At 65.4% G+C, this 108,633-nt stretch carries 118 protein-coding genes, 2 tRNA genes, 1 other RNA gene and 1 riboswitch (2 of these 122 cut by a window edge); of the genes, 49 read left to right on the forward strand and 72 right to left on the reverse strand.

All coding sequences use genetic code 11. The annotated features are described in order from the left end of the window. Positions 1-103: the start of an NADPH:quinone oxidoreductase family protein gene (locus tag JDO7802_RS03510; RefSeq protein ID WP_055082613.1), read on the reverse strand. Its footprint begins 857 nt before the window's first position; the window shows 103 of its 960 coding nt (coding positions 1-103); its start codon is at positions 101-103; the stop codon falls past the left edge of the window. Between the two features lie 304 nt (positions 104-407). Between JDO7802_RS03510 and JDO7802_RS03515 the strand changes: the two genes are divergently transcribed. The 3 genes from JDO7802_RS03515 to JDO7802_RS03525 are packed head-to-tail and all read left to right on the forward strand — an operon-like array spanning position 408 to position 2,922. Continuing rightward, positions 408-767 carry a helix-turn-helix domain-containing protein gene (locus JDO7802_RS03515; protein WP_055082616.1) on the forward strand — a complete coding sequence of 120 codons (360 nt, stop codon included), beginning with the start codon at positions 408-410 and terminating at the stop codon, positions 765-767. A 48-nt stretch (positions 768-815) separates the two neighbouring features. Then, entirely contained in the window at positions 816-1,604 is a 789-nt protein-coding gene (gene hisN / locus JDO7802_RS03520) for a histidinol-phosphatase (protein ID WP_055082617.1), read from the forward strand. Then, positions 1,597-2,922, forward strand: coding sequence for an 8-oxoguanine deaminase (locus JDO7802_RS03525; RefSeq protein WP_055082620.1), 1,326 nt, complete (start codon positions 1,597-1,599; stop codon positions 2,920-2,922). The genes hisN and JDO7802_RS03525 overlap by 8 nt, the downstream gene beginning before the upstream one ends. Positions 2,923-2,928: 6 nt before the next feature. Here the strand turns inward: JDO7802_RS03525 and JDO7802_RS03530 are convergent, their stop codons facing one another. From JDO7802_RS03530 to carB, 3 genes are all read right to left on the reverse strand, one after another. After that, on the reverse strand, positions 2,929-3,531 hold the full coding sequence (locus JDO7802_RS03530; protein WP_055082622.1) for a thymidine kinase: 603 nt from the start codon (positions 3,529-3,531) through the stop codon (positions 2,929-2,931). Between the two features lie 6 nt (positions 3,532-3,537). Further along, positions 3,538-4,644 (reverse strand): beta-ketoacyl-ACP synthase III, encoded by a 1,107-nt coding sequence (locus JDO7802_RS03535; protein WP_055082624.1) that lies wholly within the window; start codon positions 4,642-4,644, stop codon positions 3,538-3,540. Between the two features lie 79 nt (positions 4,645-4,723). After that, positions 4,724-8,056 carry a carbamoyl-phosphate synthase large subunit gene (carB, locus tag JDO7802_RS03540; protein WP_055082626.1) on the reverse strand — a complete coding sequence of 1,111 codons (3,333 nt, stop codon included), beginning with the start codon at positions 8,054-8,056 and terminating at the stop codon, positions 4,724-4,726. A 153-nt stretch (positions 8,057-8,209) separates the two neighbouring features. Between carB and aspS the strand changes: the two genes are divergently transcribed. From aspS to JDO7802_RS03555, 3 genes are read left to right on the forward strand one after another with little or no spacing between them, the layout of a single operon-like run. Next, complete coding sequence (gene aspS / locus JDO7802_RS03545; RefSeq protein WP_055082629.1) at positions 8,210-10,150, forward strand: aspartate--tRNA ligase; 1,941 nt, start codon at positions 8,210-8,212, stop codon at positions 10,148-10,150. A gap of 53 nt (positions 10,151-10,203) precedes the next feature. Beyond that, a complete protein-coding gene (locus JDO7802_RS03550; RefSeq protein ID WP_055082631.1) occupies positions 10,204-11,550 on the forward strand; it encodes a DUF1800 domain-containing protein in 1,347 nt (448 codons plus the stop codon). A gap of 4 nt (positions 11,551-11,554) precedes the next feature. After that, positions 11,555-12,712: a DUF1501 domain-containing protein gene (locus JDO7802_RS03555; RefSeq protein WP_055082633.1), complete on the forward strand. Its 1,158-nt coding sequence runs from the start codon at positions 11,555-11,557 to the stop codon at positions 12,710-12,712. 9 nt (positions 12,713-12,721) lie between these two features. On the opposite strand, the gene JDO7802_RS03560 is transcribed toward JDO7802_RS03555, so the two are convergent. The 8 genes from JDO7802_RS03560 to gatC all read right to left on the reverse strand — a co-directional run bounded on the left by JDO7802_RS03560 (position 12,722) and on the right by gatC (position 18,127). After that, positions 12,722-13,228 (reverse strand): GNAT family N-acetyltransferase, encoded by a 507-nt coding sequence (locus tag JDO7802_RS03560; RefSeq protein ID WP_055082635.1) that lies wholly within the window; start codon positions 13,226-13,228, stop codon positions 12,722-12,724. Positions 13,229-13,628: 400 nt separating this feature from the next. Beyond that, positions 13,629-13,796 (reverse strand): 50S ribosomal protein L33, encoded by a 168-nt coding sequence (gene rpmG / locus JDO7802_RS03565; protein WP_055082637.1) that lies wholly within the window; start codon positions 13,794-13,796, stop codon positions 13,629-13,631. Between the two features lie 105 nt (positions 13,797-13,901). Next, a complete protein-coding gene (locus JDO7802_RS03570) occupies positions 13,902-14,198 on the reverse strand; it encodes a PAS domain-containing protein (protein WP_144430496.1) in 297 nt (98 codons plus the stop codon). Positions 14,199-14,413: 215 nt separating this feature from the next. Further along, positions 14,414-14,792, reverse strand: an RNA gene (gene rnpB, locus JDO7802_RS04330) — RNase P RNA component class A. A gap of 51 nt (positions 14,793-14,843) precedes the next feature. Next, a complete protein-coding gene (locus JDO7802_RS03575; RefSeq protein ID WP_245624097.1) occupies positions 14,844-15,458 on the reverse strand; it encodes an N-acetylmuramoyl-L-alanine amidase in 615 nt (204 codons plus the stop codon). A gap of 63 nt (positions 15,459-15,521) precedes the next feature. Next, positions 15,522-16,331, reverse strand: coding sequence for a hypothetical protein (locus JDO7802_RS03580; protein ID WP_055082640.1), 810 nt, complete (start codon positions 16,329-16,331; stop codon positions 15,522-15,524). A 30-nt stretch (positions 16,332-16,361) separates the two neighbouring features. After that, entirely contained in the window at positions 16,362-17,843 is a 1,482-nt protein-coding gene (gene gatA / locus JDO7802_RS03585; RefSeq protein ID WP_055082642.1) for an Asp-tRNA(Asn)/Glu-tRNA(Gln) amidotransferase subunit GatA, read from the reverse strand. Beyond that, positions 17,840-18,127: an Asp-tRNA(Asn)/Glu-tRNA(Gln) amidotransferase subunit GatC gene (gene gatC / locus JDO7802_RS03590; protein WP_055082644.1), complete on the reverse strand. Its 288-nt coding sequence runs from the start codon at positions 18,125-18,127 to the stop codon at positions 17,840-17,842. Before gatC ends, gatA begins: the two co-directional genes overlap by 4 nt. 135 nt (positions 18,128-18,262) lie before the next feature. Between gatC and JDO7802_RS03595 the strand changes: the two genes are divergently transcribed. Continuing rightward, positions 18,263-18,333 (forward strand) — tRNA-Gly (locus JDO7802_RS03595). Between the two features lie 26 nt (positions 18,334-18,359). Here the strand turns inward: JDO7802_RS03595 and JDO7802_RS18170 are convergent. Beyond that, a complete protein-coding gene (locus tag JDO7802_RS18170) occupies positions 18,360-18,533 on the reverse strand; it encodes a hypothetical protein (protein WP_187298087.1) in 174 nt (57 codons plus the stop codon). A gap of 129 nt (positions 18,534-18,662) precedes the next feature. Here JDO7802_RS18170 and JDO7802_RS03600 point away from each other — a divergent pair, with 129 nt between their 5' ends. The 3 genes from JDO7802_RS03600 to JDO7802_RS03610 all read left to right on the forward strand — a co-directional run bounded on the left by JDO7802_RS03600 (position 18,663) and on the right by JDO7802_RS03610 (position 22,676). Further along, a complete protein-coding gene (locus tag JDO7802_RS03600) occupies positions 18,663-20,444 on the forward strand; it encodes an ABC transporter transmembrane domain-containing protein (RefSeq protein ID WP_055082646.1) in 1,782 nt (593 codons plus the stop codon). Positions 20,445-20,467: 23 nt separating this feature from the next. Continuing rightward, a complete protein-coding gene (locus JDO7802_RS03605; RefSeq protein WP_055082647.1) occupies positions 20,468-20,680 on the forward strand; it encodes a hypothetical protein in 213 nt (70 codons plus the stop codon). Positions 20,681-20,786: 106 nt separating this feature from the next. Further along, on the forward strand, positions 20,787-22,676 hold the full coding sequence (locus JDO7802_RS03610; protein WP_055082649.1) for an acyl-CoA synthetase: 1,890 nt from the start codon (positions 20,787-20,789) through the stop codon (positions 22,674-22,676). A gap of 88 nt (positions 22,677-22,764) precedes the next feature. On the opposite strand, the gene JDO7802_RS03615 is transcribed toward JDO7802_RS03610, so the two are convergent. Then, a complete protein-coding gene (locus JDO7802_RS03615) occupies positions 22,765-22,974 on the reverse strand; it encodes a cold-shock protein (RefSeq protein ID WP_055082651.1) in 210 nt (69 codons plus the stop codon). Between the two features lie 171 nt (positions 22,975-23,145). On the opposite strand from JDO7802_RS03615, the gene JDO7802_RS03620 reads away from it, so the two are divergent. Beyond that, complete coding sequence (locus JDO7802_RS03620) at positions 23,146-23,481, forward strand: arsenate reductase family protein (protein WP_306455344.1); 336 nt, start codon at positions 23,146-23,148, stop codon at positions 23,479-23,481. A 3-nt stretch (positions 23,482-23,484) separates the two neighbouring features. Here JDO7802_RS03620 and JDO7802_RS03625 read toward each other — a convergent pair whose 3' ends face one another. The 3 genes from JDO7802_RS03625 to JDO7802_RS03635 form a co-directional block, all read right to left on the reverse strand. Further along, positions 23,485-26,436: a hypothetical protein gene (locus JDO7802_RS03625; protein ID WP_055082653.1), complete on the reverse strand. Its 2,952-nt coding sequence runs from the start codon at positions 26,434-26,436 to the stop codon at positions 23,485-23,487. A 176-nt stretch (positions 26,437-26,612) separates the two neighbouring features. Then, positions 26,613-27,902, reverse strand: a complete 1,290-nt coding sequence (locus JDO7802_RS03630) for an O-acetylhomoserine aminocarboxypropyltransferase/cysteine synthase family protein (RefSeq protein ID WP_055082655.1) — start codon at positions 27,900-27,902, stop codon at positions 26,613-26,615. A 67-nt stretch (positions 27,903-27,969) separates the two neighbouring features. Then, on the reverse strand, positions 27,970-28,485 hold the full coding sequence (locus tag JDO7802_RS03635; protein WP_055082657.1) for an EF-hand domain-containing protein: 516 nt from the start codon (positions 28,483-28,485) through the stop codon (positions 27,970-27,972). Between the two features lie 152 nt (positions 28,486-28,637). Here JDO7802_RS03635 and JDO7802_RS03640 point away from each other — a divergent pair, with 152 nt between their 5' ends. Both JDO7802_RS03640 and JDO7802_RS03645 read left to right on the forward strand, forming a co-directional pair. Then, the gene (locus JDO7802_RS03640; protein ID WP_055082658.1) at positions 28,638-29,021 is read left to right on the forward strand and encodes an NADH:ubiquinone oxidoreductase subunit NDUFA12; all 384 of its coding nucleotides are present in this window, start codon (positions 28,638-28,640) and stop codon (positions 29,019-29,021) included. After that, positions 29,006-29,407: a DUF2155 domain-containing protein gene (locus tag JDO7802_RS03645; protein WP_144430499.1), complete on the forward strand. Its 402-nt coding sequence runs from the start codon at positions 29,006-29,008 to the stop codon at positions 29,405-29,407. Before JDO7802_RS03640 ends, JDO7802_RS03645 begins: the two co-directional genes overlap by 16 nt. Here JDO7802_RS03645 and aat read toward each other — a convergent pair. From aat to JDO7802_RS03705, 12 genes are all read right to left on the reverse strand, one after another. Further along, positions 29,365-30,015: a leucyl/phenylalanyl-tRNA--protein transferase gene (gene aat, locus JDO7802_RS03650; protein ID WP_245624098.1), complete on the reverse strand. Its 651-nt coding sequence runs from the start codon at positions 30,013-30,015 to the stop codon at positions 29,365-29,367. The two genes, JDO7802_RS03645 and aat, sit on opposite strands and share 43 nt — an antisense overlap. 45 nt (positions 30,016-30,060) lie before the next feature. Beyond that, on the reverse strand, positions 30,061-30,549 hold the full coding sequence (locus tag JDO7802_RS03655; protein WP_055082660.1) for a hypothetical protein: 489 nt from the start codon (positions 30,547-30,549) through the stop codon (positions 30,061-30,063). After that, positions 30,522-31,871 carry an acetyl-CoA carboxylase biotin carboxylase subunit gene (gene accC, locus JDO7802_RS03660; RefSeq protein ID WP_055082662.1) on the reverse strand — a complete coding sequence of 450 codons (1,350 nt, stop codon included), beginning with the start codon at positions 31,869-31,871 and terminating at the stop codon, positions 30,522-30,524. Before accC ends, JDO7802_RS03655 begins: the two co-directional genes overlap by 28 nt. A 4-nt stretch (positions 31,872-31,875) precedes the next feature. Next, the gene (gene accB, locus JDO7802_RS03665) at positions 31,876-32,346 is read right to left on the reverse strand and encodes an acetyl-CoA carboxylase biotin carboxyl carrier protein (RefSeq protein WP_055082664.1); all 471 of its coding nucleotides are present in this window, start codon (positions 32,344-32,346) and stop codon (positions 31,876-31,878) included. A 205-nt stretch (positions 32,347-32,551) separates the two neighbouring features. Further along, complete coding sequence (locus JDO7802_RS03670) at positions 32,552-32,863, reverse strand: hypothetical protein (protein ID WP_187298088.1); 312 nt, start codon at positions 32,861-32,863, stop codon at positions 32,552-32,554. Between the two features lie 184 nt (positions 32,864-33,047). Further along, entirely contained in the window at positions 33,048-33,602 is a 555-nt protein-coding gene (locus JDO7802_RS03675; RefSeq protein WP_144430501.1) for a hypothetical protein, read from the reverse strand. 101 nt (positions 33,603-33,703) lie between these two features. Continuing rightward, positions 33,704-35,653: an acetate--CoA ligase gene (gene acs, locus JDO7802_RS03680; protein ID WP_055082669.1), complete on the reverse strand. Its 1,950-nt coding sequence runs from the start codon at positions 35,651-35,653 to the stop codon at positions 33,704-33,706. A 58-nt stretch (positions 35,654-35,711) separates the two neighbouring features. Further along, complete coding sequence (locus JDO7802_RS03685; protein WP_055082671.1) at positions 35,712-36,467, reverse strand: ABC transporter ATP-binding protein; 756 nt, start codon at positions 36,465-36,467, stop codon at positions 35,712-35,714. 12 nt (positions 36,468-36,479) lie between these two features. After that, positions 36,480-37,241, reverse strand: a complete 762-nt coding sequence (locus JDO7802_RS03690) for an ABC transporter ATP-binding protein (RefSeq protein ID WP_055082673.1) — start codon at positions 37,239-37,241, stop codon at positions 36,480-36,482. A gap of 3 nt (positions 37,242-37,244) precedes the next feature. Further along, positions 37,245-38,531 carry a branched-chain amino acid ABC transporter permease gene (locus JDO7802_RS03695; protein ID WP_083480992.1) on the reverse strand — a complete coding sequence of 429 codons (1,287 nt, stop codon included), beginning with the start codon at positions 38,529-38,531 and terminating at the stop codon, positions 37,245-37,247. A gap of 4 nt (positions 38,532-38,535) precedes the next feature. Continuing rightward, complete coding sequence (locus tag JDO7802_RS03700) at positions 38,536-39,567, reverse strand: branched-chain amino acid ABC transporter permease (protein WP_055082675.1); 1,032 nt, start codon at positions 39,565-39,567, stop codon at positions 38,536-38,538. Positions 39,568-39,636: 69 nt separating this feature from the next. Then, complete coding sequence (locus JDO7802_RS03705) at positions 39,637-41,016, reverse strand: substrate-binding protein (RefSeq protein ID WP_055082677.1); 1,380 nt, start codon at positions 41,014-41,016, stop codon at positions 39,637-39,639. Positions 41,017-41,262: 246 nt separating this feature from the next. On the opposite strand from JDO7802_RS03705, the gene JDO7802_RS03710 reads away from it, so the two are divergent. The 9 genes from JDO7802_RS03710 to JDO7802_RS03745 all read left to right on the forward strand — a co-directional run bounded on the left by JDO7802_RS03710 (position 41,263) and on the right by JDO7802_RS03745 (position 50,119). After that, positions 41,263-42,549 carry a short-chain fatty acyl-CoA regulator family protein gene (locus tag JDO7802_RS03710; protein WP_055082679.1) on the forward strand — a complete coding sequence of 429 codons (1,287 nt, stop codon included), beginning with the start codon at positions 41,263-41,265 and terminating at the stop codon, positions 42,547-42,549. Between the two features lie 30 nt (positions 42,550-42,579). After that, the gene (locus tag JDO7802_RS03715; RefSeq protein WP_055082681.1) at positions 42,580-42,987 is read left to right on the forward strand and encodes a response regulator transcription factor; all 408 of its coding nucleotides are present in this window, start codon (positions 42,580-42,582) and stop codon (positions 42,985-42,987) included. Then, positions 42,984-43,268: a hypothetical protein gene (locus tag JDO7802_RS03720; RefSeq protein WP_055082683.1), complete on the forward strand. Its 285-nt coding sequence runs from the start codon at positions 42,984-42,986 to the stop codon at positions 43,266-43,268. The genes JDO7802_RS03715 and JDO7802_RS03720 overlap by 4 nt, the downstream gene beginning before the upstream one ends. 9 nt (positions 43,269-43,277) lie before the next feature. Beyond that, the gene (locus tag JDO7802_RS03725; RefSeq protein WP_055083031.1) at positions 43,278-45,938 is read left to right on the forward strand and encodes an ATP-binding protein; all 2,661 of its coding nucleotides are present in this window, start codon (positions 43,278-43,280) and stop codon (positions 45,936-45,938) included. A 118-nt stretch (positions 45,939-46,056) separates the two neighbouring features. Beyond that, positions 46,057-47,196: a FliM/FliN family flagellar motor switch protein gene (locus JDO7802_RS03730; RefSeq protein WP_187298089.1), complete on the forward strand. Its 1,140-nt coding sequence runs from the start codon at positions 46,057-46,059 to the stop codon at positions 47,194-47,196. A 66-nt stretch (positions 47,197-47,262) separates the two neighbouring features. Beyond that, entirely contained in the window at positions 47,263-48,039 is a 777-nt protein-coding gene (locus tag JDO7802_RS03735; protein ID WP_055082687.1) for an HpcH/HpaI aldolase family protein, read from the forward strand. A 132-nt stretch (positions 48,040-48,171) separates the two neighbouring features. After that, the gene (locus JDO7802_RS18175) at positions 48,172-48,309 is read left to right on the forward strand and encodes an RSP_7527 family protein (RefSeq protein ID WP_187298090.1); all 138 of its coding nucleotides are present in this window, start codon (positions 48,172-48,174) and stop codon (positions 48,307-48,309) included. Positions 48,310-48,383: 74 nt separating this feature from the next. After that, positions 48,384-49,586 (forward strand): RSP_2647 family RNA methyltransferase, encoded by a 1,203-nt coding sequence (locus JDO7802_RS03740; RefSeq protein ID WP_055082689.1) that lies wholly within the window; start codon positions 48,384-48,386, stop codon positions 49,584-49,586. Continuing rightward, complete coding sequence (locus tag JDO7802_RS03745; protein ID WP_055082691.1) at positions 49,583-50,119, forward strand: RSP_2648 family PIN domain-containing protein; 537 nt, start codon at positions 49,583-49,585, stop codon at positions 50,117-50,119. The genes JDO7802_RS03740 and JDO7802_RS03745 overlap by 4 nt, the downstream gene beginning before the upstream one ends. 15 nt (positions 50,120-50,134) lie before the next feature. Here the strand turns inward: JDO7802_RS03745 and JDO7802_RS03750 are convergent, their stop codons facing one another. Further along, on the reverse strand, positions 50,135-52,594 hold the full coding sequence (locus tag JDO7802_RS03750) for a penicillin acylase family protein (RefSeq protein ID WP_055082693.1): 2,460 nt from the start codon (positions 52,592-52,594) through the stop codon (positions 50,135-50,137). 102 nt (positions 52,595-52,696) lie between these two features. Between JDO7802_RS03750 and JDO7802_RS03755 the strand changes: the two genes are divergently transcribed. Further along, positions 52,697-53,572 carry an NAD(P)-dependent oxidoreductase gene (locus JDO7802_RS03755; protein WP_055082695.1) on the forward strand — a complete coding sequence of 292 codons (876 nt, stop codon included), beginning with the start codon at positions 52,697-52,699 and terminating at the stop codon, positions 53,570-53,572. A gap of 7 nt (positions 53,573-53,579) precedes the next feature. Here the strand turns inward: JDO7802_RS03755 and JDO7802_RS03760 are convergent, their stop codons facing one another. Then, a complete protein-coding gene (locus JDO7802_RS03760) occupies positions 53,580-55,112 on the reverse strand; it encodes an alpha-amylase family glycosyl hydrolase (protein ID WP_055082697.1) in 1,533 nt (510 codons plus the stop codon). 77 nt (positions 55,113-55,189) lie between these two features. Continuing rightward, positions 55,190-56,041: an SDR family oxidoreductase gene (locus JDO7802_RS03765; protein ID WP_055082699.1), complete on the reverse strand. Its 852-nt coding sequence runs from the start codon at positions 56,039-56,041 to the stop codon at positions 55,190-55,192. A gap of 213 nt (positions 56,042-56,254) precedes the next feature. Between JDO7802_RS03765 and JDO7802_RS03770 the strand changes: the two genes are divergently transcribed. Further along, the gene (locus JDO7802_RS03770; protein WP_055082701.1) at positions 56,255-56,638 is read left to right on the forward strand and encodes a BrnA antitoxin family protein; all 384 of its coding nucleotides are present in this window, start codon (positions 56,255-56,257) and stop codon (positions 56,636-56,638) included. Between the two features lie 179 nt (positions 56,639-56,817). On the opposite strand, the gene JDO7802_RS17885 is transcribed toward JDO7802_RS03770, so the two are convergent. The 15 genes from JDO7802_RS17885 to JDO7802_RS03830 all read right to left on the reverse strand — a co-directional run bounded on the left by JDO7802_RS17885 (position 56,818) and on the right by JDO7802_RS03830 (position 67,837). Continuing rightward, complete coding sequence (locus JDO7802_RS17885; RefSeq protein WP_144430502.1) at positions 56,818-58,227, reverse strand: PIN-like domain-containing protein; 1,410 nt, start codon at positions 58,225-58,227, stop codon at positions 56,818-56,820. A gap of 239 nt (positions 58,228-58,466) precedes the next feature. Next, positions 58,467-59,456: an ABC transporter substrate-binding protein gene (locus JDO7802_RS03775; protein ID WP_055082703.1), complete on the reverse strand. Its 990-nt coding sequence runs from the start codon at positions 59,454-59,456 to the stop codon at positions 58,467-58,469. A gap of 29 nt (positions 59,457-59,485) precedes the next feature. After that, a complete protein-coding gene (locus JDO7802_RS03780; protein WP_083481022.1) occupies positions 59,486-60,418 on the reverse strand; it encodes an ABC transporter permease in 933 nt (310 codons plus the stop codon). Between the two features lie 5 nt (positions 60,419-60,423). Continuing rightward, positions 60,424-61,428 (reverse strand): ABC transporter permease, encoded by a 1,005-nt coding sequence (locus JDO7802_RS03785; RefSeq protein ID WP_083480995.1) that lies wholly within the window; start codon positions 61,426-61,428, stop codon positions 60,424-60,426. 232 nt (positions 61,429-61,660) lie between these two features. Continuing rightward, on the reverse strand, positions 61,661-62,104 hold the full coding sequence (locus tag JDO7802_RS03790; protein WP_055083037.1) for a GNAT family N-acetyltransferase: 444 nt from the start codon (positions 62,102-62,104) through the stop codon (positions 61,661-61,663). Then, positions 62,101-62,526, reverse strand: a complete 426-nt coding sequence (locus tag JDO7802_RS03795; RefSeq protein WP_055082705.1) for a GNAT family N-acetyltransferase — start codon at positions 62,524-62,526, stop codon at positions 62,101-62,103. The genes JDO7802_RS03790 and JDO7802_RS03795 overlap by 4 nt, the downstream gene beginning before the upstream one ends. Continuing rightward, positions 62,523-62,699: a hypothetical protein gene (locus JDO7802_RS18180; RefSeq protein ID WP_187298091.1), complete on the reverse strand. Its 177-nt coding sequence runs from the start codon at positions 62,697-62,699 to the stop codon at positions 62,523-62,525. The genes JDO7802_RS03795 and JDO7802_RS18180 overlap by 4 nt, the downstream gene beginning before the upstream one ends. Next, positions 62,696-63,469 (reverse strand): ABC transporter ATP-binding protein, encoded by a 774-nt coding sequence (locus JDO7802_RS03800; RefSeq protein ID WP_055082707.1) that lies wholly within the window; start codon positions 63,467-63,469, stop codon positions 62,696-62,698. The genes JDO7802_RS18180 and JDO7802_RS03800 overlap by 4 nt, the downstream gene beginning before the upstream one ends. Positions 63,470-63,565: 96 nt before the next feature. After that, entirely contained in the window at positions 63,566-64,021 is a 456-nt protein-coding gene (locus tag JDO7802_RS03805; RefSeq protein ID WP_055082709.1) for a hypothetical protein, read from the reverse strand. Positions 64,022-64,070: 49 nt separating this feature from the next. Next, positions 64,071-64,301: a hypothetical protein gene (locus JDO7802_RS17890; RefSeq protein WP_144430503.1), complete on the reverse strand. Its 231-nt coding sequence runs from the start codon at positions 64,299-64,301 to the stop codon at positions 64,071-64,073. Continuing rightward, positions 64,302-65,765: a dihydropyrimidinase gene (hydA, locus tag JDO7802_RS03810; protein ID WP_055082711.1), complete on the reverse strand. Its 1,464-nt coding sequence runs from the start codon at positions 65,763-65,765 to the stop codon at positions 64,302-64,304. It abuts the gene before it with no gap. A gap of 3 nt (positions 65,766-65,768) precedes the next feature. Continuing rightward, positions 65,769-65,960 carry a DUF6358 family protein gene (locus tag JDO7802_RS03815; protein WP_055082713.1) on the reverse strand — a complete coding sequence of 64 codons (192 nt, stop codon included), beginning with the start codon at positions 65,958-65,960 and terminating at the stop codon, positions 65,769-65,771. 15 nt (positions 65,961-65,975) lie between these two features. After that, positions 65,976-66,266 carry a hypothetical protein gene (locus JDO7802_RS03820; protein WP_055082715.1) on the reverse strand — a complete coding sequence of 97 codons (291 nt, stop codon included), beginning with the start codon at positions 66,264-66,266 and terminating at the stop codon, positions 65,976-65,978. Positions 66,267-66,269: 3 nt separating this feature from the next. After that, positions 66,270-66,581: a hypothetical protein gene (locus JDO7802_RS03825; protein WP_055082717.1), complete on the reverse strand. Its 312-nt coding sequence runs from the start codon at positions 66,579-66,581 to the stop codon at positions 66,270-66,272. Next, positions 66,578-67,837 (reverse strand): Zn-dependent hydrolase, encoded by a 1,260-nt coding sequence (locus JDO7802_RS03830; protein ID WP_055082720.1) that lies wholly within the window; start codon positions 67,835-67,837, stop codon positions 66,578-66,580. Before JDO7802_RS03830 ends, JDO7802_RS03825 begins: the two co-directional genes overlap by 4 nt. A gap of 147 nt (positions 67,838-67,984) precedes the next feature. Here JDO7802_RS03830 and JDO7802_RS03835 point away from each other — a divergent pair, with 147 nt between their 5' ends. Together JDO7802_RS03835 and JDO7802_RS03840 are read left to right on the forward strand one after the other, a co-directional pair. Next, positions 67,985-68,596: a TetR family transcriptional regulator C-terminal domain-containing protein gene (locus JDO7802_RS03835; RefSeq protein ID WP_055082722.1), complete on the forward strand. Its 612-nt coding sequence runs from the start codon at positions 67,985-67,987 to the stop codon at positions 68,594-68,596. Between the two features lie 54 nt (positions 68,597-68,650). Then, positions 68,651-69,703, forward strand: coding sequence for a Hint domain-containing protein (locus JDO7802_RS03840; protein WP_055082723.1), 1,053 nt, complete (start codon positions 68,651-68,653; stop codon positions 69,701-69,703). A 33-nt stretch (positions 69,704-69,736) separates the two neighbouring features. Here JDO7802_RS03840 and preA read toward each other — a convergent pair whose 3' ends face one another. From preA to JDO7802_RS03860, 4 genes are read right to left on the reverse strand one after another with little or no spacing between them, the layout of a single operon-like run. Next, a complete protein-coding gene (gene preA, locus JDO7802_RS03845; RefSeq protein WP_055082725.1) occupies positions 69,737-71,041 on the reverse strand; it encodes an NAD-dependent dihydropyrimidine dehydrogenase subunit PreA in 1,305 nt (434 codons plus the stop codon). A 52-nt stretch (positions 71,042-71,093) separates the two neighbouring features. Beyond that, entirely contained in the window at positions 71,094-71,882 is a 789-nt protein-coding gene (locus tag JDO7802_RS03850) for an Fpg/Nei family DNA glycosylase (protein ID WP_055082727.1), read from the reverse strand. A gap of 1 nt (position 71,883) precedes the next feature. Further along, positions 71,884-72,429 (reverse strand): hypothetical protein, encoded by a 546-nt coding sequence (locus JDO7802_RS03855; protein ID WP_055082729.1) that lies wholly within the window; start codon positions 72,427-72,429, stop codon positions 71,884-71,886. Next, on the reverse strand, positions 72,426-73,757 hold the full coding sequence (locus JDO7802_RS03860) for an NAD(P)-dependent oxidoreductase (RefSeq protein WP_055082731.1): 1,332 nt from the start codon (positions 73,755-73,757) through the stop codon (positions 72,426-72,428). Before JDO7802_RS03860 ends, JDO7802_RS03855 begins: the two co-directional genes overlap by 4 nt. A 97-nt stretch (positions 73,758-73,854) precedes the next feature. On the opposite strand from JDO7802_RS03860, the gene JDO7802_RS03865 reads away from it, so the two are divergent. Beyond that, positions 73,855-74,148, forward strand: a complete 294-nt coding sequence (locus JDO7802_RS03865; RefSeq protein WP_055082733.1) for a DUF1330 domain-containing protein — start codon at positions 73,855-73,857, stop codon at positions 74,146-74,148. A gap of 77 nt (positions 74,149-74,225) precedes the next feature. Further along, positions 74,226-74,849 (forward strand): helix-turn-helix domain-containing protein, encoded by a 624-nt coding sequence (locus JDO7802_RS03870; protein WP_055082735.1) that lies wholly within the window; start codon positions 74,226-74,228, stop codon positions 74,847-74,849. 9 nt (positions 74,850-74,858) lie between these two features. Here JDO7802_RS03870 and JDO7802_RS03875 read toward each other — a convergent pair whose 3' ends face one another. From JDO7802_RS03875 to JDO7802_RS03900, 6 genes are all read right to left on the reverse strand, one after another. Further along, positions 74,859-75,245 carry a hypothetical protein gene (locus JDO7802_RS03875; RefSeq protein WP_055082737.1) on the reverse strand — a complete coding sequence of 129 codons (387 nt, stop codon included), beginning with the start codon at positions 75,243-75,245 and terminating at the stop codon, positions 74,859-74,861. Further along, positions 75,242-75,589 carry a hypothetical protein gene (locus JDO7802_RS03880; RefSeq protein WP_055082739.1) on the reverse strand — a complete coding sequence of 116 codons (348 nt, stop codon included), beginning with the start codon at positions 75,587-75,589 and terminating at the stop codon, positions 75,242-75,244. The genes JDO7802_RS03875 and JDO7802_RS03880 overlap by 4 nt, the downstream gene beginning before the upstream one ends. Positions 75,590-75,656: 67 nt before the next feature. After that, a complete protein-coding gene (locus tag JDO7802_RS03885) occupies positions 75,657-76,670 on the reverse strand; it encodes a patatin-like phospholipase family protein (protein WP_055082741.1) in 1,014 nt (337 codons plus the stop codon). After that, positions 76,667-77,233, reverse strand: coding sequence for a carboxymuconolactone decarboxylase family protein (locus JDO7802_RS03890; protein WP_055082743.1), 567 nt, complete (start codon positions 77,231-77,233; stop codon positions 76,667-76,669). Before JDO7802_RS03890 ends, JDO7802_RS03885 begins: the two co-directional genes overlap by 4 nt. Next, positions 77,226-77,612, reverse strand: a complete 387-nt coding sequence (locus JDO7802_RS03895; RefSeq protein WP_055082745.1) for a pentapeptide repeat-containing protein — start codon at positions 77,610-77,612, stop codon at positions 77,226-77,228. Before JDO7802_RS03895 ends, JDO7802_RS03890 begins: the two co-directional genes overlap by 8 nt. Continuing rightward, a complete protein-coding gene (locus JDO7802_RS03900; protein WP_055082747.1) occupies positions 77,609-78,382 on the reverse strand; it encodes a 3-hydroxybutyrate dehydrogenase in 774 nt (257 codons plus the stop codon). Before JDO7802_RS03900 ends, JDO7802_RS03895 begins: the two co-directional genes overlap by 4 nt. A 326-nt stretch (positions 78,383-78,708) precedes the next feature. Here JDO7802_RS03900 and JDO7802_RS03905 point away from each other — a divergent pair, with 326 nt between their 5' ends. Next, a complete protein-coding gene (locus tag JDO7802_RS03905) occupies positions 78,709-80,541 on the forward strand; it encodes an extracellular solute-binding protein (RefSeq protein WP_055082749.1) in 1,833 nt (610 codons plus the stop codon). Positions 80,542-80,557: 16 nt separating this feature from the next. Here the strand turns inward: JDO7802_RS03905 and JDO7802_RS03910 are convergent, their stop codons facing one another. Next, positions 80,558-80,833, reverse strand: a complete 276-nt coding sequence (locus tag JDO7802_RS03910) for a DUF3572 domain-containing protein (protein WP_055082751.1) — start codon at positions 80,831-80,833, stop codon at positions 80,558-80,560. 104 nt (positions 80,834-80,937) lie between these two features. On the opposite strand from JDO7802_RS03910, the gene JDO7802_RS03915 reads away from it, so the two are divergent. Further along, on the forward strand, positions 80,938-82,341 hold the full coding sequence (locus tag JDO7802_RS03915) for a diguanylate cyclase (protein WP_055082753.1): 1,404 nt from the start codon (positions 80,938-80,940) through the stop codon (positions 82,339-82,341). A gap of 21 nt (positions 82,342-82,362) precedes the next feature. On the opposite strand, the gene JDO7802_RS03920 is transcribed toward JDO7802_RS03915, so the two are convergent. From JDO7802_RS03920 to JDO7802_RS03935, 4 genes are read right to left on the reverse strand one after another with little or no spacing between them, the layout of a single operon-like run. Beyond that, positions 82,363-82,839, reverse strand: coding sequence for a periplasmic heavy metal sensor (locus JDO7802_RS03920; protein ID WP_055082755.1), 477 nt, complete (start codon positions 82,837-82,839; stop codon positions 82,363-82,365). Beyond that, a complete protein-coding gene (locus JDO7802_RS03925) occupies positions 82,836-83,156 on the reverse strand; it encodes a hypothetical protein (protein WP_055082757.1) in 321 nt (106 codons plus the stop codon). The genes JDO7802_RS03920 and JDO7802_RS03925 overlap by 4 nt, the downstream gene beginning before the upstream one ends. Continuing rightward, positions 83,146-83,748: a sigma-70 family RNA polymerase sigma factor gene (locus JDO7802_RS03930; protein ID WP_438501622.1), complete on the reverse strand. Its 603-nt coding sequence runs from the start codon at positions 83,746-83,748 to the stop codon at positions 83,146-83,148. The genes JDO7802_RS03925 and JDO7802_RS03930 overlap by 11 nt, the downstream gene beginning before the upstream one ends. A 47-nt stretch (positions 83,749-83,795) precedes the next feature. Further along, positions 83,796-84,272, reverse strand: coding sequence for an EF-hand domain-containing protein (locus JDO7802_RS03935; RefSeq protein ID WP_055082762.1), 477 nt, complete (start codon positions 84,270-84,272; stop codon positions 83,796-83,798). A 175-nt stretch (positions 84,273-84,447) separates the two neighbouring features. Between JDO7802_RS03935 and JDO7802_RS03940 the strand changes: the two genes are divergently transcribed. After that, positions 84,448-84,888 carry a DUF983 domain-containing protein gene (locus tag JDO7802_RS03940; RefSeq protein WP_055082764.1) on the forward strand — a complete coding sequence of 147 codons (441 nt, stop codon included), beginning with the start codon at positions 84,448-84,450 and terminating at the stop codon, positions 84,886-84,888. Continuing rightward, complete coding sequence (locus JDO7802_RS03945; protein WP_055082766.1) at positions 84,885-85,529, forward strand: NUDIX domain-containing protein; 645 nt, start codon at positions 84,885-84,887, stop codon at positions 85,527-85,529. Before JDO7802_RS03940 ends, JDO7802_RS03945 begins: the two co-directional genes overlap by 4 nt. Here JDO7802_RS03945 and JDO7802_RS03950 read toward each other — a convergent pair. Then, the gene (locus JDO7802_RS03950) at positions 85,526-86,434 is read right to left on the reverse strand and encodes a DMT family transporter (RefSeq protein ID WP_306455346.1); all 909 of its coding nucleotides are present in this window, start codon (positions 86,432-86,434) and stop codon (positions 85,526-85,528) included. The genes JDO7802_RS03945 and JDO7802_RS03950 overlap by 4 nt on opposite strands. Positions 86,435-86,596: 162 nt before the next feature. Here JDO7802_RS03950 and JDO7802_RS03955 point away from each other — a divergent pair, with 162 nt between their 5' ends. The 5 genes from JDO7802_RS03955 to JDO7802_RS03975 all read left to right on the forward strand — a co-directional run bounded on the left by JDO7802_RS03955 (position 86,597) and on the right by JDO7802_RS03975 (position 91,532). After that, entirely contained in the window at positions 86,597-87,130 is a 534-nt protein-coding gene (locus JDO7802_RS03955; protein WP_055082770.1) for a hypothetical protein, read from the forward strand. Positions 87,131-87,226: 96 nt separating this feature from the next. Further along, positions 87,227-89,518, forward strand: coding sequence for an NADP-dependent malic enzyme (locus tag JDO7802_RS03960; RefSeq protein ID WP_055082772.1), 2,292 nt, complete (start codon positions 87,227-87,229; stop codon positions 89,516-89,518). A 97-nt stretch (positions 89,519-89,615) separates the two neighbouring features. Further along, positions 89,616-90,281, forward strand: a complete 666-nt coding sequence (locus tag JDO7802_RS18670) for a methyl-accepting chemotaxis protein (RefSeq protein WP_055082774.1) — start codon at positions 89,616-89,618, stop codon at positions 90,279-90,281. A 146-nt stretch (positions 90,282-90,427) separates the two neighbouring features. Further along, complete coding sequence (locus JDO7802_RS03970; RefSeq protein ID WP_055082776.1) at positions 90,428-90,916, forward strand: hypothetical protein; 489 nt, start codon at positions 90,428-90,430, stop codon at positions 90,914-90,916. Positions 90,917-90,926: 10 nt separating this feature from the next. Beyond that, positions 90,927-91,532, forward strand: coding sequence for a ferric reductase-like transmembrane domain-containing protein (locus tag JDO7802_RS03975; RefSeq protein WP_055082778.1), 606 nt, complete (start codon positions 90,927-90,929; stop codon positions 91,530-91,532). Between the two features lie 15 nt (positions 91,533-91,547). Here the strand turns inward: JDO7802_RS03975 and JDO7802_RS03980 are convergent, their stop codons facing one another. Both JDO7802_RS03980 and JDO7802_RS03985 read right to left on the reverse strand, forming a co-directional pair. After that, the gene (locus JDO7802_RS03980) at positions 91,548-91,766 is read right to left on the reverse strand and encodes a hypervirulence associated TUDOR domain-containing protein (protein WP_055082780.1); all 219 of its coding nucleotides are present in this window, start codon (positions 91,764-91,766) and stop codon (positions 91,548-91,550) included. Between the two features lie 115 nt (positions 91,767-91,881). Further along, positions 91,882-93,120, reverse strand: a complete 1,239-nt coding sequence (locus JDO7802_RS03985) for an acyl-CoA dehydrogenase family protein (protein ID WP_055082782.1) — start codon at positions 93,118-93,120, stop codon at positions 91,882-91,884. A gap of 58 nt (positions 93,121-93,178) precedes the next feature. Between JDO7802_RS03985 and JDO7802_RS03990 the strand changes: the two genes are divergently transcribed. After that, positions 93,179-94,171, forward strand: coding sequence for a phosphotransferase family protein (locus JDO7802_RS03990; protein WP_055083039.1), 993 nt, complete (start codon positions 93,179-93,181; stop codon positions 94,169-94,171). On the opposite strand, the gene JDO7802_RS03995 is transcribed toward JDO7802_RS03990, so the two are convergent. Next, positions 94,168-95,163, reverse strand: coding sequence for an ester cyclase (locus JDO7802_RS03995; RefSeq protein ID WP_055082784.1), 996 nt, complete (start codon positions 95,161-95,163; stop codon positions 94,168-94,170). The two genes, JDO7802_RS03990 and JDO7802_RS03995, sit on opposite strands and share 4 nt — an antisense overlap. Positions 95,164-95,251: 88 nt before the next feature. On the opposite strand from JDO7802_RS03995, the gene JDO7802_RS04000 reads away from it, so the two are divergent. Then, the gene (locus JDO7802_RS04000) at positions 95,252-96,310 is read left to right on the forward strand and encodes an ABC transporter ATP-binding protein (protein ID WP_055082786.1); all 1,059 of its coding nucleotides are present in this window, start codon (positions 95,252-95,254) and stop codon (positions 96,308-96,310) included. 61 nt (positions 96,311-96,371) lie between these two features. Here the strand turns inward: JDO7802_RS04000 and JDO7802_RS04005 are convergent, their stop codons facing one another. The 3 genes from JDO7802_RS04005 to JDO7802_RS04015 all read right to left on the reverse strand — a co-directional run bounded on the left by JDO7802_RS04005 (position 96,372) and on the right by JDO7802_RS04015 (position 97,765). Continuing rightward, the gene (locus JDO7802_RS04005; RefSeq protein WP_055082788.1) at positions 96,372-96,755 is read right to left on the reverse strand and encodes a VOC family protein; all 384 of its coding nucleotides are present in this window, start codon (positions 96,753-96,755) and stop codon (positions 96,372-96,374) included. An 87-nt stretch (positions 96,756-96,842) separates the two neighbouring features. Then, on the reverse strand, positions 96,843-97,325 hold the full coding sequence (locus JDO7802_RS04010) for a fasciclin domain-containing protein (protein WP_055082790.1): 483 nt from the start codon (positions 97,323-97,325) through the stop codon (positions 96,843-96,845). A gap of 224 nt (positions 97,326-97,549) precedes the next feature. Further along, a complete protein-coding gene (locus JDO7802_RS04015; RefSeq protein ID WP_055082792.1) occupies positions 97,550-97,765 on the reverse strand; it encodes a hypothetical protein in 216 nt (71 codons plus the stop codon). A gap of 80 nt (positions 97,766-97,845) precedes the next feature. On the opposite strand from JDO7802_RS04015, the gene JDO7802_RS04020 reads away from it, so the two are divergent. Then, complete coding sequence (locus JDO7802_RS04020; RefSeq protein ID WP_055082794.1) at positions 97,846-98,121, forward strand: DUF2312 domain-containing protein; 276 nt, start codon at positions 97,846-97,848, stop codon at positions 98,119-98,121. A gap of 30 nt (positions 98,122-98,151) precedes the next feature. Here the strand turns inward: JDO7802_RS04020 and JDO7802_RS04025 are convergent, their stop codons facing one another. Next, positions 98,152-99,018, reverse strand: a complete 867-nt coding sequence (locus tag JDO7802_RS04025) for a hypothetical protein (protein ID WP_055082796.1) — start codon at positions 99,016-99,018, stop codon at positions 98,152-98,154. 83 nt (positions 99,019-99,101) lie between these two features. Here JDO7802_RS04025 and JDO7802_RS04030 point away from each other — a divergent pair, with 83 nt between their 5' ends. The 7 genes from JDO7802_RS04030 to JDO7802_RS04060 all read left to right on the forward strand — a co-directional run bounded on the left by JDO7802_RS04030 (position 99,102) and on the right by JDO7802_RS04060 (position 105,488). After that, complete coding sequence (locus tag JDO7802_RS04030) at positions 99,102-100,754, forward strand: ABC transporter permease (protein ID WP_055082798.1); 1,653 nt, start codon at positions 99,102-99,104, stop codon at positions 100,752-100,754. Positions 100,755-100,762: 8 nt separating this feature from the next. After that, a tRNA-Thr gene (locus JDO7802_RS04035) sits at positions 100,763-100,838 on the forward strand. 132 nt (positions 100,839-100,970) lie between these two features. Beyond that, positions 100,971-101,075, forward strand: a riboswitch (guanidine-I (ykkC/yxkD leader). A 79-nt stretch (positions 101,076-101,154) separates the two neighbouring features. Then, positions 101,155-102,207, forward strand: a complete 1,053-nt coding sequence (locus tag JDO7802_RS04040) for a putative urea ABC transporter substrate-binding protein (RefSeq protein ID WP_055082800.1) — start codon at positions 101,155-101,157, stop codon at positions 102,205-102,207. A gap of 43 nt (positions 102,208-102,250) precedes the next feature. After that, complete coding sequence (locus tag JDO7802_RS04045; protein WP_055082802.1) at positions 102,251-103,063, forward strand: ABC transporter permease; 813 nt, start codon at positions 102,251-102,253, stop codon at positions 103,061-103,063. Further along, on the forward strand, positions 103,060-103,827 hold the full coding sequence (locus tag JDO7802_RS04050; protein ID WP_055082804.1) for an ABC transporter ATP-binding protein: 768 nt from the start codon (positions 103,060-103,062) through the stop codon (positions 103,825-103,827). The genes JDO7802_RS04045 and JDO7802_RS04050 overlap by 4 nt, the downstream gene beginning before the upstream one ends. Then, a complete protein-coding gene (locus JDO7802_RS04055; RefSeq protein ID WP_055082806.1) occupies positions 103,808-105,052 on the forward strand; it encodes an agmatinase family protein in 1,245 nt (414 codons plus the stop codon). Before JDO7802_RS04050 ends, JDO7802_RS04055 begins: the two co-directional genes overlap by 20 nt. Further along, a complete protein-coding gene (locus JDO7802_RS04060) occupies positions 105,042-105,488 on the forward strand; it encodes a hypothetical protein (RefSeq protein WP_055082807.1) in 447 nt (148 codons plus the stop codon). The genes JDO7802_RS04055 and JDO7802_RS04060 overlap by 11 nt, the downstream gene beginning before the upstream one ends. Here JDO7802_RS04060 and JDO7802_RS04065 read toward each other — a convergent pair. Continuing rightward, positions 105,485-105,976: an ureidoglycolate lyase gene (locus JDO7802_RS04065; protein WP_055082809.1), complete on the reverse strand. Its 492-nt coding sequence runs from the start codon at positions 105,974-105,976 to the stop codon at positions 105,485-105,487. The two genes, JDO7802_RS04060 and JDO7802_RS04065, sit on opposite strands and share 4 nt — an antisense overlap. Continuing rightward, positions 105,973-107,370: an allantoinase PuuE gene (gene puuE / locus JDO7802_RS04070; RefSeq protein ID WP_055082811.1), complete on the reverse strand. Its 1,398-nt coding sequence runs from the start codon at positions 107,368-107,370 to the stop codon at positions 105,973-105,975. The genes JDO7802_RS04065 and puuE overlap by 4 nt, the downstream gene beginning before the upstream one ends. Before the next feature lie 142 nt (positions 107,371-107,512). Here puuE and uraH point away from each other — a divergent pair, with 142 nt between their 5' ends. Continuing rightward, the gene (uraH, locus tag JDO7802_RS04075; RefSeq protein WP_055082813.1) at positions 107,513-107,863 is read left to right on the forward strand and encodes a hydroxyisourate hydrolase; all 351 of its coding nucleotides are present in this window, start codon (positions 107,513-107,515) and stop codon (positions 107,861-107,863) included. 3 nt (positions 107,864-107,866) lie between these two features. Then, on the forward strand, positions 107,867-108,633 hold the 5' portion of the coding sequence (locus JDO7802_RS04080) for a urate hydroxylase PuuD (protein WP_055082815.1). Its footprint extends 496 nt past the window's final position; only the first 767 of its 1,263 coding nucleotides appear in the window; it begins with the start codon at positions 107,867-107,869; its stop codon lies beyond the right edge, outside the window.

The following is a 108,633-nucleotide window of genomic DNA, read 5'->3' on the forward strand; positions in this document are numbered from 1 at the left end:
TCGCCTCTATGGCGATCTGAACCTGCCCCGAATCAGCCTGGGGAAGAGGAAGATCATCCCGGAGTGTGGCCTGTTCGGGCCCAATTACAACGTATCCGTGCATGTCAGCTCCTCGCTCCGCACGGATAATTCGCAACAACGACCCAAGAAGGGAAGCGAAATCGTGCTGTACGGTGCCCTTGAAAATATCCGCTCAACATCCTGACTGTAAACAATTCTCAACTCCCGAAAGAGTTCGCGGTCACCGGCTCCCCCATCGCAAACCCGGCAGTCTCGCGATGCCGTTTCACGGTTGCCATTGGATGGTCAACTGCCCGACTGTATGAACTTATGGTTGTATCGACACGGTCTCTTGTATGAATTCACCAATTCACGAGAGCGTTCGACGCTCGGGAGGAGCTGAACAGATGAAACATCCCGTCGACGTTCACGTGGGAAAACGCGTCCGCCACCGTCGTTGGATGGTTGGCATGACGCAGCAGCAGCTTGCGGAACAGGTTGGGATCAAGTTTCAGCAGATCCAGAAGTACGAAACCGGTATGAACCGTGTCTCCGCATCCCGCCTGTGGGAAATCGCGGAAGCGCTGGATGTCCCGGTGGATCACTTCTTCGAGGGCCTCAAGGAAGGCACGTCGAGCGTGGAGGGGCAGGATTTCCTGGCCGACAAGGAAGCGATGGAATTGATCCGCGCTTATTATGCCATGCCCGAAAACCAGCGTCGCCGCCTGTTCGATCTGGCGCGCGTGTTATCGGAAAGCGCGGCCTGACCTGCACGCCGACTTGACCGTCTTCCGCCGGAGTGCGACCCCCGACGGATGAAGCGAGACAGACTTGACGACGCGACCTTCGAAGTTGCCCATGCACTGGCGGATGCTGCGCGTGTGGCGACCTTGAAGCATTTTCGCACCCCGCTTTCCGTGGACAGCAAGACGTCCGATTTCGACCCCGTCACCATTGCCGACCGCGAAGCCGAAGCCGCGATGCGCGCCATCCTGGCCCAGCGGCGACCCGACGACGGCATTCTGGGCGAGGAGGGGGACGCGATCACCGGGACCAGCGGTCTGACCTGGGTGCTGGACCCGATCGACGGGACCCGCGGTTTCATTTCCGGCACGCCGACCTGGGGGGTGCTGATCGCCTTGCGCGACGCGGGCGGGCCGTTCTTGGGCATCATCGATCAGCCGTACATCGCAGAACGTTTCGTTGGCGGGTCCGGGTTCGCGCGCTGGACGCGCGGGGATCAGTCGCGCGACCTCTCGGTCAGCGCCGTCACCGATCTGGAACAAGCCACGATCCTCACGACCTTTCCCGAAGTCGGCACGACGGCGCAGGGCGACGCCTTCCGCCGCGTCGCGTCGCGATGTCGGCTGACGCGCTATGGCATGGATTGCTATGCCTACGCCCTGCTGGCCGCGGGCCATGTCGATCTGGTGATCGAGGCGGGGTTGCAACCCTACGACATTGCAGCCCCCATCGCGGTCGTGCAGGGCGCGGGCGGAATCGTCACCGATTGGCAGGGCGGGCCCGCACATGACGGGGGCACCTGCATCGCCGCCGCGACCCCGGCGCTGCACGCGCGGGCGCTGGATCTGCTAAATGGCTGAAATCCTGATCCGGGGGGCCGCCGACGTTTTGACGATGGGGTCACAGGCCCCCGGGCCCGACATCCTGATCCGGGACGGCGTGATCGCCGTAATGGGGACGGGTCTTGCGACCGACGGTACGGTGATCGACGCGGCGGGGTGTCTGGTGACGCCAGGCCTCGTGAATACGCATCACCATCTCTATCAGACGCTGACCCGCGCGGTGCCGGCGGGGCAGGACGCGCTTTTGTTCGGATGGCTTCGGACGCTCTATCCGATCTGGGCGCGGTTCACGCCCGATCATGTCCATGTCGCCACGCAGATCGGGCTGGCAGAGCTGGCGCTTTCGGGGTGCTCCACCTCGTCGGACCATCTGTATATCTTTCCCAACGGCGTGCGGTTGGAGGATACGATCCACGCGGCCGCCGAAGTCGGTCTGCGGTTTCATCCGACGCGCGGGGCCATGTCCATCGGGGAGAGCGCCGGTGGTTTGCCGCCGGATGCTTTGGTCGAAGGTGAGCGCGCGATCCTCGACGACTGCATTCGCGTCATCGACGCCTTCCACGATCCGTCAGACGGGTCGATGTGCCGTGTCGGTATCGCGCCCTGTTCGCCGTTTTCCGTCAGTCGCGACCTGATGCGCGACGCTGCCCTGCTGGCGCGCGACAAAGGCGTGATGCTGCATACCCATCTGGCCGAAAACAAAGAGGACGTGGCGTTTTCGCTGGCGACCTTCGGGTGCCGTCCCGGTCAATACGCGGAAGACCTGGGGTGGACCGGGCCGGACGTCTGGCATGCCCATTGCGTCAAATTGGATGCTGCGGAAATCGACCTCTTCGCGCGCACTCGGACGGGCGTGGCCCACTGCCCCTGTTCCAACTGCCGCCTGGGGTCGGGCATTGCACCGCTGCGCGACATGCTGGACGCTGGTGTGCCGGTGGGTTTGGGCGTGGACGGGTCGGCGTCGAACGACCGCGCCGATCTTCTGGCCGAGGCGCGGCAGGCGATGCTGCTGCAACGGGTGTCACGCGGCGCGGACGCGATGTCGGCGGTGGAAATCCTGCGCGTGGCGACCAAGGGTGGGGCGCAGGTTCTGGGCCGCGACGACATCGGGACGCTGGCGGTCGGCAAACGCGCAGATATCGCGGTTTGGGACATGGCCGGTCTGGATGGGGCCGGCAGTTGGGATAGGACGGCGCTGGTCCTGGCCGGGCCGCGACGCGTCCGAGATCTGATTGTCGAGGGGCGTCACGTGGTCCGCGACGGGCGGATCACGACGGTCGATCTGCCGCGTTTGATCGCGCGGGCCGAGGGTCTGCTGCGGGGCCTTATGGCCTGACCGCGGTCAGACCGGCGGCTCCGGCGGTACCCGGTCGCCGATCTCCTCGCGAAAGTGCCGGCGGCACAGGCTGACGTAGCGGTCGTTGCCGCCGACCTCCACCTGCGCGCCTTCCCACAGGGCCTTGCCGTCCGCACCGCGGCGGATGACCATCGTCGCCTTGCGCCCGCAATAGCAGATTGTCCGCACCTCTCGCAGATCGTCAGCCAGCGCCAGAAGAGCGGCCGAGCCGGGGAACAATTCGCCGCGAAAATCCACCCGCAGACCATAGGCCATGACCGGAATGCCCAGGTCATCGACCGCGCGGGCCAGTTGCCAGACCTGTTCACGCGACAGCCATTGCGCTTCGTCCAGAAAGACGCAGGCGCAGGGCCGGGCGGCAAGGCGCGCTTCGATCATCGCGTAGAGGTCGGTCGTGGCGGCATAGGTATCCGCGTCGGTCCCTATGCCGATCCGACTGGCGATGCGCCCCGATCCGGCGCGATCGTCGAAGTTCGCCGTGAGCAGATAGGTCTGCATGCCCCGTTCATTGTAGTTGTAGGCGGCCTGAAGCAGCAGCGTGCTCTTGCCCGCATTCATCGTGGAATAGTGGAAGTAGAGTTTGGCCATCGTCCGTCAGACCCGCGTGACGATGACCGATCCGACGGAATAGCCGGCGCCGAACGAACAGATCAATCCGGTATCGCCGGGGATCAGATCGTCCGAATATTTCGCAAAAGCGATGATCGACCCCGCCGACGATGTGTTGGCATAGTCCTGCAGGATGTTCGGCTGCTCCCCCGGTTCGGGGTCGCGGCCCAACACGCGCTTGCCGATGTAGTCGTTCATCGCCTTGTTCGCCTGATGCAGCCAGAGGCGTTTCAGATCGTCTGCCGTGACGCCTTCGTCGGCCATGTGGTCGGCGATGTGACGGGACACCAGCGGGAGGACTTCCTTGAAGACCTTGCGCCCGTTCTGAACGAATTGCATGTCGCGGCGGTCGTCCATCGCGTCGCGGGTGCGGCGCAGGAAGCCGTCGTTGTTGCGGATATTGTTGGAAAACTGCGTCGCGCAGCGGGTGGAGCGGATGACGAAATGATCGCCCTGCGCCAGATCCGCCGCCTCCAGAACGACGGCTGTGCAGACGTCGCCGAAGATAAAGTGACAGTCGCGGTCGCGCCATTCCAAATGGGCCGAGCAGATTTCCGGGTTCACCACGATGGCCCGCCGGATAGAGCCGGATCGGATCATGTCTGCCGCCGCCTGGATGCCGAACGTCGCCGACGAACAGGCGACATTCATGTCGAAGGCAAAGCCGGAGGTGCCCAGAAGCTGCTGAATCTCGATCGCGATCGCAGGGTAAGCGCGTTCATGGTTCGACGCGGCACAGATCACGGCGTCGATCTGTCCGGCGTCGATCCCCGCTTGGGCCAGCGCATCGGTGCAGGCCGTCACGGCCATTTCCGCCATCTGCCCGGGGGCACCGTCGTCGCGCGGCACAAGGCGCGGATACATCCGGTCGGGGTCCAGCACGCCGGCTTTGTCGAGCACGAAACGCTGCTCGATCCCGCTGGCGGATTTGATGAAATCCGCGCTGGATTGGGGGATTTGCGGGTCTGCACCTGCCGCGTTCTGCCGGTCGGCATAGGCGTTGAACGCGACGACAAGCTCGTCATTCGTGATGACCTGCGACGGGGTGAAGACGCCGGATCCGGTGATCGCGGCGCGGGTTTGACTGGACATCACGACCTCCTTTTGCGGGGTTGGGAAGATGTGCCGGGCGCGGGTGCCGGGGTCAAGGCGGTGACCCGCAGACCACGCTTCACTGCAGGGATCGGACCTCGACGTCCCCTTCCACCTGCGCCTGCATGGCAAGGGCGGCGGCATGGGACCCGGACAGGGTGGTGAAATACGGAATGCGGTCCATTAGGGCGACATTGCGCATGGACCGCGAATCCTCGACCGCCTGCGCGCCTTCGGTCGTGTTCATGACAAGCGCGATCTCACCGTCCTTCATGACGTCGACGATGGTGCGCCCGCCTTCATAGGCTTTGTTGACGTGGCGGCTTTCGATGCCGTGACGGGCCAGGAACTCGGCCGTGCCGGACGTGGCGAGGATGGCGAAGCCCAGATCGATAAGGATCGACGCGGTTTCCGCCAGTTGCGCGGTCTTGTCCGCTTCCTTGATCGACAGAAAGACGGTGCCGCCATCCGGCAGCGTCACGCCCGCGCCCAACTGCGCCTTGAGGAAGGCGCGCGCAAAGCTGCGATCCCACCCCATGACCTCGCCGGTGGAGCGCATTTCCGGGCCCAAAAGCGTGTCTACACCGGGGAAGCGCGCAAAAGGCAGCACCGCCTCCTTGACCGAGAACCAGGGCGTGTCCGGATGCGACAGCATCATCGTGTCGCCCATCGGCACGTGCGCGATGGCAGCGTCGGCGGGGTAGGGGTCACGCAGCGGGAAATTCGACAACGGCTCCCCCGCCATCAGGCGGGCGGCGATGCTGGCGATCGCACTGTCGATGGCCTTGGCGACGAAGGGCACGGTGCGCGACGCGCGGGGGTTCACCTCGATCAGATAGACCTCCGGCCCCGCCGCTTCTTCCTTTACGGCGAATTGCACGTTCATCAGGCCGACGACACGCAACGCTCGGGCCAGCGCGACCGTCTGTTCGCGGATGGTGTTGATGACGTCCTGGCTTAGCGTGTGCGGCGGCAGGCAACAGGCGGAATCGCCCGAATGGACGCCGGCCTCCTCGATATGCTGCATGATGCCCGCGACATGGACATTCTCCCCGTCGGACAGGGCATCGACGTCGACCTCAATCGCGCCCGACAGATATCCATCCAGCAGGACCGGGCTGTCGCCCGACACCACGACGGCATCCCGAATATAGCGTTCCAACTGCGCGGTATCGCGCACGATCTCCATCGCGCGACCGCCCAGGACGTAGGAGGGACGGATGACCAGCGGATAGCCAAGGTCTTCGGCCACCAGACGGGCTTCGGCATCGGAATGGGCGATGGCGTTCTTGGGCTGCTTGAGGCCCAGTTGTTCGACCAGGGCCGAGAAACGTTCCCGATCTTCGGCCAGGTCGATGGCGTCGGGTGTCGTGCCCAGGATGGGGATGCCCGCATCGTGTAGCGCATTGGCCAGCTTCAGGGGTGTCTGCCCCCCGAACTGTACGATCACGCCGTGCAGCGTGCCGTTTTCCTGCTCGACGCGCAGGATTTCCATCACGTGTTCGAAGGTCAGAGGCTCGAAATACAATCGGTCGGAGGTGTCGTAATCCGTGCTCACCGTCTCCGGGTTGCAGTTGACCATGATCGTCTCATAGCCCTGCTCGCTGAGCGCGAAGCAGGCGTGGCAGCAGCAGTAATCGAACTCAATCCCCTGGCCGATGCGATTGGGGCCGCCGCCAAGGATGACGACCTTCTTGGCATCCGTTGGCCGGGATTCGCATTCCGCCTCGCCCATGACGGGGGTCTCGTAGGTGGAATACATGTAAGGTGTCTGCGCCTCGAACTCGGCAGCGCAGGTGTCGATACGTTTGAATTGTGCAACCACGCCGAGGTTCTGGCGGGCGCGGCGGACATTGTCCTCGGTCCGGCCGGTCAGTTTGGCAAGGCGCGCATCGGTAAAGCCATAGGTCTTGAGGCGGCGCAGCGGGGCCTCCTCCACCGGGAGGCCGTTCTTCTTCACGTCGGCTTCCAAGTCCATGATTTCCCTGATGCGGGCCAAGAACCAAGGGTCGAAGGATGTCACGGCCTGGATGTCTTCGTTCGACAGGCCATGACGCATTGCCTGCGCGATGACGCGGATGCGGTCCGGGGTCTGTTTGCCCAAGGCCGCCTTGATCGCCGCCGGATCGTCCGAAAGTTCGATTTCGTCGAACCCGGTCAGCCCCGTCTCCATGGACGCCAGCGCCTTTTGCATGGATTCATGGAAGGTGCGGCCGATGGCCATGACCTCGCCTACCGATTTCATGGCGGTGGTCAGGTTCGGCTCCGACCCTGGAAACTTTTCAAAAGCGAACCTGGGGATTTTGGTTACGACATAATCTATGGTCGGCTCGAACGACGCGGGTGTCACTTTCGTGATGTCGTTGTCCAATTCGTCCAACGTATATCCAACGGCCAGCTTTGCCGCGATCTTGGCGATGGGGAACCCGGTGGCCTTGGACGCCAGCGCCGACGATCGGGACACGCGGGGGTTCATCTCAATCACGACCATGCGCCCATCGGCGGGGTTCACGGCCCACTGCACGTTCGACCCGCCCGTCTCCACGCCGATTTCGCGCAGCACGTTGATGCTGTGCGTGCGCATGATCTGGTATTCCTTGTCCGTCAGGGTCAGCGCGGGGGCGACGGTGATACTGTCGCCAGTGTGAACACCCATCGGATCCACGTTTTCGATGGCGCAGACGATGATCGCGTTGTCGGCGGTGTCGCGCACCACCTCCATCTCGAATTCCTTCCACCCCAGAAGGCTCTCGTCGACCAGGATCTGCGCCATCGGCGACGCTTCCAGCCCGGTGCGGCAGATGCGTTCGTAATCCGCGCGATTGTAGGCCACGCCGCCTCCTGTGCCGCCCAACGTGAATGCGGGCCGGATGATCGCCGGCAGGCCGACATGTTCCAGCGCGTCCATCGCGTCGCCCATGGCGGCGGAGATGTCGAATTTGCCGTTCTCCTTTTTGGGGGCGGCAATGATCACGGCCTTCGGGTTTTCGATGCCCAGCCGGTCCATCGCCTCCCGGAACAGCTTGCGGTCTTCTGCCATCTCGATCGCGGCGCGCTTGGCCCCGATCAGTTCCACCCCGAACTTCTTCAACACGCCCATGTCGTCCAGCGCCAGCGACGTGTTCAGCCCGGTCTGGCCGCCCATCGTCGGCAGAAGGGCGTCGGGCCGCTCCTTTTCGATGATCTTGGCGACGACCTCGGGCGTAATCGGCTCGATATAGGTGGCGTCGGCCATGTTGGGGTCCGTCATGATCGTGGCCGGGTTCGAGTTGACCAGGATGACGCGGTAGCCTTCTTCGCGCAGCGCCTTGCAGGCCTGGGCACCGGAGTAATCGAATTCGCAGGCCTGCCCGATCACGATGGGACCCGCGCCGATGATCATGATCGACTTGATGTCGGTACGCTTGGGCATCGGAGCCTCCGGGGCATGTGTTGGCAAACGTGCGCGGTTTAGGGCGCGGGGGGCACGGGTGCAAGGGCGCGCGGGCGTCGCAGCAGGTTGACAGCCGGCAAGGGGGCGTGTTGATCGGGCCAACGCCCGAAACTGCCTTGCCGGAGACCCATCATGCACGCCTTTCGCACCCACACCTGCGCCGGTCTGACGCGCGATAACGTGGGCGATACGGTCCGCCTGTCGGGCTGGGTCCACCGCATCCGTGATCACGGCGGCATCCTGTTCGTCGATCTGCGCGACCATTACGGCATGACGCAGGTCCTGTGCGACCCCGACAGCCCGGTCTTCGCGCAGATGGAGAAGGTGCGGTCCGAATGGTGCATCCGCATCGACGGCACGGTGAAGGCGCGCGACGAAGGGTTGGTCAACGACAAGATCCCCACCGGCGAGATCGAGGTCTTCGTGCGCGACATGGAAGTGTTGGGGGCCGCGGACGAGCTGCCGCTGATGGTGTTCGGCGATCAGGAATACCCCGAGGAGACGCGCCTGAAATATCGCTTCCTCGACCTGCGGCGCCAGCAGATGCAGGAAAACATGATCCTGCGGTCCAACGTGGTGCGCTCCATCCGCAACCGGATGTGGGACAAGGGGTTCAACGAATTTCAGACGCCGATCATCACCGCGTCGTCGCCCGAAGGCGCGCGCGACTTCGTCGTGCCGTCGCGTCTGCATCCTGGCCGCGTCTACGCTCTGCCGCAGGCCCCGCAGCAGTTTAAACAGCTGCTCATGGTGTCGGGGTTCGATAAGTACTTTCAGATCGCGCCCTGCTTTCGCGACGAAGATCCCCGTGCCGACCGGTCCCCGACCGACTTCTACCAGCTCGACATGGAGATGAGCTTCGTCTCGCAACAGGATGTGTTCGATACGATTCAGCCAGTGATTGGGGGTCTGTTCGAGGAGTTCGGTGGCGGCAAGACGGTCGATACGGACTGGCCGCTGATTTCCTACGCCGATGCGGCGTTGATGTTCGGAACGGACAAGCCCGACCTGCGCAACCCGATCCGGATGCAGCGCGTGTCCGAGCATTTCCGCGGCTCCGGCTTTGCCATCTTCGCCAACCTGCTGGGAAAGGACGGCACCGAGATCCGCGCCATTCCCGCGCCCAAGGGTGGCTCGCGCAAGTTCTGCGACCGGATGAACAAGTTCGCGCAGGAGCAGGGTCTGCCGGGTATGGGGTATATCTTCTGGCGGGAGGAAGAGGTGCCAGATGAAGCCCGTTACGATTCCGGCCATCCTCTTTTCCAAATTTGGTTTTCACAACTAGAAGAGTTGATTGATCGCGCCCCTGAAACTCTTTCTGAAGAACAGCGAGATTTTTTGGCTAGGCCGCTACCTAAGTCCATCGATGAAGTTCCTTTCAACACTCCGCGCTACTATGCAGGGGCCGGTCCGCTGGCCAAGAACATAGGACCCGAGCGGACTGAGGCCCTGCGGAAAGAACTAGGCCTGGAGGTCGGCGATGCCGCCTTCTTCCTTGGCGGCAAGCCATCGGAGTTCGAGGCCGTTGCGGGGCGGGCACGCACCGTTATCGGTGACGAGCTTGGCTTGACGGATCAGGACCGCTTCGCCTTCGCATGGATTGTCGATTTCCCGATGTACGAGAAGGACGACGACGGCAAGATCGACTTCAGCCACAACCCATTCTCCATGCCCCAAGGCGGAATGGCCGCGCTGGAAGGCGACCCGTTGGAGGCTCTGGGCTATCAGTACGATCTGGCCTGCAACGGCTACGAGCTGATTTCCGGCGCGATCCGGAACCACCGCCCCGAGATCATGTTCAAGGCATTCGAGCTGGCCGGATATGGTAAGGACGAGGTCGAGAAGCGCTTCGGCGGCATGGTCAAGGCGTTCCAGTATGGTGCCCCGCCCCACGGTGGCTGTGCTGCGGGCATCGACCGCATCGTGATGCTGCTGGCCGAGGAGGCAAACATCCGCGAGGTCATCCTGTTCCCGATGAACCAGCGGGCCGAAGACCTGATGATGGGTGCCCCGAGTGAGCCTGTGTCCGGCCAGCTGATGGAACTGGGCCTGCGGGTCGCGCCGAAGGACTGATCGCGCGCACCGTCGCCCTGTGAAACGGGCGGCGGTGGTCTTATATCCGGGGCATGAAATCGACTCTTGCCGCCATCAGGTTCGGAACCGGGCTTTCCCCTGACCACGCGCCCCCCGCCGGGGCCGCGGCGATCCTCGCCGATCTGGACGGGCCCGATACCGCGGCCGCGACCTTTGCGATCGTACCGTGGTCGGCGCGCATGGCGACAATCCAGGATTTCGGGCGTCGACGCCGGGAACGCCGGGACGGCGATGCGCAGATGGAGGCCTTTCGCGTGGTGAACCGTCGGCTGTCCGATGGATACCACCGGGACCTTATGCAGACATTGCGCCGCGCCGCCACGGCCCCGGTCGGATTCCGGGACCGTCTGGCGTGGTTCTGGGCGGGGCATTTTGCCGTGGCCGACGGCGCGGGTCATCTGCGGCGCAGCGTCGGGTCGTACCACGACGGGGCGATCCGCCCCAATGTCTCCGGGCGCTTTGCCGATCTGCTCAGGGCGGCCGTGACGCATCCCGCAATGCTGGCCTATCTGGATCAAAGCCGATCGATCGGCCCGAATTCGCCGCGCGGACGGCGGGGTGGGGGTGTGAATGAAAACCTGGCGCGCGAGGTGCTGGAACTGCACACTCTCGGCGTGGACGGCGGATACGATCAGACCGATGTCCGACAACTGTCGGAGCTTCTGACCGGGCTGGGCATCGACCGAAACGGCAAAACGACCTTCCGCGCGAGTTTCGTGGAGCCGGGGTCGGAGACGGTGATGGGCCGCGCCTACGGCGGGGATACGCCGAACCGGCACGACATTGCGGAGGTGCTGGAGGATCTGTCGGTACACCCGGCGACGGCGCGGCACCTGTCGCGCAAGCTGGCGGTGCATTTCATCGCCGATGTGCCTCCAGCCGATATGGTCGAGGCGATGGCCGCAACCTGGGCGCGGACGGGCGGGATGCTGCGCGCCGTCTATGCCACGATGCTGGATCATCCGGCGGCATGGGACCCGGAGCTGCGCAAGGCGCGAAAGCCGCTCGACATGGTCGCGGCGGCGCTGCGCGCGACGGGCAGCGCGGGGCGTCTGTCGGATCAACCGATGAAATTCGTGCGCGATAACCTGACGTCCCCGCTGGAACGGATGGGGCAGCCTTGGCTGCGCCCGCCCGGTCCCGACGGTTGGCCCGAGGAGGCGGCGGCCTGGATCACGCCGCAGGGGCTGGCCGCGCGGCTGGATTGGATCACCGATTTTGTCGGATGGCTGGACCCCGTGCCAGACCCGCGCGCCTTCGTCGATACGGCGCTTGGTCCGCTGGCCGGACCGCGCACGCGGTTCGCGGCGGATGCAGCCGAAGATCGTGCGGCGGGGGTCGGCTTGATCCTCGCCTCTCCGAACTTTCAGCGAAGGTAGAACCATGGCCGGATTGAACAGACGCGACGTTCTGACGATGCTGGGGTGCTCGGCCGCCGCCTGGCCGCTGACGACGCCGATGGCTTTTGCCGCACTGCCGTCCGACAATCGACTGGTGGTCGTGGTCCTGCGCGGGGCGATGGACGGGATGGATGCGTTGCGTCCCTACGGCGATCCGCATCTGGCGACGTTGCGACCGGACTTCGCGCTCGGGCCGCAAAGTGGTGCGACGGATCTGACAGGCTTTCACGCGTTGCATCCCGGTCTCGGCCCGCTTCTGCCGCTTTGGCGCGCGGGTGATCTGGGCTTCGTGCAGGCCGTCAGCACGCCATACCGCAGCGGGCGCAGTCATTTCGACGGACAGGACATTCTGGAGGCGGGGACGGCCGGCGATGTGCCACCGCTGCGCGGGCGCGACGGCTGGTTGAACCGCCTGCTGCCGCTGATCCCCGGCGCGCACGGGCGGACGGCCTTTGCTGTGGGACGCGACGAGATGCTGATTCTGCGCGGACCGGCCAATCATGCCAGCTGGGCCCCCGACGCGCGTCTGGACCTGGCCCCGGCCACGGCCGACCTGTTGCTGCACAGCTATCACGACGATACCCTGTTTCGCGAAAGCGCGGAGACGGCGTTGGGGCTGTCCGGCAGCGTGGCGCAGGTTGCCGGCAAGCGGGGCCAGGAGTTGTTCGCCTTCGCCGCCGGTCAATTGATGCAGGATGCCCGGATCGCGGCCCTGTCGTTGGGCGGCTGGGATTCGCACCGCCAGCAGGAGCGACAATTGCAGCGCGGGTTTACCGCCCTGTCGGCGGGGCTGCTTCGATTGCGCGACGATCTTGGCCCCGTTTGGGACAAGACGATGGTTGTGGTGATGACGGAGTTCGGACGTACGGCGTTCCAGAACGGCACGCAGGGCACCGATCACGGAACGGGCGGGACGATGATCCTGGCCGGCGGAGCGCTCAGGGGGGGAAAGGTCTGGGGCGACTGGCCCGGTCTGGCCGAGGTACAGCTTCTGGACCGCCGCGATCTGATGCCGACGCGCGACGTCCGTGCCTATGCCGCCTGGGCGCTGCACGGGTTGTTCGGGACGGGGCATGCTGCCCTGTCCTCGGTCGTCTTTCCGGGGCTCGACATGGGACCGGACCCCGGATTGATGGCCTGACGCGGCGCGTCAGGCGTAGGCGGGCAGCATCGCTTCCATCTTGACGGCCGGGAAGGTCACGCCGCCGCCGATGTCGGCGTCGACCTCCTGCCGCGCCTTAAAACCCATGCCGGCATAGAACCTGCGCGCCGTCACCGTCGACAGACATTCAAGCCGCGCCAGCCCCGCCGCCTCTGCCTCGGCCATCACGTGGCGCATGATTTGGGCGGCATAGCCCCTTTGAAGATGATCGGGATGGGTCGCGACGTGGCGCACGTGGCCGGTGTCGCTTGCGTTCTTGGCGGTGGGATACCCCCGCGACCAGCCGCCGACGGACACCAGCCGGCCGTCGTCCTCGATCACGTGATAGGTGCCGCTGGCCAGCAGGTCGGGATTGGACTTCGCGATCAGTGGGTGGGCGATTCGCAGGACGTCCTCGGCGTAGTCCCCGCGCAACATGTGCGGATAGACCGCCATGAGCAACTCATCGACCGCCGGTCGGTCGGCCGGGGTCGCCGTTCTAAGCAAGATCGTCATCTGAACCTCCATTCTGGATGGCATCCCGACCGGATCGGCGGGAACGCACGCCCATCTTTGCGAAAGGAAGATTAAATTTAGGTTTAGATTTGACAGAGATAAGGCTTTGGGGACGCATAGCCGCAATGTCGTCCAAGCCGCATCGGCCGGCGCTTTGTCATGCCGGGACGGGGCAGGGGCCGCAAAAGGCCGATACGGCCTTCGATTTCTCGATGCGCCGATGGATGTTTGCACCTACGACGCCGGCAGATTTTCGCCTGCTCTGGCGGTTGCATCCCGAGGGAGAGCGATCGACTGACTTGATGGGCCCCCGATCAGGCGTCCGGACGTGAAAAGGGCCGCTGCGGTCTGCCCGCGCGGCCCTGTCGTCATCTGGTCGGTCGATGGTTCGGGCAGGGCCCTACTTGATCTTCCCTTCCTTGTACTCGACGTGCTTGCGCACAACGGGGTCGTATTTCTTGACGACCATCTTTTCGGTCATCGTGCGCGCGTTCTTCTTGGTCACATAGAAGTGGCCGGTGCCGGCAGAGGAATTCAGCCGAATCTTGATCGTGGTGGGCTTCGCCATCGGGTGTCTCCTGTGGGCGGGCGGAGGGGGCCGGTGGCACCTCCGATTGTCCGGAAGCTGCCTTCTAGCCGTCTCGGAGGGGGTGTCAACCCGAAGGGTCGGCGGTCAGGGACCGGGGGCGAGCCTGATCTGCACCATTCCGTCGATATCCGAGGGGCTCAACGCGACCGTCCGCGACCCGGCCCGCTCATGGATATAGCTGAGATCCAGTTTCAGGCGCATTTCCTCTCCGGCGCGGGCACGGCGAAGCGCGTCCTGCACCGCGGGCCGTTCGGGGGGGTGCCAGAAACTGGTGAGCGCAAGGCCCCGCAGATCGTCCCTAACGGAAAACCCGAGATCTTCGAGAAATCGCGGCGCGGTGGCGGCGATGCAACCGTCGTCCTTGATCAGACCTTTGGGCACGGCATCGCACTCCAACTCGGGGCCGTCCCTTCAGACGGCGGCGGCGCGAAGAATTTGCGCATCGCTCGGGGTATCCGGGTCCACGGCATCACCATCTCCGACATCTGCCCCGACACTCTCGAATAAAGAGTTGAGTCGAATCAGGCTCATGGCAAGGGCGGCCGCGCAGAATCCCCTCTTTTGAGGCGAATTGCGCTTCAAGCCAGGGGCGATTTGCGTGCGGGGGGCCTGTAAGCCGGATTTTGTTCCCCGGATCTCTCCGGTTCGACGACCATTCATCTGGACCGCGAATCGCTTCGCGGCCTCAAGCTGCCAACCCGGACCCCTGGGGCGAAGCGCCTTGCCCGGCCCGAAGGCATGGACGCGGGATCCCTATTCGGCATTGCTCCCGGTGGGGCTTGCCATGCGGGGAACGTTGCCGCCCCCCCGGTGCGCTCTTACCGCACCGTTTCACCCTGGCCCCCGCGAACGGGGGTGGTTTGTTTTCTGTGGCGCTGTCCGTCGGGTTGCCCCGCCCGGGCGTTACCCGGCACCGTCGCTTCGTGGAGTCCGGACTTTCCTCGACCTCGCAGCCGCGGTCGTCCGGCCCCCCGCACGTTTCGCGGGCTATGCGGGGCCGGGACGCGCGTCAATGGGGAGCTTCGGTCAGGCTGGGAAACGAATGGCGAGATCGGAGGCCATGGCTGCATCGATCCCATCCAGAGGTCCGTCGACACCGGGTCGAAAGCGCAGGCGAAACGCGGCAAGCCGGGTCGCATCGTCCACGTCCGATGTCATGCCGAAGGCGCGCAGGTCGTCGTGAAAGGTATCGGTCTTGGCGTCGGCAATCCGGGGCCAGACGGTCAGGCCACGCCGCGCGAAGCGGTGCCAGTCGAACCGGCGGCCGGGGTCGATCTTGCGGCCGGGGGCACAATCGGAATGGCCGATGACGCCCTTTGCCGCGATGCCGTGGCGGTCCATCAGATCGTGCAACAGCGCGTCGAGCACATCCATCTGGGGGGCCGGAAAGGGCGACTGCCCGTCGTTCGACAACTCGATCCCGAGGGAGCGTGAATTTATGTCGTCGGACGCCCCCCAGCGACCCGCCCCGGCATGCCATGCCCGACGATCGTCGGCGACCAGGCGCGCAACGTCGCCACACTCCCCGATCACGTAATGGCACGATACCTCGGTCGCCGGGTCGCACAACCGCTTGATCGCGGGACCCGGCCCGCCCTGCATCGCGGTGTAGTGGATGACGATCAGGTCCGGCGCGGTCACGCCATTGCGGCGCGGACCGTGGTTCGGGCTGGGGCAGTCCCGGATGGACAGCGGCACGGGCGTCTAGTTCTGGACCAGCCGCCGCACGACCGAAGGGTCCCAACCGCAGGCGTTGCCGTCGCCATCGGGGTCGATGCCCAGACGGTCGCGGTCTGGACCACCGGCGGTCAGGAAATCCTCCTGCGCGATGTCGTCGCTGCGGTAGTTCTGGCATTTGGCCGCGGCGCGACTGGCCGACGCACCTAAACCTCGTCTGAACGCGCCTTGCGTTCCGACCGGTTTCGCCGGGCCAAGCGCATAGGCGAAGATGTTCGGCCCGGTGCTGTCCGGGCGCTGCAATTCGGTGGGCGTGACCAGCTGATACTGCTGGCGCGCGGCGCGCAGGCGTTCTGCGTCCGCCGCGATATCACGCTGGGCCGACACGGCGGCGAAATCCTGTTCGCTGCTGATCGTCGGATTGTCGCGGTCGAGGTTGAGGTCCTGCGGCGTGCCGGTGGCCGTCGCGGTCGGCAGGGGGGCCGGTGCACCCGAACTGGCCAGAGGCGCGGACCCGCCCGAGGGAAGCGGCGCGGCGGGGCGGCCAAGCGCGGCGCGGGTCTGATTGGCCAGATCCTCCGCCTCAGACGACGGCGCGGGAAACGGCAAGGTCTGCTGGCCAGGCGCGGCGGCCACGACGGTGCCAGGCGGTGGGGCCTGAACGGTTGCGGGAGGCTGCAGCGGGGTGCGCCCCGTCAGCTGCGCCTCCCGCCGGGCGATCACTTGGTCGGGTGTGTCGAAACCGGCCCCCCGTGACCCGCTGTCGGGCAACGGCGGCGCGCAGGCGGCCAGAAGGATCGCGGCCCCAAGGCCCAAGGATATCTTGATCGGTCGCATGTCTGCCTCGGCGTCAGTCTTTTGTGGACCCTACCACCACTTGGACGGCTGCGCCACGAAGCCCGCACGGTCTTCAAGACATTGTGCGACGTTCAGCAATTCACCCTCCTGCCAGGGTTTCCCGATCAGTTGCAGCCCAAGCGGCAGGCCACGCGCGTTCTGACCCGTGGGCACCGCGACACCGGGCAACCCGGCAAGGTTCACGGTCACGGTGAATACATCGTTGAGGTACATCTCGATCGGGCTGAAATTCGCACCCAATTCGAACGCAGCCGACGGTGTGGCCGGTGTCAGGATGGCGTCGATTCCGTCGGCGAAAACGCTTTCGAAATCCTTCTTGATCAGGGTGCGCACCTTGCGTGCGCGGTTGTAGTACGCGTCATAGAACCCCGCCGACAGAACGTAGGTGCCGACCATCACACGGCGCTGCACCTCGTCGCCGAAGCCTTCGGCGCGGGTCTTTTCGTACATTTCGGTAATGCCGTCGCCCTGGCCAATGTCGGCGCGGTGACCGAACCGCACGCCGTCATATCGCGCCAGGTTCGACGATGCTTCGGCGGGCGCGATCACATAATATGCGGGCAGGGCGTATTTCGTATGTGGCAGGGAGATATCGCGGATGTCCGCCCCCGCGTCGCGCAACATGGCGATACCGTTCTGCCACAGCGCCTCGATCTCCTCGGGCATTCCGTCCATGCGGTATTCCTTCGGAATGCCGATGGTCTGACCCTTGATGTCGCCCGTCAGCATCGCCTCGAAATCCGGAACAGCGAGATCGGCGGAAGTGCTGTCCTTCGGGTCGTGGCCCGACATGGCCGTCAGCATGATGGCCGCGTCGCGCACGTTGCGCGTCATCGGCCCCGCCTGGTCCAGGCTGGAGGCGAAGGCGACGACGCCCCACCGCGAACACCGCCCATAGGTCGGCTTGATGCCGGTGATGCCGGTGAACGCGGCGGGCTGACGGATCGACCCGCCGGTGTCGGTGCCCAGTGCGGCCAGACACAAGCGCGCGGCGACGGCGGCGGCGGACCCGCCCGACGACCCGCCGGGTGTCAGCGCCGCATCCGAATTGCCCGCCTTCCAGGGGTTCACGGCGTTGCCGTAGGTCGACGTCTCGTTCGATGACCCCATGGCGAATTCGTCCATGTTGAGCTTGCCCAGCATGACCGCGCCCGCGTCGAACAATTGCGATGTGATGGTCGATTCGTACTCGGGCTTGAACCCTTCCAGAATGCGTGATCCGGCCTGCGACGCCACGCCCTTGGTGCAGAACAGGTCCTTGACCCCGATCGGGATGCCGCACATCGCGGGTGCGTCGCCGGCCTTGATCCGCGCGTCCGCCGCCTTGGCCTGATCGCAGGCGATGTCGGGCGTGTGGTGGACGAAAGCGTTGAGCGCGCCCGCCCCCTCGATCGCCGTCAGATGCGCGTCGGTCAGCTCGGCGGCGGTGGTTTCGCCGGCGCGCAGGGCATCGCGGGCCCCCGCAAGGGTCAGATCGGTCAGCTGGGTCATTCGACGACTTTCGGCACGGCGAAGAAGCCTTCGCGGGCATCGGGGGCATTGGCGAGCACGGCCTGCGGCTGGCCGCCATCGGTCACGACATCGGCGCGCCGCTTCAAGCGTTGGGGCGTGACTGATACCATCGGCTCCACACCTGTCACGTCGACTTCCTGCAATTGCTCGATAAACCCCAGGATCGCGTTGAATTCGGTGGCCAGGGGGTCCAGCCGGTCTTCCGGGACGGCGATACGGGCGAGTTTCGCCACGCGTCGCGCGGTTTCCTTGTCGATGGACATCGGCCTGCCTCCGGGAGGTGTTTCGCTTGGGCGCGGTCTAACGCCGGCGGCAGGCGGGTTCAATACGGGCCGCGCGGCAGTCGAGACCCCTTGCGCATCCGGTCCGTCCGGGGGTATTTCAATGTCCACCGGCGCGCGGGCGTTGTGTAATGGTAAGACCTCAGCCTTCCAAGCTGATGACGCGGGTTCGATTCCCGCCGCCCGCTCCGGTCCTTCCCACTTCGACGTGGCGTCAGAGCCCGACCAGTTGACGCAGGTTCGGCAGGATCAAAGCGGCCACGATGCCGACCACCGCGCCGATGGCCAGTCTGCGCCCGCGGTCGCTGGCGGCGGGCGATACGGCGGCAAGCCCCGCGCAGACAGCCGCATAGAAGACAATCGCGACAGGATCGATGACGGTGTACATGGCGCGTCCCCTTGGGTCAGCTTTGCCTGCCCGCGATTGTGCGTCAATCTGCAACCGGGGTCTAGCGTTTGGGAAACTTGCACCGCCTGCGCGGCACCGTTACCTGACCGTGGACGCCCGGAGGACCAGATGGCAGAGATCGCAAAGGAATCCGACCGCGAAAGGTCGAAGCAGATCGGCAGCCTGCGCGCCTTGACGCCGTTCTTCCGGCCCCATCTGGGTATGGTCTTTGCCTCCATCGCAGCGCTCGTGTTGACGGCCTGCGTATCGCTCGTGCTGCCGCTGGCCGTGCGCCGCGTGGTCGACGGGTTCGAGGCGGGAGAGGCCGCCCTGCTGGATCAATATTTCGGGGCCGCCCTGGTGATCGCGGGCCTTTTGGCCCTGGGCACGGGGCTTCGGTATTATCTGGTCACGCGGTTGGGTGAACGGGTCGTGGCCGATATCCGCAAGGCGGTGTTCGACCGGATGATCCGCATGTCGCCCAATTTCTATGATGGCATCCTGACGGGCGAGGTCCTTAGCCGGATCACGACAGACACGACGCTTTTGCTGTCGGTCATCAGCTCCTCCGTTTCGGTCGCGCTGCGCAACATGCTGATCTTCGCGGGCGGTCTGGCGCTGATGCTCTGGACGGCGCCGAAACTGGCCGGGATGGTCCTGCTGATCGTGCCGGCCGTCATCGTTCCGATCATCGTACTGGGCCGCAGGCTGCGCACGCTGAGCCGGGAAAACCAGGATTGGATCGCGGAATCCTCGGGCCGCGCATCCGAATGGCTGCTGAGCGCGCAGACCGTTCAGGCCTATACCTTCGAGGGGGAGGCCGCGGGCCGCTTCGACGAGGTGACGGAGAAGTCCTTCCGCTCCGCCAAGACGCGCATCGCGGTGCGCGCCGTCATGACGATGATCGTGATCTCGCTGACCTTCGCGGGAATCGTCGGCGTGCTCTGGATCGGGGCGCGCGACGTGCGCGCCGAGGTGATGACCGTCGGAGAGCTGATCCAGTTCCTGATCTATGCGATCATGGTGGCGGGATCGGTTGCCGCCCTGTCCGAAATCTGGGGCGAGCTTCAGCGGGCGGCGGGGGCGACCGAACGTCTCGTCGAGCTGTTGGAGGTGGAGGACGACGTGACCGACCCCGCGCAGGCACAGCCCAGACCCGCGGGGGAGACGGTCCGGTTCGAAAACGTCACCTTCCGCTATCCTACCCGGCCGGAGGTCAAGGCGCTGGACGGCGTGACCCTGACCGTCGCGCCCGGAGAGACGGTCGCGCTGGTCGGGCCGTCGGGTGCCGGAAAATCTACGGTGATCCAGCTTCTGCAACGGTTCTACGACCCCGATGAAGGTCGCGTTACGCTGGGCGGGACCGACCTGCGCGACATGGACCGCGCCGCGTTCCGGGTCGATATGGCGCTTGTCCCGCAGGATCCGGTGATCTTCGCGGCCAGCGCGCGTGACAACATCCGATTCGGCGACCCCGACGCGACGGATGAACAGGTGGAAGCCGCGGCCCGCGCCGCCGCGGCCCACGGCTTTCTGATCGATCTGCCGCAGGGCTACGACACGTATGTCGGCGAACGCGGCGTCATGCTTTCGGGCGGGCAGAAGCAGCGGATCGCCATCGCCCGTGCCATCCTGCGGGACGCGCCGATCCTGTTGCTGGACGAGGCGACATCGGCCCTGGATGCGGAATCCGAGCGCGCGGTCCAGGACGCCGTTGCCGACCTGGCCCGCGACCGGACGACCATCATCGTCGCGCACCGTCTGGCCACAGTGAAACAGGCCGACCGCATCGTCGTGATGGAAGGGGGCCGCATCGCCGCCCAGGGCACCCATGATGAGCTGGTGGCCCAGAACGGTCTCTATGCGCGGCTGGCGCGGTTGCAGTTTACGGATGGGATGGCGGCGGAGTGACGGGAAACCAGACGGACGTCGCGATGATGCCTCTTCTGGACGAAGGCGTTGATGTCTGGCGACCGGTCGATGTCGAGAAGGTCGGGGACGGCCGTCTGCGCGTTGCCGATCAACCCTACAATACCGAAGTCGAGACGTGGATGTTTCCTCCTGGCTCGATCGTGCGCTTCCACTACCGCGCATTCGCGGGTGACACGGATAATGAACGTCTCACAATCCTACCTGAAGAGGCCTGAAACCCTATGTCGCCGTAGCGTTCGGCTTGCACCCTATCCCCACAACCTTCATCTTATGCGACAACGAACCGCGGACGGGAGCTGCGGGCGATAGGGGAGGACGACCATGGCATCATTCGCCAACAAGCAGGACATCCTGGACATCGAGGCCGCCGAGCCATGGGAGACGGCGCAACCCGCGCAAACCCTGCATGAGCTGCTCAGCCAGACCGCCAATCGGTTCCCGGACCGCCCGGCGATCAGCTATCAGCTGTTCTCGGGGCCGAAAGATCCGGCCGAGACGCTGACGTGGAAGCAGTTTCACGGTCAGATCACCCAGGCGGCAAACCTGTTCCGCTCGCTCGGCGTGTCCGAAACCGACAGCGTCGCCTATATCCTGCCCAATGCGACCGAAACGGCGACCGTCCTGATGGGGGCCACCGTCGCGGGCATCGCGAACCCCATCAACCCCCTGCTGGAACCCGAACAGATCGGCGCGATCCTGCGGGAAACGGGGGCCAGGGTCGTCGTGACCCTGCGCGCGTTCCCCAAGACCGACGTGGCGCAAAAGGTGGCCGAGGCGGTCAACCTGGCCCCAAACGTCGAGACGGTTCTGGAAGTCGACCTGCACCGTTACCTGACTGGCTTGAAAAAGCTGATCGTCCCGCTGATCCGGCCCAAGGCCGAGGTGAAGCACAAGGCCCGCGTCCTGAACTTCACCGCCGAGATGAAGAAACATCCGTCCGACAAGCTGACCTTCGCGGACAGTTCCGGCGACCGCGTCGCCGCCTATTTCCACACCGGCGGCACCACGGGCATGCCCAAGGTCGCGCAGCACACCTATTCGGGCATGATCTATAACGGCTGGGTCGGCCATCGCCTGCTGTTTTCCGAACATGACGTCGTGATGTGCCCGCTTCCGCTGTTCCATGTCTTCGCCTGTCACGTCATCCTGATGGCGATGGTGGCGTCCGGCGCGCATGTCGTTTTCCCCACGCCGCAGGGCTACCGGGGGGAAGGCGTGTTCGACAACATGTGGAAGCTGATCGAGCGGTGGAAGGTCACGTTCCTCATCACCGTGCCGACGGCCATGTCCGCGATGATGCAACGCCCGGTCGACGGCGACATCAGCACGATCAAGACGGCGTTCTGCGGCTCCTCCCCCCTGCCGGTGGAGTTGTTCAAGCGGTTCGAGGAGACGACGCAGGTCAAGGTCGTCGAAGGGTACGGTCTGACCGAGGCGACCTGTCTGGTCAGTTGCAATCCGATCGACGGCGAGAAGAAGATCGGATCGGTCGGCGTCCCGTTCATGCACACGGACGTCAAGATCCTGATGGACAAGGGCGATGGGCCGGTTGAATGCGCCTTGGACGAGGTGGGGGAGATCTGCATCTCCTCCCCCGGCGTGCTGGCCGGCCGCACCTATACCGAAGTGGCCAAGAACGCCGACCTGTTCCATTACGGCACGCACCTGCGCACGGGCGACCTGGGTCGCATGGACGAAGATGGATACCTCTGGATCACGGGCCGCGCGAAGGACCTGATCATCCGCGGCGGTCACAACATCGACCCCGCGGAAATCGAGGAGGCGCTTGCCGGGCATCCGGCGGTCGGCATGGCCGGTGCCATCGGTCAACCGGACGCTTTCGCGGGCGAATTGCCCTGCGCCTATGTCGAGCTGGTCGCCGGGGCCAACGTCACGCCCGAAGAATTGGTCGACTACTGCAAGACCCACGTCCACGAACGCGCGGCACAGCCCAAATACATCGAAATCCTGCCCGAATTGCCCAAAACCGGCGTCGGCAAGATCTTCAAGCCGGACCTGCGCAAAAGCGCGATCACGCGTATCTACGACGCCGCCCTGACGGATGCGGGGGTGAATGCGCGCGTGACCTCGGTGGTCGAGGACAAGAAGCGCGGCCTCGTCGCGAAGCTGGAGAAGACCGGCGACGTCGAGGAGCGGGAGGTGGTGGCGGTCATGGGCAATTACACCCGTCCCTGGGACTGGGCCGAATAGAGAGCTGACGGCGCGTTGAAACATCCACGTCGGACGCATATCCGACGTGGATCACCCATGGATCATACCTGGAATTTGTCGCAGATCGTCAGTCGAGCGCGACAAGCTCCGATGCTGATGACCGGCCGTCCCGACCTTCGCGCATCTCGAACTGGATCTTCTGATTGTCCCGCAATCCGGTCAGCCCCGCGCGTTCGACGGCCGAGATATGGACGAAAATATCCTTACCCCCGTCGTCGGGCGCGATGAAGCCGAACCCCTTGGTCGTGTTGAACCATTTCACGGTGCCAGTGGCCATGACCGTGTCTCCTCGGTATCGTCCCGCCCGCAACACGCGGCGGCGTGGTCCGCGACGAAACCGGGCATATAACGGCCCGATTTCATCGCGGACGTACCGATGGAAACGATATGCCGTAGGGTCCGTCAAGACCGCTGTCCAAAATGTGAAACCACGAAACCGGAGGATCAGATGATCGTTCTGCACGGCCTAAAGGCCTGTGATACCTGTCGAAAAGCACTCAAGGCGCTTGCCGCCTCGGGCGCAGACGTGCGCTTGCGCGACCTTCGGTCCGACCCGGTCACCGCCGACGAGGTGGCGGCTTGGTCTGCTCATTTCGGCAGCAGCCTGCTCAATACGCGATCAACCACATGGCGCGGTCTGGATGAAGACACGCGGCGGCAGGATCCGGTCGTCTTGATGACGGCACATCCCGCGCTGATCAAGCGACCGGTGATCCAGACGCCAGCTGGGCTTCACCTGGGTTGGACACCCGAGACGCGTGCCGCATTGGACGTTGGTGGCTGAGCTTCAGCTGTTCGGCAGGGTGAGGGCCACGTTCCGTCCGCCCCGCTGATACACAACCTGCGTATCGCCGATGGCCGTGACGCGGCCCCGGTCCAACCGGTCGCCAACCTCCACCTTGACGTAACGCCCGTTGGCCAGACGCACCAGGGCGCGGCGCGCGTTGGGCCGACCGTAGATGCCGATGACGTTGATGTCGCGCAGGCGGATCGCATTTTGTTGTGTGGCCGCGCGCGCAACGCTGCCGCCGGCGGACCGGATCGTCTGACTGCTTTGTGCGGCGGCGGGTGTGGGTGCGGGTTGCGTGCTGGCGGCGGCGGGGGTCGCCTGTTCGCGGCGTTGGGTGACGATGCGCGCGGCGTCCCGTTCGACGGACCGGGGCCGGGTCTGCGGACGCTCCGACGCGGCAAGTGCCAGGGCCGACGTCGGACCGCTGGCGGGGGCCAAGGTGCCCGTTCCGGCCGTGGCTTGACTGGCCAGCGATGCGACGGCCGCCGCGGCTGCCGCCTCAACGGCGGCGGAGCGTTCGTCCGATGCAGCTGCCGCCGCGACCCGGGCGGCTTCGGCGATCTGCTCGGCTGCGGCGTCATTCACGGTCTCGGGACGTTGTGCCGGCCGGGTCCGCGTCAGTTCCTCTCGGGTGAAGCCGCTGGCAATCTGCGGCGTGTCGTCCGCAGGTGCCGGGATGGAACCTGCGTCGGGTGTTGCCGTTTCGGGCCGTTGCACGGGTTGGGTCCGGCGCAACGCGGCGCGTTCCGGCGTCTCCTCCGGCTCGACCTCGGGGATCGCCGCCTCGGGCGCCGCAAGGGGCGCGAGGGTCGTGCTGGCACGCTGCACGGGCACGACGCCGGGGCGCCCCGAAAACACGGTATAGCCACCGGGCGCGAGCGTTCCATCCGCGCTGGCCGTCACCAGCGACTCGTCCGGTGCCGCGACGGGGGGGGGACCGCTTTCGACTTCGGTTTCCGCCACGGCGTCGGACCGGGGCGTTGTGGTACCGTCGACGTCAGGGGCGACAGCGACCGGCGCGTCGGGCGCGGTCTCGGGGGTCGCATCTTGGGTGACATTCGGGGTGGGCGACGCCGGGCCTTCCTGAACCGGGGCCGGATCGGGTGTCACCGCCGGCGGCAGGGGGCTGGTCTCGGTCTCCGCCAAGGCCTCGTCGACCGACGCGATGACGACGTCGCCGCCCTGGGGGACCGCGACATCCGGCAGAGCCGGGCCTTCGTCGAATGTGCCGGCTGTTTCGAAGGTTTCGGGCGCGGCTGTGTCATCGGTCGATACCGTCCCGGTTTCGCCGGTGCCTTCTGCGTCTTCACTACGAAGGGCGGCCACGCCCGCTTCCCCAATTGGGATCGGCGGCGCGACGATGGCATCGGTATCGGCAAGGCCCGGACCTTCGGTGGAAGTATCCGGCTGCGTCGTCGGCAGCAGGCTTGCGACATCATCATCGATGCGGGTCGCATCGGTTTCGGCGGTGCCGTTCGGTGCCGGCAAGGGGACGAGGGGGGCCGTCGTTGCGGGGTCGGTCGCCACGACCGTCGCAGCGCCGTTGCCCTGCAGCACTGACCAGATGGCGACGATTGCCATGAGCGCGAGTAGGGACAGCGTCAAATACAGACCAAGTTTGGCACCGCCGCCCTTGCGTGGGCGCGCGGCCTTCTCTCGCATCAATCCCGGCAGGGCCAGGGCGGCGGCCTCCAGATCCTGATCTTCCGCGGCAATCGGGACCGGGCCGGCATCTTTTGCGTCGGCCGCCGTCCGGCGGAACCCGAAGTTCGGCACGACCGGCCTGGGCGTCTTGACGCGCGCGGCGACTTTGGGGGTGGGGGCTGTCTCCGGAGGGTCCTGCGGCGCGGTCGATGCCTCGACCTTGATCGCGGGTAAGACTGCAATGGGCGAGTCTTTCGCTGGCGGGGCCTGGATCGGTGGCTCCGTCGACGGGTTCTTGAGCACCGTCGGCGGCACCGGGCCGGACAGACGCGGCGTGATCCGGCCGGACCGGACAGCGCCGGGTGCTGCTTTCGCCGGTGGATCGGCGTGTCGGCGCGTGCTGAACGCGGGCAGTGTCGGCTCGGGCCTGCCAGAGTCAAGAAGCGAAAGCGGCGGAGTTTCGGGCGGCAAAGGCGCCGGGATATCGTCGTCGATTGGATCGGGCTCCGAAGGCTCCGTCGGCTCGATCAGGGCGGCCGGCATGACCGAGGCGGGCGGTGTGGGCGGATCAAGCTGCGCCAGCGTCTCCTCGAATGTCGGCGCGTCAGGGTCTTGCGCAGGCTCCGCATCGGTTGGGGCTGTATCATCAGGCAGTGCGACCGGAACCGCGACGTCCGAGGCATCGGAGGGCGAAGCGTCGGCGGGTTCCGCCGCGTTGGTGTCAGGCTCATCGACGCCATCGTCGGACATGGCGGGCGCATTCGGGGCGGGAATGACGTCGAAGCCATCGTCCACATCCAGAACCAGACGCTCCCCCTTCAGAAGGTCGGCGGCGATACCGGTGGGTCCAAACTGCGGCAGGCCGGGATAGGTCGCATCCGTCGGATTGCCCATCACCGCGATCGGTTGAAAGCCAAAGCCAGCGGCGAATTCCTCCGCCTCCATCAGCGTTTCGAGGGCGACGACGGCGACCTGCAACCGGTCGCCCTTCTGGACGTAATCGAAAGCCAGATCCTCGATGTCATAGGGCGTACGCCCGCGCAGAAGCGTCCGGATCGTCACCTTGGGGTCGCGGTCGTCGCGTTCGAGTGAGGTGAACAGAAGCTGGCTGTCCGGGATGATCAGGATCGTGGTGAAATCCTCACCAACGCGCGCGGCGCATCTTGCCCGCAGACGGGTCAACCCGTCGGCCATGTCGGCGGCGTCCAGACGCACGATGCCTTCGCGCCACCAGATCCCGTCCCCCGCACGGGACAGCACGGCAATGCCGTCGAGCGAGAGGTCGAGTGCGATCTGTGGTGTCATGCTTAGGCCTGCCAGCGTGAGAACTCACTCGAAGCGAGCTCATTTACACCGACTGTAAGTCACGGGGCGCGGCATGAAAAGCGCGGTCCGCAACTCGGCAGCCCCTCGCCGAGTGGCCGCCGGGGCGGGACGCGGCCCGCACCTGAAAGGCGGGCCGCGACCGATTTAGCGAAGACTTAGGAGACCTTGGACAGCGCCTGCTCCAGATCGGCGATAAGGTCGTCGGCATCCTCGATCCCGATGGAAATGCGCACCACGTTCGGGCCGGCACCTGCCGCCTCCTGCTGCTCGGGCGACAGCTGGCGGTGGGTGGTGGAGGCGGAATGGATGACGAGGCTGCGCGCATCGCCGAGGTTGGCGACGTGGCTGAAGATTTCGAGGTTGTCGACGAACTTGACGCAGGCGTCGTAGCCGCCTTTGAGCGCCACGGTGAACAGACCGCCGGCCCCTTTGGGGCAGACCTTCTTGGCCAGCGCGTTGTAGGGCGAGGAGGCGAGACCGGCATAGGTCACATGGTCGACCGCGTCGTGCTTCTCCAGCCATCCCGCAACCGTCTCGGCGTTCTTGACGTGGCGGTCCATGCGCAGGGACAGCGTTTCGATTCCGCATAGGGTATAATGCGCGGCCTGCGGGTTCATCGTCATGCCCAGGTCGCGCAGACCGACGGCGATACCGTGGAAGGTGAAGGCAAGGCCGCCGAACGTCTCGTGGAACTTCAGGCCGTGATAGGCGGGTTCGGCCTCCGATAGGGACGGGAACTTGCCCGATGCGGACCAATCGAACGTGCCCGAATCCACGACGCAGCCACCGGTGACGGTGCCGTTGCCGGTCAGGTACTTGGTGGTCGAATGAACGACCAGGGTCGCGCCCATCTCGATCGGGCGGACGAGGTATGGCGTGGCGGTGGTGTTGTCGATGATCAGCGGCAGGCCCGCCGCATCCGCGATGTCGGCCACGGCGCGCACGTCCATGATCCAGCCGCCGGGGTTGGCGATGGCTTCCCCGAACACCGCGCGGGTGTCATCGTCGATGGCGTCCTTCACTGCGTCCAGATCGTCGAAGTCGACGAATTTGCACGACCATCCGAAGCGTTTGATGGTCTGGCTGAATTGCGTGACCGTCCCTCCGTAAAGCCGGGTGGAGGCGACGATGTTGCAGCCGGGCCGCATCAGCGGGAAGAGCGCCATGATCTGCGCGGCGTGCCCCGAGGAACAGCACACGGCCCCCGCGCCACCCTCCAAAGTGGCGATGCGTTCCTGCAGCACGGCCACGGTCGGGTTGGTCAGGCGCGAATAGATGAAGCCGACTTCCTGAAGATTGAACAGCGCGGCGGCATGTTCCGCATCGCGGAAGACATAGGCGGTGGTCTGATAGATCGGCGTCTGCCGCGCGCCGGTGGCCGGATCGGGGCGCGCGCCGGCGTGGATTTGCAGGGTGTCGAAGCCGTATTGGCGGGTCTCGGTCATTGGTCTCTCCCTCGGAATTGCGCGCAAAGTAGCGCCGCCGGGGGGCGGGGGCCAGTGGCCTTCTGTCTCAGCGGGGACCCGCGCTGCCGACCCCGCGACGCAGGGCGGTGATGACGATGAAATCTTCCCGGAATTCGGTCAGCGACAGGCCGCCGTCGCCGTCGCGGTCCGCAAGCCTGCGCGCCAGTTGCAGGCCCGACGTGTGCTCCGCCACGCTGATTCCACCGTCCGCATCGGAATCCAGCAGATCGAACACCATCGTCACGGCGACCTCGAACTCTGCCTGCCGACCGCGGAAGGCCGCAAGCTCGGCAAAGCCGTATTCCCATTCCATCATTTCCGCTCGCGTCAGCCGTGCATCGCCGTCCGTGTCCATGGAGGTGAAGACGTCCACACTGGCCAGATCCATCTCCTCCACGGAAATGGTGCTGTCGTGGTCGCGGTCGATGGCGACGCCGAACGCGTCGATGAAGGCGGTGCTTTGATCGACCATGGCGGCACCGCCCATCGGGTGACCCTCCTGTGCGGTGGCGGGCAGGGCGGTAAGGCAGAGGGCGAGGAGGGCGGCGACGGCGCGGAACATGGAAAATCCTTTTGACTTGCCCACCAGATAGGAAACTGAACCGATCGGTTCAATTCGCATTTCCGCGCAGACCCGCCGCATCCGCGCACAGACGGCCGCCACCTTGACCGCCGGGCGTGTCGGTGTAGGAGAGTGGGAACGACCGAACGGAGGTGGACATGGCCGGATTCTTCAAGCGTCTCGTCGGCTGGTGGGACGGGCAGAGCTTCGGCACTGCCCTGTGGACCTGGCGTTTCGGCACCCGCGTCGGCGAAGATTCCGACGGCAACGTATATTTCCGCAACGACGACGACAGCCGCCGCTGGGTGCATTATGCAGGCGACAACGACGCCAGCCGCGTTCCGGCGGAATGGTTCGGGTGGCTGCACAAGATGTACGCTATGCCGCCGACCGAAGATCCGATGCTGCACAAGACATGGGAAAAACCGCATAAGCCGAACCTGACGGGGTCGGATGCCGCCTTCCTGCGCAAGGGGTCGCTGCGCCGCGCCGACGTCAAGCCCGCCTCCGACTATGAGGCATGGAACCCCGAGTGATCCGCGCGCTGACCGTTCTGCTGTTGCTGACCGCTTCGGCGGCGCAGGCCCAGGTACGTCTGGACACCGGGACGGCCACGCGCACGGGGCAGGGCCTGGGCGCGGTACTGCGCACGCTCGACAAGGTTTCGGGCGAAGTCGTGGACGTCGAAATGGCCATCGGCCAGACCATGGCCTACGGCGTCCTTCAGGTAACGCTGCACGAATGTCGCTATCCGTCCAACAACAGGGGCGGGGACGCCTTTGCGTTGATCCAGGTGGTCGATGCACGCGAGGTGAAGGAACTCTTCGCGGGTTGGATGATCGCTTCGTCCCCGGCGCTCAACGCGCTGGAACACCGCCGCTACGATGTTTGGGTTCTTAGCTGTCTGACCGCCAGCGACTGAGGCATCGGGCCCTCCAGATCCGCGGTCCGGCCCAGAGCGTGGGTCAGCTGGGCATGATATTGCGCCCGCGAAATCTCCGCCCCGCCGAGTGATGCCAGGTGGTCCGTCAGGAACTGCGTGTCGAACAGCGTGAACCCCTGCTGTCGCAACAGCGTAACCATATAGGCGAGCGCGATCTTCGATGCGTCGCGGGCCCGCGAAAACATCGATTCCCCGAAGAACGCGGAGCCGAGCGTCACGCCATAGACGCCACCGACCAGCCGCTGGCCGTGATCGGCCCAGACCTCCAGCGAATGGGCAAAGCCCGACCGGTGTAACTCCAGATAAAGCGCCGCGATCTCCGCGTTGATCCACGTCTCCTCTCTGTCGGCACAACCGGCCAGGACGCCGCCGAAATCCTCGTTCAGGGTGACGACGAAGGGGGATTGCCCGACGGTTTTCGACAGGCTGCGCGACATGCGGAACCCATCCAGCGGCAGGACGCCACGCTGCTTGGGATCGACCCAGAAGATTTCGGGATCGTCGCGGCCTTCGGCCATCGGAAACACGCCGGAGGCATAGGCCATCAGCAAGGTTTCGGGCGTAATCGGGGGCATGTCGCGGGGCATGAACACAGGATAGGCGCTGCGGACCAGGCTGAAAAGCCCGTTCGCTCAGGTCTCCACCGTGGCGGGCACGACCAAAGTCGGGAAGGCCGGGGGTGTCACGGGCCGGCCCCGCTGCGCTGGCGGTTTATCGCAGGACTTCGCGACATGGACGGCTTCGGCGGCGGCCAAGCGAACGTTGCCGGATTTGGCGACGAGTTGCGAGGCTTCGCTGCCGATGACCTGCGCCAGCGCGCCTGCGGGCCCGCCGATCAACGCGCCCAACGCTCCGGCGACGATGCCGGTGCTGGACGATCCGCTCTTTTCCGCCTGTGTACGCAGGGCCGCGCGCGATGCATCCAGACCCCGGCAGTCGATGGTCGTGAAGCGGTCCGCGAAAGTATCGAAATTACGCGCATCGCGGCCGTTGGCAAACAACGCATCCCCCGGTGGGACGCCCACGGACGCCGCCTTCTGCCCCGGCACCAAGGCCTCGCTGCAGGCGGCGGGGCCAAGTGCGAGGCTGAAGATCAGGACCCCAAATGCGTTTCGAGCCATTTTTCAAGCCAGTGAATGGTGTAGTTGCCCGATTGCACGTCAGGGTCTTCGCACAGGGCCACATGCAGCGGAATGGTCGTGTCCACGCCGTCCACGATCAACTCTCCGAGGGAGCGGCGCAGGCGGGCCATCGCCTCCTCCCGGTCGCGGCCGTGAACGATCAGCTTGCCGATGAGAGAATCGTAGTAGGGCGGGATCGAATAGCCATCATAGAGCGCGGAATCCATCCGAACGCCCAATCCGCCGGGGGCATGGTACTGCGTGATCCGTCCCGGCGAAGGCGCGAAGTTCGGCAGTTTCTCGGCGTTGATGCGGACCTCGATGGCATGACCGTTGATCTGCAACTCGTCCTGAACGAACGACATCGGCAGTCCGGCGGCCACGCGGATCTGTTCGCGCACGAGGTCGACGCCGAAAATCGCCTCGGTCACCGGGTGTTCGACCTGAAGCCGGGTGTTCATCTCGATGAAGTAGAATTCGCCGTTCTCGTACAGGAATTCGATCGTGCCGGCCCCGGCGTAGTCGATGCGGGCCACGGCGTCGGCGCAGGTCTTGCCGATCCGCGCGCGCATCTCGGGGGTGATGGCGGGGCCGGGGGCCTCCTCGAAGACCTTCTGGTGACGGCGCTGCAGCGAACAGTCGCGTTCGCCCAGATGGACGGCGCCGCCCTTGCCGTCGCCGAAGACCTGCACTTCGATGTGGCGGGGCGTGGTCAGGTATTTCTCGATATAGACTTCGTCGTTACCGAAGGCGGCTTTCGCCTCCGATCGGGCCTGATGGAACGCGGCATCCATGTCGCGTGCCGTCTTGGCCAGCTTCATGCCGCGCCCGCCACCGCCCGCCGTGGCCTTGACGATGACCGGATAGCCGATTTCCCCGCCGATCCGCTCCGCATCCTCGATCGTCGGCACGCCGCCTTCGGAGCCGGGAACGCAGGGCACGCCCAGATTCAGCATCGTGTCCTTGGCGGTAATCTTGTCGCCCATGATGCGGATGTGTTCCGCCGTAGGACCGATGAAGGTGATGCCGTGATCCTGGAGCGCCTGAACGAAGTTCGCGTTCTCGGACAGGAAGCCATAGCCGGGGTGGATCGCCTCCGCCCCCGAAATCTCGCAGGCGGAAATGATCGCGGGAACCGACAGATAGGACAGCGTGCCCGAGGCCGGGCCGATGCAGATCGACTCGTCCGCCATGCGCACATGCATCGCGTCGGCATCCGCCGTCGAATGGACCGCGACCGAGGCGATGCCCATTTCGCGCGCCGCGCGCACGACACGCAGCGCAATCTCTCCGCGATTGGCGATCAGGATTTTCTTGAACATGGGCTTACCCCAAGATCACGAGCGGGGCACCGAATTCAACGGGCGCGCCGTCTTCGACCAGGATGCGCGTGACCTTGCCGGCGCGGGGGCTGGGAATCTGGTTCATCGTCTTCATCGCCTCGACGATCAGCAGGGTCTGGCCTTCGGCGACCGTATCGCCGACCGACACGAAGGCGGCCGATCCCGGTTCGGACGATAGGTAGACGGTGCCGACCATGGGCGAGGTGACAGCACCGGGATCTTGTGCTGGATCTTCCTGCGGGGCCGCTGCTGCGGCGGCGGGGGCCGGCGCGGCTGCCGGGGCGGCGACGGCATGCTGCACGGGGGCGGCGACCATCTGACGGGCGACACGAACGTTCAGGGCGTCGTCCTCGCCGTATTCGCGGCTGACTTCCAACTCGCTCAGATCGTTTTCGCGCAGAAGTTCGGCGAGGGCCTTGATGAAGGCGACATCGCTTTCGTGGTTCTTTGTCATTCCCGTCTCCGCAGCCTGTTTCCTTCGCCCTTACCCCGGACAGGACGCGAGGGAAAGCATTTGCGAAGCGCGGCGGTCAATCCGGGGCGGTCGCCAAGGGACGGCAGGCGAAGTGGCTCGCCATTGGCAGACGACATCTGAATTCCCCAATGACATCACATAGAATGCGAACGGGTCGCGGGAGGATGCCGCGTCGGTGCCGATCCTATCGTCGTCGGTCCAGAAGGGTCAGCGTCGGTGGGATCATCGCGTGGCGAATTTCGGCGACACTGGCGAGGATGTTCTGCCTCGCCGCTTCGATGGGCGAACCCGTGGCGTCTGCTTCCGTCGCGGCGATCTTACGAGTGCGGCGAAGATCGGCGAGGACCAGGGCCGCGCCCGCCTCCAGACCTGCGATGGCGTCGGTGGAAGCGATGCGTCGGGCGGACATGGGTGCGGCACCATCGTCGATCCGGGTCGGACCGCCCGTTCGGATCCGGTCGGGCAGAGCGGCCCCCGACCCCATCGTATCCGGCACAGGAACGAGGGGCGTGGGCGATACAGGGGGCGGAATCGGTTTGAAAGTAGTCGGGACGTCGCGTGAACTGTTGGGCTGGATCTCCATACCGAGTCCTCCGTTGCCGTTGATATCGACCGAAAGGGTGGCAAGAGAGTCTTTAGATTGTGTTAAAAGGGGACGCGGGATCGCGTCCCCCAATTCATCACGCCGCGCGGTCGAGGGTTTCGGCCGATTGCGGCTCCTCACTGGCGCGCAGGGCCTCTACATCCCGGGTAAAGGCCTCGCGCGACGTGTTCCCGCCTTGCAACTCCTCCAGCATTTGGTCGGAGATGAGGTCCAAGCGTGCTGCCTCCGCATATCGCTTGGCCAGCGCCGCATCCAGGTTGCGCGCGAAGGCGAGATCGAGGCGTTGCGACTCGGAGATCACACTGTCGAGCGTGATGCTTCTGGCCTCCTCCACCGTCGGTTGCGCGACGTCCGATCTGACCGCAGTTGATGTGTCAGGCGGCGCTGAGGACCCGTTTTGCAAGGTATCGTTGCCGTTGGTCGTGCCGGGACCGGTTCCGGTCCCGTCCTCGCTGCCGACCGTGTCGGGCCCGCTGGCCGCGGTGCCGCCCGTTTCCGAGGGGCCATCCGCGTCGGTGGGGGCGTCGGGTTCGGACTGGGGGTCGGTGCTGTCGTCCGGTGGTGGGGGACTTGGACGGTTGAATGGCCCGGAGGCGATACTGCCGATTGTCGTCATTTCATGCTCCTGCATCTGAAGGTTTCGTACAGGGCAAAAAAAACCCCGCCGCGTGCCAATTGAAAGGACGCAGCGGGGCCATATGGTGACGTGGTTAACTTATATGAATCAGACCTTTATCGATTCATCCGGTTCTCGATCAGATCATCGACCACTGAAGGATCCGCCAAGGTAGACGTGTCCCCCAAGGTGTCGTGATCGTTCTCGGCGATCTTGCGCAGGATGCGGCGCATGATCTTGCCCGACCGCGTTTTGGGCAGGCCAGGGGCCCATTGGATCAGATCGGGTTTGGCGATCGGTCCGATTTCGGAGCGGACCCAGTCGGACAATTCCTTGCGCAACGCCTCCGACGGCTCCTCTCCGCCCATCAGCGTGACATAGGCATAGATGCCCTGACCCTTCACATTGTGCGGATAGCCGACGACGGCTGCTTCGGCGACGGCCTTATGCGCGACCAAGGCGCTTTCGACCTCCGCCGTGCCCATGCGGTGCCCCGACACGTTGATGACATCGTCCACGCGCCCGGTGATCCAGTAGTAGCCATCGGCATCGCGGCGACAGCCATCACCGGTGAAATAGTAGTTCTTGTAGTCCGAGAAATAGGTCTTCTCGAACCGCGCGTGATCGCCCCAGACCGTTCGCATCTGGCCGGGCCAGCTGTCGGCGATGCACAGCACACCTTCGGCGGCCGTCTCGTTGATTTCTTCGCCGGTCGTCGGCTCCAGGATCACGGGCTGGATGCCGAAGAAGGGCAGGGTGGCCGAACCGGGTTTGGTCGGTGTCGCCCCCGGCAGCGGCGTCAGCAGGTGGCCACCGGTTTCGGTCTGCCACCAGGTGTCGACGATGGGGCATTTTCCCTTGCCGATGATATCGTTGTACCAGGTCCAGGCTTCTGGATTGATTGGCTCTCCGACGGTGCCGAGGATGCGGATGGAACTGAGGTCATAGGGTTCCACAAAGGAATTGCCCTGACCCATCAACGCGCGCAAAGCCGTGGGCGCGGTGTAGAACTGCGCGACCTTGTGCTTGTCGCAGACGGCCCAGAACCGGCCGGCATCGGGATAGGTCGGGACCCCCTCGAACATCAGGGTCGTGGCGCCGTTCGCAAGCGGGCCATAGACGATGTAGCTGTGGCCCGTGACCCAGCCGACGTCAGCGGTGCACCAGAACACCTCCCCGTCCTTGTAGTCGAAGGTGTATTGATGCGTCATCGCCGCATAGACGAGGTATCCGCCGGTCGTATGGACGACACCCTTGGGCATCCCCGTCGATCCGGACGTGTAGAGGATGAAGAGCGGGTCTTCGGCGTCCATCTCTTCGGGCGGGCAATCGTTGGACACGTCCTGCTCGGCTTCGTGAAGCCAGATGTCACCTTCGGGGCGCAGCGCGACCTGTTGCCCGGTTCGCTTGACGATCAGGCACTTCACGTCGTGGTCCGCGTGCAGCAGCGCCTGATTGACGTTGTCCTTGAGGTTCGTCACGCGCCCGCCGCGCGGGGCACCGTCGGCCGTGATCACGACCTTCGCATCGCAGCCGTTGATCCGCGCGCCCAGGGCATCAGCCGAGAAACCGGCGAAGACGATCGAATGGATCGCGCCAATCCGCGCGCAGGCCAGCATGGCATAGGCCGCCTGCGGGATCATCGGCATGTAAAGGACGACGCGGTCGCCCTTGGTCACGCCCATGCCCTTGAGGACGTTGGCGAATTTGCAGACATGCGCGTGCAGCTGCTGGTACGTGATGTGCTGCGCTTTATCGTCCGGCGAGTCGGGCTCCCAGATGATCGCGGTTTGGGTGCCCCGGTCTTTGAGATGGCGGTCGATGCAATTGGCGGCGACGTTCAGGGTGCCGTCCTCGAACCACTTGATCGACACGTTGCCGGGCGCGAAGGAAGTATCCTTGACGCGGGTGAACGGCTTGATCCAATCGACGCGCTTGCCATGCTCGGCCCAGAACGCCTCGGGGTCCTCGACACTGGCTTGATACATCGCGTCATAGGTGGCGCGGTCGGCGTGGGCGTTGGCGGCCATCTCGGCCGAGGGCGGGTACATCTGATCGTCGGGCATGGGTCCTCCTTGGCCCTGCAGGGCCGGGTCGGGGGCGCGGGGCCCCCGTGGTATCTATTCAGATCGCGAGGTATTCGGCCCGCAGCTTCTCATCGCTCAGGACTTCGGAGGCCAGGCCGTCGAAGACCACGCCGCCGGTGTCGAGGATGACCGCGCGGTCCGACAATTCCAACGCGCGCACGGCATTCTGTTCGACCAAGATGGTGGTCATGCCCAGCTTGCGGATCTCGATCAGGGTCTTCTCGATCTCGTCGACGATCACGGGGGCAAGACCCTCGTAGGGCTCATCCAGAAGCAGCAGCTTGACGTCGCGGGCCAGTGCGCGCGCGATGGCCAGCATCTGCTGCTCGCCGCCCGACAGGGTCACGCCTTCCTGCTTGCGCCGCTCGCCCAGGCGGGGGAACAACTCGTACAGCCGCTCCAGCGACCAGCCGATCGGCGGGGCGATCTGCGCCAGCTTCAGGTTTTCCTCGACCGTCAGGCCCGCGATGATCCGGCGGTCTTCGGGCACCAGACCCAGACCCGCCTGCGCGGCCTCATGGGCCTTCATGTTGTGAAGCGGCTGATGATCCAGCCAGATTTCCCCGTGCTTCAACTCTGGGTCGCCGACCCGCGCACAGGCCCGCAGGGTCGAGGTCTTCCCCGCCCCGTTGCGCCCCAGCAGGGCCAGGATCTCGCCCTCGTGGACGTTGAAGCTGACACCTTGGACGATGTAGCTTTCGCCGTAGTAGGCATGGATGTCGTGCACGCTGAAATAAGCGGGAGCCGTGGCGGCCTTGTTGGCGTCACGGGTGAAGTCGGGTTTGACGGTCATCGGATGATCTCCTCAGTGGCCGCTGGACTCGCCCAGGTACGCTTCGCGCACCTTGGGGTGGCCCTTGATGTTTTCGGGGGTGTCCTCGACCAGCGGGGTGCCCTGCGCCAGCACGGTGATCCGTTCGGCCAGCGAAAAGACGACGTGCATGTCGTGTTCGATGATGGCGATGGTGATCGGGCGGCTGTCCTTGATCTGCTTGAGCAGGTCGATGGTGTTGTTGGTGTCCGCCCGCGCCATGCCCGCCGTCGGCTCATCCAGCAGAAGCAGGCGGGGTTCCTGCGCCAGGCACATACCGATTTCCAGCCGCCGCTTGTCACCGCGTGACAGCGATGCGGCGTGCATGCCGCGCTTTTCGGCCATGTTCATGTCTTCGAGCATATGTTCTGCCTTGTCGACGATTTCGCCGTCGCGCAGCAGCTGCTTGTAGCCGTGCAGGGCGAAGGCCCCGTCGCGCTTGGCCAAGCAGGGGATCATCATGTTTTCCATGACCGTCAGGTCCCCGAAAATCTCGGGCGTCTGGAAAACACGGCTGATGCCCATCTGATTGATCTCGTGCGGCTTGCGCCCCAGGACCGACTGACCCTCGAAGGTGACCGACCCCGTGTCCGGGATCAGCTTGCCGACCAGGCAATTGAGCAAGGTCGATTTGCCCGCCCCGTTCGGACCGATGATGGCGTGGACCGTCTGCTCGGCGATCGACAGGTTGACGTCGCCCAGGGCCTGCAACCCGCCGAAGCGCTTGCCGACGTTCTTGACCTCCAGAATGCCCATGGCTCAGTCCTCCGCCGATTTGCGTTGCTCGGCGGCTGCCGACTCGACCGGCTCCGCCTTCTTGTCGCGCCGGAACACCGTTGCGATCTTCTGAGTGCCCTGCACCAGACCGCCGGGCAGGAAGATGACGACCGCCATGAACAAAAGGCCAAGCGTCAGATGCCAGCCCTTGCCCACGAACGGGTAGATCAGGGTGACGACGATGTCGGACGCTGTGTCGGGCAGGAAGGAAAACCACCCCTCAAGCGTGGACTTGTTGATCGTCGAGACGATGTTCTCGAAGTACTTGATGAAGCCCGCCCCCAGGATCGGCCCGATCAGCGTGCCAGCCCCACCAAGGATGGTCATCAGCACGACTTCGCCCGACGCGGTCCAGAACATCCGCTCGGCCCCGACCTGCGTGTCCATCGCCACCAGAAGACCACCCGCCAGACCGGCATACATGCCCGAGATCACGAAGGCCGCCAGAGTGTAGGGCTTGGGGCTGATCCCGGTATAGTTGAGACGGTTCTGGTTTGATTTGACCGCCCGCAGCATCATCCCGAAAGGCGAATTGAAGATCCGGATCGACAGGTAGAACGCGATCAGCATCATGAACCCGGCCAGATAGTATCCGACATTGAATGTGAACGACCAGGCACCGAAGCGCAGCGTCTCGCTCGCCGCCATGTCCAGACCGAACAGGCTGGCGCGGGGCGTCTGGCCCGGCTCCAGCGCGCCGTCCAGGATGCGGGCGTCGAAGTATTGCAACTGCATCCCCGTCTCGCCGCCGGTGATCGGCGTCAGGACGGAATAGGCCAGAGCGAAAGACATCATCGCAAAGGCCAGCGTCAGGATCGAGAAGTAGATCCCCGACCGCCGCAGCGAGATATAGCCCACCAGCAGCGCGAACAGCCCCGCGACCACCATCGACGCGATGATCGACGGAATGACGTTCAGCGTCAGCAGCTTCATCGACCAGATGCCCGCATAGGACCCGACGCCGAGGAACGCGGCATGCCCAAAGCTGAGGTATCCGGTCAAGCCGAACAGGATGTTGAAGCCGATCGCGAAGATACCGAAGATCACGAAGCGCTGCATCAGGTCCGGGTAACCCGCATTGAACTGCGCCATCGCGGAATTGCCGGGAAACGGGTTCAGAAGGAACGGCGCGAAGAGCGTCAGGGCGATGACCAGCAGGAAGATCGCAAAATCTTTCTTGCGCAGGCCAAGCGCGCCGCCGGTATTGGCCGTCTGGGCGCGCCGCGGCTGGGCGGCGGCACCGGGGGCCTGTTGGGTCTGGTCTGTCATGGTCCTATTCCTCCATCACGCCCTTGCGGCCCATGAGGCCACGCGGACGGGTCAGCAGCACGATGATGGCCACGAGATAGATGATGATCTGGTTGATGCCCGGCAGCACGTCGAGGACTTCGGCCATGGACGCGAACGCCTCGATGATCCCGAGCAGGAACCCGGCGAGCACCGCGCCCGGCAAAGACCCCATGCCCCCCACCACGACCACCACGAAGCTGAGCACGAGGAAGTCCATGCCCATATGGTAATTCGGTGAGTTGATTGGGGTGTACATGACGCCTGCCAATCCCGCGACGGCCGCGGCAATGCCGAACATGATGGTGAACCGCTTGTCGATGTCGATGCCCAGCAGGGTAACGGTTTCCCGGTCGGCCATCCCGGCGCGCACGACCATCCCGAATGTGGTGAACTGCAGGAAGGCAAAGACGGCGGCAATGATGACGGCGGCGAACATGAAGTAGATCAGACGCCAATAGGGATAGACGATGGAGCCCGCGTCGAAGCCCAGCATCAGCCCGAAATCGAAGCTGCCCACGAAGGCCTGCGGGGCCGGCGTCGGGATCGGGTTGGCCCCGTAGAAATACTTGATGACCTCTTGCAACACGATGGCCAGGCCGAAAGTCACCAGGATCTGGTCGGCATGCGGGCGCTTGTAGAAGTGACGGATAAGGCCGCGTTCCATGGCGACGCCGATGCCGATCATCACCGGAATGGCGAAGAGGATCGAAAGCGGCACCGCCCAGTCGATGATGGCCGCCCCGGTGTTCACGCCGAAAAAGTCATACATATAGGGGACTTGAAGTTCCAGCGGGTTGCCCAGAAAGTCGGTCCGGCTCTCGTCGACGACGGTGTGCGACAGGTTGAGCAATCTGGAAAAGGTGACGGCGCAGAACGCACCGATCATGAAGAGCGCGCCGTGGGCGAAGTTCACCACGCCCAGCGTGCCGAAGATCAGCGTCAGACCCAGGGCGATGAGCGCATAGGCGCTGCCCTTGTCGAGGCCGTTCAGGAATTGAAGGATGATGGCTTCCATCGGAGGCCCCCCGGCGTTGTGGGATGGAGGAGCCGCCGCGCCGGTCGTGGCGCGGCGGCGGAGAGGCGATCAGGCGCCCGGGTTACAGGTGCCGAGCGAACCGCCGGCGAACTGCGGGTGATCGGGCTCATAGGTGACCTGATCGACCGGGGTGGCCTCGACGATTTCGACCAGGTCGAACTCGTTCTCGGGGTTCTCCTTGCCGCGCACGACCAGGACGTCCTTGAAGCACTGGTGATCGGCGCCACGGTACAGCGTCGGACCGTTGCCAAGGCCGTCGAACTCGTAGTCCTCCAGGGCTTCGCCGACGGCGCAGGGGTTGAAGCTGCCGGCGCGGGTCACGGCATCCGCATAGAGCAGGGTCTGCACATAGCAGGTGTGCGCCGCCTGGCTGGGCGGGAAGCCGTACTTTTCGCCGAAGGACTTCACGAAGGCGTTGGTGCCCGAATAGCGGTCGCCCAGCTCGTTCTCCAGCTTCCAGTCCCAGTTCTGGGATCCGACGATACCGGCGATATTGGCGCCCGCACCACGTGCCATCAACTCGGAGTAGAGCGGCACGACGATCTCGAACTTCTTGTCGCCGACCATCCGGTCGCGCAGGCCGAACTGCACCGCGTTGGTCAGCGAGTTGACCATGTTCCCGCCGTAGTGGTTCAGGACCAGAACGTCGGCGTCCGACTGCAGGACGGGCGCGATGTACGACGAGAAGTCGGTCTGGGTCAGCGGCGTCTTGACGGCGTTCACCGTCTCCCAGCCCATCGCCTCGGTCGAGGAGGTGATCGCCTCCTCGGTGGTGTAGCCCCAGTTGTAGTCGGCCGTGAGGTGATATGCCTTGCGGTCGCTGCCGTAGAGGTTGTTGAGGATCGGCGCGAGGGCCGCACCGGACATGTAGGAGTTGAAGAAGTGACGGAAACCGTTCGCCTTCTTGTCCTTGCCCGTGGTGTCGTTGGCGTGCGTGAGGCCCGCCATGAAGATGATCCCGGCTTCCTGACAAAGCGCCTGGACGGCCACGGCCACACCCGAGGAGGAGCCGCCGGAGATCATGATCGCGCCTTCGCGCTGGATCATCGACTGGGCCGAGGCGCGCGCGGCGTCGGATTTGGTCTGTGTGTCGCCGGTGACGAACTGGACTTTCTTGCCCATGATGCCGGTGCCGTCGAGAACCTGCGAGGAGAAGGTCTGCATCATGCCGCCGTCGCCTTCACCGTTCAGGTGCTGGACGGCCAGTTCGAAGGCGCGCAACTCGTCGGCACCCTCGTCGGCGTAGGGGCCGGATTGGGGCACGTTGAAGCCCAGCGTGACGGTGTCGCCCTGGGGCGCGTTGGTGAAGCCGGTGTGGGCGTCGGCCCAGACCGCGCCGGTGAACAGCGTCGGAGTGGCGAGGCCGGCGGCACCTGCGGCGGCACCGGTCTTCATCACGCCACGGCGGGTGAAGTTCGATTTGGTCATTGAGACCCTCCCTGTTTTTGAGATGCCGCACATCCCCTCCCAGAGCGTGCGGATCGGACCCGTCGAGTTGACGGGATGTCGGCATAATGACGTTTGGAGGGTCAAATCTTCAATAAGGCTTCATCTGCGCTACGTTTTCTTGTAAATAAAATGACAGGTCGTGCGGGAAATTTGTAAATCCGTTATCCCGCAGGTGCGAAAGATGACGCTGCGTCTGCAGCAATTTCAGCGAGTCCAAGAGGTTGCATGCCCCGATCCATTCCCACGGGCCGCCGCATCCGCGAACGCCGACTGTCGCTCGGGCTCAAACAGGCCGCGCTGGCGACGACCGTTGGGATCTCCCCGTCCTACCTCAACCTGATCGAACACAATCGCAGGGCGATCGGCGGGGCCCTTCTGACCCGCCTGGCCGAGGCGCTCGGCTCCGATCGCGCGGCTTTGGCCGAAGGTGGCGATTCCGCATTGATCGAGGCGGTGCAGGCGGCCGGGGCCGCGGGCGGCGTGGCCGAGGGACCGCTGGCCGATGCCGCGACCCTGGCGCAGCAGCATCCCGCCTGGGCCCGCCTGATCGAGGCGCAGGCCGAGGCTATGGCCGCGCAGGCCCGCACGATCGAGGCGCTGTCGGATCGCCTGTCCCACGATCCGACGCTGGCCGAAGCCATGCACGAGTTGCTGTCCACGGTTTCGGTCGTCCGCTCCACCGCGTCGATCTTGGCGCAGACGCCCGAAATCGACGCCAACTGGCGCGGGCGTTTCCACGCCAATCTGGACGCCGACAGTCGCCGCCTTGCCGATGGGGTGGAGGCGGTGATGGAGCTGTTCGACGGACGCGCCACCGACGGGGGGGAGCGGCTTTTGCCGTCGGAGGTGGTGTCGCGGTTCCTCGACGATGCTGGACACCGGTTTCCTGCCCTAGAAGAACTGGGGACGTCGGCCATCGCGCCGCTGGTGGCCGGGCTGGCGGACCCGCAGGCCCGTGCATTGGCCGCCGATATTTTGCGCGGCGACGCCGAAGACGCCGCGCGCCTGCCACGGGAAGTGGTGGAGGCGGCGTCCGGCCCCGACGATCTGATTGCGGCGGCGGGTGGCGACCTTGCCCTGGTGCTTCGCCGCCTGGGCACGGTCGATCCGGGGCGCGGGCTGGTCGTCTGCGACGCGGCGGGCGCGCTTTTGCGGCGCAAGCCGGTGGCGGGTTTTGCATTGCCGGTGATGGGCGCGGGCTGCCCGCTCTGGCCGATTTTCGGGGCATTGGCGCGGCCCGGACATCCCATTTCCACGGTGATCGAGACGCCGGACGGGGCTGTCTGGCGGGTCCATGCGGTGGCTCAGGCCGCGGTCCCGACGGGCTTTCGCGATGTGCCTGTCCTGCGGGCCACGATGTTGCTGACGCGCGCGGACGGCACGGGCGATGCTATGCCCGTCGGCCCCGGCTGCCGCGTGTGCCCGCGCCCCGCCTGCGCCGCACGGCGGGAGCCGTCGATCCTGACCGGGGGCGTCGCGCTGGACATGGCCCCCGTCACGGAGGACACTTGAGTCGTGAAATGACCGGAGGGGAGGCCGGGCATGGTCGAGACGAACGATGGGACACCGCCACCGGGCCGCGTCCTTCTGATCGAGGATGAACCCAACATCGCGACCGCGATTTCTTTTTTGCTGGGCCGCGAGGGCTGGCGCGTCTCGACCCATTCCGATGGGGCCACCGCGCTGGATGCAGTCGCCCGACATACACCCGATGTCGTCGTGCTGGACGTGATGCTGCCGGGGCGGTCGGGGTTCGACGTGCTGGGCGGCATCCGGGCGGGGACGGGCGACGTGCGCGCGGATCTGCCGGTCCTGATGCTGACCGCCAAGGGGCAGACCAAGGACCGGGAGCGGGCGGCGGCCCTGGGGGCCACGCGTTTCATGACCAAACCCTTTTCCAATCAGGAGCTGGTCGCCGCCGTCGCCGATCTGGCCCGCGGCCCGGTATGAGTGTGTCGCCGGACATCGGCACCGCCGCCGGCGCAGCGCAGCGTCGGGCCCTGCGGCGCGCGCGCATCGCCGACGCGCTGCGTCTGTTGCCGTTTCTGGGCCTGCTGCTGTTCGTTCTGCCCGATCTGGTGTTATCGGGCGGCCCCGCGACGACCGGGGCAACGGCCCCTTGGCTGATCTATCTCTTTGCCGCGTGGATCCTTCTGGTGCTGCTTTCGGCTTGGCTGGGTCACCTGCACGCCCGCGCCGAGCGTGATGCGGTCGACCCGCAGGGGCGCTAGGCGGTGCAACTGTCGCTGAATCTTCTGATCGCGCTGTCGCTTGTCTATGTTGTCTTCCTGTTCGCCGTGGCCTTCGCCGGGGAACGTCTGGCCGCACAGGGGCGCAGCCTGCTGCGCGGGCCGGCGATCTATACCCTGTCGTTGTCGATCTATTGCACGGCCTGGACGTTCTACGGTGCGGTCGGCTACGCGGCGCGCTCGGGGCTGGAGTTCATGACGATCTACCTTGGCCCCACGCTCGTCTTCATTGGCTGGTGGTGGTTCCTGCGCAAATTGGTCCGGATCGGGCGGGCCGAGCGCATTACGTCGATCGCCGACATGATTTCCTCCCGCTATGGGAAGTCGAATGGGATCGCGGTCCTGGTGACATTGCTGGCCGTGGTCGGCACCACCCCTTACATCGCGCTGCAATTGCAATCGGTCACGCTGTCGTTCGGTGTCTTCGCCGCCCCCGGCACGCAGGCGGGCGATCTGACCGGCCTGGCCTTTTGGGTCGCGGCGGGGCTGGCGGTGTTCACGATTATCTTCGGCACCCGCAAACTCGACACCGGAGAACGTCACGACGGCATCGTCAGCGCCATCGCGGTAGAGGCCGTCGTCAAGCTGGTCGCGCTATTGTCGGTCGGCATCTTCGTGGTCTGGGGTCTGAACGGCGGTCTGGGCCCCACGCATCAGGTCATTGCCACATCGTCGCTGGCCGACTGGACGGCGGTGCCCGGCCGCTGGGCGGGGCTGATCCTGGTCTCTGCCGCCGCCGTGATCTGCCTGCCGCGCATGTTCCAGGTGCTGGTGGTCGAAAATTCGGACGACCGCCATGTGGCGACCGCGTCCTGGGCCTTTCCGACCTATCTTCTGGCGATGTGCATCTTCGTGGTGCCGATCGCGGCGACGGGTCTTGCGCGGATGCCCACGGGCGCGAACCCCGATCTCTTCGTGCTGACGCTGCCGCTGGCCGAGGGGCAGGGCGGGCTGGCGCTTCTGGCGTTTCTGGGCGGGTTTTCCTCCGCCACCTCGATGGTGATCGTGGCCGCCGTGGCGCTGGCGACGATGCTGTCGAACCATGTGGTCATGCCGCTGTGGTTGGCGGTGAACGAACGGGGCGAAGGGCGGGCGTCGATCTCGGGCGACGTGCGCGGCGTCGTGCTGCGCGCGCGGCGTGCTTCGATCCTGATCGTCCTGGCGATGGGCTATCTGTATTTCCGAGCGACGGGGGGGACGGCGGCGCTCGCCTCTATCGGTCTTATCAGTTTCGTGGGCATGGCGCAGGTTCTGCCGGCCCTCGCCTTTGGCTTGTTCTGGACCGGGGCGACGCGGATCGGGGCGGCGGCGGGCATCGTGACGGGGTTTGTGGTCTGGGCCTGGACGATGTTGCTGCCTGTTCTTGCCAGTGACGCGGTCCTGGCGTCTGGCCCGTTCGGCATCGCGGTACTTCGCCCCGAAGGTCTGTTCGGGTTGACGGGCGATCCGCTGGTCACGACCGTCCTTTTGTCGCTGGGGCTGAATACGCTCGCCTTTTGCACCGGGTCGCTGCTGACGCGTCCCACCCCGATGGAGCAGTTGCAGGCCCCGCGCTTCGTGCAGGTCTTTGATCGGGCCGCCCCGCGGCGGGGTCGCCGCAGCGACGGCGCGCGGGCCGACGAGCTTCTGATAATGGCGCAGCGAATTCTGGGTGGGCGCGAGGCGCAGGCGCTTTTCGCGGGCGAGGCGACATTGCAGGGCCGCGCCGGCGACCTGCCGGAGACGACGCCCGACCTGTTGGAGCGGTTGGAGCGGCGGCTGGCCGGGTCGGTCGGGGCCGCCACGGCCCATGCGATGGTCACCGGCATCACCGGCGATGCCGCCGTTTCGGTCGAGGATCTGCTGGCCGTGGCCGACGAGACGGCACAGATCATGGATTACTCCGCCCGGCTGGAGGCGCAATCGGCCGAACTGGGCCGCACCGCGGCCGAACTGCGGGCGGTCAACGACAAGCTGACGGCGCTAGGGCATCAGAAGGACGCCTTCCTGAGCCAGGTCAGTCACGAATTGCGGACGCCCATGACCTCAATCCGCGCATTCTCCGAGATCCTGCGGGCCGAGGGGCTGGAGCCGTCGGAGCGGGCGCATTACGCCGGCATCATCTTGGAGGAAAGCGAGCGTCTGACCCGGCTTCTGGACGATCTGCTGGACCTCAGCGTGCTGGAATCGGGGCAGGTCGTGTTGCATCCCGCACCGGTCAACCTGCGCCATGTGATCGACCGGGCGGTCACGGCGTCGGGCCGGACCGGCCTGGATATCACGCGCGACCCGTCGTCCGAGGACATCGTGCTGATGACCGACGGCGACCGGTTGGCGCAGGTCGTGATCAATTTGATCACGAATGCCGGCAAGTATTGCGACGCGGCCACTCCCGCCCTGCGCATCCAAGTGCGGCGCGACGGCGCGGAGGTGACGCTGGATTTCATCGACAACGGGTCGGGCATCGCCGCTGGCGATCGTGGCCTTATCTTCGAGAAATTCGCCCGTTTGAGCGATCAGGCCGCCGCAGGCAGCGCGGGCTTGGGTCTGGCCATCTGCCGGGAGGTGATGCTGCGCCTAGGCGGAGACGTCACTTATCTGCCGGGACAGGGTGGGGCGGCGTTCAGGCTGCGCCTGCCCGACCTCGAACCCGTGTCCCGCGCGGCGGAATAGCCACGCGTTTCACCGGCGTCGCAAGGCTTTGTTAACCCGAATGTCGCAGACAGGAGATCGAACCGCACTCGTCCTGGATGTCATGCCACCCGATTCGTCTCTTTCTCCCCTGCGCCGCATGGCAGGGGGCCGCGCCGCAGGCGCCCCTCCCGCCGCGGACGCCCCGCCCGCGCCGGGGTTGGAGCGGGCGCTCGCCACAGCGGCGCTGCGGGTCGGCGACGGTATCGCCGGCCTGGGTCTGGGAACGGCCGATCGCTCCTCCAGACGGCTGGACGCTGCAGCGGCGTTCGAAGGGTTCGACGAAAAGGCCCTGTGTCTGATGATCGACCCGCCGGACCTGACGACCGAAGAGGTGGCTGCGCATTCGCAGGACACGCTCGCCGCGCTGACGGGATTGATCGTGCTGCCGCCCTCGGTGACGGACGCTTTGATCGAGGTGCAGACGATCGGGCGGGTGGACGGACCGGCCCGCGCCCCCCGTCGCCCGACCCGCATCGACGCCGCTCTGGTCCAGCCTTTCGCCCGGTCTTTGCTGGAACAGGTCCGCCGCCTTGCCGCGTCCGACAGCGATGAGCCGAAGATCGGAAACCTGCGCACCGGCAGCTTCCTGGCCGGCCCCGAGTCGCTGTCGCTGGTTCTGACGGCGCATCGGTACCTGCGGCTGGATCTTGACCTGAAACTGGGTGACGGTGTGCGGTCCGGCACCATTTCCGTTCTGGTGCCGCTGGATGAGATGGCGCTGCCACAGGTCGGCGACGATATCGATCCGGAAGCGGGATGGAAAGCGTCGATGCGCGCCACGGCGATGGACGCGCCCGTCTTGTTGCAGGCCGTCCTGCCGCCCTTGCGTTTGCCTTTGTCACGTCTTCTGTCCCTCAAGGTAGGCGACGTGATACCACTGCCGCATCACGCGCTGGCCGAAGTCGCCCTGCACGGCGGATCGTCGGGCGTGACCGTTCCGGGACGCGCGTCGGTCCCGCGTGGCACGTCCCTCGTGGCGCGGCTGGGGCAATTGAACGGAATGCGCGCGGTCAAGATCGCGGCCCTTCCCGGCGAAACCGCCGGAGATCCGCAGGACGATTCCGCATCGGGCGAATTTGGCGGAATGCCGGGCCGCGTCGCGTCTCATCCGCCCGGCGACTTGCCTCCCGCTCCGGCACGGGAAATGGCCATCCCGGGTGGTTCTGCATCAAAGGCCGCCGATCCGCTGGACTTGGATGACTTACCGGATCTTCCTGGCTTGCCCGACCTGCCATAGATCGTCAGGCCGCAACCCTTGTGCAGGGTGCCCCCGTCTGCATGCTGCACACAAAGGGAGGACGCCATGACAGACACCATCACACCGACCGGGCTGCGGGGCAGGATGCTGGCCGGCGAAATGCTGGCCGGGACGTTCATGAAGACGCCGAACCACGTCACGCTGGAAATCCTGATCCTTGCGGGTTTGGATTTTGTCTGCCTCGACGCGGAGCATGCGCCGTTCGACCGCGCGGCCATCGACGCTTGCATGGCGGTGGCGCGGGCGCGGAATTTTCCGGTGCTGGTCCGCATCGGGGACGGAAGCCCGGCACGCATTCTGGACGTGATGGACATGGGGGCCACCGGCATCGTCGTCCCGCACGTCGACAGCGTGGACAAGGCGCGGGCCATCGCGCGGGCGGCGCGGTTCGGGCACGGCGGGCGCGGCTATGCCGGATCGACCCGCTGGGCCGGATATACGTCGCAGAAAATGCCCGATCTTCTGGCACGCAGTCGTGCGGAAACCATTGTGCTGGCGCAGATAGAAGAACCAGAAGGGGTGGACGCGGCCGCCGACATCGCCGCGGTGCCGGGGATCGACGGGCTGTTCACCGGGCCCGCCGACCTCAGCGTGTCGTATGGCCACGAGAGCGTCGACAACGACGACCTGCGCGCGGCGATGGACAGCGTCGGTGCGGCCTGCCGGGCGGCGGGCAAGACATATGTCACTTGGGTTCCGGACGAGGCGACGGCGGCGGCGTGGCGGCACTACGGGTTCACCACCTTTGTCGTATCCTCGGAGCATGGCTGGATGCTGAACGGCGCGCGCGCCGTCGTGAAGGGCATCCACGATCTGAATTGACGTTCACGTCATGCGTCCGGCGCAAGGGGGAAATGCCGCACCTGCATTGGTAAATCGCCGCGTTGCCGCATAAGTCTAGGTCAACCAGAAGCGGTGGGGATCGCCCCGCCGCATTGACCCGGAGAAGACCCGATGACCCATATCGACCTTGACACGATGGCAATTGAATCCCGCGCCCGCGCCCTGCGTGCCGCCTATGTGCGCGACGCCATCGCCGGCCTGTTCGCGCGTCTGCGCGGCGTCCGCGCTTCGGGCAACGCCACCGTCTGAGTCCGCCGCAACGGCGTTGCGAAGGCCCCCGCGTGGGGCCTTTTGCATGTCGGGCGAAGCGGCTAGGGGGGGCCATGAGCAATGATACCCCCACCCGCCCCACGCTGCGCCTGAAACCCAAGGCGGACGCCCGCCGCATTCGGCACGGGCATCCTTGGGTCTATCTGGACGATGTGGTGGCCGACCGCCGCAGCCGCGCGATCACCCCCGGCACGATCGCGACGCTGGAGGATGCGGACCGGACACCGGTCGCCACCGTCGCCGTCAACATGGAGAGCCGGATCGCCGCGCGCGTCCTGTCGCGCGACCCGGATGCAGTGATCGACGCGGGGGCGATCGCGGCGCGGATCAAGATCGCGCTGGCCCACCGCGACCGTCTGTACGCCGAACCCTTCTACCGCCTGGTCCACGCGGAAGCCGACGGCATGCCGGGTGTCGTGATCGACCGTTTCGGCGATGCCGCCGTGCTGCAGCCGAACGCCGCTTGGGCCGATGCCATGGCCGAAGACATCGCAGAGGCGCTGGTCGGTCTTGGGGTCGTTCACGTCTTGCTGAACGCATCGGGGCGGGCGCGGTCGATGGAGGGTTTGTCAGACGACACACGTTGGCTTCGTGGGGGCGTTGATGCGCCGATCGCCGTGCCGATGAACGGCGCGACCTACATGGCCGATCTGACCGGCGGCCAGAAGACCGGTCTGTTCTACGATCAGCGCCCGAACCACGCCTTCGTCGCCGGGGTCTCTCGGGGCGCGCGGGTGCTGGACGTCTTTGCGCACGTCGGGGGCTTCGGATTGGCCGCGCTGGCCGGCGGAGCGGTCTCGGCTCTGGCTGTCGATGGCAGCGCGCCGGCACTTGGACTGGCGCAGGACGGGGCCGCGCGGATGGACCGCACCGCGGACTTCACGACGCGCAAGGGCGATGCCTTCGACTTGATGACCGCATTGGCCGAGGAAGGGGAGCGGTTCGACGTCGTCGTCGCCGACCCGCCCGCCTTTGCCCCGGCCAAACCCGCGCTGACGGCCGGCCTTCGCGCGTACGAGCGGGTGGCCCGGCTGGCCGCACCGCTGGTCGCGCCCGGCGGGTACCTTACCTTGTGTTCGTGTTCGCACGCCGCCGAGTTGTCGAAATTCCGCGCGTCGAGCATTCGTGGGATCGGACGTGCGGCGCGCGAGGCGCAGCTGATCCACACCGGTTTCGCGGGCCCGGATCATCCTGTGCACCCCCAGCTTGCCGAGAGCGGATACCTCAAGACGCTGACGTTCCGGATGCTGGATTGAAGGCGTTCCTCGACGCCTGCGTCCTTTATCCGACGGTCCTGCGCGAAATTCTGATCGGTTGCGCGCGGGCCGGGCTTTACCGTCCGCTCTGGTCGCCGCGGGTGCTGGAGGAATGGGCGCGGGCGGCGCGCAAGGTTCCCGATGGGGAGATCTTTGCGCGCGGCGAAATCGCCGCGATGCGCGCGGAATTTCCCAAGGCCGAGGTCCGGCCCGGCGACGGCACGCAGGCGCGGATGTATTTGCCCGACCCCAATGACGTTCATGTCCTTGCGGCTGCGTCGGATGCCAGCGCGGATCGTCTCGTGACGCTCAACATCAAGGATTTCCCGCGCCGCGACGTGACGGCCGAGGGGATCGCGCTGCAAAACCCGGACGCCTTTTTGATGGATCTGTGGCTGGCCGACGATGCGACGGTGGCGCAGGTCGTCGAAGGCGTGCGTGCAACGGCCGAGCGCATCTCGGGTCAGGATCAGCCGTTGCGCCCGTTGATGAAACGCGCGCGCCTGCCGCGGCTTGGCAAGGCCTTGGGCTAGGGCAGGGGCAGTATTCTAGGGCAGGGGCGTCAGTGTCGTGATGCCGACGGCCCCCGCGCGGGCCAGATCGGGGTCCAGGGTCATCGGAATGTATTCACCGCGTCGCCAAAGTTCGCCCAGATCGTCGTAGTGTTTGGACAATGGATGGCCCGATTGCCCGGTCGACGTGATGAACACGCTGCTTTCGGGGTCCGCGAAATCATAGACGCCCCGGTACGTCGCCGCATGGACGTTCAAAAACGGGTTGGGCAATTCGCCCCCCGTGCGCCCGCGTTGCAGCGTGTGATCGCCGCCCGATGTCGACTGACGGATGTTCACAACCAGGCCCAGGCCCGGAATGTCGCCGAGGACGGGATGATCCGACCGCGCCTCGTGCGCGTCGCCCCAACGCCATGTCTCGACCCGTGCGCCGTAGCGGTCTTCTAGAAATTGCAGGGCGTCGTCCAGCGATTGGCGCGCGACGTCGGTGCAAGTCTCGGGTTGGGTCGACTGAATGACGTCGCACCAGGCCCCCGCGCCGCCGATGTCGCGGAACACCCGTTCGATGAACAGCGGCTCCATCCGGGGGTATTCGATGGCCAATGGGCCAAGATCGTCGCGGATCAGCCGCTGCTGTAACGCCCGCATCCACGCGGTGTAGATCAGCGGCTCGGGCAGATGTTCCGACATTTCGCCGTTCCACGCGGCCAGAAGTTCCAGCGCGACCTGGCGGCGGCGTTCCGGTGTGCCCGGTTCGGCGGCATCGCCGGTAAACCAAAGGTCGCGCCCGATCAGCGGCAGAAGGCTGCGCGCGGTGATCGACACGGTGTCCAATTGCGCTTCGATCAGACTTTCGCGGGTGTGCACGGCGCGCGCCTGCATCAGCCGCTCCATCCGCTGCACGCGCTGGCTGTCGCCCCAATAGTGGCTGATGTGATCGGGGAAGAGCGCGTCGGTCGTCTTGTTGTTGGTATTGCCCAGAAGGCCCCCGTCGGGGTCCGACCAGACGGGGTTGGCATCGGCAGGTTTCATACCGCGCCAGCGGTTCGCCTCGATCCAGCCGGGCGACGGGATACGGCCCTCGGACTGATGCAGGTCGGTCCGGTCGGGTTGGCGCCCCATGATCGTCATGGCGATGCGGGTGCCGTCGGTCAGCATCAGGTTCTGCGCGGGGGCCACGAAATGCTGCGCGGCGGCCAGACCGTCTTCGATTGTGGCCGCGCGCATAAGCTCCAGCCCCGTGCGCATGGATGTGTCGTCTTCCGCAAGGGCGGTCCACGACAGGGCCGGAACGTGGCCCACTGGCGTGACTGTGCCCAGGTCGAATTGCCCCGCCGTCAGGACCGGCCCGTTCACCGTGCGTCGCTGGGTCAGGGTGACGGGGTCGGCGTCCTTGATGGCGATGATCGTCCGCTCGGTTTCAAAATCGGCCCAGCCATCGGGAGTGCGATACTGCGTGCCGTTGTCGGGATTGATCTGCTCGATCAGCACGTCTTGGTCGTCCAGATAGGCGGAGGTCAGGCCCCAGCCCAGACGCTCCGTCCGTCCGGCCAGGACGATCGGCATGCCGGGGATCGTGGCACCGATAACCCCGCCGGTCGTCAACTCCAGCCGGGCCAGATACCAAAGGGTTGGCGCGCTGAGGCCCAGGTGCGGATCGTTGGCCAGAAGTGCGCCGCCGGCGGCCGCACGGTCGGGTGCTACGGCGAAAGCGTTGGACGCCCCCGCCAGATCGCGGTGCGGCACAGGCCAGAGAAACGGATCGGCGGTGTCGGCGGCGGCGAAGCGCGTGTCCTTCAGCGTCGGGAACAGGTCGCCGGCCAAGACAACCGTACCGTCGCCGGGCACATCGGGATGCAGATCGCGCAGACGTTCATCCGGAAGAATCAGCGAGGCGCGGGCGCGCAGCACCTCCTCTCCCAGATGGCCCGAAAGCTGCAGCGCCATAAGCTTGACGACCGCCAGACTGTCCGCCGGTTGCCAGGGCGCGACCTGAGGCTCGAACAGGAAAAACTCCGGCGCACCCCGGCCCGACGCTTCGGAGTTGAGGACCTTGACGCGCGCATTCACGCCATCCGCATAGGCCTCCAGCATGGCAAGCGTTTCGGGATCCTGCGCCGCGACGGACCGGCTGGCCGCGCGGTAAAGGCCCAGCCGGCGCATCAACTCGTCCGTGCGCAGCGTGCGCTGGCCGAAGATTTCCGACAGCCTGCCTTGGGCCGTGCGCCGCAGCAGCGTCATCTGCCACAGCCGGTCCTGCGCATGGGCATAGCCCAGGCCGAAGAAAACGTCCCGATCCGTTTGGCCAAAGATATGGGGCACGTTGTGGGTGTTGCGCACGATTTCCACCGGCGCGGTCAGGCCCGCCACCGCCTGTGTCGCATCGTAGTCGGGCAGGCTGCGCCCCGCCAGCCAGTACACGACCAGGATCGCCGCGCCTGCCAGAAGAAGGACGCCTGTCACGATGCGGAATGTCCAGCGGAACAACCGTTCCATATTCGTTCTCCGGGTTGGAACTTGCGGTGCGGCGCTCCGGTTGACCCTGTGGGCCGGGGCCGATCTAACCCCCGGACGGCTTGGATGCAAAGGGAGGTCGGCATGGCAAACGTGGCGTTTTTGGGGATGGGCGTGATGGGGGCCCCGATGGCGGGTCATCTGGCGGCGGCCGGGCACTTCGTGCAGGTCTACAATCGCACCGAAGCCAAGGCCGAGGCCTGGGTCGGCAAGCACGGCGGCGCGGCCGCTTCGACCCCGCATGCGGCGGCGCTCGGCTGCGATATCGTCATGGCCTGCGTGGGCAACGACGACGACCTGCGCAGCGTCTGTCTGGGCGGAGACGGCGCGTTCGCGGGCATGGCGAAGGGGTCGATCTTCGTCGATCACACGACCGTGTCCGCCGAAGTGACGCGTGAACTTGCCGCCGCCGCCGCCGATCGCGGCATCGCCTGGGTCGATGCGCCCGTGTCCGGTGGACAGGCGGGGGCCGAAAATGGCCAGCTCGTCATCATGTGCGGCGGGGCGCAGGCGGATTATGATCGGGTGGAGCCTGTGATGGCCTGTTTTGCCAAGCTGACCAAACGCATGGGCGACGTGGGCGCGGGCCAGTTGACCAAAATGGTCAATCAGATCTGCATCGCGGGCCTGATGCAGGGCCTGTCCGAAGCCATGACCTTCGCCCAAAAGGCGGGTCTGGACGGCGAGGCGGTGGTCGATGTCATCCAGGGCGGTGCCGCCGGATCGTGGCAGATGGTCAACCGGCACAAGACGATGCTGGCGGGCGAATACGACCACGGGTTCGCCGTGGACTGGATGCGCAAGGACCTGTCCATCTGCCTGGCCGAGGCCGAGAATATCGGTGCCCCCCTGCCGGGAACCGCGCTGATCGACCAGTATTACAAGGACGTCCAAGCCATGGGTGGCGGGCGGTGGGACACCTCGTCGTTGATGGCCCGCTTGGTCAAACTGAGCGAGTAGCGCGCGTTCAGGACAGCCAGACCCCGGCGGCGCGTGCGGGCAACGCACCGTCCGCCGTGGCGGAGGCGAAGTCCGGGGCCGTCTCGACCGCGATGTCCTCCATCCCGAAGTTAAGGATAACTTTGGCCGATCCATAGGTCAGGTGTATTACATCGTCGTCGCGGGACCAGTCCTTCAGCTTCAGCTTGCCCATGCGGTCACGCCGGAAGGCGAATGCCGCGCGATAGAACCGGAGGACGCTGTTCGCGTCGATGTGCTGCACCGCAACGGAGACGTCTTCGGGCCAATCCATCGGCAACCAGGGGGTGCCGGTCGTGAACGCTCTCTCGCCCCCTTCCTCCCACGGGATGGGAACGCGCGCACCTTCCCGCCCCGGCCCGTCGGGCCAGTAGAGCAGGTCGAGCGGGTCGGTTACGGCGGATTTTGCCAGGGCAGGTTGGGTCAATCCCAGCTCCTCCCCTTGGTAGATCAGAACCGGACCGGGGGCGGTGGCGAGCATCAATGCCAGGAATTTCGCGTCATGCGATGTGCCGTCGCCCGCCTTGCCCGCATGACGCGGTTGGTCATGCGACGACAGCCACCACCCGATTCTCCCCGCGTCTTTGGCGCGCGTCAGCACGTCCGCATAGGCGTCCGCAGTCGCACCGGCTTCGGGCAGGTCGGTGGCATAGGCCGCGCTCATCCGCCCATCGGTTGCCAGACGTTCTGCCAGTTCGATCGACTGGTTGCCCGACGTGACCTCTCCGATCAGGAACGCATCGTCGCCGGCCCAGTCGCGCAGGTTGGTGACGAAATCGATTCCGTCGCCGGGCAGCAGATCAAAGCTGTGATCCTGATAGGTGTAGGGTACGAAATTGTCGCCCGATACCTGCTCCTGCACCTTCGGATCGGCGACCGGATTGTCCTTGAGCGATGGATCGAACAGAAGCGATGTGACCGCGTCGATGCGGAACCCATCGACCCCCCGGTCGCGCCAGAACTGCATGATGGTCTTCAGCTCCTCCTGCACGTCGGTGTTGCGCAGGTTCAGGCTGGGTTGTTTGGACGTGAAATTGTGGAAGTAATACTGCCGCCGCACATGGTTCCAGGTCCAGGCGGGGGGGCCGAACTGCGACAGCCAATTATTAGGCTGGGTGCCGTCCGGCTTGGGATCGGCCCAGACGTAGTAGTCTGAATATTTCTCATCGCCCGCGATCGACCGTTTGAACCACGGTGCCTCGATCGACGTGTGGTTGAACACCTGGTCGATAAGGATGCGCAGGCCGAGATCGCCCGCGCAGGTCACGAGATTGTCGAAGTCCTGCATCGTCCCGAGGGCGGGATGGACCGACATGTGATCCGACACATCATAACCGCCGTCGTTCCAAGGCGAAGGGTAGAACGGCGACAGCCAGACCGCATCCGCGCCAAGGTCGGCGGCGTGGTGCAGCTTTTCGATGATGCCCCTCAGATCGCCGATCCCGTTGCCGGTCGTGTCGCGAAACGACCGGGGATAGATCTGATAGATAACGGGGGCGGCGGGCCAGGCGCGGTCGGTCAAAGGCTGTCTCCTGCGGGCGGCGAATGCGAAAGGCGCGCCCGGTCGGGGCGCGCCTTGGAGCAGGACTTAGGCCGCTATCATGCCCCGACGACCATGCCGCCGTTCGGATGCAGCGTCTGGCCGGTGTAGTAACTGCCGTCCGAGGAGGCGAAGAACAGATAGGCCGTCGCCACTTCCCACGGTTGACCGGCGCGACCCATGGGCGTGCCGGAGCCGAAATCCTCCACCTGTTCGGCGGGCATGGTGCCGGGAATGAACGGCGTCCAGATCGGGCCGGGGGCGACGGAATTCACGCGAATGCCCTTGTCCGCAAGGTTCCCCGCCAGCGAACGGGAGAAAGCCAGCGAGGCCCCGCGCGTCATGGAATAGGTGATCAGCGACCCCATGCCGGCGAAGGCGTTCACGGAGGAAGTGTTGATGATGCTGGCCCCTTCCTTGAGGTGGGGGAGGGCGGCTTGGGTGGTGTGGAGGTAGGCTTTGATGTTGGAGGCCATCATGCGGTCGATCTTGTCTTCGTCGAGGTTGGCGAAATCCTCGTCGAGCCACTGCTGGGCACCGTTGTTGACCAAGATGTCGAGCTGGCCGTAGGCGTCGATGGTGGCCTGTACCGCCTTGTCGCAATTGGCTTTTTTGCCCAGATCGCCGGGGATCAGGATGGCTTCGGAGCCTTCGTCTTCGACAAGTTTCTTGGTCTTTTCGGCGTCCTTATCCTCTTCGAGGTAGGCGATGGCGATCTTGGCCCCTTCGCGGGCGTAAAGCACTGAAACCGCTCGACCAATTCCACTGTCACCGCCGGTTATGAGGGCGACTTTGCCCTTGAGCTTGCCGACGCCGGGGTGGCGGGGGGCGTAGTCGGGGGCGGGGTCCATCTTGTGCTCGTCGGCGGGCATCGCGTCCTGGTGCTGAGCGGGTATGTGCTTGGTTTCCATTGGAGATTTCCTGCGTTGGGAGGGGTTGCGAAAAGAACCCCTGCCGCCGCGGTTGGTTCCGACCAGCGCGGCGCGGGCGCCACGGTGCAGGGGACATCGTGGGTGATCCACGGGTGATCTGCGGGTGATCCGGGGCGGACGTGGAATCGTTAACACTCCGCTAACCGCTCCGGCTCAGCTTGCCCCCTTTCACGGACCACCGGAGGGGATGGGATGACGACGAAGACGCAGCGGGACCGACGCTCGGAAATGGTCGGGATGATGACGCGGTTCCAATGGGACCTGGCACATGCGGCGACCCGCGACGCGATGGTGCCGGAGGCGTGGCGCGAGGTGTACGAGAAACGCTCGTCCAAGAAACGCAAGGTGAGCCTGTATCTGGACGAGGACGTCTACAAGCTTTTCAAGTCGATGGGCGCGGGGATGGGGCCGCGCATGAACGTGGTCCTGGGCGCATTCGCCCGCGCCCGGCTTGCGGGCCTGCTGGACGGCGAGGACTTGGTGGAGGAGGCGCGCGAGAGCTGGATGGGGGTGCCCAAACCCTCGATGGAGGAGTTGCGGGTGTTGCTGGAGAAGGTGGAGGCGGGGAAGCGGTGAGGGGGGTGCGTTTGGTCGTGCTGGGAGGCGGTGGCTTGGTCGAGGAGGCGCGGGCGGTGGGGGTGGGGAAGGTGTGGATGGTGAAGGTGTGGCCGACGGTGGCGAAGATCATGGCAGTATTGGAGGGGGGGAAGGACTGGTAGAGTTGAGCGGCAAATACGCAATTTTCCAATTTTATCTTATCCAAAGATATCTTCAGGCGGGGGACTCTCATCAAAAGTATCTCCCATAGAGAAGTCAACAACCATTGTGAAGCTTGGATCCTCTTCTTCGAGATCTACTACTCCAATCAAGTTTCTTACTTTTCTTGTCTTCTCGCCAATGGTGGTGTGCAGTAGTCTATCGTATAATTTCTTTGCAGCCATTTCGTCCAGAGTTACCCAGACAAAGGTGATCATGTCGAAGGGTCCAGCGCGAACCTCATAATGGGCTTTTTCGAGCAGTCGTCTGTAGCTGTTAAGGGTCCTTTTAGGGTCAAGTACAATTTTAACTTCGAAACCAATAGTTTTTGTCTTGATCTTAGCCGTAAAATCTGGAAATCCGCTGCCGAAGTTTGGCTCTATTGATTCAAACCGATTTCGAAGCCAGTGGTAAACTGAACGCTCTACTATCTCATGTCTTTGAAAGGCTTTATTTGCAGAGCGAGCACCCTCTACTCGAACACGCGAAACATTTCTTACCTCGTCAAGTGTCTCTTTCGATACTTCTGCCTTTAAGTGATCTTTCGTGTGTCTTAGGAACCCTTCTGGTTTGTACATGTGAAACGAGGAAATATTCCCCTCAAGAAGAGCTTCTTCAACCAATTCCGGCCGCGGCCCGATGGTTTTTGGTCCGTCCATCTTTATTTTCAGCCACCAGTCATCCTTTGCATCATCGGTAACAAAGACGAGTGTTTCAGTGTCATTTTGTTTCGCATATTCAAGAATTTGATGCCAAATCAGATAGTCTCCATACCGACTTTTGTATTCGATTCCACCGTGAATAAAATGGTCTAATCCGTCTTTGCTTTTATTTTGATCTAGATATCCTGGCGGTATCTCCTTTGCGTACCGATTCTCGGCTTTCTTATATAGCGCTTCAACAGATTCCTGATTCGGCATGGGCGAGCCGACACGGTTCTCAAAAAGTTGTTCGATCTTCTCTTTTAGGGTGTCTTTTCCGTTTAGTGTTTGCTGATTGCCCTCAATTACGTTCAGTTTTTCGAGGAAGTTTTCTGCGACTTGACTAATGCCCTCAATCAAGGGGGCAGGATCGATTAGAGAATGTCGGCGTTCTAGCTGAAGTTCACCTAGATCGGATTGAATTTTTTCCTGCGTTTTTGAGATTAAATTTCGAACTTCTGAGAATCTCTTGTTTTGATCGGCGATGACTATCAAGCGTTTTCTTTGAAACTCAAGGGCAACATGGTGAGGAATCCAAATGCGATCCGATAGCTTTCCGATAGCATCTAATAGTTGATCGCGCGTTGAAGAGTGATAGCGATACAAGTTCAGAAGGACGTTGGTATCAAACACGAACAAGGCTTCATCCCAGACCCTCTTGAAATCGGTTGGTGATCCTGGATCGTACTGCGGAAATAGGCCCTTCATGAAACATCTCCGTTGTTCTGCTGGAGGGCTAAGGTATGGCGCGCCAACACTTTTGGGCAGAAGTACATACCAGAGGCTACTATGCAATTCTAATGTTAGATAGTTAATGAAAGTGGATAAGTTGGCGGCCCAAGCTAACGGGCAGGCGCGCGCCGGCTTGGATGGTGGGACGGGTTGAAGGGTCGGGAATGAAAAAGGGCACCCCGAGGGGTGCCCTTCGTAGCTAGTGAGACGTCGGCTTAGTTCAGCGCGGCATCCGTAATCACACTGGTCCAGGCCCCTTCGGGTGCCGCTGAGATCACCGGGTCCGACCCACCGGCCAGCAGGGTGTCGACGGTGCGCTGGTAGTCGGCCTCGTCCAGCGAACCGTCGGACCCGGCGGTCAGTTTGGCGATCTCTTCCATCATGCGGACCTGCGCGGCCTCGGTCTGGGCGCCGGTCTCGTCGTTGTCGAGGATGATCTCGGCGGCCTCCTGCGGGTTGGCCTCGGCGTATTTCCAACCCTCCATCGAGGCGCGGACGAAGCGGGTCATCTTGTCGACGAAGACCTCGTCCTCCAGGTTCTCCTCCAGCACCCAGATGCCGTCTTCGAGCGTGGCGACGCCCATGTCTTCGTATTTGAAGGTGACGAGTTCATCGGGGCTGACGCCGGCGTCCAGCACCTGACCGTATTCGTTGTAGGTCATGGTGGAGATGCAATCGGCCTGGCGTTGCAGCAGGGGATCGACGTTGAAGCCCTGTTTGAGGACCGTGACGCCGTCGTCGCCGCCATCGGTCGGGATGCCTTCCTGCGACATCCACGACAGGAAGGGATATTCGTTGCCGAAGAACCAGACGCCGATGGTCTTGCCGCGGAAATCCTGCGGGCCGGTGATGCCGGTGTCCTTCCAGCAGGTGAGCATCAGGCCGGAGGTTTTGAACGGCTGCGCGATGTTGACGACCGGCAGGCCCTTTTCGCGCGCGGACAGGGCGGAGGGCATCCAGTTGAGCATGGCGTCGGCGCCGCCGCCGGCCAGGACCTGGGGGGGCGCGATGTCGGGGCCGCCGGGCAGGATGGTGACGTCGAGGCCTTCGGCGTCGTAGAACCCCTTGTCGAGGGCGACGTAGTAGCCGGCGAACTGCGCCTGGGTGACCCATTGCAGTTGCAGGGTGACGGTGTCGGCGTGGGCATCGGCGAAGGCCGGGGCGGCCAGCGCGGTCAGGGCCGTGGCGGCGATCAGGTGTTTCATGAGTCTCTCCGTTGGTGGTGGGGCGGATGTTATCCCCGCCCTCTTTGTGATGGGTGCCAGAATGTCAGACGTTTCTCGATCAGGGCAATGATTCCGTACCAGAGGCTGCCGGTGACGGCGGCGACGGTGATTGCGGCCCAGACGGTGGGCAGGTTCAAGCGCCCGACCTCCGTGCTGATGCGGAAACCGAGGCCGAAGGTGGGGCTGCCGAAGAATTCAGCGACGATGGCCCCGATGAGGGCGAGGGTGGTCGCGATCTTCAGGCCGTTGAAGACGAAGGGCAGGGCGGCGGTGATGTTGAGCAGGCGCAGGGTCTGCGTCGGCGTGGCGCCGTAGGTGCGCATCAGGTCGCGCTGCATGGCGGTCGTATCGGCCAGGCCCGCGACGGTGTTCACGAGGACGGGGAAGAACACCATGACGACGACGACGGCGGCCTTGCTCTCCCACCCGAAGCCGAACCACATCACCAGGATGGGCGCGGTGCCGACGATGGGGAGGGCGGCGACGAAGTTGCCCACGGGGAGCAGGCCGCGGCGCAGGAAGTCGGAACGCGCGACGAGGAGGGCGGTGGCGATGGCGGCGGCGGAGCCGATAAGCCAGCCGGAGACGGCGCCCTTGAGGACGGTCTGGATCCAGTCGCCCCAGAGGATTGCGGTGTTTTCAGAGAGGGCGACGGCAATGGCGGAGGGCGGGGGTAGGATGACGGAGGGGATGGCGAACAGGCGGCAGGCCATTTCCCACAGGATGAGGAGGGTCAGGCCGAACAGGAGGGGGGAGGCGATGGGGCCGAAACGGGTCCGGCTCAGGTATGTATTCCATTGCCAAAGTACGACCCAGACAATCAGGAGTCGGAGTATGTCCCATGCCGGGGCGGCAGCCGGGAACAGGAAGATTGGAATGGCCACAAGCGCGGTGCCGCCGACCCAGGGTAGCCAGTTCTGATTTCGACGGGCCCAGGACATTTCGCTCATCCCGCCAACCCCATCCGCTTGAGCGTCACGCGCTGGATCACCCCGATCGTCGCCACCAAGAGGGCCGCGACGATGGCCGCGCCGAAGAGCGCGGACCAGATCTGCACCGTCTGGCCGTAGTAGCTGCCCGCGAGGAGCCGCGCGCCCAGGCCGGAGACGGCACCCGTGGGAAACTCGCCCACGATGGCCCCGACGAGGGCGGCGGCGACGGCGATCTTGAGCGAGGCGAAGAGATAGGGGAGCGAGGTGGGCAGGCGCAGGGTGAGGAGAGTGCGCAGGGCGGAGGCATTCCAGGTGCGCATCAGGTCGAGGTCTGACGCGGACGGCGCGCGGAGCCCTTTGACCATGCCGACGGTCACCGGGAAGAACGACAGGTAGGCGGAAATAATGGCCTTGGGCAGCACGCCCTGGATACCGATCGAATTGAGCACGACGATGATCATCGGCGCGATGGCGAGGATGGGGATGGTCTGGGACGCGATGGCCCAGGGCATGACGCTCAGGTCCATCAGCCGCGAATGGACGATGCCCACGGCCAGCGCGATGCCCGCCAGAGAGCCGATGAGGAAGCCGAGCAGCGTGGGCGCCAGCGTGATGCCCGCGTGGCGGACGAGGCTGCGTTTGGACGTGACCTTGAGGCCCACCGTGCTGGTCCATAGCTCCTCCACCACCTGATGCGGGGAGGGCAGGCGCGGGCGGTCCTGGCCGAAGGCGCGGGCGACGGCCTGATCCGGCGTGGCGAGGGCCAGGGCGATGCCCGACATGTCCCGGCGTTCCTGCGCGGTGGCGGGGGTGACGGCGATGCCCTCCCGCTCGGCCAGCATCAAGGCGTTCTGCGCGTTCATCGGGATGCAGGCCAGATACCACAGCGCGATCAGCGCCGCGATCACCGCCAGGACGGGGCCGATCCGGTGGGGCAGGCCGCGCAGGGCCAGCGCCACCTTGCCCGAGCGGCCGATCCCGGCACCGGGGGCGGAGAGGGGGGTGTCGTCAATTGCCATCAAATCAACCGTCCCGTTCCTCTAGGCGTTGTCTTATCGAGTTTTCCGTCGTCGACGCGCTTTTGTCCCGCCCACCTTGATTCAGATTGCCCCGTGCAGAATTCGTCGCCCGAAGACCGAAGACGCGCCTTTTGAGTATGCCAGACGTCTTTATGCAGATCGATGAGGCGTTCCGCACCCCGGACCGAGGTCAGCCGGTCTTCGATCATGCTTGGCCGTCTTTCCCTCAATGTCATCGCGTCCACTCCAGCAGGACGTCCGGGACGCTTTCTTCGTTGTCGCCGTCGGTGCGGCGAAGTTCGGTGAACCCTTGGGCCGCGTAGAATGCCTGCGCGGCGGTATTGGGCTGATGGGTCCAAAGGCGCAGGCGGGTGTGGCGGGCCTTGGCATGGGTGATGAGGCGTGTGCCGGTGCCCGCGCGGGGCGGGTCGGCGTAGAGGGCGGTGATGCAGCCGTCCGCGTCGATGGCGACGAAGCCGTGCGGCGGATCGCCCGCGACCCAGACCTGTCGCTGCGTCCAGACCGTGTCGCGGTAGTGGCGGGCGACGTCTTCGGCGGTGTGGACACGGGGGTGCCAGGGCGCGGCGTCGATGAAGGCGTTGACCATGGCGGCGCAGGGGGCCGCATCGCGGGCGGTGGCGGGGCGGATCGCGCCCGGTTCGATCGGTGGCGTCATCGCCGCCATTCCATCACCAGCTCCGGCACGCCATCATCGCCCGGCACGTCGCGGTCGATAATGCGAAAACCTTCGCGTTCATAGAAGCGGTGGGCGGCGGTGTTGGGCATGTGGGAGTTCAACGTCAGGCGGTCGCGGCCCTGTTTGACATGGGTCAGGAGGCGTTTGCCGATGCCCGCGCCGGGGGTGGCGGCGTAGAGCCCGAAGATATGGTCCCCCTCGGCCTTCATCGACAGATAGCCGAGTGTGGTGCCAGCGTCGTCGGCCACCCAGGCGTCGCGGACGGGAAAACCGTCGCGCATGATCCGTTCCAGCCGCGCCCGGCCCGGCCCTTTGGGCATCCACTCGGTCGCCGCGAACCAGTCGTCGACGATCCGCGCGCAGGCGGGGGCGTCGTCGGCCGTGGCCCGGCGGATCATCATGGCGCGCCCCGGTGACGCCGCCAGATGCGCCAGAGCGAGGAGAGGATGACGAAGAGGGCGACCGTGTTCAGGAGCGTGCGCGCCGGCATGTCGGCAAAGCCCGCGCCCAGCAGAAACCAGAGCGCGACAGCGATGACGATGACGTCGGCGATGGTCTGCGCCCGAGGGGTCATGCGGTTTCCATGCCTTCGCGCAGGCCTTCGCGGACGCGGTGGGCGACGGCGAGGAATTCGGGGGTGTCGCGGATGTCGAGGGGGCGGTCGCGGGGCAGGGGGCTGTCGATGACGTCGGTGATGCGGCCGGGGCGCGGGGACATGACGACGATCTTGGTGGAGAGGTAGACCGCTTCGGGGATGGAGTGGGTGACGAAGAGCGTGGTCTTGTTGGTGCGTTTCCACAGGTCGAGGAGTTCTTCGTTCAGGCGGTCGCGGACGATTTCGTCGAGCGCGCCGAAGGGTTCGTCCATCAGCAGGATCGGGGCGTCGAAGGCCAGCGCGCGGGCGATGGAGGCGCGCTGCTGCATCCCGCCCGAGAGTTGCCAGGGATATTTGTTGGCGAATTTGTCGAGCTCGACCAGTTCGAGGACGGCGTCGATCCGTTTCGCGCGGTCGGCCTTGGCGTAGCCCATGATTTCGAGCGGCAGGGAGATGTTCCTGGCGATGGTGCGCCAGGGGTAGAGGCCGGCGGCCTGGAACACGTATCCGTAAGCGCGTGCTTTCCTCGCGTCGTCGGGGGACATTCCGTTCACGGTGAGTTGGCCGTTTGTGGGGGTCTCGAGGGCCGCGACGCAGCGCAGGAAGGTGGTCTTGCCGCAGCCCGAGGGGCCGATGAAGGAGACGAATTCGCCTTCGGCGATGTCGAGGGTGATGTCCGAGAGCGCGTGGACGGGGCCGTCGGGGGACGGGAAGGTGAGGTCGAGGGATTGGGCGGAGATTGTGGTCATTGATTTGTATCGTGTGTCCGGGTTGGGCAGATCGCAAGGGCGTAGGGTGAGTGGACCCCACCGAGGCGCGGGTCGTCGTGTCGGGGTTCGACCATGCTAGACTTTCTGGTCAACATTGCCGCTGCGCGGATCGGTTTGTCCGACGCCGAGACCGAAGAAGATGACTGCCCCGATGAGTCCGAGTACGGGTGCGCCTGCAAGGGAGATGTACGTGTATATGTAACGCGCGCCCGGTCCAACTTGGTCGAGTCCGCGCCCATAGACATCCAACAGGAATCCGATACTGATCACAGCGATCGATGAAAGGCATCCGCTGGCAAAATATCTCCAGAAGCCTTTCGCGCGGCGGCAAAGAACAGCATAGGCAAATACGCTGATCACTGTGACGGGGATCGCGAGTGCTACAGCTATTTCGAGAAGTTCGACGAACAGCGGAAGTGGTGGGAAAGCGAGAGCTCCTGATCGAACGAGTTCATCGATAACGACAAATCCGAATAGGGCCATTAATAGCGTTATCACGACGGCCGCAATGAAACGTAGTACCTGACCCATCAAAGCCCCGCCGGAATATATAAAGGGTCGCGTTCTAAATCTGATTGTCTCACTCCGGCCATGTTCGATCTGCACCTACGTCTTCGCTGCGTCTTACCGCGCGGCGATATCCGCGATAGTCAAATGAGTAGTAGGCTTGCTCCATCAGGCTCTTACCGGCGGAGAGGCCAAGGCCGAAGCGTGCCCTCAGCATCTTTACTGCGTTAATATTGCCGCCTTCTAAGAGAAGTTGGTGTAACTCTTCTCGGACTTCCAGGGGAAGATCTTTGACATGCTTCATTCAAACCCCCGCCGGAATGTTCATCGGGTCGCGTTCGATCTTCCTCGGCGTGTTCAGCGCCTTCCACTTGCTCAGCGCCGAGTGGGCGCTCGCGAAGGGCTTCCGCCGCACGAACTTGCCACGACCCGGCTGCGGCTGGCTGTTTTGGCCGTGGGCCCAGATGACGTCGCCGCGGCTGAGGGTGTAGCGGGGGGCGGCTTTCAGCTCCATGCCTTCGAAGACGTTGTAGTCGATGATGCTCTTCTGCGTGGCGACGGAGACGGTGCGGTGGATGGACGGATCCCAGACGACCACGTCGGCGTCGCCGCCCACCGCGATGCCGCCTTTCATCGGGTAGATGTTGAGGATCTTGGCGATGTTGGTGGAGGTGGCGGCAACGAATTCTTCGGGGGTCAGGCGGCCCGTCTCGACGCCGCGGGTCCAGAGCATCGCCATGCGCTCTTCGAGGCCGCCGGTGCCGTTGGGGATCTTGGTGAAATCGTCCAGCCCCATGCGCTTCTGCTCATCCGAGAAGGCGGCGTGGTCGGTGGCGACGACCTGGAGGGAGCCGGACGACAAGCCCGCCCAGAGGCTGTCCTGGTGCATCTTGTTGCGGAAGGGGGGGCTCATCACCCGGCGCGCCGCGTATTGCCAGTCCTTGTTGAAATACTCGGATTCGTCGAGCGTCAGGTGCTGGATCAGCGGCTCGCCGTAGACGCGCATCCCCTTCTGGCGGGCGCGGCGGATGGCTTCGTGCGCCTGCTCGCAGGAGACGTGGACGATGTAGAGGGGCGTGCCGGCGGCGTCGGCGATCATGATGGCGCGGTTGGCGGCTTCGCCCTCGACCTCCGGCGGGCGGGAATAGGCGTGGGCCTCGGGGCCGGTCTGACCCTCGGCCAGCAGTTTCTCCTGCATGGCCTGCACGATGTCGCCGTTCTCGGCGTGCACGAGGGGGAGCGCGCCCAACTCCGCGCAGCGCTTGAAGGAGGCGAACATCTCGTCGTCCTCCACCATCAAGGCACCCTTGTAGGCCATGAAGTGCTTGAACGTGTTGATGCCGCGGTCCTTCACGACGGCCTCCATCTGTTCGAAGATGGTCTCGTTCCAGCCGGTGATGGCCATGTGGTAGGAGATGTCGGTGCAGATCTGGTCCTTCGACTTCCGGTCCCAATCGTCGATGGCGTTCAGGAGGGAGCCATCCTCGCCCGGAAGACAGAAATCGACCAGCATCGTGGTGCCCCCGGCGGCGGCGGCGAAGGTTCCGGATTCGAAGGTCTCGGCGGCCGTGGTGCCCATGAAGGGCATTTCCAGATGCGTATGCGGGTCGATGCCGCCGGGGATGACATAGGCGTCGGTGGCGTCGATGGTCTCGTCGCCCGAGAGGTTCTCGCCGATCTGGGCGATGGTCTCGCCCTCGATCAGGACATCGGCTTTCCATTGGCGGTCGGCGGTGACGATGGTGCCGTTCTTGATGACTTTGGACATAAGCTATCCTCTTTTACTGGTGTAGGAGCGGATCGTCCGCGCCAATCCATAGAGGACGATGACGGGAAGAATAGTCATCGCGGCCGCAAGAAGCAGAGATGCTCCCGACTGACTCGCGGCGAAAGCGCTGAGAAACAGCCAGACAATGCAAGTTGCGATCAGAAGCCAATAGACAATTTCGCCAGTCATCTTCATGTTAGTGTCCTTTCGTTACAGGCAGTACTGCGTTCCGCGCGGGATCAGAACGGGAAAGACCTGACCCTGGTATTCGTAGCCGTAGCAATTGTCGGCCACCCGCACGTCCTGCGTGTTCACGCCGCGCGGCAGCAGGCGTGTGACCGCGAAGGGGATGGGGGCCTCTGTGACGGCATAGGTCTGGGGGTCGGGCACCGGACCGTTCGCGGTGGGTAGGGCGCAGGCGGTGATGAGGAACGGCAACACGATGGCCGAGATCACGGCACGGCGGGGTATGCGGAACTGGACGCGGTCTTGATTGTACATGGTCTATTCTTGCTCCAGCGACATGAGGGTTCGCGCGCGGAGGAGTGCGGCCGCGCTCCAGTCGCCTATTTCGATTTCGGGTTCGCCTTCGAGCGTGGCGACTATTTCTTCGAGCGCCAAACCCCATTCGCCAACGAACATGAACCGGTCGGCATAGCCGAGAGCCCGGTTGGGTGTCTGTCCCCGCACGCAGATAACGAGGTCTGTCATGGCATCGGCGACCTGTCGGTCGATGGGATCGTCGGCGGACCCGCCGGGAGTGCGTCCGACACCGTTCGGCAGGAGGACCTTCGACCAGTCGGCGGCACCGTTCACGCCACCACCTCCGCCGTCTCAACCACCGCGTGCAGCAAGACGTCGGCGCCGGCGCGAGCCCAGTCCTTGGTGATCTCCTCGGCCTCGTTGTGCGACAGGCCGTCGACGCAGGGGGTCATGATCATCGCGGTGGGACAGACCCGGTTGATCCAGCAGGCGTCGTGGCCCGCGCCCGAGATGATGTCCATGTGGCTGTAGCCCAGGCGTTCGGCGGCGGTGCGCACGGCCGTCACGCAGCCTTCATCGAAGGCGACGGGGTCGAAGCCGCCGACCTTCTCGAACTCGATCTCCATTTCCATGGCGTCGGCGATCGCCTGGGCTTCGCTGCGCAGGCGCGCCTCCATATCCTCGATGACCGAGAGGGTGGGGGAGCGGAAATCGACGGTGAAGACGACCTTGCCGGGGATCACGTTGCGCGAATTGGGGTGGACGTCGATATGGCCTGCGGCCCCGACGGCGTGGGGCGCGTGGCTGAGCGCGATCTCCTCCACCTTTTCCAGAATACGCGCCATGGCGAGGCCGGCGTTCTTCCGCATGGGCATCGGCGTGGAGCCGGTGTGGCTGTCCTTGCCGTGGACGGTGACTTGCGTCCACGACAGGCCCTGACCGTGGGTGACGACGCCGATGTCGCGGCCTTCCGCCTCCAGGATGGGGCCTTGTTCGATGTGCAACTCGAAGAAGGCGTGCATGTCGTCCTTGCGCGCGCCCACCGCCTCCTCCCCGCGCCAGCCGATGCGGTCGAGTTCGTCGCCGAAGCGTTTGCCCTCGGCATCGCGTTTGTCCTCGGCCCAGTCTTGCGTGTGCACACCCGCGAAGACGCCGGAGGCCAGCATGGCGGGGGCGAAGCGGGTGCCTTCCTCGTTCGTCCAGTTGGTGGCGACGATGGGGTGTTTGGTCCGGATGTTCAGATCGTTCAGGGTTCGGATCACCTCCAACCCCGCCAGCACGCCCAGAACGCCGTCGTATTTGCCGCCCGTCGGCTGCGTGTCGAGGTGGGAGCCGACGTAGACGGCCGGCGCATTCGGGTCGGTTCCGGGCCGCGTGGCGAACATGTTGCCGATCGCGTCGACACCCATGGTGCAGCCCGCGTCATCGCACCACTTCTTGAACAGGTGACGGCCTTCGCCATCGGCATCGGTCAGGGTCTGGCGGTTGTTGCCGCCCGCGACGCCGGGGCCGATCTGCGCCATCTCCATCAGGCTGTCCCACAGCCGGTCGGGGTCGACCTTGAGGTTCTGTCCCGCGCTGGCTGTCATCCGAAACCCCCTTGAGATTTTGACCATCCGGTAAAGCGACGTTACCAGAGGTTTGACATCGGTCAACTGTGCCGCGACTTCTGGGGGCACGCAACGGCGTCTGCCGAAAATACGGGCAATGTTTCGCCCCGCCGCCCGAGGACGGACATGCCCGACGACACGACCCGCATTCAGAAGAACCGCCGCGCGCAGATCCTGGAGGCGGGGCTGGACGTGTTTTCGGCCGAAGGGTTCAATGGGGCCACGTTGGACGGGATCGCGCGGGCCGCCGGTCTGTCGAAGCCCAATCTGCTGTATTACTTTCCGTCCAAGGAAGCGGTGTATGTCGCGCTTTTGAACGGGCTGCTGGACACCTGGCTGGACCCGCTGCGCGCGCTGGACCCGGCGGGCGATCCGGTGGAGGAGGTGCTGGGCTACGTGCGGCGCAAGCTGCACCTGGCGCGGGATTATCCGCGTGAAAGCCGCCTGTTCGCCGGAGAGATTCTGCGCGGTGCCCCGCAGTTGCAGCCGGAGCTTTCGGGGACGTTGCGCCGTCTGGTCGACACCCACGCGCGACAGATCGGGGACTGGATGGCGGCGGGACGGCTGGCGACGTCGGACCCGCATCACCTGATTTTCTCGATCTGGGCGTTGACGCAGCATTACGCGGACTTCGAGGTGCAGGTGCGGGCGGTGCTGGGCGCGGAGCGCGACCCCTGGGCCGAGGCGGAGCGCGAGGTGCAGGCGCATTTCGCGCGGGTCCTGACGCCGACCGGCTGACGGTTCACGGCTCCGAAACCTTTTGCCACTAGCGTCGCGGCAAGAGGTGTGGACATGGCAAGCAGTTATAGCGTTCTCGTTTATTCGGCGCTCAACCTGACCGGGGCTGACGGGCAGCAGGCGTTTGAATCCGACACGATCGACGGCTCCTTTTCGGGCGAGGGGCCCTATACCACCGGTCAAGAGGACGCCTCCCGGCTGACCATCGACGATAACGACGAGGGCGAAGACGGACAGGTCTTCAACGACGGCGTGAGCCGGGCGCAGTTTACCGAAAACGATATGACGTTCACGTATATCGGTGCGGATGGAGAGCCTGTCACGACGACGTTTCCCGCCGGCACGCAGATTCAGTCGGAGTTTTCGACGACGATGACGTCGGGCTATACCGTGCACGGTCTGCGCCTGCGCGACCCCGAAACGGATGAATGGGTCACCGCCGGATACTATCTCGAACCGCCGCCGGGGGGCGATCCGACGCCGCCGCCGGGAACCAATCTGGGTGAACCGAACGGTTGGAACGACCAGGGGCACAAGACCATGGGGCCTCAGTGCCTGATGGCCGGCACGATGATCGCGACGGCGCTGGGCGATCGCGCGATCGAAACGCTGCGGGCGGGCGACATGGTCCGCACCGATCTGGGTCTGGCCCCGCTGATCTGGACCGGGCTGCGGGTGCTTCCGGTTGTGACCCTGCGTGGCAGGCCGGACTGGTGGCCGATCAGGATCGCGGCCGGGGTTCTGGGCAATGACCGACCGCTTTGCGTGTCGCCACAGCATCGGGTGCTGCTGCATTCGGCGCAGGCCGCTCTCATTTTTGGCGCGGACCAGGTTCTTGTTCCGGCGCGCGCCCTTGTCGCGGCGAATGTCCCGCGGGTCGCACAGCCCTGTCCGACGGAGCGGGTGATCTACTGCCACCTGGCGTGCCGACAGCACCGTCTTGTCCGCGCCGCCGGAGCGTGGGTGGAAACCCTGCTCGACGGGGACGAGATGGCGGGCGGGGCTGCGATCCGGGGCGGTGCGGCGCGCCCCTGCCTTACCGTTCGGGAGGCGAAGACCCTGCTTCGATGCGACGGCGGCGTGCGCATGCCGCAGCACGTCGCCTGATGCATAGGCCCGATGACATCCGGCGGGCGGGCTTTATTCCGCGGCCACGGCACCCGGATTGTTGGGGTGCGTCGTCCAGTCGGCGGGTTTCGCCTGCACTTCGCGGCCCGTGCGCGGATCGACGGTGCCGGCCTGCATCGGAACCATTGTGATGCAGTTTTCGACCGGGCAAACCTCCACGCACAAATTGCAGGCCACGCATTCATCGTCGATCACGGAAAATGTGCGGTCTGCGGACATGGCGATGGCCTGGTGCGACGTGTCCTCGCAGGCGGCGTAGCAGCGGCCGCAGGAGATGCAGGCGTCTTGGTCGATCTTGGCCTTGGCGACGTAGTTGAGGTTCAGGTACTGCCAGTCGGTCGTGTTCGGGATGGCGGCCCCCCTGAAGTCGTCGATCGACGTGTGACCCTTTTCATCCATCCAGCGCGACAGGCCGGAGATCATCTCCTGCACGACCTTGAAGCCATAGGTCATGGCCGCCGTGCACACCTGCACGTTGCCGCAGCCCATGGTGATATATTCGGCCGCGTCGCGCCAGGTGGTGATGCCGCCGATGCCCGAGATGGGCATCCCGTGCGTGGCCGGCGCGCGGGCGATTTCCGACACCATCGACAGGGCGATGGGCTTGACCGCCGGGCCGCAATAGCCGCCGTGGGTGCCCTTGCCGTCGATGCTGGGGTGCGGGGACATCGTGTCGAGATCGACCGAAACGATGGAGTTGATCGTGTTGATGAGGCTGACGGCATCGGCCCCGCCGCGGCGCGCGGCTTCGGCGGGTTTGCGCACGTCGGTGATGTTGGGGGTCAGTTTCACGATCACGGGCTTGGAGTAATATTGCTTGCACCAGCGGGTGACCATTTCGATGTATTCGGGGACCTGGCCCACGGCGGCACCCATGCCGCGTTCGGACATGCCGTGCGGGCAGCCGAAGTTCAGCTCGATCCCGTCGGCGCCGGTGGCCTCCACCTTGGGCAGGATGTCTTTCCAGGCCTGTTCTTCGCAAGGAACCATGATCGACACGATCATCGCACGGTCGGGCCAGTCTTTCTTGACCCGCGTAATCTCGTCCAGGTTGGTCTGAAGGTCCCGGTCGGTGATCAGCTCGATGTTGTTGAGGCCCAGCACGCGGCGGTCGGCCCCGTGGATCACGCCGTAGCGGGGGCCGTTCACGTTGACGACGGGCGGGCCCTCGGACCCCAGCGTCTTCCAGACGACGCCGCCCCACCCGGCCTCGAACGCGCGGCGGACGTTGTATTCCTTGTCAGTGGGCGGCGCGGAGGCGAGCCAGAACGGGTTGGGGGATTTGATGCCGAGGAAGTCGGTGGTCAGGTCAGCCATGGGATGTCTCCTGTGCCGTTTTGGAGGGTTGGATGGGGAAGGGCGTCGCGGGTCAGGGTGGGGGTTGATGGCCTGCGCAGAAATAACTGGTGCGGCCCCCGACCTTGGCCGTCTGGATCTGCCCGTCGCAGCGCGAACAGGCCCGGTCCGTTTCGCGTCGATGGATCAGCCAGGCGTCGGGCAATTCGCCGTAGTCGGCATCGACATCGCAGACGGAGGTCAGGGTACGACGGGACGCGGTGTAAAGGTCTGACAGGGTCCTTTCGGACAGGTCGGTGCCCTTGGCGGTCGGATGCACACCGGTCTGATACAGCGTCTCATCCGCCCAGAGATTGCCGATCCCGGCCAGTTTTTCCTGCGCCATCAGCGCCGATTTGACGGCCCCGCGGCTGCTGCCGATGCGGTCGACGAAGGTGGCTTCGTCGATGTCGAGCGCGTCGGGGCCCAGATCGTGGGCCGCGATTTCGGTATCCGGGTCGTCCACGACCTTGACCCAGCCGAATTTGCGCGGATCGCGGAACGCCATGCGGCGGTCGCCCTCGAACCGGACGATCAGGCGGGCGTAATCGGGGGCCGCGTCGTCTGCGTCATACAGGCGGACCGACCCGGCCATGCCCATGTGCAGCGCCATCCACGGCCCCGAGGCCGCGCCGGCGAAGAGATATTTGCCGTGACGCCGGGTTTTGGTGAACTGCCCGCCTGTCAGAGACGCGCGGGCGTCGGGGTCGGGCAGATCGACGTGCGCGGTGTCGTTTCCCAGCTCCACCGCTTCGATCGTGCGGTGGAGCGCGCCGCCCTCGATTCGTCGGCGCAGGGCCTCGACCTCGGGCAGCTCCGGCATGTCAGGCGGCCGGTTCGGGCGTGGGGGCCGCGGCGTTCAAACGGGCGGTCGCCGCGTCGCGGGTGGCGTCGTCAAAGCCGTCGGGGTGACGCAGGATCACCGCTTCGCTGGTCATGTCCTGCAGCCCGCGCGCGATCAACGTGTCGAAGGCGGTATAGTCGGCGGTCGCGGTCGGAAAATCGGTCAGGGCGTTCGCGGCCCCCGATTTCGTCATCTTCATCCGCGTGCGGGTCAGGCGCTTGGCCTTGCCCAATTCTTCGCGGACCAGCTGTTCATAGGCAAAGATGGTCTGGAAGGTGTCATGCTCCAGCGTGCCCGGCTCCACGTCCGTCGTGTCGTCCGTCTGGACCAGAGCCAGGCGGCGCAGGGCGGCGTCGCGGACGGGCGGAACGCCCATGCGGTCGGCGTTGGCCATCAGATTGCGGAGTTTGTCGACGTCGTCCATCGACTCGACGCGTGCCAGGGCGGCGTCGTTTCGGGCGGCCAGCTCCTTGTCGGTCAGGGCGGCGGGCTTGGGGGCGGGGGGGGGCGTTTTGGATTTGCTCATGGGGCAGATTGTGTCAGCGACGCGTGGATGTCCATCGCGGCGTCTCGTCCTTCGGCCACCGCCGTCACGGTCAGGTCCTCTCCGCCGCTTGCGCAGTCGCCGCCGGCCCAGACATCGGCGAGGGACGTTTTGCCGCTTGCGTCGACGGCGATCTTGCCGCCGTCGAGCGTCAGGCCTTCCATCGTTTCGAGTTTCTGACCGATGGCGCGCAGCAGTTGATCGGCGCGCAAGATCAGCGTCTCGCCGGTCGGTTTCGTGTCCGTATCGACATATCCCAGCTCTACCTCGCGCAGCTGCGCATCCCCGCGCAAGGCGACGGGGACCACGCCGAACATCAGGCGCACGCCGTGCGTCGCGGCCAGATCCTGCTCGTACCGGCTGGCGGGCATCTTCGCCTGATTGCGGCGATAGGCGATGGTGACCGTCTCGGCACCCAGCAGTTTGGATTGCACGGCGGCGTCCACGGCCGTCATGCCGCCGCCGATGACGACGACGTGCCGCCCGACGGGCAGGGTGGTCAGATCGTCGGTCTGGCGCAGGGTGGCGATGAAATCGACGGCGTTTTCGGTGCCCGTCATGTCTTCGCCGTCAAGACCCAGCGCGCCGACGCCGCCCAGCCCGATCCCCAGGAACACGGCGTCGAAATCGCTCCGCAAAGCCGAAAGCGTCAGCCCGTCGCCCAGCGCCTTGCCGGTCTCGACGGTGATGCCGCCGATCTTGAGCAGCCAGTCGACTTCGGCCTGGGCATAATCGTGGGGCGTCTTGTAGGCGGCGATGCCATATTCGTTCAGGCCGCCCGCTTTGGGGCGCGCATCGAACATCGTGACGGAATGGCCGTGCAGCGCCAGCCGGTGCGCGGCCGCCAATCCGGCGGGGCCGGCCCCCACGACGGCGACGGATTTGCCGGTGTCGGGCGCGCGGGTGAAGGGGTGTTCGCCGTCCGCCATCATGGCGTCGGTGGCAAAGCGTTGCAGGCGGCCGATCTCGACCGGTTTGCCTTCGGCGACTTCGCGCACGCAGACCTGTTCGCACAATGTCTCGGTCGGGCAGACGCGGGCGCACATGCCGCCCAGGATGTTCTGATCGAAGATCGTCTTGGCCGCCGCTTCTTCGGTTCCCGTGGCGATCTGGCGGATGAACAGGGGGATGTCGATGTCGGTCGGGCAAGCCGTCACGCAGGGCGCATCGTGGCAGAAATAACAGCGGTCGGCGGCGATCGTCGCTTCGTGCGATGTCAGGGCCGGGTGCAGATCGGCGAAGTTCTTCGCCAGGTCCTCGGGGCCGAGGCGTCCGGCGCGGATGCCGTCAAGGCGCAGTGCTTCGGTCATGTATCCCTCCGGTAGAGCGGCGTGCCGTATTGTCTTGCCAAGAGAGTGCCCGAACCGCAGAATTTATCAACTGGTAAAATTTCGGCAGGAGAGAACGATGCCCAAGGCCTATTGGGTGGCGCATGTCACCGTCACCGATCCGGACCCCTACGGCCTCTATGCCAAGGGCGCGACGGAGGTGTTTTCCAAGTGTAATGCGCGGGTTCTGGCCCGTGGCGGAAGGGTCGTCGGGTTGGAGGGCGAAAGCCGTCCGCGCAACGTCATCATCGAGTTCGAAAGCCTGGAGGCGGCGCAGGCCTGCTACGATTCGCCCGAATATCAGGCAGCGCGCGAACACCGGATCGGGGCCGGTGAGGCGCAGATCATGCTGCTTGAAGGGGTGGATGACTAGGCGGCGCGGGCGCCGTGCCGCAGGCGTTCGGCCATAATCCGCCTTGAGACGCACGGGCCGGTTTCCTACAAGCGCGCATGACACAGAATGACGAACCCAGCCTGATCCGCCTGGCCCGCGAAAGCGGCGCGCAGGTTCAGCCCGAGCCGCTGGACCTGGGACTGCGGGTCCGCGACCTGCGCAAGGCACATGGATGGACGCTGGAACAGGCGGCGCGTCAGGCCGGGTTGGCCCGTTCGACCTTGTCCAAGATCGAGAACGGGCAGATGTCGCCCACCTTCGACGCGCTCAAGAAATTGGCGACCGGGTTGGAGATTTCGGTGCCGCAGTTGTTCACCCCGCCGTCGAAGGCGCAGGTGATGGGGCGGCGGGACGTCACGCGGCACGGCGAGGGTCGGACGCATGTGACGACGACCTATGAACACGAGCTGCTGGCCGCGACAATCACCAAGAAGTCGATGCTGCCGTACCGCGCGCGCGTCCGGGCGCGATCGTTCGAGGAATTCGACGGCTGGGTCCGCCACGACGGAGAGGAATTTCTGCTGATCCTGACGGGCACGGTGCGGCTTTTCCTGGAATTCTACGAACCCGTCGAAATGAAGCGCGGGGACAGCGCCTATTACGACGCGTCCATGGGCCACAACGTCATCTCTACCTCTGCCGAGGATGCGACGATCCTTTGGGTGACCAGTCTGGCTTGACCGGAGTCGCTACAGGTCTGGCGTGATCAGGGCGTTGCCGTAATATCGCTTGAAGTCGAACCCTTCGATCCGAAGGTTCGGATAGCGGGCCACGACATCGTGGAAAGCCTGACGCCGGGCTTGGCCTTCCGCGTTGCGCACACCGTGGCGCAGGCTGAGGTGCGTCAGATGGCGTTTGTATGCCCGCGTATAGAGCCAGTACTGGTTCGGGGTCAGCGCCGCCGCCGCTTCCTGCCCGTTGAAGACGATCCGCATCCGGGCGCTGCCGGCGTCGGTCGTGTTGGGCGCGTCGAGCCAGAGATAATTGGTGTTCGGGTTCGTGACCGGGCTGACCGTCTGATGCGCCACGGCCGGCAGGGCCAGGACGATCGCGGCGGCGGTCAGGACGGCCCTCATGTCTTGCGTCCCATGGGTGTGGCGGGGGTGTTGTCGTCGCCGAACCGGCGGTCGTCGGCCATCGCGTCTTCCCCGTCGGGGATGTAGTCCCCGCTGTCGCGCACGGCTGCATTGTCGTGGACGGGCGCGGCATAGGCATCGGCGGGCAATGGCCCGGCCAGAAACTCGTGCAGGGCCTGCTGCGCTTCGGCCGGGTCGGTGCCTTGCAGGACGGCGATGCGCTGGGCCAGCACGGCGGTCGAGCCGTCGGCGTCCGCCAGATCGGCATCCTTGAGGTCGGGATAGGCCGACAGGATCGGGTCGCGGAACGGCACCCAGTCTTTGGCGAAATCTTCACGGCTCATGGTGTTTCCTTTCGTTCTGGTGAGGAAACGCGCCGGGTCGCGCCCGGTTCCTGCGGGGCGGGCGTGCTCAGCTGAACATCTCTTCCAGGTCGACGGTGGAGCCTTCGCCGATCTTGTCGAAATCCCGGTCCAGAAAGACATCGGCCGCCCGGTGACCCGCATCGCGCAGCTGGGCCATGACGATAGGGTTGGCGACGGTCTTGGTGGCGACCGAGAGCTGCCGCATCAGGGGATCGTCGGCGATCATATGGACCAGCACGTCCTTCATCACGCCTTCGGGGATCTTGCCGGTCCGCACCAGCCGTTGCACGAATTCGATGGCGCGCATTTCGCGCAACAGGGATGTGTTGAAGCTGATTTCGTTGATGCGGTTCTGGATGTCGCGGGCCGTGACGGGCAGTTCCGGACGCTCCAGCGGGTTGATGTTCACCACGAGGATGTCGCGCGGCAGGTCGGGCGCATACAGCGGGAACAGCGCCGGGTTGCCGGTATAGCCACCGTCCCAATAATGCTCCCCTTCGATTTCCACGGCCGGGAACACCGTCGGCAGGCAGGCGGAGGCGAGGATCGCGTCGATCCCGATCGCCCCGCCGGTGAACAGCTTGATCTTGCCGGTGCGCACGTTGGTGGCACAGATGTGGATCTGCGGCCCGCGGTCCGAGCAGACCGCCTCGAAGTCGAGCCCGGCGACGATCTTGCGCAGCGCCGTTTCGTTCATGCTGCCCGTCATGTAAGGGGAGACCGCGCGGCTGAGGCCGTCGGACATCTGATAGAGCGGTGACATTTCGATCGCGTGGCTTATGGCCAGCGGCGAAAATGCGGCCAGCCATGGGGCCAGACGTTCGTCCGTCAATGCCCCCACGTCGGTCCAGAGATTTTCGAGCGTGTCGCGCGCCAGATCGCGGCTGCCGCGCGCCAGGCCGCTTTTGACGGCCGCCCCGTTCAGTGCGCCCGCGCTGGTGCCGGACATGCCCGCAATCTCCAGCCGGTCGTCGGCCAAGATGCGGTCCAGGACACCCCAGGTGAAGGCCCCGTGCGCGCCGCCGCCCTGAAGGGCCAAGTTGATGCGTTTGGGTGTCATTGTAGGTCTCCGGCGCTGTTGCGCATTGTTTGAAGGTCGCAGGCCGTCGCGTGGCCCATGGCGCGCTTGATGCCCGGCAAAAGCGCCGCGCCGTTCATGGCAAAGGACAGTTCGATCAACCCGCGCTGGCCGTAGAAATGCGCCACCTCGGCCCGTGCGTCCGGGTCGTCGATGCGGTCCCGCACGACGGCATCCGACAGGCGGATGATCGCGGGCAGGGGGGCGGGCAGGTCGGGGTCGGCGCGCAGGATCGCGTCGATGGTCGCGGGTGTCAGCCCGGCCCGACGGGCCAGATTGACCTCCGCCTGCACGCTGGATCCGCAATCGGCGGCCAGCGCACCGCGCAGACGGGCGGCGGCATGGGCGTCGGCGGGCAGATGATTGACCGGATCAAGAAATCCGAAGATCCGGTTGTAGCGCCGCAAAAGGCCCGGCCCGGCGTTCGCGATCGCGCGAACATGGGCCAGCGAGACGCCCAGCCGCGCCTCTGCCCGGTCGATCATCAGCAGCGAGATGCGTTTGGCGACCGTGGGCTTGGGCGCGGGTGGGATGCGATCAACCATCGGCCCATTTTGCCAAAAGATCGGTAATCGATATGCCGTCGATCGTGGCACCCGTATAAGTCGCGTCGCTGATTGCAACGTCCGTCAGGTTCACATCCGACATCCGCGCGCCCGTCATGTCGGCACCGGTGATCGCAAGGCCGCTCAGATTGGCATGGTCCACCGACGCGCCGGACAGGTTGACGTCATGCAAGACGGCCCCCGTCAGGTTCGCATCGTCGAACCGTAGTCCGGTGGCGTTCACATCCCGGAAGGACGCGGACATCAGGTGGCTGTCGTGGAAGACGGCGTCGCGCAGGCTGACCCGCAGGAACGACGATCCGTCGAGGATCCTGTCCTTGATGTCGAGCTTGTCGCGCCCCGCCCCCGGCTCGGTCACATCGCGGTCCAGCCGCCGTCGACGCTGATCGTGGTGCCGGTGATCTGTGCCGCGTTGTCCGAACACAGGAACAGGGCGGTGCCGCCCAATTGGTCCGTGGTGGCGAACTCCTTGCTGGGCTGACGCTCCAGCAGGACTTCCTTGACGGCCGTCTCGCGGTCCATGTCGTATTTCTTCATGGTGTCCGGGATCTGTTCCTCGACCAGCGGGGTCAGGACATAGCCGGGGCAGATGGCGTTGGCGGTGATCGGCTCCTGCGCGGTTTCCAGCGCCACGACCTTGGTCATGCCGACGATGCCGTGCTTGGCGGCCACATAGGCGGATTTGTAGGGCGACGCCCGCAGGCCATGGGCGGACGCGATGTTGATGACGCGGCCCCAGCCCGCCTTGCGCATCATCGGCAGCGCGGCGGCGGTGGTGTGGAACGCGGATGACATGTTGATCGCGATGATCGCGTCCCATTTGTCGGCCGGGAATTCGTCGATGGCGGCGACGTGCTGGACGCCGGCGTTGTTGACCAGGATATCGCAGGCCCCCGCCTTCTGGATCAAGCTGCGGGCGGCGTCGCCCTTGGACATATCGGCCTGGATATAGCGGACGTCGACGCCGTGCTCCTTGGCCAGATCGGCGGCCAGCGCGTGATCTTCCTCGGTGTCGGAGTAGGAGTTGATCACGACGTTCAGGCCGGCACCGGCGAAACTGCGCGCGATGCCCAGCCCGATGCCCGAATTCGATCCGGTGATGACGGCGGTCTTTCCACTAAGCGACATAACGTCAATTTCCCCTCTGGATGGTTCGCGGACTGGACCACGAATGCTGCGTCTGCGAAAGGTAGGACCTGTTTCGACGCTGTCGATAAGCGGATGACGCGCATGTCGCGGGGCCGGGCACGGAAATCGGTTAGCCCAAAAAAAAACGCCGGCACAAGGCCGGCGCTAAGTCATTGAGGCAGGTTTCATACAGGCAAGAAACCTATCGAGCAGTGCCCTTGTTATAGCGGTCCCTGCCACCGAGTCCAAGCGAAAGTTTCAGGAGCGTCGGCGGGATGTTTCGATTAAACATCAAATCGAACAGGACCTTACCAAGAGGCAAGACAATGATCGGACAGCGTTTCCGGCGAATCGGCATCCGCATTTTTGCAAAGATTGCAATTTTAGCGGTAGTTAGCGGGCCTTCCGCCGTGTTCGCACAGGCCCATGGAATCGCGCTTTACGGCGATCCGGCGCTGCCTGCCGACTATACACATCTGCCACAGGCCAATCCCGATGCGCCCCGGGGCGGAACTTTTTCCGACGGTCAGGTCGGCAGTTTCGACAGTCTGAACCCCCATATCCAGCAGGGAAACACGCCCTGGCAACTGCGATTCCTGGCCTACGAATCCCTTCTGGGGCGGGCCTACGACGAGCCGTTTACCCTGTACGGCCTGCTGGCGGACAGCGTGACGGTCAACGACGCGCAGACGGAAATCACCTTCACGCTGCACCCCGACGCGGCGTTTTCGGACGGCACGCCGGTCACGGTCGAGGATGTCATCTGGTCGTGGAACATTCTGGGGCAGGAAGGCGCGAACGGTCGCTATCGCAGCGCCTTCGCCAAGGTCGAAAGCGTCGAGGCCGTGGGCGCGCGCGGCGTCCGCTTCACCATTCCCGAGCCCGACCGCGAACTTCTAATGACGCTGGGCTTCCGCCCGATCATGAAGGCGGCGCAATATGCCGACGATCCATCGGCGTTTTTCCGCTCGGGCGTCGACAACATCCCGATCACGACCGCGCCCTATGTCATCGACACGGTCGATCCCGGCCGGTCCGTCGTGCTGAAACTGGACGACGATTACTGGGGCGCGGACCTGCCGTTTCGGCGCGGCACCAACAACATCGAAACCATCCGGATGGAATTCTTCGGCGACGCCACCGCGCATTTCGAGGCGTTCAAGGCCGGAGAGTTGTCCACCATGCGCGAAACGAATGCCGCGCGCTGGGCCCGCGACTATGATTTCCCGGCCGTGCAATCGGGCGAGGTCGTCCTGTCGGAGGTGCCGCACCAGCGCCCGTCGGGCATGACCGGTCTGGTCATGAACACCCGCCGCGCCCCCTTTGACGACTGGCGCGTGCGCGAAGCGATGATCCAGGCATTCAACTTCGAATATGTGAACGGCGTCATCAACGCGGGGGCGCAGCCGCGCATCACCAGCTATTTCTCGAATTCGCCCCTGGGGATGGAGCCTGGGCCGGCGCAGGGCCGGGTGGCCGAATTGCTGACGCCGCTGTCCGATACCCTGCTGCCCGGCACGCTGGACGGATACGACCTGCCGCAGACCGATGGATCGGCCGGCAACCGCCGCGGCCTGCGCGCCGCCTCCCGTCTGCTGGAGGAGGCAGGATATACCGTGGAGGGCGGCGTGCTGACCGGGCCGAACGGTCCCGTGCGGTTCGAGATCATGGTGCCGCAAGGATCGTCGGAGGTGGCGTCCATCGTCGACATCTATGTCGAGGCGCTCAAACGTCTCGGCATCGACGCCCGCGTCGCGTCGATCGACAGCGCGCAGTTCACCGACCGGCAAAGCGCCTATGACTTCGACATGATCTGGTACCAATGGGGGCTGTCGCTGTCGCCGGGCAATGAACAGCTGGCCTATTGGGGCCCCGATGGCGTCGACACGCCCGGCACCCGCAACCTGATGGGGGCCGACGATCCGGCCATCGCCGCGATGATCGACGCGATGCTGACCTCTGACACGCAGGAAGACTATGTCGCAGCCGTTCGCGCGCTGGACCGGGTGCTGACGGCGGGGCGCTATGTCGTGCCGATCTGGCACAACCCGATCAGCTGGATCGCCCATTCCGCCGATCTGAAGTATCCCGCCGACCGCCTGCCGATCTACGGCGACTGGATCGGGTTCCAGCCCGACGTCTGGTGGATCGAGGAGTGATCCGCGCGCGCCGCGGTCAGGTCCAGTGGGGCATGTCCCCGCCGGGCAGGGCCGCGCGCGCCTCCATCAGGCGCTCGTAGGGCAGGGACTGCGCGTCGCAGACGCCCCGCACCCAGTCGTCGTTCATCATCACGAAGTCCATCACCCCGGCCAGGAATTCCGGATCGCCCGCCGCGCCCCGGATCGTGTCCCGGTCCACCCCGGTCGCGCTTTGGAACGTATCGAGCAACTCCGCCCCGATCACCCATTCCAGCGCACCGAGCGCGATCACCTCAGCGTTGTCCTGTCGCATATGCACATTCTTTTCGCGCGAACCGATCGCGGAAACCTTTTGTTAACTTTAATATCTTCTAAACGGATTTGACCGAAGTCTGAATCATTGCGAGAAGTCCTGCCATGACCGGCCGCATACTCATCGTCGACGACGTCGCCACGAATCGCATCGTGATGAAGGTAAAGCTTTCGGCTGCGCGATACGAAGTCGTTCCGGCCGCCAGCGGGGCCGAAGCGCTGGAAATCGCGGCGTCGGGCGGGATCGACATCGTCATCATGGACATGATGATGCCCGGCCTGACCGGGGCCGAGACCTGCCGCCGTCTGCGCAGCGATCCGGCCACGGCGACGATCCCCGTGATCCTTGTCACGGCGTCCGACGATATGGACGCGCGGATGGACGGCCTGTCCGCCGGCGCGGACGATTTTCTGTCGAAACCCGTCGATGAACTGGCGCTGCTGGCCCGTGTCCGGTCCCTGCTGCGGTCGCGCGGCGAGGAACAGGATTACCGCGCGCGCGGCGGCGACATGATCGAAATGGCCTGTGCCACGATGCCCGGCATGTCCGAACCCCGTCCGGGTTTCGCGGGCAAGCCTGCGGTCGTCAACGATGGACGCATCGCCCTGATCGGCGGGCCGGACGCCACGTGGCTTCCGGTGCAGCGCGACCGCCTGCGCCCTTTGTTCCGCGAGACGGTCTCGATCATGAACGGCGACAAGGCGTTGGCCGTACCGGAGGCCGAGGCCCCCGACCTGTTCCTGCTGGATGCCGATATGGCGAGCCGTAACGACGGTTTGCGCCTGATGTCGGAACTCCGCTCGCGCCTCGCGACGCGCCACGCCGCCTTCATGATCCTGCTGCCCAAGGGCGACAGCGAACGGGCTGCGACGGCGCTGGACCTCGGGGCGGCGGACGTCAGCTACCATCCGTTTTCCGCCGACGAGATTGCGATGCGCGTGCGCACGCAACTGGCGCGCAAGCGGCGTGCGGACCGGATGCGCAACACGCTCGATTCCGGGCTCAAGATGGCGATGTTCGACTCCCTGACCGGTCTGCACAATCGCCACTACGGCCTGCATCAGCTGGAACAGGTCACGACCCGCTGCCGGGCGCTGGGCCTGCGCGCGGGGCTGATCCTGATGGACATCGACCACTTCAAGGTCGTCAATGACACCCACGGTCATCCCGTCGGCGATGCCGTCCTGGCGCGGGTCGCACAGACTTTGCAGACCAGTCTGCGGGCCGAGGATATGGTGGCGCGCATCGGCGGGGAGGAATTCCTGGCGATCCTGCCCGACACCGACATGCGCAACGTGCGCGCCGTGGCCGAACGCCTGCGCGCCGCGATCGAGGCGATGGAAACTCCGCTGCCCGGCGGCGGGTCGCTGACGGTGACGCTGTCGCTTGGGGCCGGTCTTCTGGGGGAGCAGGACCGTGTCGGGGCCGATGCGTTGGCGCGCATCGACCGGGCGCTTTATTCGGCCAAGGACGGCGGGCGCAATTGTGTCCGGCTTGTCGAGGCCTGACGCCCGCACCGCCGCGAACCGTTACGGTTTCGGACGGCGCGTCGCCTGCATCCGGTCGGCCAGCCCGGCCCGTTCCTCCGCCGACAGATCGGCGATGATATCCGCCAGCACGATGATGCCGCGCCCGGCCAGGTCGGCTTGCAGGTCGCGCTGCGCTTCCATTGCGGCGGTGAAATCGGCGCGGTCGAACGGATCGGCCTGCAGCGTCGCGACGATCCTTTCGCGGGCCGCGTCCATCCGTTCGCGCGCGTTCGCCACCCGGCCGTTCGCGCGCAACGCCTGAAATAGGGCGCGCCGGTCCGGGCCGTCCAACCCGCGGGCCAGCGCCGCGATCTCGGGCGGTCCGCCGCCCCTGCGCCGGTCGTCCCCGGGGGCAGACCGGTCCGGTCCGCCCGTCAGAAGCGCCCCGACGACGGCGGCCAGCACCGCGACATTCACCGCCACCGAGACGAACAACGCCCACCCGGTCCAGCCGCGCTTGGCAGTCTTCTGCGTCATCCGGTTTCCCCCTCGATCCACGCGGTGCCGAACACATCGTCCAGCAGCGCGGCCTCGCCCTCGCTCGAAATGGACGTTCCCGGCATGTAAGTCAGCACCAGATCCGCCTGCGCGACCCCGATCCAAAGTCCCAGCGCCGCCGCCGTCGGCACCCCCAGGATCCCGCCCAGCCACGCGGGCAGCAAGCCGGATTTCGGGGCCGGTGCGGGTCGCCGCGCCGCATCGGCCAGGATGCGCGCCCGCAGGCCGTCGCCCAATGGCACGGTGTCGGCGCGCGCGGCGCGCAGCATGTGGTCCAGATCATCATCATCCATCATCGCGACCTCCTTTGGTGTCACGCATCAATTCCGCCAGACGCCGTTTGCCGCGCGCCGTCAGGCTTTCCACCGCTTCGACGCCCACGCCCATCATGGCCGCGATGTCGGGGTTGGAGTAGCCCTCGATATGTCTCAGCACCACGGCCTGCCGTTGCCGGTCGGGCAGGGCGGCCAGGGCGGCATCCAGCGCCGACAATCTCTCGTCGCGGATCATCCGCGCCTCGACGCTGGGGGTGCCATCCGCCGGATCCCAGGTCTCGGGCATGCCTTGCGTCCGCGCCGCGCGCCGTTTCGCGTCGATCGCCAGGTTCGCGGCGACCCGGCCCAGCCAGGTCGACATCTGCGCCGCGCCGCCCGCATCCCAGTCGCCGGCCCGCTTCCAAAGCCGCAGAAACGCTTCTTGCACGATATCCTCGGCCAGGGCGCGATCTCCGGCTGTCATCCGCACCACGAAGGCCATCAGACGCGGACCCAGCCGGTCCAGCAGCGCGGCCGCCGCGGCGTCGTCACCCGACCCGGCCCGCGCCAGCAGGTCGGCTTCGGCCGCGCGTGCCGGATCGGCGGTCAGGTCCTGGGCGGGGGTCATTCGCATCCTTCGCAGGTGTGACGGGGCGGCGCAAACCGCCCCGCCACGATCCCTCAGTCGCGCGCGCGCCGCTGGCCCAGCGTTTCCCATTCGGTCGCGTTCAGCGTGCCGTTGCCATCCGCATCGGCACGGCTGAACCCGCGTCCGCCCATACCACGGCCGTTGCCGCCACGGTCGCCGCGTGCGTCGGTCTGCGCCTCCAGTTCCTCGCGGCTCACGCGGCCGTCGTCGTCGGCGTCCAGACGCTCGATCATGCGCGCGCTGCGGCTGTCCTCGCGGGTCTGCCGTGCGGCGTCCAGCTCCTCTGCCGTCAGGAAACCGTCGCCGTCGGCATCCACCTCGTCGAAGCGGGCTGCTTTGCGGGCCTCCGCGAAGGCCTCGATCTCGGCCGGGGTGATTTCTCCGTCGCCGTTCGTATCCACCTCCGAAAAGGCGGGACGCTCGCCCCGGTCGTGGCCGCGGGCTTCCGCGACGGTGCTCAGGGACAGGCCCGACACGATGGCAAGGGTCAGGATAGTGATCTTTCTCATGGTCGTCTCCGGTTTCAGACGCGGGCCCGTTGCCCGACGTTCCCCCCTTCCACGGCAGGGGCGAAATATTCCGTCGTCGAAATTCGCAGAAAATGGCGACACAGGGCCGCAGAGACATGCGGCGACCTTTCCCAGCGCGGGCCCGAGGACTAGGGAAGGCAGGAGAGGACATGCCATGACCGACGCCACGCCCCGGACCGACCCCTCCGACTCCACCACGCCCGTCGACGCGGACCGCCCCGTCGGCCAGGCCATGCTGCGCGGGTGGCGGCGGCGTTGTCCGAACTGCGGATCCGGCCCGATGATCAAAGGCTACCTCAAGGTGCGCGACGCCTGTCCCGTCTGCGACGAGGCGCTGCACCACCACCGCGCGGACGACGGGCCGCCGTATCTGACGTTGCTGATCGTGGGGCATATCATCGGTCCGGCGATGCTTTGGGTCTTTGTGGCCTACGAACCCGACCCTTATACGTTCATGGCGATCTTCATGGTGTCCGCCACCGCCCTGTCGCTGTGGTTCCTGCCGCGCCTCAAGGGGATGCTGGTCGGGATCCAGTGGGCGACGCGGATGGGTGGCTTCGGTCACGGGCATGCGCGGTCGGATCTGGCGGAGTGACCGACCGGCCGATCCGCGATGCCGCCACGATCGTGCTGCTGCGCCAGACTGACAACGGCCCGGCGGTCCTTATGGGACAGCGCGGGGCAGGGGCTGCCTTCATGCCCAGCAAATACGTCTTTCCGGGCGGTGCCGTCGATCCGGGCGACGGGGCCGTCGATCTGGCCGCCCCGATCCACCCCGACACCCGCGCCGCCTTGACCACGCGCAGCACCCTGGCACCCGAGGCGCTGGCCGCCGCCGCCCTGCGGGAACTGGCCGAGGAAACGGGACAGGTGATCGCCGCGCCGGGACCGTCGGGGTGTTCCTGGCCGGGGTTCGATGGGTTGTGCCCCGATCCCAGCGCGCTGCGCTTTATCTTCCGCGCCGTTACGCCGCCGGGCCGCCCCCGCCGGTTCGACGCGCGGTTTTTCCTGGCCCCGGCCGAAATTCTGATGACCGACCCGGACGATTTCAGCCGGGCCGAGGATGAGTTGAGCCACCTGCACTGGGTTCCGCTGGCCCAAGCGCGCAAGCTGGACATGCCGTTCATAACCGAAGTCGTGCTGGCCGAAACCGCTGCCATCGCCGACGGGACGGATGCGCCGGGCACGCCGTTCTTCGACAATTCCGGCCCGGCGTCGACCTTTCGCAGGCTTTAGGTCTGCAACAGGATCAGCGCGATCACGCTGCACGACACCAGCGCGATGGCCAGCAATTCGCGCCACGAAAACCGCTCTCCCAGCACCAGCCATGAAATCGCCATCGACAGGATCAGCTCCACCTGGCCGACGGCATTCACATAGGCTGCCGTCTGCAACGTATAGGCGGTGAACCAGCCCAGCGACCCGGCCATCGACGTGGCCCCCACCAGCGTGGTGACGCGCCAGCGCGTGAACACCGCGATCAGCCCCGCCCGGTCGCGCCACGCCAGCCACGCGGCCAACACCACCGCCTGCACCAGCGTCACAAGGGCCAGCGTGACGGCCGCGCGCAAGACGGGCGCATCGCTTTCCACCACCAGCGACGCCCCGCGATACCCCACGGCAGAGATCGAGAAGAACACCCCCGACGCCAGCCCCAGCACCGACCCGCGGTTGAGAACCTGCCACCCGCCCCCCGCCGGTACCGACAGGATCAGCACCCCGACCAACCCCACCAGCATCGCCGCGATGTCGGCCCAGGTCACCGTCTCGCCCAGCACCACGAACCCGGTCGCCACCGTCAAAAGGACCGTCACCTTGGAAAATGCGATGCCGACGGCGAAGTTGCGATGGGCGAACAGCGCGACCACGCACATCGTGGCAAGGATCTGGCTGATGCCGCCGGCAAGCGCATAGGGCCAGAACCCCGTGCCGACGATCGGAAGGCCGGTGCCGGTGGCCAGCGTCCAGGCCGCCAGCCCCGCCCCGATCACCCCCGGCGCATAGACGAACCGCGCAAAGGTCGACGCCGCCGGGCTTAACCCTGAAACCGCCAACCGCTTTTGCAGAAGGAACCGAAGGGCCTGCACCGAGGCGGCGAAAAGCGTGGCAACAATCCAGAGCGACATTGTGGCATCTCGCACGGCGTGCCAACCGGGCACCAGCGGGATTCGCGGCAATCGGGGGACAGTGGCAGCAAGAAGGCATCACCGTCTCGACTCCGGCGACGAACTCTGGCCAAATCGCCACAATCTTGACCTAAATCCGCTCTATCTTGGTCGCAATCCTGCTGGAGTTTCGCCGTAATGCCCTTTGCCGACCTGCCGGCCGCCTTGTCCCGTCTGCGCCGCGCGGCTTTCGCCGGGCGCACGACCGACCCCGAACCGCCGCGTGTATTCGCCGCGAAATCGCGGGCGGAGACGTTGTGCATGGTTCTGGGGCTGGGCGGCATGGCATTGGCATTGGGCGTGACGGTTGCGCAGGCGACCCTGCCGTCGGTGGTGGAAACCGAAGCGGCCCTGCGCCGTGTGGTGATCGAATCCGGCTTCGACGCGGCCTTCTGCCCCGATGGTTGGGCGGCGGATCATGCGGCCCTCCTCCCGCTGACCGAAGCGGAGGTGACGGCCTGGTACCTGAGCGAGAACATGCGCCTGTCGGACGCGGACGTGATCGCGTCTGTCGGCCTCTATGTCATGCATCCCAAGGATTTCCGGCATATCGAAGGGCGCGCGATGACCCGCACTCAGATCCTGTTGTGCATCGCCGAGAGTCGCCGCCTGGTGACACCCCTGCACGAACGCATCCCGCCGGAACTGCGCGCGGATCTCAGCGCCGTCTGATCAGGCGGCCCTGCGCCGGCTGGCATCGGAATGATCGCTGGCAGGGTTGGACGGGATGGCGTTAAACAGGCGGGCAGCCGTGCCAGAGGACCGCCCATGACCGATAAGCCTTCCGACGACCCGCAGGCCGCCCAGCGGCAGGCCGCGCTCGACTATCATCAGTATCCGCGCCCCGGTAAGCTCGAAATCCGCGCGACGAAGCCGCTGGCGAACGGCCGCGACCTGGCCCGCGCCTACAGCCCCGGCGTCGCCGACGCCTCCACCGCGATCCATCAGAACCCCGAAACCGCCCGCGACTACACCGCGCGCGGCAATCTGGTGGCGGTCGTCACCAACGGCACCGCCGTGTTGGGCCTGGGCAACATCGGCGCGCTGGCGTCCAAGCCGGTGATGGAGGGCAAGGCCGTCCTGTTCAAGAAATTCGCCGAGATCGACTGCTTCGACATCGAAGTGGACGAATCCGACCCCGAAAAACTCGCCGCGATCGTCTGCGCGCTGGAGCCGACGTTCGGTGCCATCAACCTGGAGGATATAAAGGCCCCCGACTGCTTTATCGTCGAGAAGATTTGCCGGGAGCGGATGAACATCCCCGTCTTCCACGACGATCAGCACGGCACCGCCATCGTCGTCGGCGCCGCGGCCCTGAACGCGATCATGCTGACGGACCGCAAGTGGGAGGAGATCAAGGTCGTGTCCACCGGCGGCGGCGCGGCGGGCATTGCGTGCCTGAACATGCTGCTGACGTTGGGCGTGCGCCGCGAGAACGTGTTTCTCTGCGATCTTGCCGGCCTGGTCCACGAAGGCCGGACCGAGGATATGACAGAACAGAAGGCCGCTTTCGCGCAGCCCGGCGGCCCGCGTCAGCTTGCCGATGTCATCGAGGGCGCGGACCTGTTTCTCGGCCTCTCCGGTCCCGGCGTCCTCAAGCCCGAAATGGTGGCGAAGATGGCCCCGAAACCCATTCTCTTCGCGCTCGCCAATCCAAACCCCGAAATCGCCTACGACTTGGCCAAATCCACCGCGCCCGACGCGATCATCGCCACGGGTCGTTCCGACCATCCCAACCAGGTCAACAACGTCCTGTGTTTTCCGTTCATCTTCCGCGGGGCCCTCGACGTCGGCGCGACCGAGATCAACGAGGCGATGAAGGTCGGCTGCGTCGAAGGCATCGCCGCCCTGGCCCGCGCGACCACCTCGGCCGAAGCCGCCGCCGCCTATGCCGGCGAACAGCTGACCTTCGGACCCGACTATCTGATCCCCAAGCCGTTCGACCCCCGCCTCAAAGGCGTCGTCGCCCTGGCCGTCGCGAAGGCGGCGATGGACTCCGGTGTCGCCACCCGCCCCATCGCGGACATGAAGGCCTACAAGGCCAATCTGGACGCCTCGGTCTTCAAATCGTCCATGATCATGCGCCCCGTCTTCGCCGCCGCCTCCCAGGCCCGGCGCAAGATCGTCTTTGCCGAAGGGGAGGATGAGCGCGTGCTGCGCGCCGCCCAGGCCATGATGGAGGAGACGACCGACATTCCCATCCTGATCGGTCGCCCCGACGTCATCGAAACCCGCATCGCCCGCGCCGGTCTTACCCTGCGCTCCGACCGCGACGTGGAGATCGTGAACCCCGAATCCGACCCCCGTTACCGTGATTACTGGGAGACATATCACGCGCTGATGGCGCGCAAGGGCGTGGCACCCGATCTCAGCCGCGCGGTCATGCGCACCAACACCACCGCCATCGGGGCCATCATGGTTCAAAGGGGGGAGGCCGACAGCCTGATCTGCGGCACCTTCGGTCAATTCCTGTGGCACCTGCGCTACGTCACGGATGTTCTGGGGCAGGGCGGGCTGCACGCCGTCGGCGCGATGTCCCTGATGATCCTGGAAGACGGGCCGCTTTTCATCGCCGACACCCACGTCCATGCGCAACCAACCCCGGCCCAGATCGCCGAAACGGTGATCGCCGCCGCCCGCCACGTCCGCCGCTTCGGGGTGGAGCCGAAGGTGGCGCTGTGCTCCAGTTCGCAATTCGGCAACCTCGACAGCGCGTCGGGTCAGACGATGCGCGCCGCGATCGCCTCGCTCGACGCCATGGCCCTCGACTTCCAGTACGAGGGGGAGATGAACGTCGACGCCGCCCTCGACCCCGATCTGCGCGCGCGGTTCCTGGCCGACTGCCGGATGGACGGTCCGGCCAATGTGCTGGTCTTCGCCTCGACCGATGCGGCGGGGGCCACGCGCAACATCCTCAAGATGCGCGCCGGCGGGTTGGAGGTGGGACCGATCCTGATGGGCATGGGCAACAAGGCCCATATCGTCACGCCGTCGATAACGGCGCGGGGCATTCTCAACATTTCCGCCCTCGCCGGGACGCCGGTGCAGCATTATGGTTGACGGCATGGTGCGCCCGGCTGCCGTCGCGTCGGCGGATCTTGTCGCCTCGGGGCCCGCCCGCTAGACCGATAAACCGCATTCCACGAAAGGCCGACCGATGACCGCACCCGACCGCCCCCGCAAGGTCATGGGCCTGTCCTTCCCGACCGAGGAGGAGCGTGTCGTCGTCGCCTTGGGCCGCAGTCGCGATCACGCGCTTTCCGCCGCCGCCGCCGCCGTCGTCCTCGCGTCCGCGCCGGACGATCCAGATCCGGCCGATGTGACCCGCCTGCGATCGGCGGCGACCGCCTATGCCGCCGCGCTGGAGCAGGCTCTGACGCCGCAGATCGAACAGCGGTTCCGGACCGACTGCGCCGCCGACATCGCCTGTGCACGGCAGTTCGCCGACCATCTCAACTCGGTCGCTCAGGCCCCCGCCGGCCCCGACCGCGCCGCCGCCATGGCGGTCTTGCACCGGGCGGACGACGCCGTTCTGCCCGCGCTTGTCCATCTGACCGAGTGCATCCTGCGACAGGCCGCGATCGACCAGAACGCGGTTCTGGATGCCGCGCAGGCGCGCAACGACAAGCTCGAGTCGCTGTTTCATGCGATGCGGCAGGTGGGCCGAACGCTTGATATGGTGTCGATCAACACCGCCGTCGAAGCGTCGCGCGCGGGGGGCGATCAGGGCCGGGCCTTCGGCGTGATCGCTGCCGAAGTTCGGACGCTGGCCCGTCGCGTGTCGGAATTGTCGGAACAGGCCAGCCGCAGCATCGACGGCTAGGCGCGCCCGCGCGGCCCCCCGCCGATCCCCATCACGAAGCCGTGGGGGCGGTGTTCCTTCTGCGGCGACATGTCTATTTTCAAGCTCAGACGCCGGTGCCACCGTCGCACCGACCTCCCCTTTCCTTCAGACAGGAGTCTCGCCCGATGACACGCCTTGCCCTGACCCGCCGCCATCTGTTGTCCGCCACCGGGGCCGTTCTGGCGACCGGAATCGCCGGTCTGCGCGCCCCCGCCCACGCGCAAGGTCTTGCCCCGACGCCGACGATGCGGGGCGGGTCCAACAACTACCGCCCCGGCGCGCCGCTCGTCGACCGCATCGGTGGCGGCGGCTTTCTGACCACCGGCACCGTGCGTCGGGCGGGCGACGGGATGCCCCTGGCCGGGCAGCGCATCCAGGTTTGGGCCCACACGACCGAAGGCCACGAACGCGACGAGCGCAGCCACGGGGCCACGCTGACCGATGCCAATGGCGTCTTCCGCATGGACATGCCGCAGATCGTCCCCGCCTTCGGTCAGCCCCACGGCCACCTTGCCTACGACAGCGGGGAATTTCAGACCGTCTTCCTGCGCCCCGTCATGGCCAGCGCGGGCGAGACGTCTTTGACGGTCGATTTCGTCCTCGTTCCGGCCTGACACCGTCGCCGTGACCAAGCTGCGGGCCGGTCTGGCGTGGGGCGCGGTCGCCCTTGCCGTTGTCCTGCCCATCGGCATCGCCGCGAACAGCCCGCTTCTGCAATGGCGCGACGCCGTTTATGTGACCGCGGGGTTTGCGGGCATCCTCGGTCTCGCGCTTCTTCTGCTTCAACCGCTGCTGGCGGCGGCCCTTCTGCCGGGTCTTGCCACCGGCGCGGGCCGCCGCATCCACCGCTGGCTTGGTGCGGGTCTAGTGGCGGCCATCGTCGTCCACGTCGGCGGTCTGTGGCTGACCAGCCCGCCGGACGTCATCGACGCGCTGACGCTCCGCTCGCCCACGCCATTCTCGCTCTGGGGGGTGATCGCGATGTGGGCGGCCTTTGCCGCTGCAACCCTCGCGCTGGTCCGCAAACGTCTGCCGCTTCGCATCTGGCGGCTGGGGCATACGACATTCGTGGTTCTGGTCGTCGCGGGCACTGTCGTTCACGCGGTGCTGATCGTGGGGGCCATGGGCACGGTCTCCAAGATCGCACTCTGCGCCTTGGTCATTGCGGCGACAGTGGCGGCGGTTGCGCGCCGCCGCGTCTGGGCCGTCGTCAAACGCCGGGGCGATTGACGCCCCGGTTTCGTTTCAGGCCTTCTGGACTTCGGAAGACAGCTTGAGAACGCCGTCGCCGTCGTCTTGCTCGATGTACAACGCCGGGTCGTCCTCGGACCCGTCGCGGGTCACTTCCGAACCCTGCAGCTTGCGCGTGATCTTCTGCTCGTAGGTTTTCTCGACCTTGCCGGACGCGGTGCCATTGCCCCAGTCCCATTTTACCTTGTCGCCGACGTTGTATTTCTTCGACATGTGATCTCTCCGATTGACGTTTCAGCCTGAACAGAAAACGCCGTTTGGGGCCAAAGGGTTCCGCCCGGGCGTCCGACGTAGATCACCCGTGGATCACCCGCAGATCACCCATCGATCACCGCAGGCCCCGTGCCCTCAGCTCTGCCCGCGAAACGGTCCGCAGATGCACCGCGTCCGGCCCGTCCACCAGCCGCAGCGTTCGCAGATGCGCATAGATGCGGGCCAGGTCGGTATCCTGGGAAACGCCAGCCCCGCCAAAGATTTGTATGGCGTCGTCGCAGACCTGCAACGCGACGCGCGGGGCCATGATCTTCACCTGAGAGATAAGCGGCGCCGCCACCTTCATGTCTTCGCCCGTGCGGTGCACCTCGTCCATCGCCCAGGCCGCGCGCAGGCACATCAACCGTGCCCCCTCGATCCCGATCCGCGCTTCCGCGATCCGGTCGGAATTGCCGCCCAAGTGGTTGAGATCGCTGCCGAACGCCTGACGCTGCGCCCCACGCTCCACCATCAGCGTCAGGCATTTCTCAGCCATGCCGACGGCCCGCATGCAATGGTGGATCCGCCCCGGCCCCAGCCGCCCCTGCGCAATCTCGAACCCGCGTCCCTCGCCCAGCAGCATCGCGTCCAGCGGCACTCTAACATCCTGATATCGCACGTGCATGTGGCCATGCGGCGCTTCGTCATCGCCGAACACCTGCATTCCGCGCAGGAGTTCCACCCCCGGCGTGTCGCGCGGGACGACCACCATCGAATGCTGCGCGTGGCGCGGGCCATCGTCAGCCGTGCGGCACATCACGATATGCACCTTGCATCGCGGATCGCCCGCGCCGGTCGACCACCATTTTTCACCGTTGAGAACCCAATGATCCCCGTCCCTTACGCAGCGCAGGGAAATATTCGTCGCATCCGATGACGCGACGTCCGGCTCTGTCATCAGGTAGGCGGAGCGGACGGTCCCGGCCATCAACGGTTCAAGCCAGTCGGCCTTCATCGCGTCCGTGCCGTGGCGGGCGAAGACTTCCATGTTGCCGGTGTCGGGCGCGTTGCAATTGAAGACCTCGGGTGCCAGCCACGACCGTCCCATCTCCTCCGCGATCCAGGCGTAATCGACGGTCGTGATCCCGGGCCCCCCCGGCAGATGCGTCTGCCACAGGTTCCAAAGACCCCGATCGCGCGCCTTTTCCTTCAGTGTTTCAAGGATTTCCGTCTGACGCGGTGTATGTTCCCACCGGTCGCCCGTGCCCCCGGTTTCCGCGTGGAATTCGGCATCCAGCGGTGCGATGTCGTCCCGCACCATCGTCGCCACCGCATCGCGCAGGGCGCGGCCCCGTTCGCTCAATCCCAGATCCATGACGTCCTCCCTCATGCGCACTCTTGCCACCGCGCGCGCTCTCCGCAACCCTGCGCGAATGGATGGATTGCCCCCGGACCTCGCCCCCTGGCTTTCGGACCGTCTTCCGGGACGGCCCCGGATCACCGGCGCGCGACGGTTTGCGACGGGCCAGTCGAATCCGACCTGGGCGCTTGCCACGGATACAGGCCCGTTTGTCTTGCGCGCAAAACCCGCCGGAACGCTGTTGCCCAAGGCGCATATGATAGATCGGGAATTCCGGGTCATGTCGGCGCTTGCGCAAACCGGCGTCGCCGTTCCGCGCATGATTCATCTGGAGGAAGGGGACAATCCGCTCGGCCGTGATTTCTATGTGATGGAGCATTTGGAAGGGCGCATTTTCTGGGATCCCGCTCTCCCCGACGTCGCGGACCGCGGGGCGATTTACGACGCGATGAACGACGTGCTCATCGCCTTGTCCCATGTCGATCCAATGGCCGTCGGGTTGGAGAGTTTCGGTCGACCGGAGGATTACTTCGATCGCCAGACAGCGATTTGGACCCGGCAATACGCTTCCAGCGTTGCGGTGGCCGATCCGGGCATGACCGACCTTGGCGACTGGCTGGCCCAGCAGGACGTGACCCCGGCGAAACCGGCGCTGGTCCACGGCGATTTCCGCATCGACAACATGATCTTCCACCCCGAGGAGCCGCGGGTGATCGGCCTTCTGGATTGGGAGTTATCGACGTTGGGGCATCCCATGGCCGACATCGCGTATCAGTGCATGCAGTGGCATCTGGCCCACGGTGGCCCCCTGCGCGGGCTTGCCGGGGCGCGGGTGGATGACCTGCCGGCGGAGGCGGACTACGTCGCGCGTTGGTCACATGGCAGCGGGATCGCGGTCACCGACTGGACCGCCTGGATGGTCCTGTCGGCTTACCGCCTGGCCGCAATCCTGGCGGGTGTGGGTGCACGGGCGGCGGCGGGGAATGCGTCGAACCCCGACCAGGGCCGGGCTTACGGCGCGCTGGTGCCCGAATTGATCGCGCTGGGTCAGCGTCTGCGGGGTTAAAGCGTGGTCGCGGGCTGGCCGGTCATGTGGCGCATTCGGGCCATCACGTCGACGCCCATCTGACCCATCAACCCGATCGTGTCATTGGGAAGCCAGTTCTCGGCGATCTTGTCGGCGTCGTCGAACCGGTAGAAATCCATCACCCGCATCGTCAGCCGCTTGCCCGACGCGCCGATGCCCCAATAGTCGCCCCCGGTATGGGTAATCGCCACATCGCCGCCGGTGACGGCGAAGGGCCCGTCGGACAAGCGCACGAAATGGCCCGCGCCCTTGCGATCCGGAAAGGCGCGCAGAAAGGGGATCTGATGATGCGCCCGAAACCCGTCCAGGCCGCGGCAAGCCCCGATCGCGCCGGCCGCGTAGTACATGAAATCGTCGGCCCAAGCGTCCATCGGCATGGAGTCGAGGTCGCGTCCGTCGAAGCGGTGCAGCGCGTCGTGCATGGCCAAAACGCGGTCCAGGCTTCCGGCGTCAGCCGATGGTTCCAACCGCAAACCGTGCCCGCCCTTGGGGCCGGGCCATATCCCCGCCCGTCCGGTGGTCGCTGCCATCGGCCAGCAGGCCGCCTGCATCATCAGCCCGGCAATATCCCAGAGCAGGTAGGATCGCGTGATGCGACCATCCACGATCTCATGCGCTTCTCCATAGGTCAGGGACACCACGTCATGCGTGGGCGGGATGCCCGCAAACGGCGTGCGGAAGGTTCCGACATAGGCCCCGACGGTCGCCACCAGATACGCCGCGCGCGGCCCGGTCCAGCGGGCATCGTCGCGATTGTCACCGGCCAGCAGGATGTCGTCGCGCCGCTCCAGATCCGGCATTGCGCGGCGAAGGTCGGCCATCAGCGCGGCGTACCCGGCCGCAGTCAGCCGACCGAATGGCGCGCTCGCTTCGGCCGTCGCGTCGGGGGTCAGATATCCGTCGTCGCCCCGGGCGAAAGCCTCCAGCGTGCGCAAGGCGCCCGTTCGGAAGGCGGTGGTGTCTGTGGGCATGATCGCTCCTTGCATACGCATGCAAAGTGCTTGCCGCAGGGCTTGGCTGCTGTCTAGGGTGGTCGCACCACAGGATCGGGGATGGCAGATGGCCGGTATTCAGCTGAAGGGCGTCACCAAGCGCTGGGGCGACTTTGTCGGAGTGCAGGAGTTCGATCTGGATATCGAGGATCGCGAATTCCTCGTCCTGTTGGGTCCGTCGGGCTGCGGCAAGACGACGACGATGCGGATGATTGCCGGGCTGGAAGACCCCACAAGCGGTGACATCGTGATCGATGGAAACCGTGTCAACGATCTGGATCCCAAGGACCGCGACGTGGCGATGGTGTTCCAGTCCTACGGTCTTTACCCGAACATGGACGTCTACGAGAACATCCGCTTCCCGCTGAAGGTCCGGAAAATCCCCGAGGCCGAACACGACGAGCGGGTGCGCCGGGCGTCGGCCATGGTGGAGCTGGACGATTTTCTGCATCGCAAGCCTGCCGCCCTGTCGGGGGGGCAACGGCAACGCGTGGCCCTGGCGCGGGCGATCGTGCGGACGCCCAAGGTTTTCCTAATGGACGAACCGCTGTCGAACCTGGACGCCAAGCTGCGTGTCAGCACGCGGGCGCAGATCAAGAATCTGTCCCACGAGTTGCAGGTCACGACGATCTACGTGACCCACGACCAGATCGAGGCGATGACCCTGGCCGACCGTGTCGTCGTGATGAAGGCGGGCATCGTCCAGCAGGTCGGCACGCCCACCGACATCTATGACAATCCGGCCAATACTTTCGTCGCGGGGTTCATCGGATCGCCGGCAATGAACCTGATGGAAGGGGAGATCGTCGACGGCACATTCCATGCCACGGGCGTCGAAATTCCGGGCTTTGCGGACATGAAGGGTCCGGTCGTCTGCGGGTTCCGGGCCGAAGACGCCGCCGTGGCCCTGGACGGCACGGGGCAGATCGCGGCCCCGGTCTATTCCATGGAATTGCTGGGCGATTCGACCATGGTCACGGTGCGCGCAGGCGGCACGCTGGTCGCCGTAAAGGCGGCGAAGGATTTCCGCACCACGATCAAGGCCCCCTTTGCGGCCAGCGTCCCGCGCGAGATCTGCCATCTGTTCGATGCAAAGACCGGGGCGCGTATCTCCGCCCGCGTCTGACGCAAATGCGGGCCGCAGAAACGGGGCGGTGCCGTCAGCGTGCGCCTGGCGGGCGGGTGCATCAGGCCCGGTCGAGGGCCACGGTGCTGGGCGCGTAGGTGCCGAAGCTCCATTCGTGACCCTCGGGGTCTTGCGCGCGCCAACGCCACGTTCCCCATTCGGTCGGTTCGGGCGGATAGACCTCCGTCGCGCCAACCGCCATGGCACGTTCGTGGTGGGCGGCCACATCCTCCACCACGAGATACAGGCCGGGCGAGCCCTTGGGCAGGTCGGCCGTTCCCATCATGACAATGCCGTTGCCGTGGCGCAGTTCGGCGTGCTGCAAGGTGTCGCCGTCGTCTTGGCGCTGCACCACCTCAAATCCGAAGGCTTGGGTCAGAAAGTCGATGGCGGCGGCGCCGTCGCGGTAGCTGAGATAGGGAACGATGTCGGGTGTGTCAGACATGAAAAAGCTCCGGTCGCGTTGCGATGCCGGAGCTTAACACGATCGAAAGGTGGGCGGGGACCGTTTCGGCCCCCGCCCGTCGACGGATCAGCTCGCGGGGATGAGCACGCCGTCGATGACGTGGATGACGCCGTTCGTGGTTTCGATGTCCGGGGTCACGACGTTCACACCGTTGACGGTCACGCCGCCCTCGGTTCCGATCACGAGCGTGCCTTCGTTCACGGCTTGTGCTTCCATGCCGTCGGACAGATCGCCCGACATGACCGCGCCCGGTACGACGTGGTAGGTCAGGATGTCGACCAGCTGCTCCTGATTTTCGGGCAGCAGCAGGTTTTCGACCGTACCTTCGGGCAGGGCGGCAAACGCGTCGTCGGTCGGTGCGAAGAGGGTGAGGGGACCTTCGCCCTTCAGCGTCTCGACCAGGCCCGCGGCTTCGGCGGCGGCCAGCAGTGTGGTGAAGCTGCCGGCTTCGGCGGCGGTGTCGACGATGTCCTTGGTGTGGGCGTCGGCGAAGGCGGCGGATGCAAGGGCCGTCGTGGCGGCCAAGGCGATGAATGTTCTGCGGATCATGATATTCTCCCAGTATTATTTTGCTTTGGGTCGGATCAACCCGACACCACGTCAGATAGGGAGTGAATGCCCCCAGAGAAGTCGCGGATTTCCGCATCTGCGACAGAATGTCCCTTTGAAGCTGACACGATCCGCGCCAAGCCAAACGGATTTCTGTTTTCAAATGACATCAATATGATGCGCGGGTTTTTGCCGGTGCCCTGACCGGTCGGGCTATCTTCGGATCAACCCAGCAAAACGCCCAGCACGACCGACATCAATCCCAGAGCCGATATCGCCAACGCGCCGAGGTTGAGCGCCACGAGCTTGCGCAGCCGTGCTTCCATCGCGGCCCCCTCCAGACCCGAAGCGCGGGCACGGGCGGCCACGACGATGCAAATGACGAGGCCGGTCAGGCCCAGGATCGTCAGCGCGGCCCCCCCCCAGATCAAAGCTGTCATGTCCCGTTCCTCCCGATTGCATCGTCCCGTCCCCGGCGGTAGCGAAGGTCCGGCAAGCCGACAAGAGGAGCAGGGCAAAAATGGCGGATCTCAAAGTGGTCGACGACGGACCCGCGGACACCTACCGCGTCACGGCAGACGAGTTGCGGCAGTTCATCGAACGGGTGGAACGGCTGGAGCAGGAAAAGAAGGACATCGCCGAACAGGTGAAGGAAGTCATGGCCGAGGCGAAGGGCCGTGGCTACGACACGAAGGTCATGCGCAAGATCATCGCGCTGCGCCGGCGCGAGGCCGACGACATCGCCGAGGAAGAGGCGATCCTGGATATGTACAAAGAAGCGCTCGGCATGAGCTGACGCGCGATCGCCCCCTGATCCCACGCGGGGTCAGGGGGCAATGAAGGTAACGCCGTCCATCGCCCTCAGGCGCGCCACGTCCTGTTCGTAGAGATCCGACAGTCCGACGATCATGTCCTCGGACCAGCCGGGCAGGGTGATGTCCGGGGCGATGGCGGCGTCGTCGGCGTATTTGTTCAGGAACGCCGTGACCACTTTACGCCACATCGTCAGGTTCGGAACCGGGTTGTCGCGCAGATAGCCCTCGAACCGGCGAAACCCCTCGGGCGTCATGATCTGACGCAGGATCGCATCTTCCCCGGTCATCTCGGCGTCGACGGCCGCGATCCGGCGCAGCAGGTCGGGCCAGATCAGCGGCAGATCCTCGTTGCACCAAACCGTCAGCGGCACGTCCGGACAAGCCTCCCGGATCTGCGCGACAGGCTCCGACCAATTGATCTGCGCCAAATCGTGACCGGCGATGAAGGCTGGAAATTCGGTCGCCGACGACGCCTCGAACAGGGCGGGTACGAAGGTCGCAGGGTTGCGGACGGCCAGAAAGAATTCGACCTGATGACCGGGGAAGATGTCACGCAGCATCTGTGTCCGCCTGGCGGCTTCGGTGTACATCGCCCGCCCCGACAGGACCTTGGCATAGATGCCGAGAAAGCCTTCGTAGCTCAGCACGATGCGGTCCGCCGACGTCTCCTCCAGAAGCTCCTGCATGAGGGGATTGCCCATGCCGGGCACCAGGTTGCCGCCGTTGCCCTGCAACGCCTTGCGAATGGCGGGCCGCGCCTTGCCGCCGGGGGGGACGACGACGGACTGCCGGGTCAGCAGGGGGGCATTCTCGATCAGCGTCCTGAGGATCAGATCCTCGTCAGTGCAATGCGCACCAAGGTGAATAGCAATCTGCACCGGCCCCGCCCCTCGGTTCTTTTGCCGCAACCTATCCGTGGCCCGCTGGACAGGCAAACGCCAATGCCGTAGCGCCTTGGCCCATGTCCGACGGAAAGGCTCAGATACACGCCGCAGCCCCGCTCGACCTGTGGTCGGCCGGCGCGTTGGTGATCGCGGGTCTGGTTCTGGTGCCGATCGTGGCCGTCGTCTGGATGGCGGCCTTCCCGACCGAGAACATCTGGCCCCACATGCTGTCGACGGTGCTGCCGCGGTATCTGGCGAACACGCTGATCCTGATGACGGGGGTGGGCGTGCTGGCCGCGTCCATCGGGGCGGGGGCGGCGTGGCTGGTGGCGATGCACGACTTTCCGGGCCGCCGGATCCTGTCATGGATGCTGCTGATGCCGCTGGCGATCCCGGCCTATGTGGGGGCCTATGCGCTCGTCGATTTTCTGGATTACGCCGGACCGGTCCAGACCGGGCTGCGCGCGATCTTCGGCTGGTCGACGGCCGCCGACTACGCCTTTCCCGACATTCGCTCCATGCCATTCGCGATTTTGGTGATCGGCCTGTCGCTTTATCCTTACGTCTATCTTCTGGCCCGCGCCGCCTTCGCCGAGCAATCGGGCGCGGGCTACGAAGTCGCGCGCGCCCTGGGGGCTGGCCCGTGGCGGCGTTTTGTGTCCGTCGGCCTGCCGCTGGCCCGTCCGGCCATCGCGGCGGGCGTGGCCGTGGTGATGATGGAAAGCGTCAACGATTTCGGCGTCGTCGATTTCTTCGGCGTGCAGACCCTGACGACCGGCATCTTCTCGGTCTGGCTTTCGGGCGGCAACGCAGGTGGTGCGGCGCAGATCGCCTGCGTGATCCTGCTTCTCATCGCGCTGCTGGTCCTGTTGGAGCGGCGGTCCCGCGCGCGCCGCCGCTTTTGGCAGGCCGCCCGTTCCCAACGCCCGGTGGCGCGGACTGCGGCGACGGGCGCGACGGGATGGGCGATGACATCGGCCTGTGCCCTTCCGGTCCTGCTGGGCTTCGGCTTTCCGGTGGCGGTCATGGGCTGGCACGCGATCTTCGCCTCCGACGGCTGGCTCGCGCCGGGATTAACGCGGGCGGTCCTGAACACCGTGACCGTGGCAGGCGTCGCGGCCGTGGCGACCGTCGGCCTTGCCCTGTTCATGACCTATGGCGTGCGTATGACCGGGCGGGCCTTGCCGCGTCTGCTGCTGCCCGTGACGACGATCGGATATGCGGCCCCAGGCGCGGTGCTGGGTCTGGGCGTGTTGATCCCGCTGGCGGCCCTCGACAACCGGGTCGCAGATGCCGTTCTGGCGATGACTGGATGGGACCCTGGCCTGATCCTGACCGGGTCGATGGCGGCGCTTGTCTTTGCCTATATCGTGCGCTTCTTCGCGATCGGACAGGGGGCGGCAGATGCGGCGCTGACGCGGATTCCGCCGTCTTTGCCCTTGGCGGCCCGGTCGCTGGGGCAGGGGCCGCGGGGCGTTCTGGCCCGCGTTCACCTTCCGCTGATGCGCGGGTCCGTGGCGATGGCCCTGCTTTTGGTATTTGTCGATGCGGTCAAGGAGTTGCCGGCCACGCTGCTTTTGCGACCCTTCGGCTTCGACACCCTTGCCACACGCGTCCATGACCAGGCGTCGCTCGAACGTCTGTCGCAGGCCGCCCCGGCGGCCCTCGTCATAACAGCCGTCGGTCTGGCTGCCGTCCTCTTGCTCGCCCGTGCAGACGCGGCTAAGTGACGGTCAGTGCCCCTATAGCTCAGCCGGTAGAGCAACTGATTTGTAATCAGTAGGTCCGCGGTTCGAGTCCGTGTGGGGGCACCATTCAGTTCTGCGATCTGCCCGAGAATGGGGCGCTGCGGGCAGTTTCGCCCAAATTTCAGACGGCATCCCTGAATTCGGTCCTGCCATAGTGCGCGACGATTGCATCGTGTGATCCGGCCTCGCTCAATCGTAAGGCAGGATGTCTAGGGTTCCGCCTCCGCCGAGGGTCAGGTCCGAGAGATATCGCCGTGCGGCGAAAGACCGGGCGGTACACGGCGGGGCAAAATCCCGGGAGGCTACTGCGCTGGTTTGACCCGCGCTCCGCCATGACTTCGATGCGGTCAATCCATCCAAGACTTATTGATGGGGACCGAACATGAAGAACCTTGCGACACTGACGGCCATCGCCCTGTGCACGGCGACCATGGGCCATGCGGATGGGCACACCAAGACCGACTTCAAGGTGGCCTGGTCCATCTACGTCGGCTGGATGCCCTGGGGCTATCTGGAAGACAGCGGCATCATGGACAAATGGGCCGAGAAATACGGGATCGATGTCGAGATTGTGCAAATCAACGACTACGTCGAATCGATCAACCAATATACTGCCGGGCAATTCGACGGCGTGTCGGCCACTAATATGGACACGCTGTCGATCCCATCGGGCGGTGGCGTGGATACCACGGCCCTGATCGTCGGCGATTACTCCGACGGTAACGACGCAGTCATCCTGAAGGGCGAGGGCGACCTGGAAAGTCTGGCCGGCATGCCCGTCAATCTGGTGGAGCTTTCGGTGTCCCATTACCTGCTGGCGCGCGGGCTCGACAGTGTCGGCCTGTCGGAGGCGGATCTGGACGGCGTCATCAATACGTCCGACGCCGACATGATCGCGGCCTTTGCGACCGATGACGTGCAGGCGGTCGTGACGTGGAACCCCCTCGTCTCCGCCATTCTGGAGGAGCCGGGTGCGACCAAGGTCTTCGACAGTTCCGACATCCCCGGGGAAATCATCGACCTGATGGTCGTGAACACCGAAACGCTGGCTGCGAACCCCGATTTCGGCAAGGCGCTGGTCGGGGCATGGTACGAAGTCATGGGCCTGATGGCCGCGGGGGACGAAGACGTGCTGACGGCCATGGCCGAAGCGTCCGGCACCGATCTGGCGGGATACCAGGCGCAACTCGGGTCGACGCAGATGTTCTTTGCGCCCGAAGACGCGGTCGCCTTCACGTCCGACCCGGCGTTGCCGGAAACGATGGTCAGCGTGGCGGACTTCCTGTTCGACAAAGGCATCTTGGGGGAGGGCGCGCCGTCGGCCGATTTCGTCGGCGTCGAATACCCCGACGGGTCGATCACCGGCAGCGCGGACAACGTCATGTTCCGCTACGACGCGACCTACATGCAAATGGCCGCCGACGGCGCGCTTTGATCCAAGGATCGCCCGCCGCGAGATCTGCGGCGGGCACACTGACATGCGCCTGATCAACCTCAAACCTGGACGGCCCCTTGCAGTGTTTCTTGCGCTGTTGCCCTTCGCGCTGGCCTTCTTGGCCTATGCGGTCGCGTCGCAAATCCGGCTGGAGGCAAATGCGGCCGACAAGCTGCTGCCCGCCCCGGGCACGGTCTGGGACACGGCGGTGAGACTGACGACGGAAGGCGACCGGCGGACGGGGCGCATCCTGTTCTGGCACGATACTTGGGCCAGTCTGCAACGGCTGGGGCTGGGCATCGGCATCTCGGCCGGGGTCGGCCTGATCTTCGGCCTGTTGATCGGACTTCTGCCGCTGATGCGCAGTTTTCTGGCGCAGTTCGTCGCCGTCCTGTCGATGATCCCGCCACTGGCCCTTTTGCCGATTCTGTTCATCGTCTTCGGGTTGGGAGAGCTGTCGAAGGTCGTCCTGATCGTCATCGGCACGCTGCCCTTTCTGATCCGTGATCTGTCTCAGCGCGTGCTGGACCTGCCCGAGGAGTTGCTGGTCAAGGCGCAGACGTTGGGCGCGTCGTCCTGGGTCATCGCGATCCGCGTGGCGCTGCCCCAGGTGATGCCGCGCCTGATTCAGTCGGTGCGTCTGTCGCTGGGCCCCGCTTGGCTATTCCTGATTGCCGCCGAGGCGATCGCGTCGGATTTGGGCCTTGGATACCGCATCTTCCTGGTGCGTCGATATCTGGCGATGGATGTCATCCTGACCTACGTGATCTGGATTACGATCCTCGCATTTTTGATCGACTGGACGTTGCGCTGGGTGTCGCGCCGGTACTTCCCCTGGGCTGGGGCCGGCCTGTGAGCTTCGTCAGCGTTAGAAATGTCTTTCAGACCTACGGCCGCCGCCCGATCATCGAGCGGGTTGATCTGGACGTGACGGAAGGGGAGTTCATCTCGATCGTGGGCGCATCGGGATGCGGCAAGTCCACCTTCCTGCGCCTGCTGCTGGCGCAGGAGCGGCCCACCCGCGGCGAAATCCGTATCGCGGACGCGCCGCCCGCGTCGGAGCCGGGGCTGGACCGGGGCGTGGTGTTCCAGCGATACTCCGTCTTTCCGCATCTGACCGTGCGCGAAAATATCGTCGCGGGCGAAGGTTTTCGGCGGGGCTGGGGCCGGTTCTTCGGGGCGGCGCGTCGGGCCGCGCTGACCCGCGCGGACGATACCCTGGCACGGATCGGGCTGGATCATGTGGCCGGGCATTATCCGGCGACCCTGTCGGGCGGGATGCAGCAGCGCCTTGCCATCGGGCAGGCCCTTGCCGCGCGCCCCCGCGTCCTTTTGCTGGACGAACCGTTCGGCGCGCTCGATCCCGGCACGCGCCAGTCGATGCACGCTTTCCTGACCGATCTGCGGACGGAAACGGGCATGACCGTCTTCATGGTCACCCACGATCTGGAGGAGGCGTTCAAGCTGGGCGATCGCGTTCTCGTCTTCGATAAACCGCGCTGGGATCCGCATGACCCGGACGTGAACGGCGCCACCATCACCTACGATTTCGATGCCCGAAATGGCGGCATCCCGTTTCAGACCCTTGAGGAGAAAACCCATGTTCTGCACCCCGTCTAGGCCCTCCCGGTCCCACAACCCGCGCGATCGCGCGCTCCCCGACCGCCGCCACCATCATCCCGACCTGACCAAGCTGCGCGGCTGGCGTGCGATGCAGGCAGAGGAAGGCCTGCCCGAGACCGGGTGGGAGCAGGAGAAGAAATGGGCGCTGCGCATGGGGCTGACCGGGTCCGACAGCATCGATGACAAGTCGATCCCGACCTTCGCGCGCGGAGAGTTGCCGCATTACGCGGGCATCAACACCTTCCTCAAGGCCCCTTATGCGGAGGACGTGACGGAGGTGAAGCACTACGACGCGACCGTCCTGGGCATCCCGTTCGACGGCGGCACGACGTACCGCGCGGGGACGCGGTTTGGGCCGCAAGGCGTGCGCAAGATCAGCGCGCTGTATACGCCCTATAACTACGAAATGGCGGTAGATCTTCGTGAGCAGATGACGCTGTGCGATGCGGGCGACGTCTTCACCATCCCCGCCAACATCGAGAAGACCTTCGATCAGATCACCCGCGGCGTCAGCCACGTTGCGTCGTCGGGGTCGCTGCCGATCATGATCGGGGGGGACCATTCGATCGGCTTTCCCTGCGTGCGCGGCATCGCGGAATGCACGTCCAAGAAGATCGGGATCATCCATTTCGACCGCCACGCCGACATTCAGGAAAAGGACCTGGACGAACGGATGCACACGACGCCTTGGTTTCACGCCACCAACATGCCCAATGTGCCCGCCAAGAACCTGGTCCAGATCGGGATCGGCGGCTGGCAGGTCCCGCGCGAGGCCGTGAAGGTCGCGCGGGAGCGGGAGACGAACATCATCACCATGCGCGACATGGAGGAGATGGGCATCGACAAGACGGTGGAGATGGCATTGGAAATGGCGTGGGACGGGGTCGACATGGTGTATCTGTCCTTCGACATCGACAGCATCGACTGCGGGTTCGTGCCCGGCACCGGCTGGCCTGAACCCGGCGGGTTCCTTCCCCGCGAGGCGCTGGCGTTGGTGTCGAAGGTCGCCGCCGAGGGCATCTGCGGCATGGAACTGGTGGAGGTGTCGCCCCCTTACGACCAGTCGGAGATCACGGCCCTGATGGGCACGCGGGTCATCGTCGACGTTCTCGGGTCCCTCGTGGCAAGTGGCAAGATGGGCGATCACAAGCGCCATATGGACAAGCCGGTCACCATTCCGCACGGCGAATTCGAAGGAAAGCGGTGGTCGAATGCCACATGATCACGCCGACGGCCACCACCATCACGCCCACGGCCCGGGCCACAATCACGACCACCCCGACCAAATGCACAGCCACATGCACGCGGTGGACGCCGCCGCCGAACTGCAGGTCCTGACCGCGCAGTTCATCGACGGCTTCGTGGCGGCCAAGGACAAGATGTCGTACCTGCGCATCGCGGGTGTGCCGCTGGAGATACCGGGTCAGGGCGGCGGGCCGTCGATGAAGCTGGTAGACGTCAAGCTGACGACCGAATGGCAGGTCGGCACCGCGTCCCCGTCGTTCGGGTCGCGCGAACTCAGCTATATGCCGTATCCCGGTGAAATGGTGACGGAGCGGACGAACCTGGGCCTTGTCTATGTCTCGCTGGAAGCCAAGCACGTGACCGATTTGCGCGCCTTCCTGCAGACGCACCCACTGCTCACGGGGGCCCGCTAGGCGTCGGCCGTCACGATATACGGATCGGCCAGGGCATATTCCTCAAGGTTCGCGCCCGGGCCGATCCGGTCGATGACGGCGAAAAGCCCGGGGGCCGCCAGCGGGGTCAGCACGCCGTGCCAGGTGCCACGGTAGAGATTCACCGCCTGACCCGCCCCGACGATGAACGCGACCGGCATGCCCGGCACCCCGCCGTCGTCGGGCGCGACGGTGACGAGCCAGGCCTTGGAATGCATCGGCACGAAGCACTGGCTTCCGTCCGGGTGCCGCTCCAGCAGGTCCAGGGTATAGGGCAGGGCACGCGGTGTGGCATCGAACAGGCTGATCCCGGCGCGCCCGTCGGTGAAGTTCAGCTTGGCACGGTCGTGATACCGCCCGCACAGACCCGCATTGATGATCTTGTCGGCCGCCCCCGCCACGTCCAAAACATCGCCGTAGGGCGCGAAGGCGTCTGCCGTCAGCGGGTGCGCGACGATGACACGGCTCATGGTAACAGGTCCGCAAGGCGCAGCCGGGCGATACGCTCGACCTGTCGACACGCCTCGTCGAATTCGATGTCCCGGTCGTTGTCGATGCGCCGGTCGAAGGCGGCCATGATGCCCGCCTTGTCGTGGTCGCGCACCGCGATGATGAAGGGAAAGCCGTGCTTTGCAACGTAGGCCGCGTTGCGCGCTTCGAACGTCGCCCGCTCCGCGTCGGTCAGAAGGTCCAGGCCCGCACCCGCCTGTTCGGATGTGCTTTGGGCCGTCAATCGCCCGGCCGCGGCCAGCTTGCCCGCAAGGTCGGGATGCGCCTTCAGCACGCCCAGGCGTTCGTCGTCGGTGGCAGAGCGGAACATCCGGGCCAGCGCGTTGTGCAGCCCTGCGGCGGTGTCATGCGCCGGGCCCAGTTCCAGATCGAAAGCCCGCTCCGCGATCCAGGCCGAATGCTCGAAGATCGACCCGTAATTATCTACGAAATCTGTTTTTTCCATCTGTGATGGGCGGGGTGCGCGGCGATGCGGATGGGTCGCCGTCCAGTGTTCGGCGATTTGCAGACGCGTGGCGAACCAGACGCCGTTGTGCCCGCGCGCGTACTCGATGAACCGGCGCAGGGCTTCCGCCCGCCCCGGTCGCCCGGCCAGACGGCAATGCAACCCGATCGACATCATCCGCCCGCCTTCGCGGTATAAACAATCGAAGCTGTCGCGCAGATACGTCTCCCACGACGCGCCGTCGGGATGACCTGCCTGAATGGCAAAGCGCATGTCGTTGGCGTCCAATGTATAGGGCACGATCAACTGATCGCGATCGCCGTATTCCGTCCAATAGGGCAGATCGTCGGCATAGCTGTCGGCCAGGTAGGCAAACTGCCCGGTCTCGGCCACCAATCTCTGCGTGTCGTTGGAGGACCGGCCGCAATAGAAGCCGCGCGGCGCATCGCCTGTCACCTCCGTATGCAGGCGGATCGCCTCTGCGATGGCGGCGCGCTCCTCGGCCTCGGGCATGTCCCTATGCTCGACCCATTTTAGACCGTGCGACGCGATTTCCCAACCCGCATCCTGCATCGCTTCGACTTGAACCGGCCCGCGTGCGAGCGCGGACGCGACGCCGTAAACCGTCACCGGCAGGTCCCGCAGCATCCGGTGCAGCCGCCAGAACCCGGCCCGGGCCCCGTATTCGTAGATCGATTCCATGTTGGCATGGCGCATTGCCGGCCAAGGCTGCGCGCCGGTGATTTCCGACAGGAACGCTTCGGATGCGGCGTCGCCGTGCAGGACGTTGTTTTCGCCGCCCTCCTCGTAATTCAGGACGATGTTGACGGCGATCCGTGCGCCGCCCGGCCAACGGGCTTCGGGCGGGGTGGGGCCGTGTCCGATCATGTCGCGGGGGTAGCGGGGCATGGCATCTCCTTCGGCGTCGGGTCGATACGGGGGCAAAGAGGCGCGATATTCAAGACGTCTTCGGCCAAACTGCCGCACGATCACGGCTTTCCGTCGGCTGTCAGACCGGTAGGATGGCCCGTGCCCCAGATCGGAGAGACCCATGGCCGGATACCTGACGACCCACATCCTCGATACTGCGCGGGGCTGCCCGGCCGAAGGGATCACGATCCTGCTGCACCGCATATCGGGCACGTCGCGCAATCAGATCGCGCAGGCCGTCACCAACGCCGACGGGCGGACCGACGGCCCGATCCTGCCCGAGGCGGAGTTCGAGACCGGCATGTATGAGCTGACCTTCCAGACCGGCGACTATCTGCGGCGCAACGGTCAGAACGGCGAGACGCTGTTCCTGGAGGAAATTCCGATCCGCTTCGGTATGGCAGAGGCGGCGCATTACCACGTGCCCCTGCTGCTCAGCCCGTTCGGCTATTCCACCTATCGCGGATCCTGATCCATGTACGACTTTGCAATCGCCTGGGATTGGCTGGCCTTCGGTGTACGCTGGTTGCATGTCATCACCGGCATCGCCTGGATCGGGGCCAGCTTCTATTTCATCGCGCTCGACCTGGGCTTGCGCAAGGCCGACGATTTGCCCGTCGGGGCCCACGGCGAGGAGTGGGAGGTGCACGGCGGCGGCTTCTATCACACCACGAAATACCTGGTGGCCCCCGACCGCCTGCCCGAACATCTGACTTGGCACAAATGGCAGGCCTATTGGACCTGGCTGTCGGGTGCGGCGCTGCTCGCCATCGTGTACTGGGCAGGGGCGGAGTTGTTCCTGATCGACCCCGCCAAGGCGGATCTCGCCACATGGCAGGCCATCGGCCTATCGGCTGCGTTCATCGCGGTCGGGTGGCTGGGCTACGACGCGCTTTGTCGCTCGCCGCTGAAATCCAACGCGACGGCGGTGATGCTGGTGCTCTTCGCGGGGATCGTCGTGGCCAGCTGGGCGCTGAACCAGGTGTTCACGGGGCGCGCGGCCCTGCTGCATCTGGGCGCGATGACGGCCACGATCATGACGGCCAACGTCTTCTTCATCATCATGCCCAATCAGCGCATCGTGGTCGCCGACCTCAAGGCCGGCCGCGCGCCGGACCCGAAGTACGGTCAGATCGCCAAGCTGCGGTCGATGCACAACAACTACCTGACATTGCCGGTCCTGTTCCTGATGCTGTCGAACCACTATCCGCTGGCCTTCGGGACGCAATACGCCTGGATCAT

This window comes from Jannaschia donghaensis, assembly GCF_001403795.1.
Taxonomy (GTDB): domain Bacteria; phylum Pseudomonadota; class Alphaproteobacteria; order Rhodobacterales; family Rhodobacteraceae; genus Jannaschia; species Jannaschia donghaensis.

Excerpts from the sequence above, each read along its gene's own strand:
- JDO7802_RS03515 (WP_055082616.1), top strand. The coding sequence starts at position 408 with ATGAAACATCCCGTCGACGTTCACGTGGGAAAACGCGTCCGCCACCGT.
- hisN (WP_055082617.1), top strand. The coding sequence starts at position 816 with ATGAAGCGAGACAGACTTGACGACGCGACCTTCGAAGTTGCCCATGCA.
- JDO7802_RS03525 (WP_055082620.1), top strand. The coding sequence starts at position 1,597 with ATGGCTGAAATCCTGATCCGGGGGGCCGCCGACGTTTTGACGATGGGG.
- JDO7802_RS03530 (WP_055082622.1), bottom strand. The coding sequence starts at position 3,531 with ATGGCCAAACTCTACTTCCACTATTCCACGATGAATGCGGGCAAGAGC.
- JDO7802_RS03535 (WP_055082624.1), bottom strand. The coding sequence starts at position 4,644 with ATGTCCAGTCAAACCCGCGCCGCGATCACCGGATCCGGCGTCTTCACC.
- carB (WP_055082626.1), bottom strand. The coding sequence starts at position 8,056 with ATGCCCAAGCGTACCGACATCAAGTCGATCATGATCATCGGCGCGGGT.
- aspS (WP_055082629.1), top strand. The coding sequence starts at position 8,210 with ATGCACGCCTTTCGCACCCACACCTGCGCCGGTCTGACGCGCGATAAC.
- JDO7802_RS03550 (WP_055082631.1), top strand. The coding sequence starts at position 10,204 with ATGAAATCGACTCTTGCCGCCATCAGGTTCGGAACCGGGCTTTCCCCT.
- JDO7802_RS03555 (WP_055082633.1), top strand. The coding sequence starts at position 11,555 with ATGGCCGGATTGAACAGACGCGACGTTCTGACGATGCTGGGGTGCTCG.
- JDO7802_RS03560 (WP_055082635.1), bottom strand. The coding sequence starts at position 13,228 with ATGACGATCTTGCTTAGAACGGCGACCCCGGCCGACCGACCGGCGGTC.
- rpmG (WP_055082637.1), bottom strand. The coding sequence starts at position 13,796 with ATGGCGAAGCCCACCACGATCAAGATTCGGCTGAATTCCTCTGCCGGC.
- JDO7802_RS03580 (WP_055082640.1), bottom strand. The coding sequence starts at position 16,331 with ATGCGACCGATCAAGATATCCTTGGGCCTTGGGGCCGCGATCCTTCTG.
- gatA (WP_055082642.1), bottom strand. The coding sequence starts at position 17,843 with ATGACCCAGCTGACCGATCTGACCCTTGCGGGGGCCCGCGATGCCCTG.
- gatC (WP_055082644.1), bottom strand. The coding sequence starts at position 18,127 with ATGTCCATCGACAAGGAAACCGCGCGACGCGTGGCGAAACTCGCCCGT.
- JDO7802_RS18170 (WP_187298087.1), bottom strand. The coding sequence starts at position 18,533 with ATGTACACCGTCATCGATCCTGTCGCGATTGTCTTCTATGCGGCTGTC.
- JDO7802_RS03600 (WP_055082646.1), top strand. The coding sequence starts at position 18,663 with ATGGCAGAGATCGCAAAGGAATCCGACCGCGAAAGGTCGAAGCAGATC.
- JDO7802_RS03605 (WP_055082647.1), top strand. The coding sequence starts at position 20,468 with ATGATGCCTCTTCTGGACGAAGGCGTTGATGTCTGGCGACCGGTCGAT.
- JDO7802_RS03610 (WP_055082649.1), top strand. The coding sequence starts at position 20,787 with ATGGCATCATTCGCCAACAAGCAGGACATCCTGGACATCGAGGCCGCC.
- JDO7802_RS03615 (WP_055082651.1), bottom strand. The coding sequence starts at position 22,974 with ATGGCCACTGGCACCGTGAAATGGTTCAACACGACCAAGGGGTTCGGC.
- JDO7802_RS03620 (WP_306455344.1), top strand. The coding sequence starts at position 23,146 with ATGATCGTTCTGCACGGCCTAAAGGCCTGTGATACCTGTCGAAAAGCA.
- JDO7802_RS03625 (WP_055082653.1), bottom strand. The coding sequence starts at position 26,436 with ATGACACCACAGATCGCACTCGACCTCTCGCTCGACGGCATTGCCGTG.
- JDO7802_RS03630 (WP_055082655.1), bottom strand. The coding sequence starts at position 27,902 with ATGACCGAGACCCGCCAATACGGCTTCGACACCCTGCAAATCCACGCC.
- JDO7802_RS03635 (WP_055082657.1), bottom strand. The coding sequence starts at position 28,485 with ATGTTCCGCGCCGTCGCCGCCCTCCTCGCCCTCTGCCTTACCGCCCTG.
- JDO7802_RS03645 (WP_144430499.1), top strand. The coding sequence starts at position 29,006 with ATGGAACCCCGAGTGATCCGCGCGCTGACCGTTCTGCTGTTGCTGACC.
- aat (WP_245624098.1), bottom strand. The coding sequence starts at position 30,015 with ATGCCCCGCGACATGCCCCCGATTACGCCCGAAACCTTGCTGATGGCC.
- JDO7802_RS03655 (WP_055082660.1), bottom strand. The coding sequence starts at position 30,549 with ATGGCTCGAAACGCATTTGGGGTCCTGATCTTCAGCCTCGCACTTGGC.
- accC (WP_055082662.1), bottom strand. The coding sequence starts at position 31,871 with ATGTTCAAGAAAATCCTGATCGCCAATCGCGGAGAGATTGCGCTGCGT.
- accB (WP_055082664.1), bottom strand. The coding sequence starts at position 32,346 with ATGACAAAGAACCACGAAAGCGATGTCGCCTTCATCAAGGCCCTCGCC.
- JDO7802_RS03675 (WP_144430501.1), bottom strand. The coding sequence starts at position 33,602 with ATGCAGGAGCATGAAATGACGACAATCGGCAGTATCGCCTCCGGGCCA.
- acs (WP_055082669.1), bottom strand. The coding sequence starts at position 35,653 with ATGCCCGACGATCAGATGTACCCGCCCTCGGCCGAGATGGCCGCCAAC.
- JDO7802_RS03685 (WP_055082671.1), bottom strand. The coding sequence starts at position 36,467 with ATGACCGTCAAACCCGACTTCACCCGTGACGCCAACAAGGCCGCCACG.
- JDO7802_RS03690 (WP_055082673.1), bottom strand. The coding sequence starts at position 37,241 with ATGGGCATTCTGGAGGTCAAGAACGTCGGCAAGCGCTTCGGCGGGTTG.
- JDO7802_RS03695 (WP_083480992.1), bottom strand. The coding sequence starts at position 38,531 with ATGACAGACCAGACCCAACAGGCCCCCGGTGCCGCCGCCCAGCCGCGG.
- JDO7802_RS03700 (WP_055082675.1), bottom strand. The coding sequence starts at position 39,567 with ATGGAAGCCATCATCCTTCAATTCCTGAACGGCCTCGACAAGGGCAGC.
- JDO7802_RS03705 (WP_055082677.1), bottom strand. The coding sequence starts at position 41,016 with ATGACCAAATCGAACTTCACCCGCCGTGGCGTGATGAAGACCGGTGCC.
- JDO7802_RS03710 (WP_055082679.1), top strand. The coding sequence starts at position 41,263 with ATGCCCCGATCCATTCCCACGGGCCGCCGCATCCGCGAACGCCGACTG.
- JDO7802_RS03715 (WP_055082681.1), top strand. The coding sequence starts at position 42,580 with ATGGTCGAGACGAACGATGGGACACCGCCACCGGGCCGCGTCCTTCTG.
- JDO7802_RS03720 (WP_055082683.1), top strand. The coding sequence starts at position 42,984 with ATGAGTGTGTCGCCGGACATCGGCACCGCCGCCGGCGCAGCGCAGCGT.
- JDO7802_RS03730 (WP_187298089.1), top strand. The coding sequence starts at position 46,057 with ATGGCAGGGGGCCGCGCCGCAGGCGCCCCTCCCGCCGCGGACGCCCCG.
- JDO7802_RS03735 (WP_055082687.1), top strand. The coding sequence starts at position 47,263 with ATGACAGACACCATCACACCGACCGGGCTGCGGGGCAGGATGCTGGCC.
- JDO7802_RS18175 (WP_187298090.1), top strand. The coding sequence starts at position 48,172 with ATGACCCATATCGACCTTGACACGATGGCAATTGAATCCCGCGCCCGC.
- JDO7802_RS03740 (WP_055082689.1), top strand. The coding sequence starts at position 48,384 with ATGAGCAATGATACCCCCACCCGCCCCACGCTGCGCCTGAAACCCAAG.
- JDO7802_RS03750 (WP_055082693.1), bottom strand. The coding sequence starts at position 52,594 with ATGGAACGGTTGTTCCGCTGGACATTCCGCATCGTGACAGGCGTCCTT.
- JDO7802_RS03755 (WP_055082695.1), top strand. The coding sequence starts at position 52,697 with ATGGCAAACGTGGCGTTTTTGGGGATGGGCGTGATGGGGGCCCCGATG.
- JDO7802_RS03765 (WP_055082699.1), bottom strand. The coding sequence starts at position 56,041 with ATGGAAACCAAGCACATACCCGCTCAGCACCAGGACGCGATGCCCGCC.
- JDO7802_RS03770 (WP_055082701.1), top strand. The coding sequence starts at position 56,255 with ATGACGACGAAGACGCAGCGGGACCGACGCTCGGAAATGGTCGGGATG.
- JDO7802_RS17885 (WP_144430502.1), bottom strand. The coding sequence starts at position 58,227 with ATGAAGGGCCTATTTCCGCAGTACGATCCAGGATCACCAACCGATTTC.
- JDO7802_RS03775 (WP_055082703.1), bottom strand. The coding sequence starts at position 59,456 with ATGAAACACCTGATCGCCGCCACGGCCCTGACCGCGCTGGCCGCCCCG.
- JDO7802_RS03780 (WP_083481022.1), bottom strand. The coding sequence starts at position 60,418 with ATGTCCTGGGCCCGTCGAAATCAGAACTGGCTACCCTGGGTCGGCGGC.
- JDO7802_RS03785 (WP_083480995.1), bottom strand. The coding sequence starts at position 61,428 with ATGGCAATTGACGACACCCCCCTCTCCGCCCCCGGTGCCGGGATCGGC.
- JDO7802_RS03790 (WP_055083037.1), bottom strand. The coding sequence starts at position 62,104 with ATGACGCCACCGATCGAACCGGGCGCGATCCGCCCCGCCACCGCCCGC.
- JDO7802_RS03795 (WP_055082705.1), bottom strand. The coding sequence starts at position 62,526 with ATGATGATCCGCCGGGCCACGGCCGACGACGCCCCCGCCTGCGCGCGG.
- JDO7802_RS18180 (WP_187298091.1), bottom strand. The coding sequence starts at position 62,699 with ATGACCCCTCGGGCGCAGACCATCGCCGACGTCATCGTCATCGCTGTC.
- JDO7802_RS03800 (WP_055082707.1), bottom strand. The coding sequence starts at position 63,469 with ATGACCACAATCTCCGCCCAATCCCTCGACCTCACCTTCCCGTCCCCC.
- JDO7802_RS03805 (WP_055082709.1), bottom strand. The coding sequence starts at position 64,021 with ATGGGTCAGGTACTACGTTTCATTGCGGCCGTCGTGATAACGCTATTA.
- JDO7802_RS17890 (WP_144430503.1), bottom strand. The coding sequence starts at position 64,301 with ATGAAGCATGTCAAAGATCTTCCCCTGGAAGTCCGAGAAGAGTTACAC.
- hydA (WP_055082711.1), bottom strand. The coding sequence starts at position 65,765 with ATGTCCAAAGTCATCAAGAACGGCACCATCGTCACCGCCGACCGCCAA.
- JDO7802_RS03815 (WP_055082713.1), bottom strand. The coding sequence starts at position 65,960 with ATGAAGATGACTGGCGAAATTGTCTATTGGCTTCTGATCGCAACTTGC.
- JDO7802_RS03820 (WP_055082715.1), bottom strand. The coding sequence starts at position 66,266 with ATGTACAATCAAGACCGCGTCCAGTTCCGCATACCCCGCCGTGCCGTG.
- JDO7802_RS03830 (WP_055082720.1), bottom strand. The coding sequence starts at position 67,837 with ATGACAGCCAGCGCGGGACAGAACCTCAAGGTCGACCCCGACCGGCTG.
- JDO7802_RS03835 (WP_055082722.1), top strand. The coding sequence starts at position 67,985 with ATGCCCGACGACACGACCCGCATTCAGAAGAACCGCCGCGCGCAGATC.
- JDO7802_RS03840 (WP_055082723.1), top strand. The coding sequence starts at position 68,651 with ATGGCAAGCAGTTATAGCGTTCTCGTTTATTCGGCGCTCAACCTGACC.
- preA (WP_055082725.1), bottom strand. The coding sequence starts at position 71,041 with ATGGCTGACCTGACCACCGACTTCCTCGGCATCAAATCCCCCAACCCG.
- JDO7802_RS03850 (WP_055082727.1), bottom strand. The coding sequence starts at position 71,882 with ATGCCGGAGCTGCCCGAGGTCGAGGCCCTGCGCCGACGAATCGAGGGC.
- JDO7802_RS03855 (WP_055082729.1), bottom strand. The coding sequence starts at position 72,429 with ATGAGCAAATCCAAAACGCCCCCCCCCGCCCCCAAGCCCGCCGCCCTG.
- JDO7802_RS03860 (WP_055082731.1), bottom strand. The coding sequence starts at position 73,757 with ATGACCGAAGCACTGCGCCTTGACGGCATCCGCGCCGGACGCCTCGGC.
- JDO7802_RS03865 (WP_055082733.1), top strand. The coding sequence starts at position 73,855 with ATGCCCAAGGCCTATTGGGTGGCGCATGTCACCGTCACCGATCCGGAC.
- JDO7802_RS03870 (WP_055082735.1), top strand. The coding sequence starts at position 74,226 with ATGACACAGAATGACGAACCCAGCCTGATCCGCCTGGCCCGCGAAAGC.
- JDO7802_RS03875 (WP_055082737.1), bottom strand. The coding sequence starts at position 75,245 with ATGAGGGCCGTCCTGACCGCCGCCGCGATCGTCCTGGCCCTGCCGGCC.
- JDO7802_RS03880 (WP_055082739.1), bottom strand. The coding sequence starts at position 75,589 with ATGAGCCGTGAAGATTTCGCCAAAGACTGGGTGCCGTTCCGCGACCCG.
- JDO7802_RS03885 (WP_055082741.1), bottom strand. The coding sequence starts at position 76,670 with ATGACACCCAAACGCATCAACTTGGCCCTTCAGGGCGGCGGCGCGCAC.
- JDO7802_RS03890 (WP_055082743.1), bottom strand. The coding sequence starts at position 77,233 with ATGGTTGATCGCATCCCACCCGCGCCCAAGCCCACGGTCGCCAAACGC.
- JDO7802_RS03900 (WP_055082747.1), bottom strand. The coding sequence starts at position 78,382 with ATGTCGCTTAGTGGAAAGACCGCCGTCATCACCGGATCGAATTCGGGC.
- JDO7802_RS03905 (WP_055082749.1), top strand. The coding sequence starts at position 78,709 with ATGATCGGACAGCGTTTCCGGCGAATCGGCATCCGCATTTTTGCAAAG.
- JDO7802_RS03910 (WP_055082751.1), bottom strand. The coding sequence starts at position 80,833 with ATGCGACAGGACAACGCTGAGGTGATCGCGCTCGGTGCGCTGGAATGG.
- JDO7802_RS03915 (WP_055082753.1), top strand. The coding sequence starts at position 80,938 with ATGACCGGCCGCATACTCATCGTCGACGACGTCGCCACGAATCGCATC.
- JDO7802_RS03920 (WP_055082755.1), bottom strand. The coding sequence starts at position 82,839 with ATGACGCAGAAGACTGCCAAGCGCGGCTGGACCGGGTGGGCGTTGTTC.
- JDO7802_RS03925 (WP_055082757.1), bottom strand. The coding sequence starts at position 83,156 with ATGATGGATGATGATGATCTGGACCACATGCTGCGCGCCGCGCGCGCC.
- JDO7802_RS03930 (WP_438501622.1), bottom strand. The coding sequence starts at position 83,748 with ATGCGAATGACCCCCGCCCAGGACCTGACCGCCGATCCGGCACGCGCG.
- JDO7802_RS03935 (WP_055082762.1), bottom strand. The coding sequence starts at position 84,272 with ATGAGAAAGATCACTATCCTGACCCTTGCCATCGTGTCGGGCCTGTCC.
- JDO7802_RS03940 (WP_055082764.1), top strand. The coding sequence starts at position 84,448 with ATGACCGACGCCACGCCCCGGACCGACCCCTCCGACTCCACCACGCCC.
- JDO7802_RS03955 (WP_055082770.1), top strand. The coding sequence starts at position 86,597 with ATGCCCTTTGCCGACCTGCCGGCCGCCTTGTCCCGTCTGCGCCGCGCG.
- JDO7802_RS03960 (WP_055082772.1), top strand. The coding sequence starts at position 87,227 with ATGACCGATAAGCCTTCCGACGACCCGCAGGCCGCCCAGCGGCAGGCC.
- JDO7802_RS18670 (WP_055082774.1), top strand. The coding sequence starts at position 89,616 with ATGACCGCACCCGACCGCCCCCGCAAGGTCATGGGCCTGTCCTTCCCG.
- JDO7802_RS03970 (WP_055082776.1), top strand. The coding sequence starts at position 90,428 with ATGACACGCCTTGCCCTGACCCGCCGCCATCTGTTGTCCGCCACCGGG.
- JDO7802_RS03980 (WP_055082780.1), bottom strand. The coding sequence starts at position 91,766 with ATGTCGAAGAAATACAACGTCGGCGACAAGGTAAAATGGGACTGGGGC.
- JDO7802_RS03985 (WP_055082782.1), bottom strand. The coding sequence starts at position 93,120 with ATGGATCTGGGATTGAGCGAACGGGGCCGCGCCCTGCGCGATGCGGTG.
- JDO7802_RS03990 (WP_055083039.1), top strand. The coding sequence starts at position 93,179 with ATGGATGGATTGCCCCCGGACCTCGCCCCCTGGCTTTCGGACCGTCTT.
- JDO7802_RS03995 (WP_055082784.1), bottom strand. The coding sequence starts at position 95,163 with ATGCCCACAGACACCACCGCCTTCCGAACGGGCGCCTTGCGCACGCTG.
- JDO7802_RS04000 (WP_055082786.1), top strand. The coding sequence starts at position 95,252 with ATGGCCGGTATTCAGCTGAAGGGCGTCACCAAGCGCTGGGGCGACTTT.
- JDO7802_RS04005 (WP_055082788.1), bottom strand. The coding sequence starts at position 96,755 with ATGTCTGACACACCCGACATCGTTCCCTATCTCAGCTACCGCGACGGC.
- JDO7802_RS04010 (WP_055082790.1), bottom strand. The coding sequence starts at position 97,325 with ATGATCCGCAGAACATTCATCGCCTTGGCCGCCACGACGGCCCTTGCA.
- JDO7802_RS04015 (WP_055082792.1), bottom strand. The coding sequence starts at position 97,765 with ATGACAGCTTTGATCTGGGGGGGGGCCGCGCTGACGATCCTGGGCCTG.
- JDO7802_RS04020 (WP_055082794.1), top strand. The coding sequence starts at position 97,846 with ATGGCGGATCTCAAAGTGGTCGACGACGGACCCGCGGACACCTACCGC.
- JDO7802_RS04030 (WP_055082798.1), top strand. The coding sequence starts at position 99,102 with ATGTCCGACGGAAAGGCTCAGATACACGCCGCAGCCCCGCTCGACCTG.
- JDO7802_RS04040 (WP_055082800.1), top strand. The coding sequence starts at position 101,155 with ATGAAGAACCTTGCGACACTGACGGCCATCGCCCTGTGCACGGCGACC.
- JDO7802_RS04045 (WP_055082802.1), top strand. The coding sequence starts at position 102,251 with ATGCGCCTGATCAACCTCAAACCTGGACGGCCCCTTGCAGTGTTTCTT.
- JDO7802_RS04055 (WP_055082806.1), top strand. The coding sequence starts at position 103,808 with ATGTTCTGCACCCCGTCTAGGCCCTCCCGGTCCCACAACCCGCGCGAT.
- JDO7802_RS04060 (WP_055082807.1), top strand. The coding sequence starts at position 105,042 with ATGCCACATGATCACGCCGACGGCCACCACCATCACGCCCACGGCCCG.
- JDO7802_RS04065 (WP_055082809.1), bottom strand. The coding sequence starts at position 105,976 with ATGAGCCGTGTCATCGTCGCGCACCCGCTGACGGCAGACGCCTTCGCG.
- puuE (WP_055082811.1), bottom strand. The coding sequence starts at position 107,370 with ATGCCCCGCTACCCCCGCGACATGATCGGACACGGCCCCACCCCGCCC.
- uraH (WP_055082813.1), top strand. The coding sequence starts at position 107,513 with ATGGCCGGATACCTGACGACCCACATCCTCGATACTGCGCGGGGCTGC.